Source organism: Bacillus sp. AY18-3 (assembly GCF_008042305.1).
Classification (GTDB): Bacteria; Bacillota; Bacilli; order Bacillales; family Bacillaceae_G; genus Bacillus_A; species Bacillus_A wiedmannii.
In genome coordinates this window covers 114,271-228,559 of the sequence record NZ_QKQR01000008.1, presented here as the reverse complement: position 1 = coordinate 228,559, position 114,289 = coordinate 114,271, and the positions used below count along the sequence as shown (strand labels likewise).

Genomic DNA, 114,289 nt, shown 5'->3' with positions numbered 1-114,289 from the left:
AATGCAATTTTAGGAACAATTGGTGGTATGAAACATATCGGAGCTGTTACGACAACTGATATGGAAAGAGAATTTATGTTACTGGAACAGGCTAGTGCATTACTAGAAGAACAGGTTGATGGACTGCTATTAGAAACTTTCTATGATGAGTTTGAATTACTTCATGCTGTTCAGGTGTTACGAAAACAAACGAATATTCCAATTGTAGCTCAATTAGCATTGCATGAGGCAGGTACAACTCAAAATGGAAATGATGTAAATGAAATATTAAAACAGCTTTTAGATTACGGTGCAAATGTCGTTGGATTGAACTGTCAACTAGGGCCACTTCACATGACGGAAGCTTTTAAAATGATATCGATTCCGCAAAATGGCTACTTGTCAGCATATCCGAATGCAGGTCTCCCAAATTATGTGGAGGGACGTTACGTATATGAGGGAAGTCCAGCTTATTTCGAAGCGATGACACCGAAATTTATTGAGCAAGGTATTCGGTTATTAGGTGGTTGTTGTGGCACGACTCCAGAACATATTGAAAGTATGAAACGTGCAATTGCAAATGTTACACCTGTAATAGAAAAGGATACGATTCAAAGACCGAAAGTAGTTCATACACACGAGAAACGTTCAAAAGCTCATGTCACATTAGCAGAGAAAGCAAAAAAACAAACGACAGTAGTAGTGGAATTAGATCCACCGAAAACGTTAGATACGCAGCGATTTTTTGAAGGCGCAAGAGCATTGAAAAGAGCTGGGGCAGATGCTATTACTCTAGCAGATAATTCATTAGCATCGCCTCGCATCTCGAATATGGCAATGGGGGCATTATTAACGAAGCACGATATTCCGGTATTGACGCACTTAACGTGTAGAGACCATAACGTCATCGGACTACAATCTCATTTACTAGGCCTATCAGCGTTAGGTATGGAAGAGGTGTTAGCTTTAACTGGGGATCCAGCACGCGTTGGTGATTTTCCAGGTGCCACTTCTGTATATGATTTGTCCTCTATTGAGCTCATTAAAATGATTAAAGAAATGAACGACGGGCGCTCGATTTTAGGGAAATCAATTGGTCCAGCAACAAGGTTTTCAGTGGGAGGTGCGTTTAATCCGCATGTAAGACATTTAAAAGCAGCGGTTAAGCGAATGGAACGGAAAATAGATGCTGGAGCGGAATATTTCTTAACTCAGCCAATTTATGATATCGCGTTAATTGAAGAAGTGTATGAAGCGACGAAGCATTTGGAACAACCTATTTTTATTGGGATTATGCCATTAATAAGTAAAAGGAATGCAGATTTCCTTCATTTTGAGGTACCGGGTATTACTCTACCTGAAGAAATAAGGGAGAGAATGGATGGACATGAAACGAAAGAGGCAGCAATTGAAGAAGGGATTCGCATTTCACAAGAATTGATCGATGCGGCGATGAAATATTTTAACGGCATTTATCTTATTACACCATTTCTAAAATATGAAATTACAGAACATCTTGTTAAATATGTGAGAGAAAAGCAAGAAGTGAAAGAAGGTATTAATTGATGAAATGTATAGAAGAAAAATTACAAAATAACATCTTAATATTAGATGGTGCAATGGGAACAATGATCCAGCAAGAGGACTTAACTGCGGAAGATTTCGGAGGAGAAGAGTACGAAGGCTGTAATGAATATTTAGTAGAAACAAGGCCTGATGTCATTTTAAAGATTCATAAAGCTTATATTGAAGCTGGAGCAGATATTATTGAAACAAATACATTTGGGGCGACAAACATTGTATTAAGTGATTATGAGTTGTCTCATTTAGATGAGGAATTAAATGAGAAGGCAGCACGTTTAGCGAAGCAAGCGGTCAAAGCAAGCGGGAAGGAAGTATATGTTGCGGGAGCAATGGGACCAACAACGAAAGCGATTAGTGTTACAGGTGGTGTGACGTTTGAAGAATTAATTGAAGCCTATACACGGCAGGCTAGAGGCTTATTGAATGGCGACGTAGATGTATTACTCGTTGAGACGAGTCAAGATATGCGTAACGTGAAGGCTGCTTATATTGGAATTCAAGCAGCTTTTGATGAGCTAAATAAAATTGTACCTATTATGATTTCAGGAACGATTGAACCGATGGGAACGACTCTGGCCGGGCAAACAATTGAGGCTTTTTACTTATCAGTAGAACATATGAAGCCATTATCTGTTGGATTAAACTGTGCGACCGGTCCGGAGTTTATGAGAGACCATATTCGTTCACTATCTGATTTGTCGGAGTATTACATTTCTTGTTATCCAAATGCAGGTCTTCCTGATGAAGATGGACATTATCATGAATCTCCATCTTCTCTCGCTGAAAAAGTGAAGCGATTTGCTGAAGAAGGATGGGTTAATATTATCGGTGGTTGTTGTGGCACAACACCAGAACATATAAAAGCAATAAAATCCGCGTTAGCTTCTCTTAATCCACGTGAACACCACGAAAGAGCTGGACACGGGGTTAGTGGATTAGAGGCACTTCAATATGATGACTCTATGAGACCATTATTTGTTGGTGAAAGAACAAACGTTATTGGGTCACGTAAATTTAAACGATTAGTAGCAGAAGGGAAATTTGAAGAGGCTGCTGAAGTCGCAAGAGCGCAAGTGAAGAAAAATGCTCATATTATTGATATTTGTATGGCAGACCCTGATCGCGATGAAATAGAAGATATGGAAAACTTCTTGGCAGAAGTTACGAAAGTGTTAAAAGTACCAATTATGATTGATTCAACAGATGAAAATGTGATGGAGCGAGCTCTTACTTATATTCAAGGAAAAGCTGTTATTAATTCAATTAATTTAGAAGATGGAGAAGAACGATTTAAAAAAGTGACGCCGCTTCTTCGGAAATATGGTGCTGCTATTGTTGTAGGAACAATTGATGAAGATGGTATGGCGGTTAGTGCAGAACGAAAACTCGAAATCGCGAAAAGAAGTTATGAGTTATTGACGACGAAATATGGTATACGCCCGTCAGATATTATTTTTGATGCACTTGTATTTCCTGTAGGTACAGGTGATGAAGAATATATTGGTTCAGCGGCAGCGACGATAGAAGGAATTCGCCTTATTAAAGAAGCCTTGCCAGAGTGTTTAACGATTTTAGGTGTAAGTAACATATCTTTTGGTTTACCACCAGCTGGCCGAGAAGTATTAAATTCCGTCTTTTTATACCATGCAACGAAAGCAGGATTAGATTATGCAATTGTGAATACGGAAAAATTAGAACGGTATGCGTCAATTCCAGAGGAAGAAAAACGTCTTGCTGATGCACTACTTTTTGAAACGACGCAAGAGACGTTAGAAGAATTTACAAATTTTTATCGCGCGGCAAAAAAGAAAGATGTCGTTACCCAAGAAACATTAACTCTTGATGAAAGGCTGGCAAATTACATTGTAGAAGGTACGAAACAAGGACTACAAGAAGATTTAAGCCTTGCACTTACAGAAGGAAGAAAACCTTTGGATATTATTAATGGCCCACTTATGACAGGAATGGATGAGGTGGGACGATTATTTAATAATAATGAGCTTATCGTTGCCGAAGTATTGCAAAGTGCTGAAAGTATGAAAGCTGCCGTAAGCTATTTAGAGCCACATATGGAATCTAGCGAGAGTGCGAAAAAGGGGAAAGTATTATTAGCAACTGTTAAAGGTGACGTACATGATATTGGGAAAAACCTCGTTGAAATTATTTTATCGAATAACGGATATGAGATTATTAATTTAGGAATCAATGTTCGTTCGGATCGAATTGTTCAAGAAGTACAAGAAAAGAAGCCTGACATTATTGGTCTTTCTGGTTTATTAGTAAAATCAGCGCAACAAATGGTAACGACTGCTGAAGATTTAAAAGCTGCAAATATTGATGTTCCAATCGTTGTAGGCGGGGCAGCGTTAACGAGAAAATTTACAGAAAATCGTATTTCACCATCATATAAAGGGCTCGTATGTTATGCGAGTGATGCGATGACTGGTCTTGATATTATTAATAAGCTTCAAAAAGAAGAAGAGCGTGAGAAGATGAAACAAGATAAAAAAGAGCGTCATCTTCATATCGTAAAAAAAGAGGAGAAGAAAGTAGAAATTCCAGCAGTAATTGAGCCATTAGCGAAGGCAGAGGTTATGATGCCTGATTCAACAAAACGAATTGTATTACGTGATATTCCAGTTGCACATCTCGCTCCATTTTTAAATAGACAAATGCTACTTGGACATCACCTTGGATTAAAAGGAAATGTGAAGAAGCTTTTGCGAGAGGGAGATAAGAGAGCACACGAATTAAATGATTTAATAGATGAATTATTGCAGGAAGGACAATCTTGGTTAAAACCGAAAGCGGTGTATCAATTTTTCCCAGCGCAAAGTGACGGACAAAACATTGTAATATATGATCCAGAAGATCATACGCGTGTTATAGAGCGTTTCACATTCCCAAGACAAGGAAAAGCACCATATCGTACTTTAGGTGATTATTTACGACCAGTTGGAGATGAGATGGACTATGTTGCTTTCCTATCTGTTACGGTTGGGGAAGGCGTTCGGGACATTGCTGAAGAGTGGAAGGCGAAGGGTGATTATTTACGCAGTCATGCCATTCAATCGTTAGCGCTTGAACTAGCAGAAGGTCTTGCTGAAAAAACACATATGCTCATTCGTGATCGCTGGGGTATTCCAGATTCACCAGAACTGACGATGGAAGAACGTTTCCGTACGAAATATAGAGGGATACGAGTGTCTTTCGGTTATCCAGCATGTCCAGAACTTGCGGATCAAGAAAAGTTATTTCGCCTTATTCATCCAGAAGAAATAGGTATTTCATTAACAGAAGGATTTATGATGGAGCCAGAAGCATCTGTGACGGCTATGGTATTTTCTCACCCTGAGGCAAGATATTTTAGTGTATTATAGTGTAGAAGGGGGAGACGTATGAAGAAAATAGTCTTTACAGGTGGCGGTTCGGCAGGGCATGTAACACCTAATTTAGCCATCATTCCACATTTACAAGAACAGAATTGGGATATCTCGTATATTGGTTCTCATCAAGGGATTGAGAAAACGATTATAGAAAAGGAAGGCATTCCGTACTATAGTATTTCAAGTGGAAAGCTACGTCGTTATTTTGATTTAAAAAATATAAAAGATCCTTTTCTTGTAATGAAGGGTGTTATGGATGCGTATGTAAGGATTCGAAAGCTAAAGCCGGATGTGATTTTTTCAAAAGGTGGTTTCGTATCTGTACCAGTCGTACTTGGAGGCTGGCTAAATAGAGTCCCTGTTTTATTACATGAATCTGATATGACGCCAGGACTAGCAAACAAAATTGCGCTCCGTTTTGCTTCGAAAATATTTATTACATTTGAAGAAGCTGCGAAACATTTACCGAAAGAAAAAGTAATCTATACAGGATCTCCTGTACGTGAAGAAGTGCTAAAGGGAAATCGTGAAAAAGGTTTAGTGTTTTTAGGTTTTTCACGTAAAAAGCCAGTTATTACAATTATGGGAGGAAGTTTGGGCGCAAAGAAAATTAATGAAACGGTTCGAGAAGCGTTACCAGAACTTCTGAAAAAATATCAAATTGTTCATCTTTGTGGAAAAGGTAATCTTGATGAAAGCTTACAAAATAAAGAAGGATATAAACAATTTGAATATATACATGGGGAACTGCCAGACATATTAGCGATAACAGATTTTGTTATTTCACGTGCGGGCTCTAATGCCATTTTTGAGTTTTTAACATTGCAAAAGCCGATGGTTTTAATTCCGCTATCGAAATTTGCAAGTCGTGGAGATCAAATACTAAATGCAGAGTCTTTTGAAAGACAAGGATATGCTTCCGTATTGTATGAAGAAGATGTGACTGTGAAATCACTTATAAAGCATGTCGAAGAATTAAATCAAAATAATGAGATGTATAAAACAGCACTAAAAAAATATAATGGAAAAGAAGCAATTCAAACAATCATTCAACACATTTCAGAGGCATGATGAAACAATCATGTCTTTTTTAGTAGGATGAAAGATTCCAAGGATTGATATTTTTATGTTACAATAAAGTGAAACTTTAATCAGTGGGGGAGGGGTTAATCCCCCACTGATTATTAGTTGAACCAATTGGGCTTTTACGGGCAGTTAATCCCACACCTAACTTCTTTATTTTTGCTGAATTTTGAGGTGGGGGTTTTACTGCCCTCGAATAGCGGGGTAACAAATGGATTAGTAGGGAAATTCCAATTAATGAAGCGTGAAAATACGAATGGATTAGGAGTGACTGTGTTGGAGCTAAGTCTCTATGAAAATACTGCACTTATTATATGCTTTGTGTTGTACGTTGGTAGTGTTATTGTTTATATTTCAAGGAAATTTTCGCAAGAAAGAGAGCTTGAAAAATCAGAAATAACAGCTGAACTAGAAATGTTAGCTGATGAAAGTTATAAAAAGAAGAAAATAAAAGAAGAGCATGAAGAATCCCATCATTTAAACGCAAATAAGTTTTAAAGATGGGGATTTTTTTTTGAAGTCGTTCTTTATTATGTTTATAGCAATTAACGCTAAAAGGAGTTTCCCGTACATAATGAAGGAGTGTATATAAATGAATTTTTATGTCGCCTCAGGATTCCAAAATAAACATCTTGTACGTTCTATAGCAAATGAACTGAAACATGCAGGATGGCACCATACATATGATTGGACAAGAAACGAAAGAGCAGTGAATCAAGATCAATTAAGAGAAATTGGGCAGGCAGAAAAGAATGCTATTAAAGAAGCGGATGTCTTTTTACTTGTATTAGATGGCGGAAACGGGAGCCATACAGAGTTTGGAATGGCGATTGCGCTAGAGAAAAAGATATATGTATATCATGAAAGAAACCCGCTTCAAACAACGTTCTATCATTTGCCAGAAATAAATATTTTTGAAGGAGATGCAACTGAATTTACATCTTATGTTATGAATCATGTGAAATAATAGTAACGACCTAAAAGGTTATAAAAGTGATCTTTTGGGAACAGTGATGATAAGAAACGTATATAAAGGAGTATATAATATGAAATTAGAAAATGGATGGGAAACGAGCTTTTTAGAAGTTGTACAAAATAGTGAATTTAAGAAAGAGGCCGTTCTTAGTCAATTGCTTTGTGAGGATAGTGAAGAAGTAGAAGAGCTTGTGGATGATTACGGATATGAAGAGATTATTGAACGCGAACATGATGATGAATTAGCAGAAGTTTTAGGTGAAGAACTTTTCGATGAGATGGAACGACACGTATTCTTATCTTCACAGCCAGAAGAAAAACTTATTTCATTCGTAAATGGATTAGGTTTTCATGTGTTAGATTGGATCGTTCTTCTTGAAACAGAATTTGGCATTGATAGTGTACACTTTACGTCAGACGCCGTGAAAATGTTAGAAAAGCGCTTTAGACAATTTCCATACATAGAAGATAAGACGATATTTGATATGACATTTGGAGAAGCAATGGATGTATTAGAATCCATTACAGGATTACAACTGAAGGAAAAGATGAACGTATAATGTAAAAAAAGAACGTGATACGTTCTTTTTTTACATTATAATAATTTTGTCATCTAGTTTTGTTTGTCCGCTAAGAAGTGCGTTTAAATATTCCACTTTTCTTATACAGGCCTGTATATGTCTTTCAACCTCTTGTAACTCTGCTTGGTGATGTGTTTCAATCGGATGAATTTGTACGTTGAATTTTTCAAATTGACTACTATATGTTATTTCTGCATAGCCGCTCATAATATCCATTTCGTTATGAAATAAAAATTGTTTCGTTTTGTCACAGAATGATACATTCTGAAAGCCATATACTTTTAATGCGTCAATTACTTTTTTAATCATTTTTGTATTCATTTTTTTTAACCCTCTTTGCGAAGTTCTACTCATATATTATAACATAAAAAATTACATAGAAAGCGCTTCCAAGTGTATTTTATTATAAACTTTACGTTTCAATCACAAAAATGAAACAAAGAAAAAATAATTGTAAAGAAGGGAGGACTCTTTTATTGTTTCGTCATATATATAGAGAAATAGTGCAAGGAAAGGAAAATTTCCGAATTTGAGTTCGTATTTCAAATTTAAGCGCAATAAAAGAGGTGAGAGACTTGAACTTTGATATTGTAGGACAAAAAGCATATATAAAAGATGGACCGCATCGGAACCGAATTGGAATTGTAAAGAACAGAGAGACAAAATTAGAATCGCAGTTTGCTATTGTAATTGGAGAACAAATCATTGATGTAGAGCTAAAGGATATCGTGTTAGTTGGAGTAGACGTAGGACAATTTCATAAATGGTGCGAACAAAATGGTTATTTGTGAGAAGGACGGGCTGTGAGATAATGAAGTATATTTGAGAAAAGAGAATATGTTATTGTATTCTCTTTTTCTATGTGTAAGGAGATAGAAATGAAGTATAAAGAACGAGATTTTACATAGTATTTGAGACAATATGTTATGCCTTATGTATAAAAGAAAAAGAGGAAGATGGAAAGAACTAAAAAAGGACGCTAACAGTTTTTGTTAGCGTCCTTTTTATTATGAAGCAATTTCACCAGTTTTTGTATCATCTTGATTGTACGTATCTTGATCTAATTCACCAAGCCATTTACTAGAAATAAGACCTGCTGTCATAGAACCACTTACGTTAAGAGCTGTACGACCCATATCGATTAATGGTTCAACTGAGATAACAAGAGCGACAATACCGATTGGTAAGTTCATTGTAGATAGTACGATTAACGCTGCGAATGTTGCACCACCACCAACACCGGCAACACCGAATGAGCTAATAGCAACGACAGCGATTAAAGTTAAAATAAATTGTGGTTGTAATGGATCAATTCCTACAGTTGGAGCGACCATCATTGCAAGCATTGCTGGATAAATACCTGCGCAACCGTTTTGTCCGATAGATACTCCAAATGATGCTGCGAAGTTTGCAATCCCTTCGGAAATACCAAGCTTTTCTTTTTGCGCTTCAATATTTAATGGCATTGCACCAGCACTAGAGCGAGATGTGAATGCAAATGTTAATACAGGGAACACCTTTTTTAAATATTGAATTGGATTTAAACCAGATAGAGCAATTAATAATAAGTGGATAACGAACATTACGATAAGTGCCACGTAAGACGCTAACACGAAGTTACCAAGTTTTAAAATAGCATTAATGTCGCTACCAGCAACTGTTTTTGCCATAAGAGCTAATACGCCGTATGGAGTAAGACGTAAAATTAATGTTACCATACGCATTACGATTGCATATACAGCATCAAGCATTTTCTTAAATAGTTCTGCTTGTTCTGGATATTTTCGTTTTACCCCTATAAAGGCGATACCGATAAAGGCTGCAAATATTACAACAGAAATTGTTGATGTTGGACGAGCACCTGTTAAATCAAGAAACGGATTTGTAGGCAACAGCTCTAATAATTTATCTGGAATTGTTGTTTTTTCAATAGAAGTAAATCTTTCTTCAACTAACTTCAGACGAGTGGATTCTGCATCACCTTGTTGTAAGCCTGTTGCTGATACATCAAATCCTGCACTTGCAGCAATACCGACAGCTGCAGCAATTCCTGTAGTAAGAATTAAAATTCCGATAATAAGACCACTAATTTTACCAAGGTTTTTCGTTAACTGTAATTTTGTAAAGGCTGAAATAATAGATACTAAAATAAGTGGCATAACGATCATTTGAAGTAATTTCACATAACCGTTACCGATTAAGCCAAACCAAGTGTTTGATTCAATAATTACTTTAGAAGTTGGTTCATAAATAAATTGTAATATAAGACCGAATATAATTCCGACTCCTAAAGCAGTAAATACACGTTTATTAAAAGATACATGCTTACGTTGCATATAATATAATACGCCAACTAAGATGAGCATGACTGCAACGTTAATTCCGACAAGCAGTGTATTCATGTTGATTCCCCCTAATTCCAATCTGTTATATAGAATATAAGGTAATAAAACCTATAAGTCAACTAGGAAATTGCGGAATTAAAAAAAGATGGCAAAATGCCATCTTTAATGTCCAGCTCCTGGGACAAGTAAAAACGTCGTGTAGTATGTAAATCCTATGAAGAAAACAGTTAAATATGCCCCGAATACGTATATATACATACGCTCTGTTAAATTTAAATAGCTTAAAAGTACGAAGAAACCTGTTTGTCCTAAAAATAGTAGTGCGGCCTGTTGCATATCCCCTACGTAAAACATAACCGAGAAAATTCCAGTCCAAAAGCCGAGAACGCGAAACATGCGCTCCATGCCATCTCCCTCCTTTTCTAAAAAAAGTAAACCTCTCCTCATTATAGTTTATTTTTCTTACTATTGTAAATATTCTTTCATATAAAAAGAAGCCAATTATAATTGGCTTCTTTTTATATGAGAAATTAAATTGTTAGTTTATAATTACAAGATTTACATCCATCTAGTAGACTATCGTTTCGAGTTAATTCCGTGTTAGGGAATAGGATTTCAAAAATCCCTTTCATCATATCTCCGTGCATATTACAAATTTCAGTTGGGTGATGAACAGCAACTTCTTTAAATGGACAATTGTGTACATCATAGAAAATTTTCGTTCCATCTGCACTTAATTCAAATGCAGGTGATAAACCAGCTGTTGAGAAAGCTTCTTTTGCAATTTGGACTTTTTGCTCTACTGTTAAAGCATCTTCGTTCACATGTAAACGCTGCATATGTTGTTGCATTAACTCGGCCCCGAATTGTTTTCCCGTTTCGTATAGCGCTTTTTCACCAGCGGCGCCAAGGCTAAGTAAAGAATTAAATGCTATTCTTGCTAACAATTGATAATCGCGGAATGGAAATTGTAATTGAATCACATCTTCAGATAATACATATAATCTACTTGGTCTTCCGCCTTTTCCAGTTTTCTTCGTTTCCGATTTCAGCATATGAACATCTTCTAATTTAGATAAATGTAAACGTGCTACGTTTGGATGAATGTCAAACTCATCTGCAATTTCTTGTACAGTTACGTAACTATGTTTTTGAGAAATATATTTATAAATGTAATAACGAGTTGGGTCAGATAATACGCCTGTAATTTTTAAAGCTTGTTCCATGAGGATCTCCACCTTTATCACTTTATCCAAGATAATAACATTATAATACAGATAAACTTCCATATAGGTAATTTCAGACAATAATTCGGAAATTGTTCATAATTTCACAAACATATTTTTCCTTTTCCCTCTATTGAAAATACAAAAATACCGATTTTTCTTATGAATTTTTTCATGCTATATACATAGTGGGGAGGGAAAAAATGATGAATGGAATTGAAATTTTTGCGAATACGATTTTGAAAGAGGCGTGCAGGGTACAAGCTTCGGATTTACATATTGTGCCCCGGAAGAAGGATGTAGCGGTTCAACTGCGTATAGGAAAAGATTTAATGACGAAACACTGTATCGAAAAGGAATTTGGAGAAAAACTTGTTTCACACTTTAAATTTTTAGCATCCATGGATATAGGGGAGAGACGGAAGCCACAAAATGGTTCACTGTATTTACAAATGGATGGACAAGAAGTGTATTTACGCCTTTCCACGCTTCCAACCGTATACCAAGAAAGTCTCGTTATTCGTCTCCATTTACAAGCATCTATTCAGCCGTTATCTCATCTTTCGTTATTTCCAAGTACAGCGAAAAAACTACTCTCTTTTTTACACTATTCACATGGGTTACTCGTATTTACTGGACCGACTGGTTCGGGGAAGACAACAACAATGTATGCATTATTAGAGGTAATTAAAAAAAAGAAAACACGTCGCATCGTTACACTTGAAGATCCAGTTGAAAAAAGAAATGACGATGTATTACAAATTCAAATAAATGAAAAAGCAGGTATCACATATGAGGCGGGACTAAAGGCCATTTTACGTCATGATCCAGATATTATTTTAGTCGGTGAAATTCGTGATGAAGAAACAGCGAAAATCGCTATAAGAGCAAGTTTGACTGGACATTTAGTAATGACGACACTGCATACTAGTGATGCGAAAGGGGCGATACTCCGATTTATGGATTTCGGTATAACGAGGCAAGAGATTGAACAATCTTTATTGGCTATAGCTGCACAGCGACTTGTCGAATTGAAGTGTCCGTTTTGCCAAAGAAAGTGCTCAACTTTATGTAAATCAATGAGGCAGGTAAGACAAGCGAGTATTTATGAGTTGTTATATGGATATGAGTTAAAACAAGCAATTAAAGAAGCAAACGGGGAATGTGTCACGTACAAGCACGAAACATTAGAATCTTCGATACGAAAAGGATACGCTTTAGGATTTTTAGAAGAGGATGTGTATGTTTAAGAAAATATGGAGTTTAAGTGATCAAGTAGTATTGCTGAAACGATTAGGAGAACTATTAGAAAAAGGATACTCCCTTTTGCAGGCATTAGAATTTTTACAGTTTCAATTACCTTTAGAAAAGAAAGTACAATTGCAGCGCATGATTGATGGATTAAAAGATGGAAAAAGTCTACATGATTCTTTTCATCAATTAATGTTTCATCAGGAGGTGTTAAGTTATTTATTTTATGCTGAGCAACATGGTGATATTTCTTTTGCGTTGCAACAAGGGAGCGCACTTCTTTATAAAAAGGATAAGTATAGGAAAGATATGATGAAAATAATGCAGTATCCTATGTTTTTGGCGTTCTTTTTAATAATCATGATTTTTGTTTTTAACCGCATTTTATTACCGCAGGTTGACACGGTATATAGTTCATTCGGTTCTACAGCACCGTTACTTACAGAACAAATATTAAGTGCAATTAAGCTGCTACCCAGCCTTATTTTTAGCACTATTTTTATCATTATGATTGGATGTAGTGTATATATGTTTTACTTTCGGAAACTCCCGCATATGAAGCAGGTAAAAATTATGCTTCGTATCCCCCTCGTAAAAACATTTCTTATTTTAAAGCATTCACATTATTTCGCCACTCAATTGAGCGGTTTATTACAAGGTGGACTATCAGTACTTGAGGCCCTAACAATAATGATGGAGCAAAATTATCATCCGTTCTTTCAATATGAAGCGGGTCGAATTGAACGCCAATTAATTGCAGGAGAACCGTTGCAATCTATTATTGCTAAAAGCGGATATTATGAGGAAGAACTTTCTTATATTATTACGCATGGACAAGCAAACGGTAATTTGGCGCTTGAATTAGGTGACTATAGCAATCTTATTATGGAAAAGATGGAGCAAAAAGTTAAACGTATGTTAGTGATCATTCAACCAATTTTATTTACGTGTATTGGAGGAATAGTCGTTCTTATGTATTTAGCGATGATTATGCCAATGTTTCAAATGATGAATTCTATTTAGGAGGCATTTACATGCAGAATGAAGAAGGGTTTACCCTTTTAGAAATGTTATTAGTTATGGTCGTCATAACTGTACTATTACTATTAATTATTCCGAATGTAGTTACACAGCGTTCATCCGTCGAAGGAAAAGGATGTAAAGCCTATGTGAAATCTATAGAAGCTCAAATACAAGCATACCATTTACAACATAATAAAATTCCCTCGCTAAAAGAGCTAAGGGATGAAAAATATATTACAGTTGATGAGTGTCCGAATGGTGAAGCCATTCATATTTCAAATGATGGCACAGTAACAACTGGGAAACTGTGAAACAAAAAGGTTTTACTCTTTTAGAAATGCTACTCGTTCTATTTGCAATTTCTGTACTAAGTATGGTCACGTATTTTAACGTACATTCATTACATGAAAAACAAAAAGTGGAACAATTTTTAAGACAGTTTTCAAACGATATTTTGTATATGCAACAATTAGCGATAAACCGTCAAAAACACTATACATTACGATGGTATAAAGATAGACATACGTATTATATAGGGGAGCTAAGTGAGAATCTTACTATCATTAAAAGAGAATATGATAGCGATATACAAATTGATTTGAATACTTTTCCAAATCCGATGACATATAATCCGAGTGGAAATATTAATAGAGGTGGCACTATTTTACTTTCGTATCGAAGTTATAAATATGAGATTGTATTTCAGCTTGGGAGAGGGAGATTTACGTATCGTGAAATGTCAAAAAGGGTCAGTGATGGCTGAGATGCTTGTAGCATTAAGTATAGTAATGATGGCAGTATCTTTACTACTTCCGCAAACAGTATTGGTTATGCAAGAACGAAAAAACATACAAATTCGTTATAAAGCATTTGTATTATTAAAAAGGGAAGCAGCTTTATATATGTATGAGAATGGGGCGAAACGACCGCAAGAAAAAGTCGTAAACGGAAATGTATATTACACATATTGGGGAGGAAATGAAGTTTGTGCTATGTGGAAAGATGTGAAAGGAAGAATGATGGAACAATGCTTTTATGCAGGAGAAAAAATAAATTAGAAGTTGGGTTTACATTAATAGAAATGATCGTATGTTTTTTTCTGTTATCACTGTTCTTTTTACTCTTGCCACGTTTAAATTTTATTGGAATAGAAAACAACCAATCAAAAGGATTAAATAATTGGGAATGGGATGTGTTTATAGGACAAGTACAGTTAGAGTTTCGTAAAGTATCTTTTGTAGAAAAAATAGTCCCTGAAAATAAAGATAATCTTTTGCGCTTCCGTCTTCGCACTGGAGATGAAGTGACGTATGAAAAATTGAATAATCATCTTATAAGAAAAGTGAATATGCGCGGAAGAGAAGTTATATTGCAAAATGTTGAAATGGTTTCGTATGAAGTAACACCTCATTTGCTCTTTATAAATGTGAAAGATATGAGTGGGAAAATATATGAAGGTGTAGCTGTCAGGTATAGCGAAATGGAAATAAATATATGAGAAAACAAGATGGATTTACGATGCCAGGAACAATCATTTTTCTTGTATTATTAACTTCGTTCTTTGTATACGAAACGAATATGTTGCTTATAGATAAAAAATTTTATATTGAAATAGAGCAAAAGTTTGTACTGGAGGAACTACTAAATCGATCTATTACAAATATAAAAAAAGACTTACAGCAAAAAGAAAAGGAAGATACTTTTTTCTTTCAATATGAAAAGGGCGAAGCAAGTGGGAATTACGTCTTTGAAAACGATGTTATACTCGTTTCGTTGCAGTGCAAAATAAAACAAGAAGTTTTCTACAAGGTTAGTTTCCGGTATAGAAAAAAGGATGAGAAAATATTCGATTGGATAGAAGGATAGCATGTAAAATATACGGATGAAAACCATAATTTCTTATTTTAAAATAGGTTGTTTTTTTATAGGAAATGGATAAATAAAACAATTGAAAGTTTAAATTTTCTCAAAAAAGAGAAAGGTAGAAAGAATATGATATATTCAAGCTATCCAAACATATTTTTTTAGGGAGAATAGGGAAATGACAAATAACAATCAAATAGGTGAAAATAAGGAACAAACTATTTTTGATCATAAAGGAAATGCAATTATGACGGAAGATAGGGAAATACACATTATTTCAAAATTCGAAGAACCTCTTATTGTCGTGTTAGGAAATGTATTAAGTGATGAAGAATGCGACGAATTGATTGAATTGTCTAAAAGTAAAATGAAACGTTCTAAAGTTGGTTCATCACGTGATGTAAATGATATTCGAACGAGTAGCGGTGCATTTTTGGAAGACAATGAGCTTACTGTAAAGATTGAAAAACGAATTTCATCTATCATGAATGTTCCTGTAGCGCATGGAGAAGGATTGCACATTTTAAATTATGAAGTGGATCAACAATATAAAGCGCACTATGATTATTTTGCGGAACATAGTAGATCAGCTGCTAATAATCGTATCAGTACGCTTATCATGTACTTAAATGATGTAGAAGAAGGCGGAGAAACGTTCTTCCCGAAATTAAATCTTTCTGTGCACCCTAGAAAGGGAATGGCAGTATACTTTGAGTATTTTTATCAAGATCAATCACTAAATGAGCTTACGTTACATGGAGGGGCACCTGTAACGAAAGGTGAGAAATGGATTGCAACGCAGTGGGTGAGAAGAGGCACTTATAAGTAAAAACGTGTATGTGACGTTTTGTTCTTCATTGTACAAGGAGAACAAAACGTTTTTTTATTAAATAATGTAATCTTTCGTTATAATAACAAATAATAACGGATGATTGAGAGGAACGAACATGAAATCTATATACATAACCGGTTATATGGGAGCTGGGAAAACAACAATTGGAAAAGAATTAAGTAAAGAACTTCATATGGATGTTGTCGATACCGACCAAAAGATTGAAGAGAAGCAAGAGAAGGCAATTCGTGATATTTTTGCCGAAGAAGGGGAAATCGCTTTTCGGGAATATGAAAGTGAAATGTTACGTTCACTACCCAGTTGTAATGTAATTATTACAACTGGTGGTGGAATCATTGAGCGAGAGGAAAACCGAAAGTGGATGAAGGAAAATGGAACTGTCGTGTATTTATATTGTGATCCACATGTAATTGCAGAAAGGCTTCGTGAAGATACGACACGTCCACTATTTCAGAAGAAAGATATAGAGGCATTTGTGGCAAAATTTGAATCGCGCCGAGCTCATTATGAAGAGGCTCATATTCATATCGATACGACGAATAAATCGGTAAAACAAATCATGAATGAATTAAAAGAAAAGATTAATGAATAAAAAAGTGGACATACTAATCAAGTAGAGGTGATGATAATATGTCTACTAATGATTATGTTCGCTTTGTGACACAGCAGTTTGTGTCGTATATGGATGCTCCAAAAGAAGATCGTAAACAAAAGAAAGAACAACGCCGTGCTGAAAAAGAGCCATTTATGAATAAGTGGTTTGGTGTTATGCCGCTTAGTGCTGCTTTGTTTTATCGAAACGTAAAAAATAAAAGAAAAAAATCAAGTTAACGATTTCGTAATATGTGTAGTAAAATGAAAATCCCCTAGTAGTATGATGCTACTAGGGGATTTTCATTTACTGCACGGATTCCTTTTCTTCTGTAACGGCATGTATTTTATTGTTTACCCATACAAATCCAATTCCGATACAAATGGAAATGCCCCATCCAACAGCGGTCATAATCGCTCTCATTTCACCATAGCCATCTACACCGAAAACAGAGATGAAATAAATTTTTAAGAAGCTTTTTAATATGAATTGTAGCCCGAAAAATAGCGTTAAATATTGTAGTGCTGGATAGATACGACTATCACGATACAGTTCACGACTTTTATCACGGTCATGGCCTTGCAATGCGGCAATATCTGCTGCGAAATATAACATAAGTGGTTTTTTTATAAAAATGGTACATATAACGATAATACCGAGCACGATGTGATAATACGCATCGTTCCATAACATTCGTTCAGCTGATCCAGATAATAGGTCTACCGTTGTATTAGAAATGAGTGTAATTAAAATAAAGAATCCTGTTACGTTAAACTGTTTTTCTTTTTTAAAGGTATACAGTGTATAAATAATCCCCGGAACAGAGGAAAGTAACATCGCGTAATAAGGATCGATATAAGGTTTTGCAAATTTCCAAATGAGGAATGGGATTACGAGATAAAAGACAAGATCTAATATAGCTTTTTTATTTTGATTCATATAAATCCTCCTTAAGTCATACATATATTTTATAATATAATTTCTGAAAATTGTATAATGTTTAATGGGAAAAGAAAAAATATATCACTTTTTGAGGGATTAGTAGATTGAAAAAATTGCCCCTAGCGTAGTAAGTTTTTTTAGTATATAATAAAGGAAACGCTTTCATTTTTTTGGCTTGTTCACAAAATGGACGGAAAATCACATATTTACTATCGATATGTTGCTTTATAATGAAACTAATTAAATATACATGCATACAATATTGTGAAATAAATAACATAAATAATCTATATAAATGTAAACGTTATCAAAATAGAGAGGTGGAGACAATGAGTAAATTTTTCTTCAATCATAATCCAGCAACAGTAGAGGATGGAAGGCTTGTTAAGTATGCTGAAATTATTTATGGAGAAGGTGGCCGTTCTGTATTAGAAAATTTAATGGTGAAGGCATCTATCAGATTGCGTGATCGTTATCCGAATAAATCTGACGAGCAGATCTCGAACCTCGTAAATAAAGGCATCCATGATATGTTTCAAAAATATGTGAGTGAGTAAGAGTAGCCAATGGCTGCTCTTATTTTTTTGTATAAGGATTGTATCTCTAGCTGAAAATAAGGATGTATTTTGAAAGATATAAAAAGGAGTGATAAAGATGAGTAATGGAATTGGTCGTTCAAAAGAAAATCTTCCAACTGATGCTAATCATGTGAGCGCAAAGGATCGTGCGCATCAAAAACGTATGGCAAAGCACAAACAACAAGAGCGTAATGGCGATAGAGGATAACTCAAAAAAAGCTCCTTCTAAAACAGAAGGGGCTTTTTAAGAAAGAAAATGATTCGCGGTAACATAAAAGAGTCCGCCGTTAATAATTTGTACTGTAATGCGTGGTTCATATTGCTCTTGCAAGGCTTGTTTTTCAATTTGATAGCTTTCGGGGAGTTCATCACTTTCTTCATAAAAACGATTTAAAAGATCTAAATCGTGATTCCAGCGCACTCTTGCTTCTTTCGCCCACGTATGGTCATCTTCTGCAATAATATTTTTTAAAGCATCCTCTATACGTTGTAAACCGCTTTGCGGTTTAATGATAGGCGAGAGCGTAAAGCAAAAGTCAGGTATTTTCGGTGTAAGTTTAATTTTAGCTAATGTTTCATGAAAGTTTGCAATCATTGTGCCAGAAATGAGATGAATCCCAATGGAGTGAAGGATGTCTTTTTTTCGATCACATTGATAGGAAACTTTAATATTTACACCGAGCCAAGGATGGAGTGGTGTATGTGTCGCTCCGCTATGCCGTACTTCCTCATATAAACGTATGTAAGAGCCTAATTCTTTTGTCGTTTGGAAAATTTGATGAAGACGTGGTGAACCGTAGTGAATAAGCTCACCATCGCTTTCTTCACTTTCTGGATTTGTAAGAAGAGTAAGGCGCATCGGATTCGGTACGCCTCCTGTTTTCTCAAGATAGTGCCAATAAAAAGGACGGTTCATTAATAATTTATCCATCTCAATTGTTAACTGCACATCTAATAGATGAGGGGAGCGCTTTAAAATTTCGCAGTTATTCGCCTCAAAAAAATTGTATAAGTAATTATGAATTTCATGTTGCTGCATAGCCTTGCACCTCAGCTTCATTTCGTTTCGCGAAGTCGATAATAGATGTTAAGTTTTCCATCTTAATTCGGATTTCTCCTTCGCTTTTTGATTGCGCAAATATTTCTTGAATATGTGCGTCGATGTTTTTCATATTAATTCTCGTTAAAATTTCATCCAGTTCACCGATAACACGCTCAAATAAATTGATTTTTTCATATAACAGTTTCAAAATATGTTCTTCAACAGTATGTTTTGTAGCTAAGTTATAAATATGAACATCATTCTTTTGACCAAGACGGTGAATACGTCCGATTCTTTGTTCAAGACGCATTGGATTCCACGGTAAGTCATAATTAATCATATGGCTACAAAACTGTAAGTTAATCCCTTCACCACCAGCTTCGGTTGCAATTAATACTTGTGCGTGGTTTTGGAAAAGCTCCTTCATCCAATCTTTCTTCCCACGTTTAAACCCGCCGCGGAATGGAACGGAAGAAATACCGTGTTGTTGTAAAAACCATTGTAAATACATTTGTGAAGCTCTATATTCAGTGAAAATAATGACTTTATCGTCAATTTCTTTTATAAGTTCTAGTGCTTTATTCGCTTTTGAGTTGAAAGGAATATGATTAATTTTGTCCATTAGCACATCAATATGCGGGTCTTTTATGTAATGCTCATTTTCTTTCTGCCTTTTTTCCACATGTTTTTTTAATGAATAGTAAACAGCTTCACGACTACTACACGCTTCCCGTTTTAAAGTTAACGATGAGAAAGCAGATGTGAAGGCATCTTGTCCTCGCCAATTTTCAATACCATTATACAAAGCTTGCTCTTCTTCATTAAACTCAACAAAAATTGTACGTACATGTCTCTTTGGCCAATCAATTCCGGTATTATGACGTCGATTTCGGACCATCACTTTGTTAATAAGAGATTTTAAATCTTCATCAGATTCGGCGGAACGATTTTTTGAAGCATAATATTCTTCAAAGTTGGATTGATTGCCTAAATGTCCTGGCTTTAATAAAGAAACGAGGTTGAAAATTTCATCAATCTTATTTTGAACAGGCGTAGCGGTTAATAATAAGCAAAATTTCTTTTTTAATCGTTGTGCAAATTCATAGTTTTTTGTTTTATTATTTTTAAGTTTATGTGCTTCATCGATAATAATAAGGTCATATTCTAAATTCAAAACGATATCGCGATGCGGTGAACGTTTTGCAGTATCAATTGATGATACAATCACATCGGCTTGTTCCCACGAGTAGCTTTTCTTTTGGGCTACAGCTGGAATAAAAAACTTTGTATTTAATTCGTATGCCCATTGTGATACGAGAGAGGCAGGGACGAGTATAAGTACTTTTTTCACAAGGCCGCGGACCATATATTCTTTTAAAATAAGCCCAGCTTCAATCGTTTTCCCAAGTCCCACTTCATCTGCTAGTATCGCTTTACCATTCATTTGTTCAATGACATTTTGAGCGACTTCTAATTGATGAGGAAGTGGTGTGAAATGAGATAAATGCTTCGGTGCTTGTAATCCATCGAAAGTAGGAACAAGTAACGATTTTTCTGTTTTATAAGCTAAATGATATAAATCCCAATTTGTCCAAGGACCATCTTCGTTAATTCTATTTAAAAAATTGTTTTGCCACGTTCGATCTACGGAAATATCGACATTCATTACGACTCTCCCACCTTTTATAAACTAAAGTAATTATTAAAAAAATCTTTATTATATAAGCCTTGTAATAAGGCTCTATTACACTTGCTGAAAATTAAAGAATAGGAAAAGATAAAGGGCTAAATTTTGAAAATTGTATTTAATAAGATTAAGAATGAAAAATTCTAAATTATTTTTTATGCTAGAATATTGATGAAATATAGCGAATAATGTTAGGATAATGGTGTGAAATGTGTGGAATCTTTCGTATTTTATCCAAGAAAGTGATTTTTTATTTACGCTTTCATAAAAAAATATAATGAGATTCCGTATATCCTATCTTTTCAGAGTGAAAATGTTTAGATATGGCGAGCAACTTTTATTGATTTGTCAAAGCATAAGGGGGAGAGAGCATGATTACATTACAACGTACACCGTTATTTGATGTATACGCGAAGTATGGTGGAAAAACAATCGACTTCGGTGGTTGGGAATTACCAGTTCAATTTTCAAGCATTAAAGAAGAACATGAAGCTGTACGTACGGCTGCAGGTTTGTTCGATGTGTCTCATATGGGAGAAGTTGAGGTAAAAGGTGTAGATAGTTTAGCATTTTTACAACGTGTTGTTACAAATGACGTTTCTACCTTAAAGGTAGGAGGCGCACAATATACAGCTATGTGCTACGAAAATGGTGGTACAGTAGATGATTTATTAATCTACAAACGTGGTGAAGAAGACTATTTATTAGTAATCAATGCATCAAATATCGAGAAAGATTACGAATGGTTAGCTAGCCATGTAATTGGCGATGCGACAGTAGTCAATGTTTCTAGTGAAGTTGCACAGCTTGCAATTCAAGGTCCAAAAGCAGAAGGCATTTTACAAAAAGTTGTGTCAGAAGATTTGAAAGAAATTAAGTTCTTTAAATTTAAAAACGATATTCTTGTAGATGGAATTCCAGCACTTGTATCTCGTACAGGTTACACAGGTGAAGATGGATTTGAAATTTACTGTAAGAGTGAAGATGCTGCAAAACTTTGGGAAAAACTTCTTGAAGTTGGAGCAGAAGAAGGCTTAAAAGCATGTGGTTTAGGTGCTCGCGATACACTTCGCTTCGAAGCAACATTACCACTTTATGGTCAAGAATTATCAAAAGATATTACACCGATTGAAGCTGGCATCGGCTTTGCGGTAAAACCAAATAAAGAAGCAGACTTCTTTGGAAAAGAAACGTTAAAAGAGCAAAAAGAAAACGGTGCGCCTCGTAAATTAGTCGGCATCGAAGTAATCGAACGTGGAATTCCTCGTACACATTACCCTGTATTTATTGGAGAAGAAAAAATCGGGGAAGTAACGAGTGGTACACAATCTCCAACGTTAAAGAAAAGCATTGGTTTAGCACTAATTGATGTAAAATACGCAGCAGTTGATACAGAAGTAGAAATTGAAATTCGTAATAAACGCGTCAAAGCAGTAGTTGTTCCAACACCATTTTATAAACGTTCAAAGTAACGGGGAGAGGGGTAGATTTCATGTTGCATCGTTATCTTCCAATGACAGAAGAAGACAAAAAAGAAATGTTACAAACGATCGGCGTTCAAACGATCGATGAGTTATTCTCTGATATTCCAGAGAGTGTTCGTTTTAAAGGGGATTTAAAAATTAAAGAAGCAAAATCAGAGCCAGAGCTTTTAAAAGAGTTAACTCAAATGGCTAGTAAAAATGCTAACTTAAAAGAATACGCTTCTTTCTTAGGAGCAGGTGTATACGATCATTACGCTCCAGTAATTGTAGATCACGTTATCTCTCGCTCGGAATTTTATACAGCTTACACGCCATACCAACCAGAAATTTCACAAGGGGAATTACAAGCAATCTTTGAATTCCAAACAATGATTTGTGAATTAACAGGAATGGATGTAGCAAACTCTTCTATGTACGACGGAGGTACAGCTTTAGCTGAAGCGGCAATGCTAGCAGCTGGCCATACTCGCAAAAAGAAAATTCTTGTATCTAGTGCAGTTCATCCAGAATCAAGAGCAGTACTTGAAACGTATGCAAAAGGTCAACATCTTGAAGTTGTTGAAATTAATCATAAAGATGGTGTAACAGATTTAGACGTATTACAAAGTGAAGTAGATGATACAGTTGCTTGTGTAATCGTTCAATATCCAAACTTCTTCGGACAAGTTGAAAAATTAGCTGATATTGAAAAAATCGTTCATCAACAAAAATCATTATTTATCGTTTCTTCAAACCCATTATCATTAGGCGCATTAACACCACCAGGAAAATTTGGTGCTGATGTTGTAATCGGTGATGCACAACCATTTGGTATTCCAACGCAGTTTGGTGGACCACACTGTGGTTACTTTGCAACAACGAAAGCATTTATGCGTAAAATTCCAGGACGTCTTGTTGGACAAACTGTAGATTCAGATGGTAAACGTGGATTTGTATTAACGTTACAAGCACGTGAACAGCATATTCGCCGTGATAAAGCGACGTCTAACATTTGTTCAAACCAAGCGTTAAATGCATTAGCAGCATCAGTTGCAATGACGGCACTTGGTAAACAAGGTGTGAAAGAAATGGCACGTCAAAACATTTCTAAAGCACAATATGCAAAACGTCAATTTGAAGCGAAAGGCTTCACTGTAACATTTGCTGGACCATTCTTCAATGAGTTTGTTGTAGATTGCAAGCGTCCAGTGAAGGAAGTAAACGATGCATTATTACAAAAGAATATTATCGGCGGTTACGACCTAGGCCGTGATTATAAAGAGCATGAGAACCATATGCTTGTAGCAGTAACTGAGCTTCGTACAAAAGAGGAAATTGACACACTTGTAAACGAAATGGGGGCTATCCAATGAAGAATCAAGACCAAGCACTTATCTTTGAAGTGAGTAAAGAAGGACGCATAGGATATAGCCTACCAAAATTAGATGTAGAAGAAGTGAAACTAGAAGATGTGTTTGAGAGCGATTATATTCGAGTAGAAGATGCAGAGCTACCAGAAGTATCTGAACTTGACATTATGCGCCACTATACAGCACTTTCAAACCGTAACCACGGTGTAGATTCTGGATTCTATCCACTTGGATCTTGTACGATGAAATATAATCCGAAAATTAATGAGAATGTAGCTCGTTTCGCAGGATTTGCAAATATTCATCCATTACAAGATGAAAAGACAGTACAAGGTGCAATGGAATTAATGTACGACTTACAAGAGCACTTAATTGAGATTACAGGTATGGATACTGTTACATTGCAACCAGCAGCTGGTGCACACGGAGAATGGACAGGCTTAATGTTAATTCGTGCATACCATGAAGCAAATGGTGACTTTAACCGTACGAAAGTAATTGTTCCTGACTCTGCTCACGGAACGAATCCAGCATCTGCAACTGTAGCTGGCTTTGAAACAATTACAGTAAAATCAAATGAACATGGTCTTGTTGACTTAGAAGATTTAAAACGTGTTGTAAACGAAGAAACAGCAGCACTTATGTTAACAAATCCTAATACATTAGGTCTATTCGAAGAAAATATTTTAGAAATGGCAGAAATCGTCCATAACGCAGGCGGTAAATTATACTATGATGGTGCAAACTTAAATGCGGTATTAAGCCAAGCGCGCCCAGGAGATATGGGATTTGACGTTGTGCATTTAAACCTTCATAAAACATTTACAGGTCCTCACGGCGGCGGTGGCCCAGGTTCGGGTCCAGTAGGTGTGAAAGCTGATTTAATTCCGTACTTACCAAAACCAATTTTAGAGAAAACGGAAAATGGCTATCACTTTAACTATGATCGTCCAGAAGCAATTGGACGCGTAAAACCATTCTATGGTAACTTCGGAATTAACGTTCGTGCATACACATACATTCGTTCTATGGGTCCAGATGGACTACGTGCAGTAACGGAGTATGCGGTATTAAATGCGAACTATATGATGAGAAGATTAGCACCATTCTATGATCTTCCGTTCGATAGACATTGTAAGCATGAGTTTGTATTATCAGGTCGTCGCCAAAAGAAACTTGGCGTACGTACATTAGATATCGCAAAACGCCTGCTTGATTTCGGTTACCATCCACCGACAATTTACTTCCCATTAAATGTGGAAGAATGTATTATGATTGAGCCGACAGAAACAGAATCAAAAGAAACATTAGATGGTTTCATTGATAAGATGATTCAAATTGCTAAAGAAGTAGAAGAAAATCCAGAAGTTGTACAAGAAGCGCCACATACAACGGTAATTAAACGTTTGGATGAAACATTGGCCGCTCGTAAACCAGTTTTACGTTATGAAAAGCTAGCTCCTGTACAAGTTTAATTAGAATAACAAAGGAAGAACTCGCTATATGCGGGTTCTTTTTTTTGTATGGAGAATTTGTCCCGCGATTTGTGGGCTGATAATCAATGGGGATGAACAAAAATCCCCCGCTGATTAAAGTTTCACTTTATGCAGAACTAGTGAAGAAAATGTTAAAATTTTATATTTTTTGTTTCATAATGGTGTAAAGAAGTAGTTTCATAGGTGATTTTGTTGAAAAAGTCAGTTTGATAAAAGTATTTATTTTTGTTAGAATTTTATTGAAATTAAGAAGATGCAATGAGATAGGAATGACTCATTTTTATGTATATGTGAAAAAACGAGCAAGTTGGGGGTGAAAATGTGGGATATCGGTGTTATAGAATGATATACCATTTAGAAAACGGAAAAACGATTAAAGATGTAAAAGAATTTTGTTATCGAGATCAAGGAAAAGTATTAGAAAGAGTAGCACATCGTGTAATGGATAATAGAGAAGTGACGGCAATTGATAAGAAAGGAACAATCATTTCAATAGCATGTGAGGACATTGTAAAGGTGGAACTTGATTACATAACAGAAAGTTAACCTTGAGTCATATCGAATTATTCGATACAATATACTGTTGAATGGTGACGAGAGAAGAGAGGAGTTTATTATGGGTAGTACAAGACACTTTTATATGTTTATCTTAGCGTTTGTTCTTGTTGTAGCATTAACGATTTATTTAATTGTTGATAGCACTTGGTACAACACAGTTCATCCGGCGTTCCTTCTGTTTATGTATGTAGGAATTGCGGTAGTGAGTTTCGGAATGAGAGATGAGATGTTAGATCGCTTTGAAAAGTGATACATATACGAAAGACCAACAGGAAAATGTTGGTCTTTTTTTCTTGCCGAAAATAGGATGGTGTGTATATACTGTGTATATAAGGTATATACAGTATATACACACTGGAGGAAAACATGAATATTATTATTTCGAATTCTTCCCAAGACCCTATTTATGTACAAATAAGAAAACAATTAAGCCAGCTTATTTTAAATGGTGGTTTAAAGGGTGGAGACCAATTACCGTCTATTCGTAGCTTAGCGAAGGAATTACAAATTAGTGTAATTACAACGAAGCGTGCGTACGAGGAGCTTGAAAAAGAAGGATATATAGAAACTGTTGCTGGGAAGGGGACTTATGTTTCACGTAAAAATAATGAACTACTAAAAGAACAAAGGCTTCGTCTATTGGAAAGTAAAGCGGAAGAGATTGTAAATGAAAGTAAAGCGTTGCAGCTTTCACTTGAAGATTTACAGCAGATGATTGCGTGTTTATATGAGGGGGAATAAGAGATGTTAGAGCTAAAAAATGTTTGTAAAAGTTATCAAGATTTTGCAGTGAAAAATATAAGTTTTACGTTACCACGCGGATATATTATGGGATTTGTCGGACCGAATGGCGCAGGGAAAAGTACGACAATCAAAATGATTATGAATTTAATTCGAAAAGATAGCGGCGATATAAAAATTTTTGGCAAAGACAATAAGAAAGCTGAAAAGGAAATAAAACAAAATATTGGTTTTGTATATGATGAAAATCATTACTACGAAGATTTAACGTGTGAACAAATGAAACGTATTATTGCACCATTATATAAAAAGTGGGACGAAGAGCAGTATCAATCGTATATGCACAGATTACAAGTTCCGAAGTATAAAAAAATTAAAGAACTATCAAAAGGGATGAAAATGAAATTTGCGATTGCTATCGCACTTTCACATCACGCAGAGTTTATCATTATGGATGAACCGACAGCAGGATTAGATCCAGTTGTTCGAAGTGAATTACTTGATATTTTGCAAGAAATTGTAATGGAGGATGAAGTATCTGTATTATTCTCAACGCACATTACAACAGATTTAGAGCGCATCGCAGATTATATTACGTTCATCAATGATGGAGAAATTATATTTACTGGTGAGAAAGATGAACTAATGGAGAACTACGTAATAGTAAAAGGAAGTAATGATTTATTAGACCGAGAAGGAAACGAATTATTTGTTGGATTACGAAAAAATAAATTTGGTTTCGAAGGTTTAGCGAAGGATAAACAAGCAATTATCGATTGGTTTGGAAATGAGGTTGTACTAGAAAAGCCTACATTAGATGATATTATCGTTTACACCGCAAAAGGGAGAGGTGCCTGTGCGTCAGCTCATATATAAAGATTTGTTCTTTTTTAGGGTAACGTGGTTAGTGAATCTAATTATGCCTCTTGTATTATTTATGTTAGATCCAAGTGGTGAATTGTTATTTTCGATGAGTTGTCTATTTATAACCCTTTCTTCCGTTATGACGTTAACTTTTATGGATGAAAGGAATAACAGTGACATTATTATAAATAGTTTACCGGTAAGCCGAAAGGATATCATAATTGCTAGATATGTTTCCAGTGCAATATTTATTGTTGTTGGCATACTCTCTACGATGTTAGTTGTTTTTCTTGTAAGAGGCATTGTGGTCATTGGTGATATCGGTGCCTATCATCCGAATCTATACATTGAAATTCCATGGTATGAAGTAATAAATGGAGCTGTTTACGCCGTATTTTTTGTTGTAACATTCTTTCCTAGTTATTATATTACAAGGTCAAAGATAGCACGAAGTATAGTGTCAGGAGCATCAATGGCAGTTGGTGGAATTGCTTGGATATTCATAGGAGATGGATTGGATGAAACAACACCTTCATTCATGGAGTGGATTATGAATCCTATGCATATTGGTGTATTTATAGTTGGATTCATTGCATTAGTCAGTATTTATATCGCTTCTATGTTTCTTACAATTAAAATTTATGAAGCACGTGATTTGTAGGGGAGGAATTGTATGCAACAGTTAATTTTGAAAGAGTTTTTCTTACAAAGAAAAATGTTTCTTATCTATTTAATCTTACCAATATACGGAGCATTCCAAAACACTATAGAACCATTTCAATTAGCATATGTTTGTTTTGCTATATGTCTTTTGATGATTTCAATCTCTTTATCAAATGAGGAGAAAAATAGTACGGAAAAAGTGTTAGTAAGTCTACCTTTTACTAGGAAAGATCTTGTCATTGCGAAATACATATCGACACTATTATTTATGGCATTCAGCTTAATCATTACATTCGTTTTCTTTGTACTACCTGTATTTGTATTAAAAGAAAATATAAATATTCCTTGGTATGCAGCATTTATAGCTATTTTCTTTTCTATTCTGTATGCTGTTATGATCCTTCCCATAAAATATAGTGAGGATAAGCGAATGGTTACTATGTTGGGATTAGTTATGCTTTTTCCTATAATAGGCTTACTAGGATTTATGTGCAATATATTTACGGATGAAAGGCTTATGCTAATAATTTTTCGAACTTCCGATGTGCTATTAGTCATAAGTATTTTAAGTATAGGCGCTTGTGTAAGTTATTTAGCTTCAATGTTTGTAGCTATTGTGAGTTTTAAAAAGAAAGAGCTTTAATCCTTCTTATATAAAAACTAATAAGTGATGTTAAGGAATTGGTTTAGTGAGGTGTAATACATGATCAAGTAACTAGTTTTAAAAGATATGATGTTGCAAAGAAAGTTGGGATTTATTAGTTTTATATGTTTGTTTTTCCTTACAATTGTTGATTTTGGTAGCGAAAATCTTCTTTTGAAGCTTAGCATATCTATACCTATCCTTGGAACAATATGGTCGACGAGTTATGAGGCTAGAAGTAAGAGTGAAAAAATATTAAATAGTTTACCGTTTGATCGTAAAGACATTGTCGTAGCAAAATACATATTTGTAAGCATTTTAGTTTTTTTAGGTGTGGTTTTCTCACTTTTAGTTGGTCTAATTCAGTTGCAAAATGAACATATAAATGGATTTATGCTGTGGGGAGCGATTCTTGGCGGAATAACGGGAGGATTGGTTTATAGCACGATCGTACTTCCAATTGAATTTTCGGTAGAATATAGCAGTTCGAAACAGGGTGCTTATTTTATGGGAATTATAGTTGGTGGATTAAGTGGATTGATTGTAAGTAAAGTATGGTTAGATGTAGAGAATGCTTGGAGCACGAGTTTAGTCGTAAATGTTTGTTTTATAGCTGGACTTCTTATTTTGTATGTTATGTCCATGTTACTCTCAATTAACTTATACAATGAGCGTGATTTATAAGGAGGGAGCGATTGTGAAGCAACTTATAATAAAAGACTTTATCGTGCAATGGAAATTTTTAATTTGGTACATACTGTATCCTGTTTTCTTTTATATGGCCTTAACAGATACGGAAAATTTATTCATCATTATGTCAGTAATTATTACAGTTGGGGCAACGGTAAAAACATTTGAAGAGGATAGTAAAAATAAGAGTGAAGTCATCTTAAATAGTTTGCCAATATTAAGAAAACAGGTTGTGTATGCGAAATATATAGTAGCAATTATTATTCTTTTTATAAGCGTAACGGTCGGTTGTTTCACGATGGGAATGAAGAATGGGGTTAACCTATTTGGATTTATTGAAACGACAATGGTTGCTAGTATTAGCTTTATTTTAATGTATTTAAGTTTTATTTTACCAATATCGTTTTGGTTAGCGTATAAAAAAACTATTTTTATTGCGATTTTTATACTAATAGCACCTATGGCGGTTTCTTCTATTTTCTTTGGAATCAACCTAGAACAAATTCAACTATATAACAGTGTGTTATTTGTTAGTTCAATATGCATGTTCATAGTATCTGTCTTCGTTTCAGTGAAGTTGTATGAGAAGAGAGAATTTTAAAAGGTGCCTTATATAAGGCACCTTCTTCAATAACGACAATATGAAAGTAAGAGTTTATAAACAGAGAGGCTGTTTGGTACAACATCTTTTGGAGTATGTAATATAAAGCTGAAAACGATAACGAGAATGAGAAAGAGGAAAAATAAAAATAGGATCTGCTTATGTATAGAATTTTGCATATTATCCACTCCTTTTTTAGGTAGTATGTCCAAAAGAAAGGAGTGTATGAAAAATGTTAGGGGGAGAATGATGAACAAAAGAAAATGGTTATATAGAATAGGGATATTTTTATTTTCAATCGGTCTCATTTTAGCAAATTTTTACTCAGATATCCCATCACCATTTCCTAACTTGCATAAAGGGATTGGTATAAGTATTGTCATAGTTGGTCTTCTTTGTCTTATCACATCAAACTTCTACAGAAAGTCTGAATGAATATAAAAAAGGACAGTTACTCTTTTTCAGAAGTACTGTCCTTTTTAAATAATTTATTCCATAGTTTGGCGATACTCCATATAATGACGATTGCAATGGAGCCAATAACTGACCAAGCAATAGATGCAATTTCAAGTGCCATGCTAGGAAGGAAGGTAAGAATGGATACTATTTTATGAAACAACCATTCTATTATATGAAAACTGATTTGCAATAGAATGACACTCCCGAGTGTAATCCATGCTAACATTTGTTTTCCTTTTTCTTTCCACATGACATTCACCTCACGTTAGCTTAATAGTTTTAAGCCAACAGCGCCGCATAGAATGCAACTTAAGAAGGCAAGACGACGCCAATCCGCTGATTCGCGGAAAATAAGAATACCTAGAAGTGCACTTCCCGCAGTTCCGATTCCAGTCCAAATCGCGTAAGCAGTTCCCATCGGTAACGTGTTCATCGCAAGGGATAAGAAGAAGAAACTTACGCCGAAGTTAGCGATTAAAATAACTTTTGGTGCCCAGCCTTTCTTTTCAGTGGCTACTTTCATAAAGAGTACACCAATAATTTCACAAATACCAGCTAGAATTAAAAATACCCAAGCCATTTTATGCGGCCTCCTTCGCTTCTTTTTCTTCTGTTACTCGTTTTAGCCCAATTACTCCGAAGAAGATTAAACCGATTAATAAAACTTTTACAATAGAGAAAGGTTCTCCGAAGACGAAAATCTCTGTAAGAACGATCCCACCAGCTCCAATTCCTGTAAAGACTGCGTATACAGTGCCGACAGGTAAATCTTTATAAGCTCTAAATAATAAGACGAAACTAATTGTAATTAATAACGCAACACCAGCCCATTCAAGTGGTGCCTCCGCTTTTTTAAGTCCAATAACCCAAAAGATTTCAATAATACCAGCTATGATTACATAAATCCATGCCATATGTCATTTCTCCTTCCTACCAGTCGTTAGGTAAAGGGCTTAAAAACGACGCATTGCAAAGGAGCAATCCGTCAGTTTGAAAGACCTCGCCAAAATACTTGCCAAGAGGCGTTTAAACGAGTCTCAAAGCGATTTAAACCTGCGAATAGTAGTTCCACCATAAGTCCGTCCAGTAAGCATAGAAAAGCTTCTAGAGCGTCTTTTACTTCAATGTTATGCAGTTCACTTTGCTCGTTTGCCTGTTTAAATATAGGGAATAAAAGTTTTCCGACGTTTTCAATGTGTGCATTCGCTTTTTCGATAATTTGTACGCGGAATGCATCAGGCGGAAAATAAGAAGTTCGTAACCAAAACATTGATTCTTCACTTTCACCAAATCGTTTTGCGTAGCCCTTTAGTAACTGTAAGAGCAATTCTTCAGTAGACGAATTTGAAAATTTTTCGATATCGTCTGTGAAGCTCTGTAAATCTTTTTGAAGAGCAGATTCTAAACATATAAAATATAGCTCTTCTTTTCCTTTAAAGTGTGCGTAAATCGATGGTTTTTTAATCCCAACTTCTTGAGCAATATTTGCCAATGAAGTTCCTTCGTAGCCGTAGCGTGCGAAATGAGAAAGTGCTACAGCTTTAATGCGGTTTGCTGTCATTTTCATCCCCTACCTACCGTTCGTTAGGTTCATTATATGAGATGGAAAATATAAAGTCAATAGGTGAAGAGCTGAAAAAGAGCGCTACAGGTAACGCTCTTTTTTTAGACAGTATCTCGCTCAATTAAATGGAATGAAAGCTCTTCTGCCTTCCCGGCAATTTGCTCGCTTTGGATTTGTTTATGGAATAAAGAAAAAGCATGTGAGCCCATTGCGAGACCGGGGTGTTCAATTGTGGAAATTTCTAACGCCTTTGAAATTTCATGATTATCAAATCCAAGGATAGCAAGTTCTTCAGGGACTCGAATGCCATGTTTTCGCGCCTCTGTTAATAAACCAGCTGCAACTTGATCGTTCGCTGTAAAAATAGCGGTTGGGCGATTTTTCATGTTTAAAATGCGATGAAGTATTTTTGCGCCATCCTGCATCGTATAGCATTGATGAAAAATCCAATCTGGATGTACCGTTTTACCTTCGTTATGCAGCGTATCAGCAAATGCTTTTTCGCGCTCCATAGAATTTGCACTCGTTTTTCTTGCTAAACAGATTCCGATTTTTTCATGGCCTTTACTGAGTAAATAGGCAGTGCCGAGACGGAAGCCTTCATAGTGATCTACGTAGACGGATGAAATGAGGGGATGCTTTATCTTTTCACATGAAATAATAGGGGCAAATTTTGCGAAAGGTTCAATTTGTTCCCAAGAACTCGTTCGAGAGCAAATAATAATTCCGTCGAATTGTTTCATTTTCATCATTTCAAGAACACGAATCTCTTCGAGGCTATCGTAATTTGTTTGACATAAATTAATGTGATATCCAGCTGTTAACGCTTCGTTTCCGATTCCTTCAATAATTGTACTGAAGTATGGAAGATTAATGAAAGGGAGCATAACCCCGATTGTATATGTTTTTCCCTTTATTAAATGAATAGCATTTATATTTTTTGCATAGTTCAATTCTTCAACAGCATCTAGAACACGCTTACGTTTTTCTTCTTTTACGTAAGGGTGATTATTAAGGACGCGGGAAACAGTTGATATGGATACACCAGCAGTTTTTGCAATTTGTTTTATATTGGCCATATGTATCACCTCTTTCCCTTATTATAAAGGGAAAATAATAAGAATGAAAAAATCTTGACCTGAAAAGCTTTTCACAAACTATGTTATAAATAAGGCTTCTTTTTATTCGCGTAACCTTTTTATTTGGGCGTAAGAATGATAGGGGGCTTTTTTGCGTCTATAAAAGAAGTTTTGTCAAAATGTGTGAGAATAACGTGGAAAGTTTTCAAAGGGGGAGTTTGTTAATGAAGCGAATATGAATAGCATACAAAGTGAAACTTTAATCAGTCGGGCATCTCCCGCGGGTTATTAGCCCCACCAATCGGGCATTAACGCTTTATTCATAAAGAGAGCGGTATGAAGAAAGGGCGGAAACAAATTGAAAAAAAGAATCATTTGTTTCGTGTTTTCTAGTCTAGTGCTAAGTTCATGTTCGTTTCAGCAAACGATGCAAGAAGAAAAAAACTTTGTGGGAACAACAGGGGGAGTGATGGATCGTGTTACGGATCCTATTCCGCTAAAGGAGCTTCCGAAATATTTTCCGGTGAAATTTAAAGTTCCGGAGTTTTTACCGTATGACATTACGAGTGATGTGAAGGGGGAAGTCAGAACGATTGGGAAAAAGAACACTGTTTTAATGATTAAATATAAACAGCGGGAGCCAGGTAGAAATGAGTATATTGAGTTAAATGTTGCGAACTTTCCTTATAGTTTTCCGGATCTCGTGGAAGAGAAACGATTTCAAGAACAAATGAAATTGAATAGTGGAGCATTCGCTTATTTTAAAAATAAAGATGACTCTGGGCGAGGAGATGAATTCGCTACGCTTATTTGGAAAGAGAAAGGACTTGAATATCAGCTGCTGTATCGTAATGCACAAGAGAATGATAAAGATGTGATTAAGCAAAATTTATTATACATTGCAAATAATATGGAATGAAAAAACTAGCTGAATGATTCAGCTAGTTTTTGTATGTTATTATTTCTTTTTAATTTTTCCAGTCCACGTTTTGAATCCACCTTGTAATTGGTAGAAATCTTTGTAGCCTTGTTTTTTTAAGTATTGAGCTGCACGACCAGTACGGAATCCGCTTTGGCAGTATAAGTAAACTGGTTGATCTTTGCGAAGTTCTTTATGACGAAGGCGAATTTGTGATAACGGAATGTTACGTGCGCCTAAAATATGTCCTGCAGTATATTCGTCTGCTTCGCGAATATCGATAAGCTGTGCTTTACGGTAGCCAGCGCGAAACTCTTCTTCTGAAAGTGTTTTAATTAATTTTCTCTGATAGAAATACATCCATACAGTGTAGCCGATGAACGCTACGATTACGGCTAATAAAATAATCCAAGTTGTTGACACGGTTCTATCGCTCCCTTTTTTCTTATCCTACTTTCAATATTATAATGCCCGTATGTATTTATGCAACAGATTCATTTGCATATAAGAAGAAATTTCGTATTCTTTCACAAATTTTGTCGAATTTGGTAGACTAGAGAATGTGAAAAATAATTGGTTATATGAGGTGCAGGATGGGAAAAGAAAAATGGTGTTATATTAACTCTGGTCAATGTTCACCGGCATTTAATATGGCGTTAGATGAATGTTTATTAAATTGGCAAAGTGAAAAGAAAATGCCACCAACCATTCGTTTTTATGAATGGGAAGTACCAACATTAACAGTTGGGTATTTCCAGCGTGTTGAAAAAGATATTAATATGGATGTAGTTAACGAAAAGAAATATGGATTCGTTCGTCGTCAAACAGGCGGCAGGGGTGTACTACATGATAAAGAATTAACGTACAGTGTTATTGTGTCTGAAGATCATCCAAATATGCCAAAAACAGTTACAGAAGCGTATCGTATTATTTCGCAAGGTTTATTAGACGGTTTTAAGGCATTAGGATTAGAAGCATATTATGCAGTTCCAAAAACAGAAGCAGACCGTGAAAATTTAAAAAATCCACGTTCAGGAGTATGCTTTGATGCACCATCTTGGTATGAAATTGTAGTAGAGGGAAGGAAAATCGCAGGTAGTGCTCAAACACGTCAAAAAGGTGTGATTTTACAGCACGGATCGATTCCGTTAGAAATAGATTTAGATGAATTATACGATCTGTTTTTATTCCCGAATGAACGTGTAAAAGAGCGTATGAAGAGTATGTTCTCTTCTAAAGCGGTAGCAATTAATGAATTAACAGACCGTACGTTTACAATTGAACAGCTAATTAAAGCGTTTGAGGTTGGGTTTGAAAAAGGATTAGATGTAGAGCTTGTTCCGTATGAATTAACAGAAGAACAGTTACATGAAGTGCAAACATTAGCAAAAGAGAAGTATGAGAGTAAGGAATGGAATTATAAAAAATAAGAGGTGGCAATTGCCACCTCTTATTATTTTATAGTAAATTAAGTACTTTTTCTACTTTGATTCCTTTATCTTGTAAAGAACGAAGGCGATTTACAACGTCCATAATTTCTTTGTCAAATGTAACGCTAATACCTTGGCTTTGTAGTTCTTTTTTTAAGCTTTCAATAGAATCATCTATGTCGATGCCAAGCTCGTAATCTTGACAAACTTCAATTGTCTTTTTCACAAGTTTCACATAATTTTCTTGTAGTTTTGTATTTGTTTCAGTCAAAGCAGGTTGCTTCGGTTTTGCAGGAGCGACCGGTGCTGTCTCTTGCTTTGTAACTGGAGTTGGTGCTGCTTTTTTCACAGGTGCTGGAGTAGATAATTCCACAGCTGCTTCTACACTTACTGGCTTCGGTGTCGGTACCGGAGTAGGTTTAGATGCTGCAGGTGTTTCTACTCGCGTAACAGGTTTTGGAGCAGGTGTAACTGCTTTTGGAGCTTCTACAACTACTTCTTTTTTCGGAGTAGCTTCTACAACAGTTTCTTCTTGCTCAGCAGCTTCTTTATTTTCTTTGCTCCACATAACGCGTTCAACTTCTAGAGAAACATTATTTTTGTTCATCGCTGTTAATGTAACTTTACCAACCTCAGCGTTCCCAGTGAAATCAACAATTTTATAAATAACACTCTTGTTCCAATCCACGTTTCCGCTCAAAAATAATTCTTCGTTACATTTCGGCGTTAAGCCCTCGATTTTAATTTCTGCGTTTACACCGTTTTCACTATATACCATAATTAGCGAAGCATTTACATCTTCGTCTGCTAACATTAGTTCACGTACCATTTTGCCGGTGCGTACTTGCGTTTTCTTCTTAACTGACATTTAATTTCTCCTCTCAAAAATTCAGTAATAATAAAAAAATCGTATAACGAAAAATAATTGCTCACGAAGATTTATGATACCGATAATAAAAGCATCACGTCAACAATTAACTTTAATTATTTTGCATTTTTCTTATTTTCTTTATGAAATTTTTCAATTTGTAAAATTAGACAGAAGAAAAACAGCCTTTTGAAAGGCTGTTAAAAATTTGATTTTTTATATAGTAATTTATATAAAACAAAAAATAAGATAGCGATTAAGGCGTTTTGCCAAAAGGTTAGATGATAAATGAGATAAGGTTGTTTTTTAAAATAAATATTTAAGAATATAGCGGAACAAAATGGGATAGCAAATGCGAATCCAAATAGAATTCTTCTTTTCCAATTCATTTTCTGATCAAAGGAGTACCGCTTTAATAAATATAAAATGAATAGTATACCTAGTATAATTATTGAAACCGACAAAGTAGTTCCAAGGATACTAAAAGGTGGACTTATTATTTCGGTGTTCTTTTCAAAAAAGAAAATGAAAAGAGAAGCAATGGTGTCCATTCCAAACTGTATAGTGAGAAGTAAGCTAATAACAAAGCCGATTAAAGAAGTTTTTTCTAACATTGTTTGAACCGGCAAAGCCGATATGAGTTCATCACAATAAGATTGTAAGTCATCACCAAAAATGTCATAAGCATTTTTATTTTCTGTTTGTGCTTCGATGAGATGGTCTAATATTTCTAGTAATAGTTCTTCTACTTGTTGTTCTGGCACGTTAGATAAACGAAGATAAACTAACATATCGCTATAAACAACTTCATTTTCAGGTGTTAGAAGTTCGCGTTTTTTGTTGTTCAATTTAATCATGTCTTGCGCATTCATCCTCATCACTCTCCCTGTAATAAATTGTTCACCGTTGTTGAAACCATTCCCCAGCTTTGTTTAAATTCTTCAAGCTGTTCTAATCCTTTATCGGTTACGTGATAATATTTACGTTTTGGACCGAGTGAGGAGGCTTTTAATGTTCCTTCAATCAATTTTTCTTTTTGCATACGTAACAATAACGGATATATGCTTCCTTCGCTTACGAATGTAAATCCGTGTTTATTTAATTTTGTACTCAGTTCATATCCGTACACTTCTTCTTGTGAAATGATGTATAGGATGCAACCTTCGAGCACACCTTTTAACATTTGGCTGTGCATGATTTCACCACCTTTTACTCAGGTAACTTGCGTTGCAAGGTAGCTGTTATCCAAATTATAACATTCAGTAACTTGCAACGCAAGTTACTGAAGTGGAAAACTTTAATGAGTGTTAATTTTTCATCGTTTCCCATACTAACGAGAGGAGGGAAGTATATGAAACCATTTATGCCAAAACTCGTTTACTTTGAACCGAAGGCACTCGAATATCCGCTTGGAAAAGAGCTGTATGAGAAGTTTACGAAGATGGGATTAGAAATTCGTGAAACGACATCCCATAATCAAATTAGAAATTTGCCAGGTGAAAATGACTTGCAAAAGTATCGTAATGCAAAGGCAACACTTGTCGTTGGGGTGAGGAAAACATTAAAGTTTGATACGTCAAAACCGTCAGCTGAATATGCAATCCCGCTCGCAACGGGGTGTATGGGACATTGTCATTATTGCTATTTGCAAACAACACTTGGGAGTAAGCCTTACGTTCGCGTGTATGTCAATCTTGATGAAATATTTGAGAAGGCAAAGCAGTATATGGATGAAAGAGCACCAGAAATAACAAGGTTTGAAGCGGCTTGTACATCAGATATTGTTGGAATTGATCATTTAACACATGCATTAAAGCGGGCGATTGAATTCATTGGAGAAAGTGAGCATGGGCGTTTACGTTTCGTTACGAAATATTCGCACGTTGATCATTTATTAGATGCAAAACATAATGGGAAAACTCGTTTTCGATTTAGTATTAATTCACGGTATGTAATCAAAAATTTTGAGCCGGGGACATCACCTTTTGAAGAACGAATTGAAGCAGCTCGTAAAGTAGCAGGTGCGGGTTATCCACTTGGGTTTATAGTTGCGCCACTTTATATGCATGAAGGATGGGAAGAAGGATACCGTGAACTATTTGAGCGACTGTACAATGCGCTAAAAGATTTGTCGATACCGAATTTAACATTTGAATTAATTCAACATCGCTTTACAAAACCAGCAAAAAAGGTCATTCAAGAGCGTTATCCGAATACGAAGCTTGAAATGGATGAAGAGAAGCGCAAATATAAATGGGGACGATATGGCATCGGGAAATACGTATATAAAAAAGATGATGCAGAAGTATTGGAAGAAACGATTAGAGAATATATTCATCACTTTTTTCCTAACGCAGAAATTCAATATTTTACATGAAAAGAACTTGTACTGGAATGCAAGTTCTTTTTTCTTTTAAATATTTAGGCTTGTTTTCAACTTGTCACGTTATTCTTTCTGGTGTATCATTTTATTGATTGCTTCGTACGGAATGAGCAAAATGAAATTGGATGGAGGAAACCGATGCCTACCCCTAGTATGGAAGATTATATTGAACAAATTTATTTGTTGATTGATGAAAAGGGTTATGCCCGCGTATCTGATATTGCTGAAGCGCTGAGTGTACATCCATCCTCTGTAACAAAAATGGTGCAAAAATTAGACAAAGATGAATATCTAATTTATGAAAAATATAGAGGGCTTGTATTAACATCAAAAGGTAAAAAAATCGGAGAGCGTCTCGTATACCGTCATGACTTGCTAGAGCAATTTATGCGTATTATCGGTTTGGATGAAAGTAAAATTTACAATGATGTAGAAGGAATTGAACATCATTTAAGTTGGGAAGCAATTGACCGCATTGGTGATCTAGTGCAATATTTTGAACAAGATGAGGTTCGAGTGGAAACACTTCGTGGCGTTCAAAAAGCAAATGAAGAGAAAAGTAATTAAGGGGGAACGTATGTCGTTTCCTTTTTTATTTCAACCGAAAAGGATGGGGAAATTATGAAAGCAATTATTTTTGATTTTGATGGATTAATTGTGGACACAGAAACAATATGGTTTCACTCTTTCAGAGACGCCGTTCGTGAGTACGGTGGGGAGTTACCTTTAGAGGAATTTGCAAAATGTATTGGAACGACAGATGATGTACTATATGCATATTTAAATGAGCAATTAAAAGAGAAGTTTAACAAGGATGCATTAAAAGAAAAAGTGAAAACTTTACATAAAGAGAAAATGAAAATACCAGAAGCTCGCGACGGGGTAAAAGAATATTTAGAGGAAGCGAAAGAAATGGGATTGAAAATCGCATTAGCTTCCAGTTCATCTAGAGAATGGGTTACTTCTTTTTTGGAAGAGCTACAAATTCGAGATTATTTTGAAGTCATTAAAACAAGGGAAGATGTTGAGAAGGTAAAACCGGATCCAGCACTTTATCGAATTGCGATAGAAGATTTAGGGATTGATCCGTCTGAAGCTGTTGTATTTGAAGACTCGTTAAACGGATTAAAAGCAGCGATTGCAGCAGGATTAAAGTGCGTTGTTGTACCTAATGATGTGACACGGAATTTACCATTTGAAAATCATCATCTTCGAATTGAAAGTATGAAAGATAAAAGTTTGAAAGAAGTACTACAAAATATAAAAAAAGACCGTATTTCCTAAAAGGAAGCACGGTCTTTCTTTTTGTTTTTTTTACCTTCAATGACAGTTAAATGAGATTGTTTTCTTTTTCGCTTCAAAGTGGAAGGAGCGCCTTTCTTACCTTTGTCATTAGAAGCGTTTGATTTCAAGAAAGAATTGCTTAGGGGTGCTACAATTTGTTTCCCATGTTTGCGGTTCGATTGTTTCGCTGCACGCTTATAAGAGCTTTGCGAATTTGCAGAACCACTAGAATTTGTAAACATCTTGTATAGCAAATAAAAGATACCGACAACAAGTAACATGTACCCAATATTTCTTAATACACCCATTGGATTTGTAATGACAGATGAGACAAGGCCGAATATTGCTAATCCGATAATAAGCATAACTATAGCGAATGTAAACGAACGACCGTTCATAAGGGACACCTCCTAAAAACATATATTAAAATTAGTATATTAACGATGAGGAAAGGAGTTGAACACCAATTTTAAATAATTATTGTTTGTTTTCTAAACGTAATAATTCTTCAAACGATGCAATGGCTACTTCCACTTGATCATCTGTTGGTTCTTTCGTTGTTAATAGTTGCAGCCATAATCCGGGATATCCAAGTATGCGTAATACTGGAATATCGCGTAATCGATTTGTAAATTGTAACACTTCAAAAGAAATGCCGAGAACGACTGGAATTAATAAAATTCGGTTTACGACTCTGGCCCAAAGTGGATCTGTAGGGACAAGGAAATAAACAAACATTCCAATAATGACTGTAAATATAATAAAGCTACTGCCACAGCGATAATGAAGGCGAGTTTGTTTTTGAACATTTTCTACAGTCATTGGAAGATTATTCTCATAGGCATTAATTACTTTATGCTCCGCACCATGGTACTGAAATACCCGCTTAATAAGTGGGGTTAAAGAAATAAAGTATATATAGCTCAATAATAGCATGAGCTTAATGACACTTTCGACAATGATTTGCCCTGTATGAGAAGGGAAAATCGGTCTCGTTAATTCGGCTAGTAGTGCAGGAACTGCTGTGAAAATGACTTTACCGAATATGAAAGATAAAACGCCAACTGCTGCAACTCCTAATACCATCGTTAATTTCGATTGTTCTTCTTTGTTATTTGCAATTTGTTCGTCTTCTTCTGGGTGGACATCAAATCGTTCTGAAGCAAAGTTTAAATGTTTTGCTCCATTCGCACTTGCATCCACAATAGCGGCAATCCCTCGTAAAAATGGAATTTTTTTCAGGATAGATAATGCTTTATTACGAACGCGTGGTAATCGATAAAATTCAATCGATTTGTCTTTACGACGAACCGCTGTAACAGTATATTCTCTACCGCCAAACATAACTCCTTCTATGACTGCTTGCCCGCCATATATTTGTTTTGACTCTTCTGCCATGTTAACACCAACCTGTATTTGTTTCTCTCTTATGTAGAAAAAGAGGCAATTGTCATACTGGGTTCTGTCATTTTGAAATAAGACAATCACCGAGTTTCCTTTATTTTATCGACAAATACAAGTATATGACAAGGAAAAATGTTACGAGAGTCGGACATTTCTTATTCTTTTTATAGACAAATTTCGCAGTATTTAAACATGGTTCAAAATAGTTTCGGGCATACTATTGAGCGGAGGTGTCGATGTGAGTCAAGAACAATTAGGAACAAGGAATTTTGTACAAATTGGTTTATTTGGTGGAATCTTTTGGGGGGGGATATGGTATTTCCTTCATATATTTTCATTTACGGAAGCAGGACCGAACTATTTACTTTTACCATTTGCCTTTGGAAGCTGGAAAGAAGGGGTATGGGGCAATGTGTCAGGAATTGTTTGTATGGGACTACTTTCGATTTTAATTGCCTTTTTGTATAAAGCGTTTTTGGCAAAGTTTGAAGGAATTATTCCAGGGATGATTTATGGGCTATTTTGGTGGGCGTTACTATTTTTCGGAATGGGATTAATAGCGCCTGCCATTAAAAGTGCACTCCATTTACCGAAAGAAACAATTGTGACGACGATATGTATTTTTATATTGTATGGTGTGTTTATAGCATACTCTGTTTCCTACGCAGTAAATACCAATAAAGCTGAGCGAGAAGGGGAAGAGAAGACAAACTATTCAAATAAGTGACTCCTATGTTAAAATGTTGTATAGATATTTAATATTAAGGAGTTTTAAACATATGAAAAAGGTACTCCTCGTAAACGGTCCTAACCTAAATCGCCTCGGTGTCAGGGAGGTAAATGTATATGGAAAGGGCACGCTAGCGACACTTGAAGCAGATATGAAGCAAGAAGCAGAAACAATGGGAGTGGAGTTAGAATGTTTCCAATCGAATCATGAAGGTGCGATTATCGATCGTATTCATGAGGCGGAAGATATATATGAAGGGATCATTTTAAATCCTGGAGCATTTACGCATTATAGCTATGCGATTCGAGATGCAATTGCGAGCATTTCGATTCCTGTTATTGAAGTACATATTTCTAACATTCACCAGCGTGAGTCGTTCCGTCACGAATCTGTGACGGCAGCTGTTTGTGCGGGACAAATTGTTGGATTTGGTTTTTATGGCTATAAGTTAGCGTTATTTGCATTAATGGAGAAATTGAGGGAGGCATAAAGTAATGGAGAAAATCGAAAGAGTAAGAAGTGCATTTGATGAGGCTGGTATTGACGGTATTTTGTTAACAAATGAACATAGTCGTAGATATATGGCTAACTTCACAGGAACAGCTGGTGTTGTACTGATTTCGAAAAATCGTGCTCAATTTATTACAGATTTCCGTTATGTAGAGCAGGCTAGTAAACAAGCGGTTGGATACGAGATTGTACAGCATGCAGGATTAATCATTGATGAAGTTGCAAAGCAAGTGAAGGAACTGGGAATTCAAAAGCTTGGCTTTGAGCAAGATACTCTTACATATAGTTCTTATTCAGCGCATAAAGAAGTAATCGATGCTGAATTTATCCCAACTTCTGGGCTTGTAGAAAAGTTACGCTTGATAAAGACTGATTCAGAGATTAAGATATTAAAGGAAGCTGCACAGATTGCAGATGCTGCCTTTGAACATATTCTATCATTCATTCGCCCGGGAGTATCTGAAATTGAAGTGTCAAATGAACTTGAATTTTTCATGAGAAAACAAGGAGCAACATCTTCTTCGTTTGATATTATCGTTGCTTCAGGTCTTCGTTCGGCATTACCGCACGGCGTGGCATCTGAAAAAGTGATAGAAACAGGAGATTTCGTTACATTAGACTTCGGCGCTTATTACAAAGGATATTGTTCTGATATTACTCGTACGATTGCAGTTGGTGAACCATCTGATAAATTGAAAGAAATTTATAATATCGTTTTAGAAGCACAATTACGTGGTGTGAACGGTATTAAAGCTGGTTTAACAGGCCGTGAAGCGGATGCGTTAACGCGCGATTACATAACGGAAAAAGGATATGGTGAATACTTTGGACACTCTACTGGTCATGGAATTGGTCTTGAAATCCATGAAGCACCAGGTTTAGCGTTCCGTTCTGATACAGTACTTGAACCAGGAATGGCTGTAACAGTAGAACCAGGTATTTATATTCCAGGTATTGGCGGCGTACGTATTGAAGATGATATCATTGTAACAAGTGAAGGTAATGAAGTAATTACGAAATCACCAAAAGAACTTATTATTTTGTAATATACAGGAGGATTTTTTTACATGATTTCAGTAAACGATTTTCGTACAGGTTTAACAATTTCAGTGGACAATGCCCTTTGGCAAGTAATGGATTTCCAACACGTAAAGCCAGGTAAAGGTGCTGCATTCGTTCGCTCTAAACTACGTAACCTTCGCACAGGATCTGTTCAAGAGAAAACATTCCGTGCAGGTGAAAAAGTAGAAAAAGCACACATCGAAAACCGTCGTATGCAATACTTATACGCGAGCGGTGAGTCTCACGTATTTATGGATAACGGAACTTACGAGCAAATCGAACTTGGTGAAAACCAAATCGAGCGCGAACTTAAATTCCTAAAAGAAAACATGGAAGTATCTATTATGACATACCAAGATGAAGTACTTGGTGTTGAACTTCCGAACACAGTTGAATTAAAAGTGTCAGAAACAGAGCCTGGTATTAAAGGCGATACAGCTTCTAACGTAACAAAACCAGCTACATTAGAAACTGGTCTTGTTGTACAAGTACCAATCTTCATTAACGAAGGCGAAATGCTTATCATCAACACTGGTGAAGGTAAATACGTTTCTCGTGCATAGTAGAAAAGCACTCGTGATCATCACGAGTGCTTTTTTTTATAGGAAATAGGGTAGATAGTAAATAGCAGTGATAATAAAACTAACTAAAACAAGTGAAAGAGTACCCGCCATATATGGAGTGAAAACAATTTGAAATGGTTTTATTTCGCCAGTCAGTGTTTTACTTATTGCGTGATCCGTAATGTTGTTTCTATGAGTATTCATAATAATTAACCACATAATTGCAAATATCGCTAAACTACCAAGGAAAAAGGTCTCCATAAATGACCAACCGACCAATTTTGAAAAAAGATAAATAAGAGCTAATTCTACTACGACTGTTAAACTAATTTTTACTACCTTCATATTTTTCCTTCTCCTTTTGTAGGTCTAGCCAATTTAGAAATTTTTCACGTGACACGACATGTAGTACACAAGAAGATTTTACTTCATTCTCTAAGGCAGAATGTTCACCAGGGAATCTATCTTCCACATGCAATGAAATATAAGGCAGTTTTTCTTGTGCTTTTAACGAGCGGACATTATTCGTTTTAGCTCCAGCAAATACGTAGGAAAGTTGTAAGTCCCAAAAAGCAATTTTAAAGATTTCTTTTTTAGCAGCCTCATTATATCCTTTTCCCCAGTATGGATAGCCGAGCCAACTACCAATGTGAGATTGTTTCTTCTCATAATTAATATGTTTAAGTGTGGTGAGACCAATTATTTCGTTTTCTTCATTTACAATCATTCTCGATAAAGACCTCTTTTGGCGCTCTTCTTCTATTGCGAAAAGAAGAAATGCTTTCGTGTCTTCGATCTTTTCTACTTTTATTCCTAATGCATTTTTTATGTGTGGATCACTTGATAGCTTGAAAATCACATTTGCATAGCGTAAATCGAGTGGTACTAAAGTAACGTGTTGCATCGTCTATACCCCTTTTAAATTAAATATACCATAAAATAATATGAATATTCAGATTTAATAAAAGTGTTAGAGAAAAGTTATGTTTTTAATTCTGAAATAGACAACCCCTGCATATGGTTGTACAAATATATTCTTTTTTGGAATGTAGCAATAGTAACCGTTATGGGAGAAGGTGGGAGAATGAAACAGTGGCTAGCGGCAATGGAAACATCCGTGCTTGTAATGGGGTTACTTCGGTTGTTTTCAGGTAGCGCGGAAATATTCGCCGCTTTGCTTATGCTTTATGTGAATGATGCGAAGAAAGCATTGTTTATAAATGGTATGTTGGCGTTTGTTGGACCGACCGTATTAATTTTAACAATGACAATAGGCATAGCGAGTGTGGCAAGTGAGATTTCTTTCTTGAAACTCTTTTTTCTAGCGCTTGGAATTGGCTGCATTTTTATCGCGTTGTTGAAATAGTAAGTCGAGTATAGTGGGGAGAAGCTGATGAAAGAAGTATTAGAAGTTTTACCGAAAACGATGAAGCAGCTAGTGGAAAGTTGTAAGCAATACGATGCTCTAGAGGAAATTCGTGTTCGAATTGGGAGACCGCTAGAGTGTATTGCTCATGGCGAAGTGTTTTTTTATGACTATATCGTTACAGCAGAGGATGCCATTTACTTATTGAATAAGTTAAGTCAATTCTCAATTTATACGATGGAAGAGGAATTAAAACGTGGGTATGTGACACTTCGAGGAGGACATAGAATCGGCTTAGCTGGAAAAGTCATTACAGAAAAAAGCGCAGTGAAAATGATTCGAGATGTCTCTTCCTTTAATATTCGTATCGCTCGTCAAAAAATAGGAATTGCTGAACCACTTTTGCCGTATTTGTATGAATCACGATGGTTAAACACGATGGTAATTGGCCCACCGCAAACGGGGAAAACAACACTTTTAAGAGATGTAGCACGTTGCATGAGTCAAGGTGTAAGTGCTTCGAAAATTCCTTCTTGTAAAGTGGGGATTGTTGATGAGCGGTCAGAAATTGCAGGCTGCGTGAAAGGTATTCCGCAATATGACTTCGGCACACGAGTAGATGTGTTAGACGCATGTCCAAAAGCTGAAGGAATGATGATGATGATTCGTTCTATGAGTCCAGATGTTTTGATTGTAGATGAAATTGGACGTAAAGAAGATAGTGAAGCAATTATGGAGGCGGTGCATGCTGGGGTTCAGCTTTTTATAAGCGCACATGGATTTTCTTATGATGATGTTGTGAAACGTCCATCACTAAAAGCGGTGCTGGAGCTCGGTATATTTGATAGGTTTGTGGAGCTATCAAAAGCAAGAGGGCCAGGAACAGTTATGCAAGTAAAAGATAAATATGGAAAATCGGTATTACCTCATAGAAAGGCTGAGGGCGTATGGTAAAAATATTTGGTGCAGTGTTAATCGTTGCGGTCAGCACCTTTTTCGGATTTTCATACGCTAAAAGATACAGTGAGAGACCAAGGCAACTTAGATTATTAAAAGCGGCACTTCAATCATTAGAGGCAGAAATTATGTATGGGCACACACCTTTGTCTGAAGCTGCCGAGCGATTAGTGAAACAAATGCCTAAGCCGTTAAATTGGATATTTCAAAGTTTTGCTAGAAGGCTAGAAGGCGGAGAACAAACTGTAAGAGAAGCTTGGATAGATAGTTTGAAAGAAAATTGGAAGCTAACAGCATTTCAACAAACTGAGTACGAAATTTTGCAGCAATTTGGCGAAACGCTCGGACAACATGATCGAGAATCACAACAAAAACATATTCGCTTATGTATTACACATTTAGAGAGAGAAGAAGAGGAAGCGAAAGCATTACAACTGCAATACGAAAAAATGATCAAGAGCTTAGGGGTACTAGCGGGTCTACTTATCGTAATTTTACTGCTATAGGAGGGAGAAAGGCGATGTCCATTGATGTTGGATTAATATTTCAAATCGCCGGAATCGGCATTGTTTTAGCTTTTATTCATACCGTACTAAAAGAATTAAAGCGAGAGGATATTGCAAATTGGGTTATCCTTGTCGGTTTTGTCGTTATTTTATTTCATGTGGCATTTTTAATTAATACGCTATTCGACAAGATTAAGAGTGTCTTTCTCTTCCAGTAAAGGAGGCGGTTCGAATCGAAATTATACAAATTGTCGGATTAGGCCTCGTTGCTACGTTTTTAGCAGCTGTATTGAATCAGCATAAATCTAGCATTACGTCGTTATTTATTGTGTTCGTAGGTAGCGTGATGTTTCTTCTTTTAATTGATCAAATTCACTCTATTTTACAAATGATCGAGAGAGTAGCGAGTGAAGCAAAAGTTAGCAACGTATATGTAGAAACGTTGCTAAAAATTATTGGAATTGCTTATATTGCTGAGTTTGGAGCACAAATTACAAAAGATGCAGGGCAGGGGGCAATCGCTTCGAAAATTGAATTAGCTGGAAAAATCTTAATTTTAGTAATGGCGATTCCTATTTTGACGGTTGTCATTGAAACTATTCTCGGATTTTTACCGACGGGATAAGGGGGAGTGAATGTTGAGGGGGTTTGGAGCTAAGCTGCTATTTGCTTGCTTCCTTTTCTTTTCTTTACCGGTTGTTGTACAAGCTTCTCCTGTAGAAACAAACGTCGTTGATCAACAATTGGATAAGCTCGGAATTGAAGATGTGAAGCAATTTTGGGACGGGCTTGTTACAAAATATGGAGGTTATTTACCAGAGAGTCAAAAAGGTAGTTTTATGGAGTTTGTAAAGGGAGAAAAAGAAATTTCTATAAAAGAGTGGATGCTAGGTTTATTAAAGTATTTATTTCACGAGCTTGTTGCAAATGGGAAGCTGTTGGGAACGCTCATTATGCTTACAATTTTTAGTGCATTGTTGCAATCACTGCAATCTGCATTTTCAAAGAGTAGTGTAAGTAAAATTGCGGATGCAGTTGTATATATGGTACTTATTATTTTCGCTTTAAATAGTTTTTATGTCGTCATGACATATGCAAGAGAAACGATACAAACAATGGTAGATTTCATATTAGCGCTATTGCCAATCTTGCTTGCACTCATAGCAACTGGAGGTGGTGTTGTATCTGTATCGTTTTTTCATCCGATTATCATCTTTTTAATGAACACGAGCGGGCTTTTGATGAATTATATCGTTCTACCACTTTTATTACTTGCAACGATATTAAGTATTGTAAGTACGATGAGTGATCAATATAAAGTTACGAAATTGTCCAAGCTTCTGCAAAATGTTAGCGTTGGGATTATCGGTATTTTTTTAACGATTTTTTTAGGGGTATTATCTGTACAAGGAACAGCGACAGCTGTTGCTGATGGAATAGCTGTGAAAACTGCTAAATTTGTAACAGGGAACTTTATTCCCGTAGTAGGAAGAATGTTTACAGAGGCGGCGGATACTGTTATTAGTGCATCGGGATTATTAAAAAACACAGTCGGAATTATCGGGCTCGTCATTCTATGCTTAATTGTTGCTTTTCCAGCGATTCAAATTTTTTGTATCGCGTTTATTTATAAATTCGCAGCAGCAGTATTACAGCCAGTTGGCAGCGGAGCAATTATTCAATGTTTAGATATTATCGGGCGAAGCATCATTTATGTATTTGCTTGCTTAGCTATCGTATCATTTATGTTCTTTTTAAGTATCACAATTATTATTGCTGCGGGGAACATTACACTTATGATGCGGTAGGAGGTGAAGGGTATGCAATTTGTTACAGAGTGGATTAGAAATATTATCGTTTTTTTACTCTTAGCGACAATGCTTCATCTTATTCTTCCAAATTCAAATTTGCAAAAGTACGTTAAATTCGTTGTAAGTCTATTATTAGTTGTTTTAATCTTAACGCCTCTTTTTAAACTACTGCAAACAGATGTGAATGAAGTAATCGCAAATTTTAATGAAGAGAAGTACGTAGCAGAAGGATCTGTAAAAAATTCAATAGATTCGAAGAAAAAAGAAATACAAGCTCTAACACGTGCATATAGTTTAGAAGAGATGGCTACCAAAATGAAAAAAGAAGTAGGAAAAGAATTCGAGAAAAAGTATGGTATGACAGTCTCTGAAATACAAATAGTCGCAGCGGAAAGTACAGCGGAAGTAAAGTCAGCAAAAGATATTCAAACTGTTGTTGTGACGTTGAAAGAAAAAGAACGTAGTAAAAATGATGCAATCGAAACAGTAAAACCAGTTGAAATTAACACGAAGGAACCTCCGAAAAAAGTAGAAGAAACGAATGTGGAAATGAAAGATTTCTTTTCAAGCAGATGGCAACTAGAGAATAAACAAATCCAAGTTCAAATGGAAGGGAGGACAGGTAGAGTAAATGGACAATAAAGATAAAAATTCGAAGTTCTCATTTTTTCGAAACTTATTGAATGGGGATGAAAAAGAAAGCAATGAGAAGGGAAAAAAGATAACACCTAAGTTTTTACTTGTCCTACTCATACTTGGGATTTTGCTTATGTTTTCTAGTAGTCTTTTTTCAAGTAAAAAAGAAGAAGTACCTGTATTTAAAGAACAAAAAACGCAAAACCAAGAAAAAGACGTACCAACTTTTGGACAAAAAAATAATGATAGTATGTCAAATGTAGAAAAGTATGAAAAAGCGTATGAACAAGAATTAAAAGCAGCTTTAGAAGAAATAGCGGGAGTAAAAAATGTAACGATTAAAGTAAATTTAGATTCATCTGAAGAAAAAATATTAGAAAAAAATACAGTGAAACGTTCACAAACAACAGGTGAAACAGATAAAACAGGCGGTCAGAGGAAAGTAGAAGATGAGTCCCTTGATGAAAAGACCGTCATTATACGTGAAGGGGATAAAGAAACTCCCGTTGTTTTACGAACAGAGAAACCGAAAGTGCGAGGTGTTCTTGTCGTAGCAAAGGGAGTGGATAATATACAAGTTAAAGCGATGGTAAAAGAAGCTGTCATACGGCTGCTAGATGTACCAGCCCATCGCGTTTCAGTTTCACCGAAAAATTGATAGGGAGGAAATAAAGTGTTAAAAAAACAAACGGTTTGGCTATTAACGATGTTAAGTTTAGTTGTTGTACTATCTGTTTATTACGTAACAACTCCTGACAAAATGAATACAGCATCGCCGGCAACAGGTGAAAAGATTGGACAAGAAAAACAAGGTACTGACAAAGCAGTAACAAATGAAGCACCTAAAGAAACGCCAAAAAAAGAAAATACAAGCAAGGAAACATCAAATAAAGAAACAAATAAAGAAACAGACAAAAAAGAGAGTGCTAACAAAGAAACAAGTAAAAAAGATGCTAACGTAACGGTTCAATCAAGTGATGAAAATTTCACAGCGTTACGTATGCAAATGGAAGATCAGCTAAGTGAACAAAAATCAAGATTACAAGAAGTCATGAATTCAGCAAAATCTTCAGCAACAGAAAAGAGTAAAGCGAAAGATAATTTTGATGCAATTACTACAATGGAAACGAAGCAAGAATTACTTGAGACAGTGATTAAGTCTCAAGGAGGATATAAAGATGCCCTTGTAAGAGCTGATGGAACTGACATTAAAGTAACTGTGAAAGCAGCAAAGCATTCACAAAAAGAAGCGAATAAAATTATACAGCTTGTAAGAAGTGAAGGCGGATCAAAAGATGTAGGTGTGAAATTTGATCCACCAACAAAATAAAAACTAATAATCCGCGGGGGAATCCCTCGCGGATTATTAGTTTTTACGAATCGGATTGTTTGAAAATAGTTATAGAAAAAAAGCTATCATTTTCGATAGCTTTTTTCTGTTTCGTCTTTGTAGTTGTTTTTATTATGTTCAACTCGGAACGGAGAAATACGCTGTGAGTAAAAGATTAGCGGTTCATGGTAATGATGATTACTTTTTCCGGATTTGACGTGGATGAAGAGAACGAATGCCCAGACCATTACGGCAGGTAAGAAGAGAATGAGCCATATCATATGTCCACACCTCGATACGATATATTTTCTACACTTTGAACATACTATTCTTATATGAAGGAATGATGAACGGTGTGTAAACAAAAAAATAATATTTGGTAAAAATATGTTGTTGACTATAGATGAGGTGAAGAGTGGAGCGGTAATGATTTGTTTATTGTGTAGCATTGTGAAAAAAGTAAGGAATGTTTTTTTAGAAGTGGTCTTGCCAATTTTGTGTGAAACTTGGTATTATTACTAGGTAATAAATTTTTATTGGAATAATATTTTTACAGGAGTTTCGATTTATTATAAAGAAATATAAATTGGAATGTTTAAAAAATTTATCGTAAGATGGAAATAGCAATTATTTCTATTAGTAAATGAAATGCATTTTCTAATAGAGTACATCGTATTTTTACAGTCAATCTAGTTTTAGTGACGATAATCTGTAAAAACGGGACAAACAAGAGTATGGGAGTGGATTTTACATGTTTAAAATTCAAGAAGTTCGTGAATTAATTAAATTAATTGATAGCTCTAATATTGATGAATTTGAATACAAAAAAGATGGTACGACAATCAAAATGAAAAAGCGTGGTAATGAAGTTGTTGCGGTGCAAGCACCTGTAGCAAAACAAGTCGTGCAACCAGTAGCACCTGTTGAAGTTGAAACAACAGTAGCGGCAGCACAAGTGGAAGTACCAAAACAAGAAGAGCAAAAAGTGGTTCAAAATGAAAACCTACATAAAATTACATCACCGATGGTAGGTACATTCTATTCTTCATCTTCGCCTGATACACCTGCATATGTAAGTGTAGGAGACAGAGTATCAAAAGATTCTATCGTATGCATTGTTGAGGCTATGAAGTTATTTAATGAAATCGATGCAGATGTAGATGGGGAAATTGTTGAGATTCTTGTTAATAATGGACAGCTTGTTGAGTATGGACAACCGCTATTTCTTGTAAAAGCGTAATAAGGGAGTCTTTGTGATGATAAAAAAAGTATTAATAGCCAATCGTGGGGAAATTGCTGTACGAATTATTCGTGCTTGTAAAGAAATGGATATTGAAACAGTCGCAATTTATTCAGAAGCAGATAAAGAGTCACTTCACGTACAAATTGCTGATGAGGCGTATTGTGTAGGACCAACAATTTCGAAAGAAAGCTATTTAAATTTGACGAACATTATTAGTGTTGCGAAGTTAACAGGCTGCGATGCTATTCATCCAGGATACGGATTTTTAGCAGAGAATGCAGATTTTGCAGAGCTATGCCGTGAATGTAACTTGATTTTTATCGGTCCAAGTCCAGAAGCTATTTCAAAGATGGGCACAAAAGACGTTGCTCGTGATACAATGAAAGAAGCAGGGGTTCCGATTGTACCAGGTTCACAAGGGATTATCAAAAATACCGAAGAAGCGATCGAGCTTGCTAATCAAATTGGATATCCAGTTATTATTAAAGCAACTGCAGGTGGCGGCGGAAAAGGTATTCGTGTTGCACGCCATGAAGAAGAGCTTGTAAAAGGAATTCAAATTACACAGCAAGAAGCTAGTACCGCTTTTGGGAACCCTGGTGTATACTTAGAAAAGTACGTTGAAGATTTCCGCCATGTTGAGATTCAAATAATGGCAGATACACATGGAAATGCCATTCATTTAGGAGAGCGTGATTGTACAATTCAGCGCCGCTTGCAAAAACTACTAGAAGAAAGTCCATCACCTGCACTTGATGAAAATGTTCGCAAGCAGATGGGTGATGCGGCAGTTAAAGCGGCGGTAGCGGTTGATTATACAGGTGCTGGTACGGTTGAGTTTATTTATGAATATAGAACGAAAAGCTTTTATTTCATGGAGATGAATACGAGAATTCAAGTTGAGCATCCAGTTACTGAAATGGTAACAGGGATGGATTTAATTAAAGAACAAATTCGTGTTGCTTCTGGAGAAAAGTTATCGTTACAGCAAGAAGAAGTACAATTTAATGGTTGGGCAATTGAATGCCGAATTAATGCGGAAAACCCTGCCAAAAAATTTATGCCATCCCCAGGTAAAGTAGAAATGTACTTGCCACCAGGCGGATTTGGTATTCGCGTCGATTCAGCTGTATATCCGGGATATTCAATCCCACCTTTCTATGATTCGATGGTTGCTAAATTAATTGTTCACGGAAAAACACGTGAAGAGGCAATTGCAAAAATGAAGCGTGCACTCAGTGAGTTTGTCATTGAAGGCGTACATACAACAATCCCGTTCCATTTGCAATTGCTAGATCATCCTGATTTTGTAAAAGGTGAGTTTAATACGAAGTTTTTGGAAGAGCATGAACTTGTGACGCAGTGATACATTAAAGGAGGTTTTTTTTCATGGCTGAACATATGTTAGATATGGGTCAAGATACAACTCTTGGTAAAGTAGAAATTGCACCAGAAGTAATTGAAGTAATCGCAGGTATTGCAGCTGCTGAAGTAGAAGGTGTAGCGGCAATGCGTGGTAATTTTGCTACAGATGTTGTTGAGAAGTTAGGTAAGAAAAATCATGGTAAAGGTGTAAAGGTTGAATTAGCAAACGAAGATATTATCGTTGACCTTTATGTTGTAATGTATTTTGGCGTAGCAATTCCAGTTGTTGCACAAAAGATTCAAGACAACATTCGCCAGGCACTCTTTACAATGACAGGGCTTGAGCCAAAAGAAGTGAATGTTCACATCGTTGGCGTAACATTCGAAACACAAAAAACAGAAATTGAACCAGTGTAAGAATGAAAAAGGTGCCTAGTAACATAGGCATCTTTTTTATCGTTTCATTTCTTCACAAATTAAAACCCTCTAATTATTATACTATTTCAAAAAATAAGAAATCAAAAAGAAGATGTTTCGTTTTTCCAAAAAACGTACATTGTGATAAGATATGGAACTTGAAGTTAATCTTTTTATTATTTTTCAGCCTTGTAACCCGTGTATGAAACGATAAATTGTGTTATTATCATTGTATTATAAGGTTGGAAAATCAATGAAAACTGTAAGAGTAAGTGAATTGACGGCTTATAAATTATAATAATATAACAAAGCATAAGGAAAGACTTGAAGCATAAAGGAGAGTTACAATGAAACGTAGGACGGCTAGAGAAAGAGCTATGCAAGCATTATACCAAATGGATATTACAGGTGAATTAGAACCGAAAGTAGCGGTGGAAAACACGCTAGATGAAGGTGAAGAAACAAATGATTTTCTAGAATCACTTGTAGTAGGTTTTGTAGAAAATAAAGAAGTAATTGATGAAGCGATTCGTCAAAACTTAAAAAAATGGAAGCTGGAGCGTATTAGTATTGTTGATCGCAGTATTTTACGTGTAGCTGTGTATGAAATGAAATACATGGAAGAAATTCCACACAACGTAACAATTAACGAAGCGATTGAAATTGCTAAAACATTTGGGGATGAGGAATCTCGTCGTTTTATTAACGGCGTTTTATCTAATATAAAAGATACACTGTAATTTCTTTAAGGGGGAATCTTAAAATGGTAGCAGTAATCATCAAAGGAAATGAAGTTGCGGAGAAAAAACGAGCACAATTAACAGAAGAAGTTGTGAAGTTGAAAGAGCAAGGGATTGTACCAGGATTAGCAGTTATTCTAGTTGGAGAAGATCCAGCCTCTCGTTCTTATGTAAAAGGAAAAGAAAAGGGCTGTGAACAAGTAGGAATCTATTCAGAGCTAATTGAACTTCCTGAAACAATTACTGAGGAGCGTTTGCTTGCTGAAATCGATTGCTTAAATGGCGATGACCGTATTAATGGCATTTTAGTGCAATTACCTTTACCAAAACATATTGAAGAAAAAGCTATCATTGAAAGAATTTCACCAGAAAAAGATGTAGATGGATTTCACCCAATCAGCGTGGGACGTATGATGACGGGACAAGATACATTCCTTCCATGTACACCGCACGGTATCGTAGAATTAGTAAAAGAAACAAATCTTGATATCTCAGGAAAACATGTTGTAGTAATTGGAAGAAGTAATATTGTCGGCAAGCCAGTGGGGCAATTGTTCTTAAATGAAAATGCAACTGTCACATATTGTCATTCTAAAACGCAAAATATGAAAGAGTTAACGAAGTTAGCTGATATTTTAATCGTAGCTGTTGGACGACCTAAAATGGTAACAGCTGATTATATTAAAGAAGGAGCGGTTGTAATCGACGTTGGTGTGAACCGTTTAGAAACAGGTAAACTTTGTGGTGATGTTGACTTTGACAACGTGTTAGATGTTGCAGGTTACATTACACCTGTGCCAAAGGGTGTTGGTCCAATGACGATCACAATGCTTCTTCATAATACTGTTGAATCTGCTAAGCGTGCAGGTGTCGTTTGTAAATAATTTGAGTCGGCTATGAGGAGAGAGAAATGGAAAAACAATATTTAACCGTTACAGCGTTAACACGCTATATAAAAACAAAAATAGAATATGATCCGCATTTGCAGTCTGTTTGGTTAAAAGGTGAAATTTCCAACTTTAAAAATCATAGTCGTGGCCACATGTACTTTACATTGAAAGATGAAAATGCAAGAATCGCAGCGGTTATGTTTGCGGGTCATAATCGTAATATTAAATTCAGACCTGAAAATGGGATGAAGGTACTTGTGAAAGGGAAAATTTCCGTTTACGAGGCGAGTGGTTCTTATCAAATTTATATTCAAGACATGCAGCCTGACGGAGTCGGAAACCTGCATTTAGCTTACGAACAATTAAAGGTTCGTTTAGAGGAAGAAGGTTTGTTTTCTCAAGTTTATAAAAAAACAATTCCTCCTTACGCTAAAACAATAGGTGTGATTACGTCGCCAACAGGGGCAGCGATTCGTGATGTTATAACAACGATTAAACGTCGTTATCCAATTGGAAATGTTATTGTGTTTCCGGTACTTGTACAGGGGGAGTCAGCAGCTCCCTCAATTGTACAAGCGATTCGTACAGCGAATGAAATGGGAGAGATAGATGTCCTAATCGTTGGGCGAGGGGGAGGCTCTATTGAAGAGTTATGGGCTTTCAATGAAGAAATGGTAGCAAGGGCAATCTTTAAGAGTGAGATCCCTATTATTTCGGCAGTAGGCCATGAAACGGACTTTACAATTGCGGATTTTGTTGCCGATTTACGTGCGCCAACACCGACTGCAGCAGCTGAGCTGGCAGCGCCTAACATTATAGAGTTACAAGAAAAGGTATTACAAAGAACTCTAAGATTGCAAAGAGCAATGAGAGAGTTAGTACATAAAAAAGAAGAAAAACTACAAGTATTGCAAAAATCTTATGCGTTCCGTTATCCAAGACAAGTATATGAGCAAAAAGAAGAGCAATTAGATAGAGCGTTAGAACAGCTTGTTTTAGCGAAAGAGCGCTATATTGATAAAAAGGTAAATCAGTTAAAACAGCTTTCATTTTATTTAGAGAAGCACCACCCAGCTCAAAAAATTATGCAAACGAAGGTAGCGGTTGAAACATTGCAAAAGCAATTGCAACGTGAAATGCAAACATTACTTCAAACGAAAGAATTTGCCTTTGTAAGAGCTGCTCAAAAACTTGAAGCGTTAAGTCCGCTTAAAGTAATGATGAGAGGGTACGGGCTTGTATATGATGAAGAGAAGCAAGTGTTAAAAAGTGTGAAAGATGTCAGCCTTGGAGATGCTGTTTCAGTTCAATTACAAGATGGAATACTAGATTGTAGCGTATCAGGCATAGAGGAGCGTGAATTGAATAATGGAAAATAAATTAAGCTTTGAAGAGGCAATTTCGCAACTTGAGCACCTCGTTTCTAAGCTAGAGCAAGGTGACGTACCTTTAGAAGAAGCAATTTCTTATTTTAAAGAGGGTATGGAATTATCTAAGCTTTGTGATGAGAAGTTGAAGAACGTACAAGAACAAATGGCAGTTATTCTTGGGGAAGATGGAGAGCTTGAACCGTTTACTGCTTTAGGAGATGAAGCATAGTGACTATTGCTTTTGATACTTTTTTGAAAGAAAGTAAAACTTTCGTAGAAGAGAAGCTTGTAAGCTATGCAAATGAATTACAATGTCCAAATGTACTTCGTGAAGCGATGGCATATTCTTTGGAAGCGGGTGGAAAGCGTCTCCGCCCGTTACTTTTATTTGCGACATTACAAGCGTTTGGTAAAGAAAGAAATCTTGGAATAGGTGCAGCTTGTGCTCTTGAAATGATACATACATACTCGTTAGTTCATGATGATTTACCTTGTATGGATGATGATGATTTAAGAAGAGGTAAGCCCACAAATCATAAAGTATTTGGTGAAGCGATGGCAGTTTTAGCAGGCGATGGTTTGTTGACGTATGCTTTTCAAGTTATTATGGCATATGAACAAAAGGAAATCTCTGCTGAAAAAAAAGTAAGACTTGTACTTGAGCTTGCAAAAGCGGCAGGACCAGAAGGAATGGTTGGCGGACAAGTGGCAGATATGGAAGCTGAAGGGAAACAGCTTACGATTGATGAGTTGGAGTATATTCATAAGCATAAGACTGGGAAACTACTTGAATTCGCTGTACTTGCAGGATCGATACTTTCTGATGCCACAGAAGAACAAGAAGAAAAGTTACTTGCGTTTGCAAAATATATCGGCCTAGCTTTCCAAATTCGAGATGATATTTTAGATGTGGAAGGAACCGAAGAAGAGATTGGAAAACCAATTGGTAGTGATGTTTCCAACGAAAAGAGCACATATACGACGTTATTTACTGTAGATAGAGCGAAGGATATTTTAGAAGAAACAATTGCAAAAGCAAAAGGTGCTATTGGTTCCTTGCAATTACAAGATGAATATTTACTATCTATTTGCGATTTGATTGCAAAACGTAATAACTAATATAACAGCGTTTCCATTTGTTGAGTCATTCATCATTTTATGATATAAATGTAGGAAAAGGTTTTTCTTTTCTTGTTATTGGCAAAAATATATGTAGATTACATTGCCGTTATCACTTCGTGTTAGCGGCTATTTTTTTCATCGCCTAAAGAAATATGGTTTATAATAGGATTAGGGCGCAATAGACTGGTTAATTGCAGGACAAGGTGAAAAATAAAAAAAGATAATTTCTTGTTTTGTGTAAATGTTTTTTATAATATTTGACATGTTGACAGATTATGAAATGAAAGTGAGTGATCCATGTGGATCTAACGCAAATTCAAAACCCTAGTTTTTTGAAAGATATGTCTATCGGTGAACTAGAGGGATTGAGTGAGGATATTCGTAAGTTTTTAATTGAAGAGCTCTCTCAAACAGGTGGACATATTGCACCTAATTTAGGTGTAGTAGAACTCACAATTGCTCTGCATAAATTATTTGATAGTCCGAAAGATAAATTTTTATGGGACGTAGGACATCAATCCTATGTACATAAAATTTTAACAGGACGTGCAAAGGAATTCGGTACATTAAGGCAATATCAAGGTCTATGTGGTTTCCCAAAACGTTGCGAGAGTGAGCATGATGTATGGGAAACTGGCCATAGCTCGACATCATTATCTGCTGCAATGGGAATGGCTCTAGCACGTGATTTAAAGAAAACGAAAGAATATGTTATACCAATCATTGGAGATGGTGCTCTAACCGGCGGAATGGCTTTAGAGGCATTGAACCATATTGGACATGAAAAAACAGACATGATTGTTATTTTGAATGATAATGAAATGTCAATTGCACCAAACGTTGGTGCACTTCATAATGTACTTGGACGTCTACGTACCGCAGGGAAATACCATTGGGTAAAAGATGAACTAGAGTATATATTAAAGAAAATCCCAGCAGTCGGTGGGAAAGTTGCTGCGACAGCAGAGAAAATAAAAGATAGTCTTAAATATTTACTAGTATCCGGTGTCTTTTTCGAAGAATTAGGCTTTACATATTTAGGTCCAGTTGATGGGCACGATTATGAAAAGTTATTCGAAACGTTGCAATATGCAAAGAAAACAAAAGGCCCAGTGCTTGTTCATGTTATTACGAAAAAAGGAAAAGGTTATAAACCAGCTGAGAGTGATGTTATTGGAACTTGGCATGGAACAGGACCTTATAAAATTGAATCAGGTGACTTCGTTAAACCGAAAGAAGTTGCACCAGCATGGAGTGCTGTTGTTAGTGATACAGTACTTAAGCTAGCGAGAACGGATGAGCGTATCGTTGCAATTACACCTGCAATGCCTGTTGGATCGAAACTTGAGAAATTCCAAAAAGAATTCCCGGATCGTATGATTGATGTAGGTATTGCAGAACAGCATGCTACAACAATGGCGGCGGGTATGGCAACGCAAGGAATGAAGCCATTCTTAGCGATTTATTCAACATTTTTACAAAGAGCATATGATCAAGTTGTTCATGATATATGTCGCCAAAATTTAAACGTCTTCATCGGAATCGATCGCTCTGGTTTAGTAGGAGCAGATGGTGAAACGCATCAAGGTGTATTTGACATCTCATTCTTACGTCATTTGCCGAATATGGTACTTATGATGCCGAAAGATGAAAATGAAGGGCAACATTTAGTATATACGGCGATGCAATATGAAGATGGACCAATCGCATTACGTTATGCGCGCGGTAATGGACTTGGTGTTCATATGGATGAAGAATTAAAGGCGATTCCAATCGGTACTTGGGAAACGTTAAAAGAAGGTACACAAGCGGCTATTTTAACATTTGGTACGACAATACCAATGGCAATGGAAGCAGCTGAGCGTCTTGAAAAGGCTGGAGTTTCAGTGAAAGTAGTGAACGCTCGCTTTATTAAACCGATGGATGAAGCATATTTACATGATCTCTTAGGGAAAAATATACCGATTTTAACGATTGAAGAAGCTTGCTTAATTGGTGGTTTTGGAACGGGAGTAGTTGAATTTGCATCTGAGAACGGGTACCATAGTGCGTTAATTGAACGAATGGGTATTCCAGACCGTTTCATAGAGCACGGTAGTGTAACAAAATTATTAGAAGAAATTGGTTTAACGACAGATGCTGTTGTAGACCGTATTCATACAATGATTCCATCAAAACAAAAAAGGGCGTAACAAATGAGTGCAAAAAAAGAAAGAGTAGATGTACTATTAGTAGAGCGAGGACTTATAGAAACACGTGAGAAAGCAAAACGCGCCGTTATGGCCGGACTTGTATATGCGAATGAGATGAGACTTGATAAGCCAGGAGAGAAGATCCCACAAGATACAGAGATTACGGTGAAGGGACAAGTTATGCCGTATGTAAGCCGTGGTGGTTATAAACTTGAAAAGGCATTGGAGACATTTCACCTGGATTTACAAGATAAAGTTATGATAGATATTGGTTCATCAACTGGTGGCTTTACAGATTGTGCGCTTCAAAACGGAGCGAAATTATCTTATGCATTAGATGTAGGATACAATCAACTTGCGTGGAAATTGCGTCAAGATGAGCGTGTTGTCGTAATGGAACGGACAAACTTCCGTTACGTGACACCAGCAGACTTAGAACGTGGTTTACCGCAATTTGCTAGTATCGATGTTTCATTTATATCATTAAAGCTTATACTGCCGGTTTTAAAAACAATGCTTATGCCTAATGGGGATGTAGCAGCGTTAATTAAACCACAGTTTGAAGCTGGAAGAGAGCAAGTTGGGAAAAAAGGTATCGTTCGTGATCGAAAAGTACATGAGGCTGTCGTAGAAATGATTGTCGACTTTGCTATAAAAGAAGGATACGACGTAGAAGGTTTAACATTCTCACCAATTACGGGCGGGGATGGTAATATTGAATTTTTAATTCATCTGAAATGGCATGGTGAACGTGAGAATGGCGAAAATCATTCTCCAGTTTCTGTTGAGCAAGTAGTTACAGAGGCGCATGATGTCCTAAAACAAAAAGGAAAAGGGGAATAACATATGTTGTTCCTCTTTTTGTTGTAATTGTATAATGATTGTAAAAACAATTGTGTACAAGCAACGAATTATAAGTTAACATAAATAAGTGAAGTATACCAATGTTTAAACTATGGTAAGAGATAGTGTGAGGTGCAAATGTATGAATAAAGGTCAGCGCCATATTAAAATCAGGGAAATTATTGCGAACAAAGAAATTGAAACACAAGATGAATTAGTTGATATTTTACGTAATGAGGGATTTAATGTAACGCAAGCAACAGTATCGCGCGATATTAAAGAACTGCACTTAGTGAAAGTGCCATTACATGATGGGCGCTATAAATATAGCTTGCCAGCAGATCAACGATTTAACCCGTTACAAAAATTAAAACGCAATCTAGTGGATTCATTTGTAAAATTAGACACGGCAGGACATATGCTTGTGCTAAAAACATTGCCTGGTAACGCTCATTCACTTGGAGCACTTATTGATCATTTAGAGTGGGATGAGATCATCGGAACCATCTGTGGTGATGATACTTGCTTAATTATTTGCCGTACACCTGAAGATACAGGTGTTGTCTCTGATCGTTTCTTAAATATGTTGTAAAAAAAAATCTTGTTTGCTTTCCTCTGTAAAGTGGAAAGTGAACAGGATTTTTTTATTGGTTAAAAATGTGAATTCTTAATTGTAATATAATATTTTCTTTGAATAAAATTAGAAAATAGGTGGATTGACCCGTAAAACGAATGTTTGGTACAATGGAGCGGTTAGAAAAGTAATTTATACATACAAACATATAGTTTGACTATTTGAATGAAGAACTGAGAAAAGCCCTTAATAGGGGATTAGTTTATAACGAGGTGAATGGGGCATTGTTATCGGAATTATCGATTAGAAACTTTGCTATTATTGAGGCATTAAATATTTCTTTTCAAAAAGGGTTAACGGTTTTAAGTGGTGAAACAGGGGCCGGAAAATCGATTATTATTGATGCGATTAGTTTACTTGTAGGTGGCCGTGGTTCAGCGGAATTTGTTCGATACGGAACAGAAAAAGCTGAGATAGAAGGGCTATTTTATGTAGAAGATGATAAGCATCCGTGTATTGAAAAGGCAGAAGAGTTGGATATAGAAATAGAAGACGGCATGATTATTTTGAAGCGTGATATCGCTGCAAACGGAAAAAGTGTATGTCGTGTAAATGGGAAACTGGTCACCCTTAGTATATTAAAGGAAATTGGAAAAACACTTGTTGATATTCATGGGCAGCACGAAACACAAGATTTAATGAATGAAGAGCGTCATATGTTTATGCTTGATCATTTTGATGGAGATCGCATTGTTAAACAATTGGGTATATATCAAAATGTATACGCTGACTATGAGAAATTAAAAAAACAGTTAAAATCGTTAAGTGAAAATGAACAACAAATGGCGCATCGCTTAGATTTAATTCAATTCCAGCATGAAGAAATCAGTAAGGCGGATTTAAAGATGGATGAAGAAATTGAATTAACTGAAGAACGATTGCAAATTTCTAATTTCGAAAAAATTTACAAAGCATTAGGCGATGCATATCGCTCATTAAGCGCTGACGGACAAGGGTTAGATAATGTACGAAGCGCAATGGGACAAATGGAGAGTATTACACATTTAGATGAAGTTTATCAAGAAAATCATGATTCAATTGCAAATAGCTACTACTTATTAGAAGAAGTTGCATATCAACTTAGAGAAAAGCTCGATATGATGGAATATGATCCGAAGCGTTTAGACGAAATTGAAACGCGTTTAAATGAAATTCGTATGCTAAAGAGAAAATATGGAAATACTGTAGAAGAGATTTTAGCGTATGCTGATAAAATTGAACAAGAAATTTTTACGATTGAAAATAAAGACGTTCATATTGAAACGACGAAGAAGCAATTAAAGGAATTAGAAAGTGTTATTCTGCAAGAAGCAACGTCGTTAAGTAATATGCGTCATGAGCTTGCAGAGCATCTTACAAATGCCATTCATCAGGAATTAAAAGAATTATATATGGAGAAAACAAAATTTGAAGTGAGAATCATGAAGAGAGAAGGAAATGCTGAAGAGCCTCTTGTTGAGGGTGCCCCGGTAAGACTTACGGCGGATGGCTACGATCATGTGGAATTTTATATTTCAACAAATCCAGGTGAGCCGCTAAAACCACTTTCAAAGGTCGCTTCTGGCGGAGAGTTATCTCGTATTATTTTGGCTTTAAAAAGCATTTTTTCTAAGCATCAAGGTGTTGCATCTGTTATTTTTGATGAAGTGGATACTGGTGTAAGTGGTCGGGTTGCACAGGCTATTGCGGAAAAAATTTATCGAGTATCAGTAAACTCGCAAGTACTTTGTATTACGCACTTACCTCAAGTAGCTTCAATGGCGGATTCACATTTATTTATTCGAAAACAAGTAGCGAATGATCGGACAATTACATCAGTTACCGTTTTAACTATGGAGGATAAAGTAACAGAAATAGCTCGAATGATTTCTGGTGTGGAAATTACAGATTTAACGACAGAACATGCGAAAGAATTACTTACGCAAGCGCATCATTTTAAACAGACAGCAGAGGCTATCCAGTAATGGATAGCTTTTTTTCTCAAATAATGATTTCTTAATTCTTCCGGTTATAAATAAAGCACTGCAAGGAGAGATTAAAAAGTGAAGCCAAGAGGCTGAATGTGGGGTAGGAGCGAGGAGAGTGAACAAATTGAGATTAGAAAGATTTCGCAAAATAATAGGTCTTTGTCTCCTTGTTTCTTTAGTTTTTATTGGGTGTTTTAAACCGCTTCGGACGTTTATTTCATCCCCGAAGCAACTTGTTGTTTTTGAAGGGCAACAATCAGAAATAGCTTCATTACCAGTTTTTCACGCTTCATCTACAGATCGTCATGTGTTTACAGTAAGTTCCAATGAACAAAAACAAGGACTTATGGTAAATCCTCATCAAAATGGTGAAGCAGATATGGTGTTTCAGCTTGCTGGTTTTCCAGTGAAAAAAGTAAATGTGAAAGTATTGAAAGATTTTAAAGTTATTCCAGGTGGACAATCAATTGGTGTGAAGTTAAATACAAAAGGGGTACTTGTTGTAGGCCATCATTTAATTCAAACTGAAAAAGGGAAAGTATCTCCTGGTGAAACAGCTGGTGTGCAAATTGGAGATATGATTACTGAAATTAATGGTAAAACAATTGAAAGAATGAGTGATGTAGCACCATTTATTCATAATAGTGGTGAGACAGGTGAACCGCTTAATCTTGTTTTGTTAAGAGATGGAAAACATATCCGCACTAAGTTAACACCACAAAAAGACAGTGGAGAATCGTCTTATCGTATTGGTTTATATATTCGTGATTCGGCAGCTGGAATCGGAACAATGACATTTGTTCATCCTGATTCTATGAAATATGGGGCACTTGGTCATGTCATTTCTGATAACGATACGAAAAAGCCGATTCAAGTCGAAGATGGACAAATTATGCGTTCGACAGTTACATCAATTGAAAGAGGTAGTCATGGGAATCCAGGAGAGAAATTAGCGAGGTTCTCACCAGATCGTGAAGTGATTGGTAATATTACAATAAATAGTCCATTTGGTATATTCGGGAAATTGAATACAAATATACCAAATGGCGTAATGGATAAAGCGATGCCTATTGCACTATCTCATCAAGTAAAAGAGGGACCGGCAAAAATATTAACAGTTATTGATAAAGATAAAGTGGAAGCGTTTGATATTGAAGTTGTAAGTACAGTACCGCAAAAGTTTCCAGCTACAAAAGGCATGGTAATAAAAGTAACAGACAAACGTTTATTAGCGAAAACGGGTGGTATCGTACAAGGCATGAGCGGAAGTCCAATTGTACAAAACGGGAAAGTAATTGGTGCTGTTACACATGTATTTGTAAATGATCCAACGTCAGGATATGGTGTTCATATTGAATGGATGTTACATGAGGCTGGAATTAACATTTATGAACAAGAAAGAAAAGCGAGCTAATTATTAATTAGCTCGCTTTTCTTTTGAAAAATTCGTTGAAATTTTGTAAAAGCTCCGCAAGAGGTGTTTTTTGTTGTAAAATAAAAGAAAAGGGTTGAACGTTTCGTTGTATTTCTATGATGGAATGTGTTGCGAAAGGGAATAAATGAACGATAAACATATTTTTTTGTGATTTTATCGGAAAGTAACAAACTTTAAAAGGGAATTTTCACACAATTGTCGAACAATTCATGTAGCCTAGAAGGATACACATGTCGGAGAATCGATTCGGTAAGGGAGGAAAAGCTGTGGAGAAAATTAAAGTCTGTCTTGTAGATGATAATAAAGAATTAGTATCAATGCTAGAGAGTTACGTAGCTGCTCAAGATGATATGGAAGTAATCGGTACTGCTTATAATGGTCAAGAGTGTTTAAATTTATTAAATGATAAGCAGCCGGATGTACTTGTTTTAGACATTATTATGCCACATTTAGATGGTTTAGCTGTACTAGAGAAAATGCGAAATATTGAAAGGCTAAGACAGCCTAGCGTAATTATGTTGACAGCATTTGGACAAGAAGATGTGACGACAAAAGCTGTTGACTTAGGTGCTTCATATTTCATATTAAAACCATTTGATATGGAGAATTTAACGAGTCATATTCGTCAAGTGAGCGGTAAGGCGAACGCTACCATTAAACGTCCACTTCCATCTTTCCGTTCAGCAACTACAATAGATGGAAAACCGAAAAACTTAGACGCGAGCATTACGAGTATCATTCATGAAATCGGTGTGCCTGCTCATATTAAAGGGTATATGTACTTAAGGGAAGCAATCTCTATGGTGTACAATGATATCGAATTACTTGGATCTATTACGAAAGTATTGTATCCAGATATCGCGAAGAAATATAATACAACAGCAAGCCGCGTCGAGCGTGCAATCCGTCACGCAATTGAAGTAGCATGGAGTCGTGGGAATATTGATTCTATTTCGTCCTTATTCGGTTATACAGTATCCATGTCAAAAGCAAAACCTACGAATTCCGAGTTCATCGCAATGGTTGCGGATAAGCTGAGACTTGAACATAAGGCTAGCTGAGAGTAAAGATAGTAAGGGATTTAAGTTTTAGTAAAGCTTAATCATTCTTTAAATTTATACTCGATATTAAATGTAAAACCAATGAACTTTTTATTTAATGACCAATGAATTTTAGAATTCGTTGGTCTTTTTATTTTATTGAGAACAAGAGATCATTTGATATCATGGAAGATAAATCCTGTTTTTAGTAATATTACATATAAGTGAGTTTTTTTATAAGATAATTAAATAGGTATAGATAGGGAGAAGGGGAATGAAAAATAAAATATTAACTTGGCTAGGAATAGTAGCAGCTATGGGAGTTCTTGCTGTTGCAGTTACATTTGGAAAGTTAGAGATATAGGAGAATGGATGAATGACTTTAAAAAAAATAGTGAATCGAGCTTACCCAATCATTGTTATGACGGTGTTTTTATCTATATTTTCAATGATAGTAAGTAAATTTTTTATCCCCAAAACAATTTTGATGAGTGGTGAATTTCCTTATCCGACTGAGGAGTACACTCCCCAAAAAGTCGGTGCTGTTCTAGCGGCGACGTTGCTTTTATTTGCGCTCTTCTTTATGTATTATAAATGGGTTATTAATAAAATGAAAAGAACGTACACAAATATTATGATTGCTTTAGGTATCGTAATCATTTTGACGACGGAAATAATGATTACTTCTATCGCATTTAATCCTGTTGTAGGAGATTATGCCATCCTTAAACAAGGAATTGTCTCTGTGTTTAATGGAGATAATCAATTTTTAGAAATGGGACAGCTTCTATTTTATCCATATAATACACATATTGTATTATTAGGAGGATATTTTGCTAAATTGGTAGGAAGCGTAGATGTGGCGATAAAAATATTACCAATAGTATGTATAACAGGTAGTATTATTTTAAATGTATTGATTGTAAGGAAAATTACAAACTTTAAAGTTGCTCACATATCGATCGTGTTATCTGTGCTAAACGTTTTTATATATTGGCAGGCGCCAGTTTTCTATACGCATACATTAGTAATATTTTTTATTTCAGCAACGATGTATACATATTTATGTTTGAAAACAGCGGAAACAAAAAGGTTGAAGATTATTTTATGGATTTTATTAGGAGTTTTTGCGGCTTGTACTTATATTATAAGACCGACAGCATTGGCGTTAGCGTTAGCGATTTTAATTGAGAATATTTTTAAATTTCGTAAGAAGTATTCTGTAAAGGTGTTAAGTAGTGTTTTATTTTGTTTAATCCTTATTGTAAGTTTTAAAAGTATAACGACAAAGCTAAATCTCAGTACCGATAATGAAATTGAAAAAATTCCATTCACTCATTGGGTGAAAATGGGGTTGAACAAAGATACGTACGGTGTGTGGAATCAGGCAGATGCAGATTATATTGATGATGAAAACATAAAGAATACGAAGGATTTAAATGAACACAATAAAGAAGTTATAGTGCAGCGTTTCAGTGAATTTGGTGTAACGGGTTATGTACACCATTTAAATGAAAAAATAACTAGAGAATGGGTATCAAGTCAGTTCTCCATGTACCGTATTGGACAATGGTTTGAGCAGAAGAACGACACGATAACTAATTACGTATCGAACTATAGTACAACGAAGTATAAAATCGTTACTGTATATTCGTATGTTATCAAATTATTTGTTTATGTAGCTGTTCTGGCGGCTGTTATACTTTATAAAAAGAAAGATGAAAATGAATCGGAAGTTATACGAATTGCGATGATTAGTACGTTAGGGGTGTTTACTTTCTTATTACTATGGGAAACAGCTCCTCATTATACTTATGAAGCATTTGCATTTATGAATATTCCAGCTTCTTTAGGGTTGTATAAATTGTTTATGATTTTTAATAAAGAAAAGAAACATGCATAATTTGAGTAACTGAAATGAGTAGTAAGAAACCCCTCTTTTATTAAAAGAGGGGTTTTAATTTATTGATTATAAATGTTTGAAAAAAAGATTAAATGGAATCATAGTATATCTGTTAAAGGATTTTAGTAGGGAAGTCATCCGTGATATAATAGAAAATAATAAAAAGCCCTGCAAAACAGGACTGTATTATTCCTCGTCTTTATTTTGTTTTTCTAATTCAACTAACTTTTGAATTAGAATGTGCTGCGGCATATGCATAAGTTGTTCAAGTGGAACACCTAATGCTTTTGATAGGCGGACTGCAGTGTCTGGAGAAATTTGTAATGGTCTCATAGAAGTACCTCCTTTTTCGTATAGTATAGCATAAGATTGGGGGAGTGAGGATGACTCTTATATTTGCACATCGTGGTGCAGCGGGAACGTACCCAGAAAATACAATGATTTCATTTGAAGCAGCTGAATCTTTTAGAGCAGATGGAATTGAGCTTGATGTTCAATTAACGAAAGATGGAAAAGTTGTCGTCATTCATGATGAAACAGTGGACCGGACAACAAATGGAAAAGGTGCGGTTCGTAATTATTTATATGAGGATTTATGTAAATTAGATGCGAGCTATAAATTCGGTGATAAAGTAGGCTTTTGTAAAATACCTCTTTTAGAAGAGGTGTTAGAATGGATTGATAAAACAGAGTTGCTACTTAATATTGAACTGAAAAATAATAAAATTCCATACAGAGGTTTAGAGGAAGAAGTTATAACGCTTGTACGGAAATGTAATCTAGAAGATCGTGTTATATTTTCTTCATTTAATCACTACAGTATGAAAAGGTGTCATATGATGGCTCCTGATATTCAAACAGCGATTTTATATCGTGAAGGTTTGCATAGTCCGTGGGCGTATGCGAAAAAAATGGGCGCTACAGCAGTGCACCCTAATTATCGTTATCTTCAAGATGCTGTTGCTGAATTAACGATGGAAAGTGGTGTAGAGGTTCGGCCCTATACAATAAATGAAGAAACGCTTATGCGTAAATATTTTGATATGAATATTTCGGCGATTATTACTGATTACCCCGAAACAGCAAGAATGTTATTGCCAATAAAAAAATGAGACCGCGTGTAACGGTCTCATTTTTTATTTATAAATAGTGGGGCCTTCCTACCTTCTAAAGCGAGCTTGTACTTTATTTCGTTTACGGTCTCGGTGTAAGACGAAGCCTCCGAAGATATAAAACCCGAGCCCGAAGCAGAGAGCGCCGATTAAAAATTGTAACCATAGTATAGAGAGTGGAGGAAATAGAATCCCGAATACAGTATCTCTCATTAACTTAATGCCAAACACAGCTAATGAAATAGGGATGAGTGCTAATGATAGAGCAAGGTAACGCTGCATATAAACGCTCCTTTTCAGATTATTTTGTTTATTTCAATGATGTTATATGAAAAGGGGGTTTGTCAAGAGGGGGCTGAACGAGTAAGATAAGGGTGTGAAAAATTTTGCAGAGATACTTCGAGAGGAAGTGTAATATATGAAACAAAAAGTTTTAATTGTTGGTGCAGGTGAAGGTGGTAGTACACTGCTGAATCTGTTACAAAGTTCAAATATATTTCAAATTATAGGGATTATTGATATAAATCCGATAGCAAAGGGATTACAAATGGCTAAGGAATATGGGGTTACAATTGGAGAGAGTGTAACGCCGTTTCTTTCTATGCATATTGATGTAATGTTTGATATGACGGGTGACGATGATTTACATAAAGATTTAATAAAGAAAAAGCATAAAGATACTCTTCTTATACCAGGTGATATTGCGAAAATTGTTACGAGATTAGCACATGAGAAGGAAAGTTTAATTGGAAAATTAGAAGAACAGACGCAGCAAGGGGATTTAATTTTAAATTCTACGCATGACGGTATGATTGTGATTGATCGAGAGGGACAAGTACGCCTATTTAATAAAAGTGCAGAGCGTATTATCGGATATAAAAAAGAAGATGCGGTAGGGAAATATATTTTAGAAGTTATTCCGACTAGTAAGTTGCTTCGTATTATACGTACGAAACAAATAGAAGTAAATTATGAACTGACATTAGAGAATGAAAAGAAAATTATTACAACCCGTATTCCAATATTAAAAGAGGGAGGAGAGGTACAAGGGGCATTTGCGATTTTTAAAGATATAACAGAGGTTGTAGATCTTGCGGAAGAAGTTACAGATTTAAAGGAGATTCAAACGTTACTTGAGGCGATTATCAACTCGTCTGAGGAAGCAATTTCGGTCGTGGATGAAAAGGGAAGAGGATTAGTAATTAACCCTGCGTATACGAAATTAACAGGTTTAACAGAAGAGGACATTATTGGGAAACCGGCTACAACTGATATTGTAGAAGGTGAAAGTATGCATATGAAAGTACTTCGAACGCGTAGGGCGGTACGCGGAATACATATGAAGATTGGACAAAAGAAGCGTGATGTAATTGTAAACGTAGCGCCAGTTATAGTGGATGGGATATTGAAAGGAAGCGTTGGTGTAATTCGTGACGTATCAGAAATTCAAAAGTTAACAAATGAATTGAATAGAGCAAGGCAAATTATTCGAACGTTAGAAGCGAAATATTCATTTGATGACATTGTCGGAAATTCAGATGAAACAACGGCCGCTATTGAACAGGCGAAACTTGGAGCGAATACACCGGCAACAGTATTACTACGCGGAGAATCTGGAACGGGTAAAGAATTGTTTGCACATGCAATTCATAATGGAAGTAATCGAAAATATAATAAATTCGTCCGGGTAAACTGTGCTGCTATTTCCGAAACTTTATTAGAAAGTGAATTATTCGGTTATGAGGAAGGTGCATTTTCAGGAGCAAAAAGAGGCGGAAAACGAGGTTTTTTTGAGGAAGCGAATAACGGTAGTATCTTTTTAGATGAAATAGGAGAATTGTCTGCAAATACGCAAGCGAAACTCCTTCGCGTGTTGCAAGAAAAAGAAATTGTAAAAGTTGGTGGAACGAAAGCGATACCTATAAATGTCCGGGTAATTGCAGCGACACATGTGAATTTAGAAAAGGGCATTCTAGAAGGAGAGTTTAGAGAGGATTTATATTATCGATTAAATAAAATTCCAATTCAAATTCCGTCTCTTCGTCAACGAAAAGGAGATATACCGGCAATTGCAGACAGATTGATTCAAAAAATTAACCAAGATTATGGTCGGAATGTAGAGGGGCTCACTGATTCGGCTATTTCATATTTACAATCATATGAATGGCCAGGAAATGTGAGGGAGCTTGAAAACATTTTAGGACGAGCTATTATCTTTATGAATTATAACGAAATATATATTGATGTCCATCATTTACCACCTTTACATACAGAGGAGCAGACTGAGGTAAAACAAAATAACTTATTACCTGAATTAGAAGAAAAGCCACTTGAACAATTAGTGACAGAGTTTGAAGGGCATATCATTCATGAATGTTTAGAGAGGTTTGATGGAAATAAAACAAAAACTGCAAGAGCATTAGGAATTTCGGTTCGAAATTTATATTACAAACTAGAAAAGTATGAGTGTGCAAAAAATAGCATGCAATAAATTGCGTACCGTGCAATTTATTGCATGGTATACAAAAAGCGACAAAATAAGACAGAATGTTTTGTTATTTTCCAAAGTATTGATTTTACTGCATTTTGAATGCGTTTTCATTATTGGTAAGACCACTTTTGAAAGTTGGCACGGTATTTGCTTTATAAATAGACGAGGGACGACGGAAAGGGTTGATTACAAAATATGAAGTTAGAACACTTAATTGATCAAGCAGCAGGACAGCCTAAAAAAACTGTGGCTGTAGCAGTAGCTGAAGATCATGAAGTAATTGAAGCTGTAGCGAAAGCAATTAAATTACAGCTAGCTCAATTTCGTCTATATGGAAATCAAGAAAAAATAATGGGGATGCTACAAGAACATGGTTTACAAACTTCAGAACACATTGAAGTGATTGCAGCAGCGTCAAGTGCTGAGGCTGCAGAACTTTCTGTTAAAGCTGTAAGAAATGGCGAAGCAGATGTGCTTATGAAGGGAAACATCCCAACAGCAAATATTTTGAAAGCTGTATTAAATAAAGAGTGGGGACTTCGTAAAGGTAGCGTACTTTCACACGTTGCAGCATTTGAAGTTCCAAATTACGATCGTCTTATCTTTGTTACAGATGCAGCGATGAACATTGCACCTGATGTAACACAAAAAGCTGCTATTATACAGAATACTGTAGAAGTTGCCCAGGCAATAGGAATAGATTTGCCAAAGGTAGCACCAATTGCAGCAGTAGAGGTTGTGAATCCTGCGATGCAAGCGACAATTGATGCCGCGATGTTAACTCAAATGAATCGCCGCGGACAAATTAAAAATTGTGTCGTTGATGGACCACTTGCTTTAGATAATGCAGTATCACAAATTGCAGCAGAACATAAAGGCATAGTAAGTGATGTAGCAGGTAAAGCAGACATTTTACTCGTCCCAACGATTGAAGCTGGAAATGTGCTATACAAATCACTCGTATACTTTGCGGATGCAAAAGTAGGAGCTATGATTGCTGGCGCAAAAGCACCGATTGTTTTAACATCTCGTGCTGATTCAGCAGAAACAAAAGTATATTCATTAGCATTGGCAGTTACGACTGCTTCAAAATAAACCAAACAGGGTAAAACACTAGGGGGAAACGACAATGACATTAGAAATCTTCGAATACTTAGAAAAATATGATTATGAGCAAGTAGTATTTTGTCAAGATAAAGAATCTGGTTTAAAAGCAATCATCGCAATTCATGATACAACACTTGGACCAGCTCTTGGTGGAACAAGAATGTGGACATATGATTCTGAAGAAGCGGCGATTGAAGATGCATTGCGTCTTGCAAAAGGGATGACATACAAAAACGCAGCAGCTGGCTTAAACTTAGGTGGTGCGAAAACAGTAATTATCGGTGATCCACGTAAAGATAAGAGCGAAGCGATGTTCCGTGCATTAGGACGATACATTCAAGGACTAAACGGACGTTACATTACAGCTGAAGATGTTGGTACAACAGTAGATGATATGGATATTATTCACGAAGAAACTGATTTTGTAACAGGTATTTCACCATCATTCGGTTCTTCTGGTAACCCATCTCCAGTAACTGCATACGGTGTTTATCGTGGTATGAAAGCAGCTGCGAAAGAGGCTTTCGGTACTGATAATTTAGAAGGAAAAGTAATTGCTGTTCAAGGTGTTGGTAACGTAGCGTATCACCTATGCAAACATTTACATGCTGAAGGAGCAAAATTAATCGTTACAGATATTAATAAAGAAGCTGTACAACGCGCGGTAGAAGAATTCGGTGCATCAGCAGTTGAGCCAAATGAAATTTACGGTATTGAATGTGATATTTACGCACCATGTGCATTAGGCGCAACAGTTAATGACGAAACTATTCCACAACTTAAAGCAAAAGTAATCGCAGGTTCTGCAAATAACCAATTAAAAGAAAATCGTCACGGCGACATGATTCATGAAATGGGTATTGTATACGCACCAGACTATGTTATTAATGCTGGTGGTGTAATTAACGTAGCAGACGAATTATATGGATACAATAGAGAACGTGCACTAAAACGTGTTGAGTCTATTTATGACACAATTGCAAAAGTAATCGAAATTTCAAAACGCGATGGCATTGCAACTTATGTAGCAGCAGATCGTTTAGCTGAAGAGCGCATTGCAAGCTTGAAAAACTCTCGTAGCACATACTTACGCAACGGTCACGACATTATTAGCCGTCGCTAATCATTCATATATTACTTTTACAAAAGGTGTGGTTACCTCTTATGAGGTTTCCACCTCCTTTTGAATTTATTAGTGGAGGTAGCAACAGTGTCTTTAAATCGAATTCTTGTTATTAATCCGGGTAGTACATCCACAAAAATTGGTGTTTTTGATAATGAAAGGCCCGTTTTAGAAGAAACTATTCGTCATGACGAAGAACAAATTGGAAAATATAAGAGAATTATCGATCAATATGAGTTTCGCAAAGAAACGATTTTAGAAGTTCTACATTCTCACGGTATTAACATTTCAAAGTTAAACGCAGTTTGTGGGCGTGGGGGATTACTTCGTCCAATCGAAGGCGGAACATACACAGTAAACGATTCGATGTTAGAAGATTTGAAAAATGGGTTTAGCGGTCATCATGCTTCAAACCTTGGAGGCATTTTAGCATATGAAATCGCTTCTGGATTAAATATTCCGGCATTCATAGTAGATCCTGTCGTTGTAGATGAAATGGAGCCGGTTGCTCGTATAAGCGGTATTGCTGGTATGGAACGTAAAAGTATTTTCCATGCATTAAACCAAAAAGCAGTTGCTCGTAAAGTGGCTGAAGAATTAAATCACAAATACGAGGATTTAAATTTATTAGTTACACATATGGGTGGCGGTATTACAGTTGGTGCTCATAAAAAAGGAAAAGTTATTGATGTGAATAACGGCTTAAACGGAGAAGGCCCATTTAGTCCAGAGCGTGCGGGTACAGTACCGGTAGGGCAATTAGTGGAGATGTGTTTCTCTGGTGAGTATTACCGTGACGAAATGGTTAAAAAACTTGTTGGACAAGGTGGACTTGTAAGCCTAATCGGTACAAATGATGCGATCAAAGTAGAACAAATGGTTGAAAAAGGTGATCCGGAAGCAACTCTTATTTATAAAGCAATGGCATATCAAGTTGCAAAAGAGATTGGCGGAGCTAGCGCTGTACTTCACGGGAAAATTGATGCAATCGTTTTAACTGGTGGACTTGCGTACAGTAAAATTCTTGTTGATGAAATAAAAGAACGTGTTGACTGGATTGCAGATGTTATCGTACATCCAGGGGAAGATGAATTACAAGCATTAGCAGAAGGAGCACTTCGTGTATTACGTGAAGAAGAAGCGCCGAAAGAGTATGTTGTACGAGAAAAACAAACAGTAGCTAGGGGTTGAGATAATGGCAAGAGAATATGATTTAGTCATCGTTGGCGGCGGTACTGGTGGATATGTTGCTGCTATTCGAGCATCACAACTAGGTTTAAAAACTGCACTTGTTGAAAAAGAAAATCTTGGTGGTACTTGTTTGCACAAAGGATGTATTCCTAGTAAAGCTCTTTTACGTAGTGCGGAAGTATACGCAACTGCTAAAAAAAGCGAAGAGTTCGGAGTTATTGCAAGTAATGTAGAACTAAACTTTGCGAAAGTGCAAGAGCGTAAAGAGAAGATTGTAACGCAACTTCATAAAGGTGTTCAACACTTAATGAAACAAGGTAAAATTGATGTGTTTGAAGGTATCGGCCGTATTCTTGGCCCATCTATTTTCTCTCCAATGCCAGGGACAATTTCAGTTGAACTTGCAAGTGGAGAAGAGAATGAAATGTTAATTCCAAAAAATGTACTTGTTGCAACAGGTTCTCGTCCGAATTCATTACCAGGTTTAGAATTAGACGGAGAGTATGTAATGTCTTCCGATCATGCCCTAAAAATGGAAACGCTTCCTAGCTCAATTATTATCGTTGGTGGCGGTGTAATCGGTATTGAGTGGGCATCTATGCTTGCTGACTTCGGTGTAGAAGTTACAGTATTAGAGTATGCGAAAACGATATTACCACTAGAAGATCAGGACGTTTCAAAAGAAATGCAACGTCTATTCAAGAAAAAAGGTATTAAAGTGGTAACTGGTGCAAAAGTATTACCAGAAACATTGGTAAAAGATAACGGAGTGACAATTCAAGCTGAACATAACGGTGAGAATAAAGAATTTAAAGCAGAAAAAATGCTTGTATCTGTAGGAAGACAAGCCAATACGCAAAATATTGGTTTAGAGAATACGGATATCGTTGTGGAAAAAGGATACATTCAAACAAATGAGTTTTATCAAACGAAAGAATCTCATATTTACGCAATCGGAGATGTAATCGGCGGCTTACAACTTGCTCACGTTGCTTCTCATGAAGGAATTGTTGCAGTAGAACATATTGCTGGTAAAGAAGTTACACCAATTGATTACTCTATGGTATCAAAATGCGTATATAGCAGTCCAGAAGTTGCTTCTGTCGGTTTAACAGAACAAGAAGCGAAAGAAAAAGGCTATAAGTTAAAAGTAGGTAAGTTCTCATTCCGTGCAATCGGAAAAGCACTTGTATACGGCGAATCAGATGGTTTCGTAAAACTTGTAGTTGATGAAGAAACAAATGACATTCTTGGTGTTCATATGATTGGACCACATGTAACAGATATGATTTCTGAAGCTGGTCTTGCAAGAGTACTTGATGCAACACCGTGGGAAGTAGCACATACAATTCATCCGCATCCATCATTATCTGAGGCGATTGGTGAAGCAGCATTAGCTGTAGATGGAAAAGCGTTACACGCATAAAAATGTGGATTTAGGAGGTTATGAAAAATGGCAGAAGTAAAAGAAAAGCGCCATGAAGAGCTTGGCTTAAGTGATGAGCAAGTATTAGAAATGTTCCGTACGATGTTACTTGCACGTAAAATCGACGAACGTATGTGGTTATTAAACCGTGCGGGTAAAATTCCATTCGTAATTTCTTGTCAAGGACAAGAGGCTGCACAAGTTGGAGCAGCATTCGCTCTTGATAGAGAGAAAGATTATGCATTACCATACTACCGTGATATGGGTGTTGTACTAGCGTTCGGTATGACAGCTAAAGAGCTTATGTTGTCTGCTTTCGCAAAAGCTGGAGATCCAAACTCTGGTGGTCGTCAAATGCCTGGTCACTTCGGTCAAAAGAAAAATCGTATTGTGACAGGATCATCTCCAGTAACAACGCAAGTACCACATGCAGTTGGTATTGCATTAGCTGGAAAAATGGAAAAGAAAGATTTAGTAACGTTTGTTACATTTGGAGAAGGTTCTTCAAACCAAGGTGACTTCCATGAAGGGGCAAACTTTGCTGGTGTACACAAACTACCTGTTATTTTCATGTGTGAAAATAATAAATACGCAATCTCTATTCCAGTTGAAAAACAATTAGCATGTAAAAACGTATCAGACCGTGCAATTGGTTACGGTATGCCTGGATATACAATAGACGGAAACGATCCACTTGCAGTATATAAAGCTGTAAAAGAGGCAGCAGACCGCGGCCGTCGTGGTGAAGGCCCAACTTTAATTGAAACAGTATCATATCGTTTAACAGCACATTCTAGTGACGACGATGATCGTGTTTATCGTGATAAAGAAGAAGTAGAAGAAGCAAAGAAAAAAGATTCAATCATAACATTTGCAGCTTATTTAAAAGAAGCTGGCGTGTTAACTGAGGAATTTGAAAAACAAATGTTAGACGAAATTATGCATATCGTAAATGAAGCAACAGAATATGCAGAAAATGCTCCGTATGCAGCACCTGAAGATGCATTGAAGCACGTATACGCAGAATAGGGGGGAACGTTTCATGGCTGTAATGTCTTATATTGATGCTATTACATTAGCAATGCGCGAAGAAATGGAACGCGATGAGAAAGTATTTGTTTTAGGTGAAGATGTTGGTAAAAAAGGTGGCGTATTTAAAGCGACACACGGATTATATGATCAATTTGGTGAAGATCGTGCGCTTGATGCACCGCTTGCAGAATCTGCAATTGCTGGGGTAGCAATTGGTGCGGCAATGTATGGTATGCGTCCAATCGCTGAAATGCAGTTTGCTGATTTCATCATGCCAGCAGTAAACCAAATTGTTTCTGAGGCAGCAAAAATTCGTTATCGTTCTAATAACGATTGGACTTGTCCAGTTACAATTCGTGCGCCATTTGGCGGCGGTGTTCACGGTGCATTGTATCATTCACAATCTGTGGAAGCGATGTTTGCGAACCAACCAGGTTTAAAAATTGTCATTCCTTCTACACCGTATGATGCAAAAGGTTTATTAAAAGCAGCAATTCGTGATGAAGATCCAGTATTATTCTTTGAGCATAAGCGTGCATATCGCTTAATTAAAGGTGAAGTGCCAGAGGATGATTACGTATTACCAATCGGAAAAGCAGATGTAAAACGCGAAGGTGATGATATTACTGTTATCACGTACGGATTATGTGTTCACTTTGCTCTTCAAGCAGCTGAAAAGTTAGCGCAAGATGGCATCTCTGCACATGTTCTTGATTTACGTACTGTATATCCATTAGATAAAGAAGCAATCATTGAAGCAGCTTCTAAAACAGGTAAAGTTCTTCTTGTAACAGAGGACAATAAAGAAGGAAGTATTATAAGTGAAGTGGCAGCAATTATTGCTGAAAACTGTCTGTTTGATTTAGATGCGCCAATCGCACGTCTTGCAGGTCCAGACGTTCCAGCAATGCCATATGCACCAACAATGGAAAAATTCTTTATGGTAAATCCAGATAAAGTTGAAAAAGCAATGCGTGAACTTGCGGAATTTTAATCGGGGGGACTATACATGGCTGTAGAAAATATCACAATGCCTCAGCTCGGGGAGAGCGTTACAGAGGGTACAATTAGTAAATGGCTCGTTAATGTTGGCGATCATGTAAACAAGTATGATCCACTTGCAGAAGTAATGACTGATAAAGTAAATGCTGAAGTACCATCTTCTTTCACTGGTATTGTGAAAGAATTAATTGCTGGTGAAGGTGAGACGTTAGCTGTAGGTGAAGTAGTTTGTGTTATTCAAGTAGAAGGCGCAGATGAAGTAGCAGCGACAGCTGTTGAGGAAAAAACAAAAGAAGAACCAAAGTCAGAAGTAGCTACGTCTGAAAAAGCACCGAAGGCAAAACAACCAACTGATGGAAAACCACGTTTTTCACCAGCTGTTTTAAAACTTGCAGGTGAGCATAATGTTGATTTAGATTTAGTAGAAGGTACGGGAGCAAATGGCCGTATCACTCGTAAAGATATTTTAAAGCTAGTGGAATCTGGAAATATTCCGCAAGCAGGTGCGAAGAAAGAGGAAGCGGTAGCAGCAGTAGTAGTAGCGCGTCCAGAAGCACCAAAAGCAGCGCCAGTAGCACAAAAAGTAGAAGCTGCAAAACCAGTTTCTGTACCAACAATGCCTGGCGATATCGAAATTCCAGTAACAGGTGTGCGTAAAGCAATTGCAGCGAACATGTTACGTAGTAAACACGAAGCGCCACATGCTTGGATGATGATTGAAGTAGATGTGACAAACCTTGTGTCATACCGTAATTCAATTAAAGGTGATTTCAAAAAGCGCGAAGGCTTTAATTTAACGTTCTTTGCTTTCTTCGTAAAAGCAGTAGCGCAAGCGTTAAAAGAGTATCCTCAAATCAATTCAATGTGGGCTGGCGATAAGATCGTTCAGAAGAAAGATATTAACCTTTCTATCGCTGTTGCAACAGAGGACGAACTATTTGTACCAGTAATTAAACACGCGGATGAGAAGACGATTAAAGGTATTGCTCGTGAAATTACAGAGCTTGCAGGAAAAGTACGTACGAAATCGTTAAAAGCGGACGAAATGCAAGGTGGAACATTTACAATTAATAACACAGGATCATTTAGTTCTGTTCAATCTATGGGTATTATTAATTATCCACAAGCGGCTATTTTACAAGTTGAATCAATTGTAAAACGCCCAGTAATTATGGATAATGGTATGTTCGGTGCTCGCGACATGGTTAACTTATGTTTATCACTTGATCACCGTGTACTAGATGGCTTAATTTGTGGTAAGTTCTTAGGACGTGTAAAAGAAATTTTAGAAAATACGTCAGAAAATAATACATCTGTATATTAATAAAAAGCTCGCTTATGCGAGCTTTTTATCATCTTATTTCTTCATCTACATCCTACTATATGTATAATATCTTCCCCAGTAATCTTACAATGAACGATTATGTATTAGGAATTTATGAAAATACATTGCTGATATATGGTATATGGATATAAAATAAGAAAAGAATAATTTTTTTGGCAAATCTTACTGACGAAACTGTAGTATAATATATTGTATTGTATGAAAAAGAGAGTTATTCTATATAAGTGTTTTATAGATAATGTGTAATCAGTCGTCAAAACATGAAGAATGTTGACTCCTGGTTTTTTATTTTGCTGTAACAATGTTTCAGGAGGATGTCATGAAAAGAAGTACCGAGTTTCTAAAAAGTTTAGATGTAAAATTAATATTAATTTTGTTAGCATTATGTGTTACGAGTATAGCTGCTATATATAGCAGTCAGCAAACTGGACAATATGGGGCTGAGAATTTTGCTCTGAAACAAGGTGTTAACTACATAATTGGGATTGTAATGTTACTTCTTGTTGCAAGTGTTGATTCAGATCAGCTACAAAAACTATCTTGGCCATTGTATATTGCTACATTTGCTTCGATTATTTTGTTGAAGATATTACCAGTTTCAAACTTTACACCTGAAATACTTGGGGCGAAAAGATGGTTTAGGTTTCCGGTAATTGGATCTATTCAACCGTCGGAGTTTTTCAAAATTGCACTGGTTATGTTAGTAGCAAATTTAGCAGTAAAACATAATGCACAGTATATGGTTCGAACATTTAAAACAGACCTAATATTAATAGGAAAGGTAATGTTAGTAGCTATTCCTCCTACGGCTGTTGTATATAGCCAACCGGATACAGGTATGGTGTTCTTATATGCTGCTGCAATTGCATGTATTTTATTTATGTCAGGTATTCAGAAGAAATTGATAGCGTTATGTACAATTATTCCGGTGACCATAGTATCGGCGTTAATATTTATTTACGTAAGGTATGAGGATTTCTTCTTTAATAATTTAGTTACTTTACTAAAACCTCACCAACAATCACGTATTTTAGGTTGGTTAGATCCATTTGAACATACAGATCAAGGTTATCAAACACAGCAATCGATCTTAGCTGTAGGTAGTGGCGGTATGGAAGGGAAAGGATTTGGCGAAGGGAACGTCTATATCCCTGAGAAGCATACTGACTTTATTTTTGCTACAATTGCCGAAGAAGGTGGATTTATCGTAGCAGCGTTAGTTGTATTCTTGTTCCTATTACTACTATATCGAACAATTATTATCGGTTATTCTGCTGATAATTTATTCGGTACATTATTATGTGCTGGATCAATCGGAATATTAACGGTTCAAATATTCCAAAACATCGGTATGATCGTTGGATTAATGCCTGTAAAAGGGATTGCATTACCGTTCTTATCATATGGAGGAAGTTCCTTGTTCTCGAATATGATTATGATGGGTCTCATATTATCCGTACGAAAAACGTATAAAAAGTATATGTTTTCCGTCAAGTAAGAAAAGCTGATTCGTTTAAAAACGAATCAGCTTTTTTACATATATGCTCTTAAACGTTGCAAACTAAAACAAAGTAGCAGTTTGAGACGGGTAAGGAGTGCAAAGTGATGCATATGCATATTTTTGAAGGGGCACGGCATCTTTCCAATAGTGAATGGGTTATTCGGGCTATTATAGCATACATATTTTTAATATTAGTTGCGAAAGCGATGGGGCAAAGATCCATCGCGCAACTTCGTTTTTTAGATGTCGTATTAGTATTATTGCTTGGTGGAAATATTTCTAACGCATTATCTGATGAAAAAGTAGGATTACTCGGATCAATGATTACAACGTTCATACTCGTTGTACTTCACATTATAAGCTCAGTCTTAATGTTGAAATGGGATAGATGGAGACGCTTTTTAGAGCCAGCACCTATTATTCTTATACACAATGGTTCCATTGATTTTAGCAATTTGAAAAAAGCGAGAATTACGGTGGAATATTTATTTTCGGAACTTCGTATGCGAAATGTGAGTGATATTCAAAAGATTAAATTAGCATTATGGGAAGCGAACGGTGTCGTTTCTATATTTCAGTATCCAGAATATGAAGCAGTTTCGCGGCTTGATCTGAAAGTGGCGGGAAAAAAATCTCCAGTTTCATTTGTATTAGTAAAGGATGGGAGCATTCAGAAAGATGTTCTTGCTTTATTAGGGAAAACAGAAGAATGGGCGAGAGAATTTCTAGAGAAAAACGCAGAAGTTGAATCCATTATGTTAGCTACAGTAGATGAAGCACATAAAATAAATATTTTGTTAAAAAAATGAAAAATATACGCATTTTGTCGTTTCATACATATGATACAATAGTGTGGACAACGAAAAAGGAGGCGATACGATGGGATATGTAGAAGAATTACGAAAAATAGTTGGTCATCGCCCTTTAATTTTAGTTGGTGCTGTTGTACTCGTTATAAATGAAAATGGGGATGTTTTATTACAGCAAAGAACAGAGCCTTACGGAAAATGGGGATTGCCTGGCGGATTAATGGAGCTTGGCGAATCACCAGAAGAAACAGCTTGCCGTGAAGTATATGAAGAGACAGGAATAGAAGTGAAGAACTTGCGATTAATTAATGTATTTTCGGGAGCGAATTATTTTACAAAACTAGCAAATGGTGATGAATTTCAATCCGTAACGACAGCCTATTATACGGATGAATATGAAGGGGAGTTTGTTATGAATAAAGAAGAAGCGGTTCAGCTTACATTCTTCCCACTAACAGAACTACCTGACTATATTGTAGGATCGCATAAAAAAATGATTACTGAATATATGAAAATTATGGAAAAAAAGATATAATATAATGAAAGAGATACAAAAACACAGTTCTGGTCGGTAGTCCAGACACATGATTTCATGTCAGTAACCTTCCCCTCCGGGATGTCCAGTATTTCTAATTTTTTTAAAGGAGGGGCTGTCAATGGATTTGACAGTATATCACGATGGTCAATTTTTCGTAGGAATTATTACGCATAAAGAAAAAGGAAAATTGTATGGAGCAAGGTATATTTTTGGAATGGAACCTTCAGATGAAGAAGTACTTATATTTGTGAATGGTCCAATGTTAGCATATTTCCAGCATGTTGCAAAATGCGGTGTGGAAGTGGAAGAAAAACAGCGTCCAAAAAATATAAAACGTATCATACGACAAGCGGCAAAAGAAGTAAATGTAAAGCGTTTTACTAAGGCACAAGAAGCGATTAGTTTATCTTATGAATTGTATAAACAAGAAAAGAAAGTGCAGTCTAAAGAGAAGCGAGAAGCTGAAAAACAAAGAAGACGTTTAATTAAAGTACAAAAAGCAAAGCAAAAGCATCGTGGCCATTAAAAAAAGGTGTTAGAGCAAGGGCTCTAACACCTTTTCTATGCCTAAATACAAGTAAACTTACTTGTATTTCATAAACATTAACTGGTAAGATACAAATAGATAGTTTTAGAGGAGGGAAAAGATTGATTAATTTTAACTTTTTTATGAATGATGTTGTCCGCCAAGCGCGTGAAGAGATTGTCTCTGCTGGATATACAGAATTGACGACGCCGGAAGCAGTAGAAGAAGCGTTTAAAAGAAATGGAACAACACTTGTAATGATAAACTCTGTATGTGGTTGTGCAGGTGGTATTGCTCGTCCTGCTGCTGCGCATTCCGTACATTATGATAAACGTCCTAACCATCTTGTAACGGTGTTTGCAGGTCAAGATAAAGAAGCGACAGCAAAAGCTCGTGAATATTTCGAAGGATATCCACCTTCTTCTCCATCATTCGCTTTATTAAAAGATGGAAAAATTGTAACGATGGTAGAACGTCATGAAATTGAAGGTCATGAACCAATGCAAGTTATTGCAAAACTACAATCTTATTTCGAAGAGAATTGTGAAGAACTATAAATATAAGCGAAAAGGCGGTATGTCCACAATGAAGTGGATGTACCGCCTTTTTTTATTTAGTATTAAAATTTATGGGATATGCATAGTTATGTTGTTTTATGCAATATTTTATACATAACAAACGTTGTTTGTATTGATATTTTATTTATTTTTATTTTATATATTGCATAAAAATTAAAGTGCTGATACAATACAAACATCGAATAAATATTCTATTAAACTTTTAAATATACATTATTAGGGGGAAGAAAGATGAAGAAGTTATTATCAATATCGTTTGCACTTATTTTAATTGTAAGTATGTTCAGTGCTTGTAGTAATGGGGAAGAAAAGGCTACTGGAAAAAATAAGAAAGTACTGGTTATGGGGACTTCAGCAGATTATAAACCATATGAATACGTAGAAGCTTCAAAAAGTGATGAAATTATCGGCTTTGATGTTGATGTTGCTAAATATATCGGAAAAGAACTTGGTTATGAAGTGAAAGTGAAAGATATGGATTTTGGTGGTTTATTAGCATCCCTTAGCTCAGGAAAAGTTGATTTTGTCATGGCAGGTATGACGCCAACGGCAGAGCGTAAAAATAATGTTGACTTCACAGATATATATTTTGTTGCGAAAAACATGGTCGTTTCTAAAAAGGATTCTAATATTCAATCTGTAGAGGATTTAAAAGGGAAAAAAGTAGGGGTACAAACAGGATCTATCCAAGAAGAGAAAGCAGCAGAATTTAAAAAACAAGTAGATTTCAAAGTTGAGGGACGTGACCGTATACCAGAAATCGTACAAGAAATTAAAGCTGGTCGTTTTGACGCTGCAATTATAGAAGACACAGTTGCTAAAAATTATTTAGAAAAAATGAAAGAATTACAAGGAATTGAAATTAAAGAAGCACCAGAAGAAGTAGGAGCAGCAATTGCCCTTCCGAAAAACAGTGATAAAACAGCAGAATTTAATAAAGTAATTAAAAAAATGCAAGAAAATGGAGAAATGGATAAATTAGTGAAGAAATGGTTTGGCAGCGAAAAATAAGCTGCCTTTCACTTTTCTGTGAGGGGAATGAAAAGAATGAACTTAGATTTTTCGGCGATTACGCCTTCGATACCATATATACTAAAAGGCCTAGAAGTTACTTTAAAAATTGTAGCAGTATCAGCGTTAGTTGGGTTTATTTTAGGAACGTTATTAGCGCTTTGCAAAATTGCTAGAATACGAGCATTAAATATAGCGGCAGATTTTTATACATCAATTTTCCGTGGTACACCACTTGTATTGCAATTAATGATTATTTATTTCGGTGTCCCGCAAATAATTGGTTATGAAATACCAGCATTCGTAGCAGCTGTATTAGCATTTAGCTTAAATTCAGGTGCATATATGTCAGAGGTAATTCGTGCCGGCATTCAAGCGGTTGATAAAGGACAAACAGAAGCAGCGATGGCTTTAGGAATTCCTTACGGGAAAATGATGCGAAATATCATTTTCCCTCAAGCATTAAAAAATATATTACCAGCGCTTGTGAACGAGTTTGCGACACTTACGAAAGAATCGGCTGTAGTAACAGTAATAGGAGCGACCGATTTAATGCGCCGTGCTTACATTGTAGGCGGTGAAACGTTTAAATATCTTGAACCATTACTTTTTGTTGGACTCATTTATTATATGCTAGTCATTATTCTTACATTAGTCGGGAAGGCAATTGAAGGGAGAATGAAGAAAAGTGATTAAAATTGAAAACCTTCATAAATCATTTGGAAAAAACGAAGTATTAAAAGGGATTACAACAACGATTGAAAAAGGGGAAGTAGTAGCAATTATTGGACCGTCTGGATCAGGGAAATCAACATTTTTACGTTGTATGAATGTGCTAGAAGCACCGACAAATGGTCACATTTGGATTGGAACGGAAGAAGTAACGAATCCGAAAACGAATATTATGCACGTTCGTGAAAATGTCGGAATGGTATTTCAGCATTTTCACCTATTTCCTCATATGACGGTATTAGAAAATATTACGTATGCTCCTATCAATGTAAAAGGAGTAACGAAACAAGAAGCTGACAAGAAAGCCGAGAAACTTTTAGAAAAGGTCGGTTTATTAGATAAAAAAGATACGTATCCGAATCGTCTTTCGGGAGGACAAAAGCAACGTGTAGCAATTGCGAGAGCGTTAGCGATGGAACCAGAAGTGATGTTATTTGATGAACCAACATCAGCACTAGATCCAGAGATGGTAAAAGAAGTGTTAGAAGTTATGAAATCATTAGTTACGACAGGAATGACAATGGTGATTGTTACACATGAAATGGGATTTGCAAAAGAAGTAGCAGATCGTGTTCTCTTTTTAGATGGTGGAAAGCTTGTAGAAGATAGCGCGCCAACAGAATTTTTTGTAGCACCGAAAAGTGAACGTGCGCAACAATTTTTACAAAAAATATTGTAATATGTAAAGGTTGCGTGAATAATAAGTAGAAAAGGATGACATTGTGTCATCCTTTTTTTATACTAACTGTAAATACGTTTATACATATAGGAGCAGTGCTATGTTCAAAATTGGATACCGTACAGTAAAAACAGCAATAGGGACAGGCGCAGCCGTTTTTATTGCGCAGTTATTAGGATTAGAATTTTATAGTTCAGCGGGCATTTTAGTTATATTATGTGTACAAAATACGAAACGTAAATCACTTCAAGTATCGCTACATCGTTTTTTAGCTTGTGTATTATCAATGGTATTCGCGTTTTGTATTTTTGAAACAATTGGATATACACCACTTGCAATTAGTATATTATTACTTACATTTATTCCGACTGCAGTTATGCTCAAAATTCAAGAAGGTATTGTCACGAGTTCAGTTATTGTGATGCATCTATATTCATTGAAACAAATTACATGGCTTATTGTTGGGAATGAAATTGCGATATTAACGATAGGAATTAGCGTGGCTTTATTAGTGAATATGTATATGCCAAGTAGTGAAAATAAGCTAAAAGAGTATCAGGATACAATAGAAAGTAACTTTAAAACAATTTTGTTTGAAATGGTCGTGTATTTACGAAACAGAGAAAGTAGCTGGAGCGGGGCAGAACTTATTGAAACTGAAAATATGCTAAATGAAGCAAGGGATTTATCGTTTAAGAAACTTGAGAATGCATTTATGCGAGAAGATGGCTATTACTATCGTTATTTTAATATGCGCATGCAACAATTCGGAATTTTAGAACGGATGATACCATTAGCAGCTTCTTTATCATGGACATATGAACAAGCTGATATGATTGCGGATGTGGTTGAAAACATTGGAAATGCTATTAGCCCTGAGAGTACTGGGGTTATTTCCTTAAGACAGCTTCAAGAAATGAGAGAATTATTTAGAGACATGCCATTGCCCGTTACACGTGAAGAATTTGAGATACGTGCGAAGCTTGTTCAACTTGTGTATGAAATGGAACAATATTTACTCATTAAAAGCCGTTTTAAGGGAAAGGATAATATAAAAGAACTTATATAGAAGGTAGGAATTATTATGCCGTATCTTCTCTCTTTCATATTATGTCTTTCTTTATCGCATATTTGGCCTCTTGGTGATAATCCACGTGCCGGAGATCCTTTTATTATTGTAAATAAAGCGACGAATAAACTAGCTTATATTGACGATGGAAAGATCCAAAAGGTTTTTCCAGTAGCGACAGGGAAAACAAATGAATTAACTCCAGAGGGAACTTTTGATGTTGTAATGAAAGCGAAGGATCCGTATTATATTGCGAAGGATATTCCAGGTGGGTCACCGAAAAATCCACTTGGGTCAAGGTGGATTGGATTTAATGCAAGAGGAACTGATGGAAGTAAATATGGAATACATGGAACAAACCAACCTAGTTCAATTGGAAAGTATATTTCACAAGGATGTATAAGAATGAAGAAAAACGATGTGGAGTATTTATTTGATCGCATTCCAATTGGAACGAAAGTATGGATTGTGAAGTCGAAAAAATCATTTCAGCAATTGGCAAAACAAAAAGGGGCCATTGCATATGAAAAAGCCAACAAAGGTTGGCTTTTTCTATTGTAATAAGTTGTCTTGACATGTGTACATAACCATGAGTTAATGAGAGTATAGAAAGATAAAGTGAAACTTTAATCAGTGGGATGTTTTTTACCCGCGGATTATCAGCCCTCACCGATCAGGATAAAAAATTAGATAAAGGGGTTGCTCATATGTACTTGAATCCAAAAATTTCGTATATGCAATTTTTTATGGGATTTCTATTTGTTATTACATTCATATTGGCAACTTTTAATATATGTTCTTATCTTGTAGCAATTGTATGTATGGCATTACTCAATCTTACTTTTGTTATTGGAGCATTTCAGCAGAAACAATATACAAGTTTTATAACAGCACTTGTAATGTCATTCTCCTTTAGTATTGTAGCGATTGTGCTTTATATAAAATAAACCATCTCGATATCGAGATGGTTTATTTTATTATGTTATGTGTAAAAAGTAAAAAAAGGACGAACACATCGTCCTTTTTACCAAAACATACTTGCGCCAGCAAGTAATGTTGTTACAAGCATAGAAATTAGCATTACATAAATCATAACTTTTTGAGCTTTTTTATGCATCGTTAAACCTCCTTGCAAATCAGTACAATATTATTGTAACGAGAAATGATATTGTGGACAAGGGGAGAGAAGTGACAAAATTCGAGAAGTGCGTGTAAAGTATAACAGGAAATTTGTATGTATGTAGAGAATATATAATTAATGATAGAGTATAAGTTTTTTGTTATGCAAGCTGAAGAATGGAGATACGATGATGAAAATATATGAAACAAATCGTTTACATTTAAGGGAAATTGATGAGTCGTATGCTGAAAAAGTTCTTCAATATTACGACAGAAATCGTGAATTTTTAAAAGCTTGGGAAGAGTATAGACCGGATGATTTTTTTACGTTAGATTATCAGAAGAAAAAGTTACAAAAGGATAGAAAAGAGTTTGCAGAAGGTAAAATCATCAGGCTTTGGATTTTTAAAAAGGGTGATGATACGAAAATAATTGGATGTATTTCATTTAATTTAATTGTTCGCGGAATTTATCAATCTTGTGTACTCGGCTATAAATTAGATAAGGCAGAGTTAAACAAAGGTTATACGACAGAAGCGCTTAGAAAAGCGATTCAAGTTGCTTTTGAGGAATTTCAGTTACATCGTATAGAAGCACCGATTATGCCACGAAATTTAGCATCTATACAAGTAGTGACGAAGATAGGCTTTCAATATGAGGGCGTGTCTAGGAAAATGTTAATGGTTAATGGAGTATGGGAAGATCATATGCGCTGGGTATTGTTAAATGAGTAATAGAAAGCAGATGGTTATCTAGACATATAAACCGTCTGTTTTTTGTCTTGTATTTCGAAACTTTTGCGAAATTCTGTTATAATTAATAGTGTTACATACATAATGGTAGTGCAGGAGGCGCAGTCTTATGATTAATCAAGAACGTTTAGTAAATGAATTTATGGAATTAGTACAAGTAGATTCTGAAACGAAATTTGAAGCAGAAATTTGTAAAGTATTAACAAAGAAGTTTACAGATTTAGGTGTAGAAGTATTTGAAGATGACACAATGGCTGTTACTGGGCATGGTGCAGGTAATTTAATTTGTACTTTACCAGCAACAAAAGATGGTGTTGATACAATTTACTTTACTTCTCATATGGATACAGTAGTTCCTGGTAATGGAATTAAGCCTTCTATTAAAGATGGATATATCGTATCAGATGGTACTACGATTTTAGGTGCGGATGATAAAGCTGGATTAGCATCAATGTTCGAAGCAATTCGTGTTTTAAAAGAGAAAAACATCCCTCATGGTAAAATTGAATTTATTATTACAGTTGGAGAAGAATCTGGTCTTGTTGGTGCAAAAGCATTAGATCGTGAGCGCATTACAGCGAAATACGGTTACGCATTAGATAGCGATGGAAAAGTTGGTGAAATCGTTGTTGCAGCTCCAACACAAGCGAAAGTGAATGCAATTATTCGTGGGAAAACAGCTCATGCTGGTGTAGCACCAGAAAAAGGTGTATCTGCAATTACTATCGCAGCGAAAGCAATTGCGAAGATGCCACTTGGTCGTATTGATTCTGAAACAACTGCAAATATTGGACGTTTTGAAGGTGGTACACAAACAAATATCGTTTGCGATCATGTACAAATCTTTGCAGAAGCGCGTTCTTTAATCAATGAAAAAATGGAAGCACAAGTTGCGAAAATGAAAGAAGCATTTGAAACAACTGCAAAAGAAATGGGTGGTCATGCAGACGTTGAAGTAAACGTTATGTACCCAGGATTTAAATTTGCTGAGGGTGATCACGTTGTAGAAGTTGCAAAACGTGCAGCTGAAAACATTGGTCGTACACCTTCTCTTCACCAAAGTGGTGGCGGAAGTGATGCAAACGTAATTGCAGGACACGGTATTCCAACAGTTAACTTAGCGGTTGGTTATGAAGAAATTCATACAACAAACGAAAAGATTCCTGTTGAAGAATTAGCGAAAACAGCAGAATTAGTTATAGCAATTATTGAAGAAGTAGCGAAGTAATGTAATAGAAAAAGCGTGTAAATCACAATTGATTTACACGCTTTTTATTTTGATTCGATTGCTTTTACAAGGCGGATCAGCCAATACAAGAAAATCCATGGCAATATATAAGTTGTTGCTATATGTACTAGACGAGGGAAGAATCCAAATGTATTAAAGTTGAAAATAGGAAGCAGTAAATAATTAATGGCTATGATTAATATAATCACAAGGAACGTATAGTTGAGTTTATTAGTTGATTTCATCATAATCACCCCTTTTTGTAATTTGATACATTTTATGTAAATTGTATCAAATGTATGAAAGGAAAAGAACAAGTAATTATTATAACTATTATGCAAAATTTGATATAATGAAAGAACGAATGTTCTGATTAGGGAGTGAGTACTATGCGAGAAATGTATCCGAAAAATGGTCGTGTTATTTTGCATGTAGATATGAATTGTTTTTTCGCATCTGTTGAAATTGCTCATGACCCATCATTACAAGGGAAGCCGTTAGCAGTTGCTGGAAATGAAAAAGAAAGAAAAGGAATTATTATAACATGTAGTTATGAGGCAAGAGACTATGGAATACGTACAACGATGCCTCTTTGGGAAGCAAAAAGGTTATGCCCGCAATTAGTTGTAATGCGTCCTAATTTTACATTATATCGTGAAGCTTCATTTCAAATGTTTCAAATTCTTTCACGTTTTACGGAAAAAATACAACCAGTCTCTATAGATGAGGGATATTTAGATATTACAGATTGCTACGCACTCGGTCCACCTCTTGAAATAGCAAAGATGATTCAGCAGGCGTTATTAACAGAGTTACAGCTTCCGTGTAGCATCGGAATTGCTCCTAACCTTTTCCTAGCAAAAACAGCTTCTGATATGAAAAAGCCTCTCGGTATTACCGTACTTCGAAAACGAGATATTCCAGAAATGATTTGGCCACTTCCAGTTGAAGCAATGCATGGAATTGGAGAAAAAACAGCTGAAAAATTAAATGATATTCATATACAAACAATTGAGCAGTTAGCAAAAGGAAACGAACATATCATTCGCGCTAAAATTGGAAAGCATGGCGTTGATTTACAAAGGCGGGCAAAAGGTATGGATGATAGGGAAGTTGACCCGAGTCAAATGGGACAACATAAAAGTGTCGGTAATTCGATGACTTTTTCAAAGGATATGGATGAAGAGAAAGAATTACTTGATATGTTAGAACGGCTATCAAAATCAGTGAGTAAAAGATTACAAAAGCGAACGCTTGTCAGCTATAATATTCAAATTATGATTAAATATCATGATAGGCGGACAGTAACACGGAGTAAGCAATTGAAAAATGCGATTTGGGAAGAACGAGATATTTTTCAGGCAGCATCTCGTTTATGGAAGCAACATTGGGACGGTGATTCCGTTCGTTTACTAGGTGTTACAGCCACTGAAATAGAGTGGAAGACAGAATCGGTGAAACAATTAGATTTGTTTTCATTTGAAGAAGATGCGAAAGAAGAGCCGCTACTTGCTGTCATCGATCAAATTAATGATAAGTATGGAATGCCGATTTTACAACGAGGTAGTCAATTATTACGTAAGCAAGAAAAGTCTTTTCAGCAAAAATTAGAAAATAAGTTTATGTAGAAGGTGTCATGAAGCTGTAAATATCATGACACCTTTTATTTTTACAATTAACTATGAAATTTTTTACTATAAAGTTTTTATAGAAAATAAATTGTTTCTTTTGCACTACAAGCAAAAGAATTATTTAATAAATCAAGTGAAAGGATAAATTTAGATGAGTTTGATCAAAGTATGTATACAAATTTTTTGACGGAATATGCCGATTTGCTAAATAAGTATAAATAAAAAAAGCACTGTAACCAGTGCTTTTTATTATAGATTATGAGATTGTAGCATTTTCAAAAATAACAATTTCTGAACTGTTTGTTGTTGAAACGCGTTGTGCGTAATATGTTAAAGCTGAAGAAATATATGTTGGTAATGAATCATTTGTATGTGTTGTTGTATATTCATGGATTAATTCTTTCAAAGTCGTCCATTCTAATTGTGCTGGGTGATCAGAAACGAAAGAACTTACCCAGCGATCAAATGAAGATGAAAAATCAGTTTGTAAACGAAATGCTTCTTTCATAATAAAACGCTCCCTTAAAATGTAGTATAATCATTTTAACATAAAACACGAACGATTACTAAGTTTTTTGAGTATAACGTTCGTGATATATAGTTGTCTAGATGATCGGTTATGTAAATTCGATTTGCCATTTGAAATAACATTCCGTAAGATGAAAGGTAGATTATATAAAGAGCTGGAGGAAAGAAAGTGGAATTTGTATTTTTAGGAACTGGTGCAGGTGTTCCTTCGAAAGGAAGGAACGTTTCGGCAATTGCTTTGCAATTGTTAGAAGAACGAGGACAGACTTGGTTATTTGATTGTGGCGAGGCGACGCAACATCAAATATTACATACATCAGTACGCCCACGCCGCATTGAAAAAATATTTATTACGCATTTACATGGTGATCATATTTTTGGCTTGCCTGGTTTATTAGGAAGCCGTTCATTTCAAGGAGGGACTACACCTTTAACAGTGTATGGACCAAAAGGAATTAAACAATTTATTGAAGTGGCATTATCAGTAAGTACGACACATGTAAAATACCCACTTGAAATTGTGGAGATAATAGAAGAAGGTACTGTATTTGAAGATAATGAATTTCACGTGGAAACGAAAAGATTGTCACATGGTATTGAATGTTTTGGGTATCGTATTGTAGAGAAAGATATACAAGGTGCTCTTTTAGTCGATAAATTACTGGAGATGGGTGTGAAACCTGGCCCGCTCTTTAAACGTTTAAAAGATGGAGAAGTAGTTGAATTAGAAAATGGTACGATACTAAATGGAAAAGACTTTATTGGTCCACCTCAAAAGGGAAGAATTATTACCATTTTAGGTGATACAAGATATTGTGAAGCGAGTAGAGAGCTGGCACAAGACGCTGACGTACTTGTTCATGAAGCCACTTTTGCAGCAGAGGATGAACAACAAGCATATGATTATTTTCATTCTACATCTAAGCAAGCTGCGAGTATTGCACTTCAGGCAAATGCAAAACGATTAATATTGACTCATATTAGTTCTCGTTATCAAGGAGATACATATAAGGAATTATGGAAAGAGGCAAGAGAGCTATTTTCTAATACAGAAATAGCTACGGATTTGAAATCATTTCCAGTAGATAGATAATAATGTTGTGAAAAAATGGTGACGAAAGGTTGCCATTTTTTTATTTCTAAAAAAATTTAAAATAAAACTGTTATCATTTTATGTTTATATTGGATGAAACAGAAAGTTTTAATGATGTGAAGAAATAGGATAAAAATACATAGTACCGATTGTTTAGAGAAACTGTTATATAAGTCAGACGACATACGAGTGGTACAAATAGCAAAAACGGATCGTTATTCAGAACTTTTAAAATTTATTAAAAGTAAGCGTTTTATTAAAAACAAGATATAATGAGGGCAGATTATAATTTATTGTAGGCTACATGCGTTTTAGCCATTTGTCGTAACAAGTGGAGTTGACTAAATCGTGAGAGGGAAACATGAGAATTACAAATAAGAAGGATATTACTATTATTTGTACTAAGTCTTTTTTCATTTTTTAGCTTTAAAGCACTAAAAGGTATGAAAGCAATGGGAGTTTCACTTGTTTACGCTATGCTTGTAAGGGGTTCTGTGTTAAACTTTGGATTGCTACAAGACTTTATTGTGGATTAGCTTATATGATTAGTAAATGAAGGTAATGCTAAGTTTCTTATTTATTATGATAATTGGTATTATTTCAGGATATATTGTTTCACTGTTATTCAAAAACTATCCAATTCGTATAGCGGAACAAATTCGTCGTACAACTGGAAAAGCAACCGATTCGGTAGCTTAATAGAATAGTAAAAAATTTTTGCACAGAGGTTTAGGGGGAGTTATGATGAAGTATCGCTCAGTATTTGATATTATTGGTCCAGTTATGATTGGTCCATCAAGTTCACATACAGCAGGCGCAGCAAGAATGGGGCAAGTTGCTCGCCAGCTGTTTCGTCATGAACCAGAAAGAGTAAGCATTTCATTATATGGATCATTTGCAAAGACGTATCGTGGGCATGGTACAGATGTAGCGTTAATAGGTGGGATATTAGGGTTTGAAACAGATGACTTACGTATTCCAGAAGCGCTAGACATAGCAAAAGAGCGCAAAATCGAAGTAGAATTTATTGAAGAAGATGCAAATGCACCTCACCCAAATACAGCGAGAATTCGTTTGTATAAAGGTGAAGAAGAAATTGAAGTTGTTGCTTGCTCAATTGGTGGCGGTAAAATTGAAGTTGTAGAATTAAACGGATTCGATCTTCAATTAACAGGCACGAGTCCAGCACTACTTATTGTAAATAACGATCGCTTCGGTGCTATTGCAGCAGTAGCTTCAATCCTTGCGAAACATGAAATTAACATTAGTACAATGAGTGTTTCTCGTAAAGAAAAAGGAAGAAGAGCGCTTATGGTTATCGAAACAGATGAATTATTAGCAGATGAAGTGATTGAAGAAATAAACGCGCAACAAAATATTTGTCAAGTAACTATTATGGAATAATTGCAGGGGGGACACACCATGTTTCGGAACGCAGCGGAACTAGTGGCGCAAGCTAAAGAACAAAATGTAAAAATCGCAGAAATTATGATTCAATGTGAAATGAAAACAAGAAGTATTTCACGTGAAGAAGTAATTGCTGGTATGGAAAAGAACTTAGTCGTGATGGAGCAAGCAGTAGAACGTGGTATTCGCGGAGTGAAATCACCAACTGGTTTAACTGGCGGAGATGCTGTAAAAGTTCAGGCGTATATGAATAGCGGAAAAGGCTTATCTGGAGATACGATTTTGGACGCGGTGAGTAAAGCTGTTGCAACAAATGAAGTAAACGCAGCGATGGGAATTATTTGTGCAACACCAACAGCAGGGTCTGCTGGAACAGTGCCAGGTGTACTGTTTGCACTGCAAGAAAAATTACAGCCGACACGCGAAGAGATGATCGAATTTTTATTTACAGCAGGAGCTTTCGGTATGGTTGTTGCGAATAATGCTTGTATTTCCGGCGCGGCAGGAGGTTGCCAAGCTGAAGTAGGTTCAGCAAGTGGAATGGCAGCAGCAGCAGCAGTTGAGATGGCTGGTGGAACACAAGATCAAGCAGCTACAGCGATGGCGATTTCATTAAAGAATATGCTTGGTTTAGTATGTGATCCTGTTGCAGGGCTTGTAGAAGTACCTTGTGTAAAACGTAATGCAGCAGGAGCTGCGAATGCGATGATTTCAGCTGATTTAGCATTAGCTGGCGTAACGAGTACAATTCCATGTGATGAAGTGATTGAGGCGATGTTTAGAATCGGACAAACGATGCCAGTAGCACTTCGTGAAACAGCTGAAGGTGGACTTGCAGCAACACCAACTGGTCGCCGTCTGCAAGAAGAGATTTTTGGGAAGACTAATAACTAAACAATATATGTTAATAAAAAAATGGAGCTCAAGTAAGATTGAGCTCCATTTTTATTTTTCTTTTGTTAGTTGTTCTAATGTTTTCCCAAGATTATGTGATCGTTGTGTAGCCTGTGTAATACAAGAAATAAGTGCTTGTTGAAATTTATGTTCTTGTAATACTTCAATACCTGCTTCGGTCGTTCCGCCAGGAGAAGTAATTTCCTTTCGCAAAACAGAAGGGTGTTTTTCACTTGCTTTTAGCATTTCAGCAGCACCAATCATCGTCTGAAGAATAAGTGACTTTGCAACATCTTCTTTTAAACCAATTGTTTTTGCGGCTTCTTCCATCGCTTCCACTACGTAATAAATATAAGCAGGCCCACTTCCAGATAATGCAGTGACAGCATGCATATCTTCTTCCTCTACAACAGAGACGAGACCGATCGTTTCAAATAAAGCTATGGCAGTCTGAATATGTTCCGCTGTTGCATGTTTTGAAGGCGAGATAGCAGTAGCTGATTTTAAAATAGCTGCAGATGTATTTGGCATCGCACGAATAATCGGAACATCTTTTTGAAGTAGGTTTCTAATCGAGTGAGTAGAAACACCTGCTAATAAGGAAATAATAAGCAGGTTATTATGTATATCTTCTTTAAAAGGAGTAAGCGCTTCTGCAACATCCTTTGGTTTCATTGCTAGAAAAAGAATAGTTGTATCAGTAAGTAGCTCTTTTTTATTGTGTGTACCTTTGACTCCGTATTTGTTATGTAGCTCCTGCAATCTTGTCTCGTTAGAACGATTACTTACGGTAATTTGTTCGCCTTTCACAACATTTGCATGTAACAAGCCACCAATAATAGCTTCAGCAATAGAGCCTGCACCGAGAAAGGAAATGTTTTGAATAGACATGATGTTCCTCCTTTAAATTTGGTTAGAAATTCTTATAAATGTACATACATTCGTTTTTTTACAGGAAACACCTCTTTTTATCTGAAAATAATGACAAATATATATAGAAGTTGTAAACTGAAGAAGTATTCATTTTTGAACCGGAAAGAGACAGGGGGGCTAAGCATGACGGCGATTCACCGAATGGAGATTCCTGTGCCATTTGCAGTTGAAACTGTGAATGTGTTTTTAGTTGAGGGGGAGACATTAACATTAATTGATACAGGGACGAATACAAAAGAGGCAAGAAGTGCTTTAGAAAGGCAATTAGGTACATTAGGATATGCGATAGAAGATATTAAAACAGTAGTCATTACGCATCATCATGCGGATCATTGTGGGCTTTTAAATATATTTTCTGAGAAAACGAACATTATTGGACATCCTTGGAATGAGCCTTGGATCACGCAAAATCCAGAATTTTCAAAGTGGTATCATGAGTTTTTTAGAGAGACAGCTTTGCAATTTGGTGTTCCAGCGGCATTTTTGAAAGACGAGGCGTTATTGACGACGAAGACACTTAAATATTCTTGTAATAGATCGTTAACGCATACTGTGAGAGAGGGAGATCGTATTGATTCTTTACCTGGGTTTACAGTAATCGAAACACCAGGTCATGCTTCCACTCATATTTCATTATATAGAGAATCTGATGGAATATTAATTGGCGGGGATGCTCTCATTAGCCATATTTCTTCGAATCCCATATTAGAACCACCATATGAAGGACAAACAGAAAGGGCGCGCCCGTTATTACAATATAATCAAACATTAAAGCGTTTAAGTGAAATGAATATTTCGCGCATTTTATCAGGACATGGAGAAGATGTTCTAAATGTGAAACAACTTATTGAAACGAGATTACAAAAGCAAGAAACACGTGCGTTTAAAGTGCTTGAGTTATTAAAGGAAAAACCAATGACAGCATTTGAAGTATGTGTAAAACTATTTCCGGTATTATATAAGGAGCAATTGCCGCTTACTATTTCAGAAACTGTTGGACAATTAGACTTTTTAGCATATAATCAACAAGTGATGATTGATGAATCTTCGCAACAATTGATTTATTATGCAAAGTAGGTGACAGCAATGACGGGACGTTTACAAGATAAAGTAATCGTCATTACAGGTGCTTCTAGTGGAATTGGAGAGCAAGTTGCAATGCAAGTCGCAGAGCAGGGGGCGACTCCAGTATTAATGGCTAGAACAGAAGAGAAATTAAAAGTGTTAGCAGAGAAAATTAAAGAAACTTATAATACGCCTTGCTATTATTATGTATTAGATGTAAGTGAAGAGATAGAAGTACAATCTGTTTTTTCAAAGGTATTACAAGAAGTGGGACGTATTGATATATTAGTAAACAATGCGGGATTTGGTATTTTTAAAACATTTGAAGATGCGTCAATGGATGAAGTGAAAGATATGTTCCAAGTAAATGTATTTGGATTAGTAGCTTGTACGAAAGCGGTACTACCCTATATGGTGAAAAGGAACGAAGGACATATTATTAATATTGCTTCACTTGCTGGGAAAATTGCAACTCCAAAATCGAGTGCGTATGCAGCGACGAAACATGCAGTATTAGGATTTACGAATAGTTTACGCATGGAGTTGTCTAGTACAAATATTTTCGTAACAGCGATTAATCCAGGTCCGATAGATACAAACTTTTTTGAAATAGCGGATCAATCCGGTACATATGTGAAAAATATGGGACGGTACATGTTAAAACCAACATATGTAGCAGAGCAGATCGTAAAATCGATGCAAACGAAAAAGCGTGAAGTAAACTTACCGAAGTGGATGGGCATTGGTCCGAAACTTTATGCACTATTCCCAGGTTTATTTGAGCGTGTTGCAGGTAAATCATTAAATAAAAAATAGGAGATTTCCATATGGAAATCTCCTATTTTTTATTTTCCAGTCACATAATCGTAAACGATATCCTCAACTGCCTCGTATACATCAATTTCAGTATTTGAATGAATTATCGTTTGAATATGTTTAATAAGCATTTCCTGATCCTCATTTGACATAGGATTACATTGATATTGCTGAAAACTTTTTATAATCATTTTCTCAATTAATTTCTCATTCATGTTTTTCCCCGCCTGTATGTATATATGTATTGTTTTACCCGGCATTAACGGGCAGTAAAACCCCCACCTTAAAATTCGGCTAGAGCAAAGAAGTTAGGTGGGAGATCGACTGCCCCTAAACGCCCGATTGGTTCAACTAATAATCAGGGAGGATGAACAAAACCCCACTGACTATAGTTTCACTTTATTGTACTTGAAGTGAAATGAAAAAACTACTATACACTATTTGTGTATAAAAATTCTATTGTGTATATTGTTTTTCTAGTAAAATTAAGTTTTTTAAGTTTGTAAAATTTATAAATATTTAATTGACTCTATAAATATACAATATTATAATCATACTTAATTTAAAGAATTGATATGAGGAGGAGCATATGAAAGTCGCGATTATTGGAGCAACTGGGTATGGAGGTATTGAGTTAATTCGGTTATTAGAGCAACATCCATATTTTTCGATAGCATCTCTTCATTCTTTTTCGCAAGTTGGTGAGTGTATAACAAATGTATATCCGCATTTTCAAAATGTTCTTGTTCATACGTTACAAGAAATTGATGCGGAAGAAATAGTGAAAGAAGCAGAAATTGTATTTTTGGCAACCCCAGCAGGAGTATCAGCAGAGCTAACTCCAAAATTATTAGCAGTAGGTTTAAAAGTAATTGACCTATCTGGAGACTTTCGTATGAAAGATCCTTTCATATATGAACAGTGGTATAAAAGGACAGCTGCAAAAGAAGCAGTTCTTAGTAAAGCTGTATATGGGTTAAGTGAATGGAAAAGGTCCGAGATTCAAAATGCAAATTTAATTGCAAACCCAGGATGCTTTGCTACAGCTGCATTATTAGCGGTATTGCCGTTAGTTCGTAGCGACATAATTGAAGAAGATTCCATTATTATTGATGCGAAATCAGGAGTATCTGGAGCAGGCAAAACGCCAACGACAATGACTCACTTTCCTGAGTTATACGATAACCTGCGTATTTATAAAGTAAATGAGCATCAACATGTTCCTGAGATTGAGCAAATGCTCGCGGAGTGGAATAGGGAAACTAAGCCAATCACGTTTAGTACACATTTAATACCGATATCAAGGGGAATTATGGTTACACTTTATGCGAAAGTAAAACGAGAAATGGAAATAGGGAAACTTCAAAAATTATATGAAGAAACGTATGAACAATCGCCTTTCATTCGAATTCGTACGCAAGGAGAGTTTCCAAGTCCGAAAGAAGTGAGGGGCTCAAATTATTGTGATATGGGGATAGCTTACGATGAAAGAACCGGAAGAGTGACAGTCGTTTCTGTTATAGACAATATGATGAAAGGTGCGGCTGGGCAAGCGATTCAAAATGCAAACATAGTAGCGGGACTAGAAGAAACAACAGGTTTACAACATATGCCGCTTTATTTATAAGGGGGACATGATGATTAAAGTAGAGTCTATTACAAAATTAGATAATGGTTCAATTGTAACGCCAAAAGGCTTTTCGGCAGTCGGTACTGCAAATGGTTTGAAAAAAGACAAAAAGGATTTAGGTGTAATCATTTGTGAAGTGCCAGCATCATGTGCTGCCGTTTATACAACGAATCAAATACAAGCAGCTCCCCTGCAAGTAACGAAAGACAGTATAACAGCTGAGGGGAAATTGCAGGCAATTATCGTCAATAGTGGAAATGCAAATGCTTGTACAGGAATGAAAGGGTTACAAGATGCTTACGAGATGCGTGCATTAGGAGCGGAACATTTTGGAGTGAAAGAAAATTACGTTTCAGTAGCTTCAACAGGTGTAATTGGTGTCCCTTTACCGATGGATATAATCCGAAAGGGAATTGCAACTCTTATCCCGACGAAGGAAGAAAGTGAAGCTCATTCTTTTTCTGAAGCAATCTTAACGACGGATCTTATAACGAAAGAAACTTGCTATGAAATGATGATTGATGGGAAGAAAGTGGCGATTGCTGGTGTTGCGAAAGGTTCAGGGATGATTCATCCAAATATGGCGACGATGCTAAGTTTTATTACGACAGACGCTCATATAGAGCATGACGTATTACAAACAGCATTATCACAAATAACGAATCGTACATTTAATCAAATTACGGTAGATGGAGATACTTCTACGAATGATATGGTCATCGTTATGGCAAGTGGATTATCAGAAACGAAACCAATCAATATGGAACATGCAGATTGGGAAACTTTCGTATTTGCTTTACAGAAGGTATGTGAAGATTTAGCGAAAAAAATCGCACAAGATGGTGAGGGCGCTACGAAGTTAATAGAAGTAAATGTGTTAGGAGCTCGAACGAATGAAGAGGCAAAGAAAATTGCAAAGCAAATAGTCGGTTCGAGTCTTGTGAAAACAGCAATACATGGTGAAGATCCAAACTGGGGGCGAATTATTAGCAGTATTGGACAAAGTGAAGTCACGATTAACCCAAATACAATTGATATTACTCTTCAATCTATTACGGTGCTGAAAAATAGTGAACCTCAAATGTTTTCTGAAGAGGAAATGAAAAAGAAATTAAAAGAACATGAAATTATGATTGATGTGTATTTACATTTAGGAGAAGAGACAGGATCAGCTTGGGGCTGTGACTTAAGCTATGAATATGTGAAAATAAACGCTTGTTATCGTACATAAGGAGAGGGAAGATGAGCGATTATATTGTAGTAAAATGCGGCGGTAGTATGTTCGATCAATTAAATGATGTGTTTTTTGATTGTATAAAGAAATTGCAACAGAAGTATAAAGTAGTGATTGTCCATGGTGGTGGCCCAGAAATTGATGCGCAATTAAAAGGTTGTAACATCAAAGTAGAAAAAAGAGATGGGTTACGAGTAACACCAAAAGAAGTTATGGATATTGTTCAAATGGTGCTATGCGGAAGTACGAATAAAAAATTTGTAATGAAGTTGCAAAGGCATAATTTACTTGCGGTAGGTTGTTCAGGGTGTGACGGCAATTTACTTCAAGTTCAACCTGTCAGCGAAGAAATAGGATATGTGGGAGAAGTAAGTTATGTCGAAACAACCTTACTAAAAGGATTGATAAATTTGAATTATATTCCTGTTATTGCTCCGGTCGGGATACATGATAATGAGATTTATAACATAAATGCGGATACAGCTGCAGCTGGAATTGCGGCCGCATTATCCGCAAAAGAACTCATTTTTATTACGGATGTAGATGGGATATTACATGAAGGGAAATTAGTAAAGAAAACGGATGAATCGGAAATTACTACTTTAATAGAAAAAGGAGTTATTACAGGCGGGATGATTCCGAAAGTACAGGCGGCACTAACGTCATTAAAAATGGGAGTGCAAAAGATAAGTATTGTGAACGGTACAAAAGATTTTACTGAAGTTACGGGCGAGTGTATCGGAACGACGGTAACGAAAGGAGTAAGTATCGTATGACAAGTCATCTTTTTCAAACGTATGGGAGAAGAAATATTGAGCTTGTAAAGGGAAGTGGAACGGAAGTTATTGATGAAAATGGTAAGCAATATTTAGATTTCACATCAGGAATTGGCGTATGTAATTTAGGACATTGTCATCCTAAGGTTATGAAAGCTGTCCAAGAGCAACTTCATGATATATGGCATATATCTAACCTGTTTACAAACAGCTTACAAGAAGAAGTAGCGTCATTATTAACAGAAAATACAGCGTTAGATTCTGTTTTTTTCTGTAATAGCGGGGCAGAGGCGAATGAAGCTGCTTTGAAGCTAGCTCGTAAGCATACTGGAAAATCTCTCGTCATAACATGTCAGCAGTCTTTTCATGGTAGAACATTCGGAACGATGAGTGCGACGGGGCAAAATAAAGTGAAAGAAGGATTTGGTCCGCTCCTTCCGTCTTTTTTACATACCCCGTTTAACGATATAAAGGCATTAGAGGAAGTAATGAATGAAGAAGTAGCGGCGGTAATGGTAGAAGTTGTTCAAGGAGAGGGAGGAGTCATTCCTGCTGATTTATCTTTTTTGAAAGCAATTGAAACATTATGTAATAAGTTCGGTTCCTTATTTATTATAGACGAAGTACAAACAGGGATTGGAAGAACAGGGACATTATTTGCTTACGAACAAATGGGAATAGATCCTCATATCGTTACTGCCGCTAAGGCGCTTGGAAATGGCATTCCCGTTGGAGCGATGATTGGCCGGAAGGAACTTGGAACATCGTTTACTGCAGGATCACATGGTTCAACGTTTGGTGGGAATTATATTGCAATGGCTGCAGCGAAAGAAGTATTGCAAGTAAGTAAGAAACCATCGTTTTTAAAAGAAGTAAAGGAAAAGAGCGAATACGTATTAGAGAAGTTGCGAGAGGAATTACGACATGTTGAATGTATTCAAAATATACGTGGTAAGGGGCTTATGATTGGGATTGAGTGTAAGCATGAAGTTGCAAGTTGTATAGAACAACTAGAGAAAGAAGGACTTCTCGTATTACAAGCAGGACCTAATGTGATTAGACTATTACCACCACTTATTGTAACGAATGAAGAGTTAGAACAGGCAGTATATATGATAAAAAAAGTAGTTTGTACAAAAAACGTATCAATCATATAAGGGGGAAATTCTATGTCAACTGTACAAGTACCGAAATTAAATACGAAAGATCTTTTAACATTAGAAGAACTGACGCAAGAAGAAATCATTTCTTTAATTGAGTTCGCTATCTATTTAAAAAAGAATAAGCAAGAGCCTTTATTACAAGGAAAAATATTAGGGCTTATCTTTGATAAACATTCGACTCGTACTCGCGTATCTTTTGAAGCAGGAATGGTACAGCTCGGAGGACATGGTATGTTTTTAAGTGGGAAAGAGATGCAAATTGGAAGAGGGGAGAGCGTTTCAGATACTGCGAAAGTATTATCTCATTATATTGATGGGATCATGATACGTACATTCTCACATGCCGATGTAGAAGAGCTTGCAAAAGAATCGAGCATACCTGTAATTAATGGTTTAACGGACGATCATCATCCTTGTCAAGCACTGGCGGATCTAATGACAATATATGAAGAAATAAATACATTTAAAGGAATAAAATTGGCTTATGTAGGTGATGGAAATAACGTATGTCATTCATTGTTGCTAGCAAGTGCGAAAGTTGGAATGCATATGACTGTTGCAACGCCTGTAGGATATGAACCAAATGAGGAAATTGTAAAAAAAGCGTTAACGATTGCTGAAGAAACAGGAGCGAAAATTGAAATTTTGCATAACCCTGAACTAGCGGTGAGTGAAGCAGATTTCATTTATACTGACGTTTGGATGAGCATGGGGCAAGAGGGAGAAGAAGAGAAATATACTTTATTTCAACCTTACCAAATCAATAAAGAACTTGTTATGCATGCGAAGCAAACATATCGTTTCTTACACTGTTTACCTGCCCATCGTGAAGAGGAAGTAACAGGAGAAATTATAGATGGACCACAGTCTATCGTCTTTGAGCAAGCGGGTAATCGATTGCATGCGCAAAAAGCATTATTAGTAAGTTTATTTAAAAATGTAGAAGAGCTTTCTTAAATGAAGTGCACCTCAATTGTTAGATACGAATAACAATTGGGGTGTTTTTTATGGTTAAATTCTTTTTAGAAGAGAAAGTAAATACAATAAAAAGATATTACTTTGAGTATATACTGAATGTACTTAATTATATGGGTAGAGGGGGGATATCTATTAGAGAAACAGCTACTAAATTTTTTGTATAACCTTTTGTGCCTAGTTTACTAAGAAGACTCTTTACTTCACATACACATAGGCTTCATTTGCTGTTAAGCAGGCTTTATGTTGTATAAAGATTTTTGGATGTTCTAAAATTTCTGTATTTACATTTTTTTCTTTTTATCTCATAATTTTAATTGGGAGAGGGAGGAAAAAAATGGTTCAAATTAAAGTTACACCTGAAATGCTAGAAGAAGTTGCGAATCGTGCAAGCAATACCCGAATCGCATTAGAATCTATACATAATAATTTATGTAATGAAATAGATCAATTGTGTTTTCAGTGGATTGGTGCCTCTAATCAACAGTTCATTCAAATGTTCAATGATGCGAGACTAAAAGCTTTTACATCTATTCATTGACTTGTAAAAGTAGAAGAAGATTTGAAACGAATTGCTGAAAAATTCCGCAATACAGATAATCAAGATGTTACAATGGAACAAGGAGCGATGTGTGGACCACTATCATCAGAAAAAGAGGATTTTGATGGTGAAAAACTTGCTAGGGATATAGTAGGTGAAATAAGTGGTGAGTATGATATTCGTCGTGCTTGGGATGGGATTGATCCATCTACTGGCGAAAAACTATCTACTTTGGATAGAGTATTTGCTGGAGGAATGGCAGTAGCAGGGATTACACCCTTTGGGAAGATAGCAAAAGTAGGCAAAGGAGTTAAAATGACTGCTAAGGCTACTGAGGCTGTGAATAAAGCTAAAAAAGTACCTGTGGAGAAAGTCAATGGAGTTAAGGGGGCCGGTAAAGCTGGGGGACCTGTAGAGGTCAAAGCACCTCCTGGAGCGACAGATGAACAGATAGCGCAAGTTAAGGCTTATGTTGAGGGATCTAATAAAGCCTTAGAAGCTGGTGCTTTATCACCAACAGGAAGGGTATCAACTAAAGGTAAATTAAGACAAGAAGCTTCACGTGCGGCAAGGCTAGAAGGTAAGCGAGCTGCTGATAATGGAGAAGCATACAAGGGACATGTTGGTCATGTTCCTGATACAACTTGGATGGGGAAACCGGAGCCTCATAGTTGGTTAGACCTTGATCCAAAAGTTAATATGAGCATAGGTGGACAGGCTAATAAATATCCAATTGGTTATAAACCTACAAAATTTAAGTTTGTAGAGGAGGAGTAGATGATGAATAATTGGAAAGATAAGATAGCTACAATGATTTTAGTGAAGCAGGAGCTAATGAAACAAGATGTAGAAAAAATATGGCCACACCATTTTCCAGAGGTGGGAGCAAATGAAAAATCTATTCGCATTATTGAACAAGAATTGGGATATAAGCTTGATTTAATGTATCGAGAATTTCTTCAATATGCCAATGGTTGGGCAGGCTTTTATCAAACGGTGGATTTATTTGGTACGGAGCAATTAAAGGAATCATCTATAATGGATTATGCTCAGGTATTATTAGAAGCTATAGATGATGTTGTTTTAGAAGAAAGCGGTGTTTTAAGACAGGAGCTATTACCAATAGCAGTTTCTGAATTTGATAGGGATTTATTTGTTTTATGTTTACCTAATTCTTCTAGACCAGGAGAGATAATTTGGTTTGCGGGTGAAGAAATAGATAGATTTGAGAATTTTGACGAGTACTTTTTAGCAATGATCGACTATAATAGAGAAGAGATATTAGCTTTAAAGGGGTAGTTTATGCAATCGTGTTTTTTAAGTGTATGTTAATGTGCGGCTATAAAAACATAAATACTAATACGGCTAAAGCAAAATATATTTGAAGTGAACAGAAAAGAAAATGAATATTAATCGTCAAGATATACAAGTTTTAAGGTTACGATAAAATCTAGAGCAATTTAAAAACAATATGAACTGAAAGTACTTGATTGTCGATTAAAGGCAACAAGTGCTTTTTTCGTCTTGATATAAAAATAAATGAAATGGGACAAACATTAGGAGAATAAATAAGAACAAAGCTGCTCAATTTGAACTGCACCGCAATTGTTAGACACGAATAACAATTTGAGGTGCACTTTTTATATTGAAATGTCATATGTATATTTAGTTAACCATTTCGATATCCTTTATAATAAAAGAGAAAGTGAAATTTGTTTTTCAGAGTATGTAAGGGCATACTACATATAAAAATATAGTTAAAGAGATGATGAATTTGAAAACAACTAAGAAAACATATTCGTTTTTTCAGCGGATGTGGAGAATATTAAAGTTTCAATATTATAAGTTGCTTCGATCACCAGAAGGAGCAAAGAAAGTGTCGTTAGGTTTTGCTATTGGATTTGGTTTAGAAATGTTGGTAATTTATACGGCATCGCTCGTATATTTAATATTTTATCCAATTGTCAGGTTAGTAAAAGGATCTTTTCCAGCCGCAGTCATTGGTAATATTATTGGGAAAATATCGTTTCTCCCAGTATTTTTATTTCCATTTGCTTATGCGTTAGGAAAAATGATATACCCATTTCATGTACAAAAAATACATCATGAACCATTTACGATATCTGACTTGTTTTCGAGTCATATTTTTACGATATTAAAGGGTTTAGTGCAGAGTGAAGTTTATGTATTAATTGGAATGACCATTTTAGGAGTGGTGTTTGGGGGAATTTCATATTTCGTTGTGCATTATTTATATGAAAAGAACCGTAAGCTACGTTTGAAGAACAGAAAGAAACGAGTGAGAGAACCACTCGTGCAAATATAAAGAGTGTCACATTCATTTTCTCCTTGGAATATGTTTAAGAAAAAGGAGGAGAGAATGAATGTATTATTATTACGTACCGCAAGTATATCCATATGTAAATTATTATCCGGTAAATGATATGAGGCAGCAATTTGGAGTGTATCAGCAGCAATTACCACAAATACCACAAATACCACAAATACCACAACAACAGCCTACGCAAGAACAAAAACCATATTTAACGACATGGCCATATTCAAATGTATACTATGGTAATTATTACGAATCATAAAGCTGCTTCTATGTAGAAGCAGCTTTATGCGTTTGTTTTCAAAATTAAATTTTGAATGGTTTGAAGAGAGTGAATGAGCTTTTCGCGCTCTTCCTCAGATAATGTTTGGAAATTTTCTTTTAATTTGTCTAAAATGAATTGTTGATACTGATTTACTAACAATTTCCCTTCAGCTGTTAGGGAAATTAAAATGACCCGTCGATCTTTTTCGCTATAATGACGCTCTATTAGTTCTTCTTGAATCAGTTTGTTTAATAGAGGTGTCATGTTAGGCCGTGAAATCGCTAGCCGCTTGCCGATTTCGGAAACTGCTAATGTACCATTTTCATGCAGAAGTAGCAATACTTGTGTATGTGATGGCGGCATATGTCTTTGAGAAGAAAATTCTCCAGGAAGCATAAATTTGCGATAAAAAAGAGGCACTAGCGAAAGAAGATGATCAACAATACGTTCCCACTCGCGTGATTCCATATAAAGGCCCCCTTCCACTATCATTGTAACAAAAAAGACATGTTATAAAAATAGAATTGTTTCATGGAAATTTTAATATTTGTAGGCCAACACTTTTTTTGTAAATGAATCGGCAATAATCGCGTAGCCATTATCATTTGGATGCACTTGGTCAAAGAGTAAATCTTTTTTATCATTTGATATTAATTTACGAATTGGTAAAACGATAGATGGTTGATTTGCTTTTGAAATGGAATAAACGGATTCATTCCATCCATCTAAAAACATATCTGCATAACTGGCGATGGAGTCATCGAGTTGTAACGGATTATAGAGTTCTGAGAGAATGAGTAAAGCGTTCGGATTTTGATCTCGAACTGTCTTTACAATATTTTTTATATCCGCTTCAAAATGAGCTTTTTCTTTATTTAACATTTTAATACCATCTATAACACCGACATCACGATTTAAACGGAATAAATTATTTCCTCCAATATTAATTGTAATGATATTTGCTGCTCTAACTTTTTGCTTTACATCTTCTGATTGCACTTTTTTAGCGAGACGATCTGTTGTAAGACCGTTTATCCCAAGGTTTTCTACTGTAATTGGTTTATGAATTTGTGCTTCTATTTGTCTAGAAGCTAATTCAGCAAATCCCCCTTGTGTCGAGCCATATCCTTTGGCGAGTGAATCACCTAGTACGAGATGATAAAAGGAATCGTTTGTTTGCTTATCAATCCAACTTGGAGTAGATGTTTTTTCTGTGTTTTCTTCCGGTCCATTTTGTTTTGTCTCATCGTTCTTTTCAAAATAAGAATAAGAAATGATTAGAAGGAGGAGACAAACAATTGTTAAGATGACTTTTTTCATATATTCATCCTCCTTGTAATTGGTAATTGTATCATATTCAGCAGTATTAACAATGTAAGGGCATATTATATGTTTATGAAAAGTTTACAACAACTTTACAGAAAATTTGTAGAAGTATGTCAAAAAATATTGACGATATGAAAGTACATTATATATGATAATGTCAGATAAGGTGAAATTTTAATGAGTAGGGCTTTATTTCCCACTAATTAAAGTTTCACTAATCAGGCGTTTAAGGGGACTACTCATTAGCGCAGGATGAAATGAAAATCTTGTCTCTAATAGAAGAAAAAAGGTATGTGGTTAGAGGCAAATAGAAGTTTATTTCATTATTTTTGGTAATTGTATAAGGGGGATTTTTTGTGAAAAAGTCAAAAAAAATGCTAGCTGGAGCAACTCTTGCTATAGGTGTAATAGCGCCGCAAGTATTGCCAGCAACAGCTCATGCGGATGAGAACAACGGGGAGAGTACGGTTAACTTACGAATTCTAGAAACATCAGATATTCACGTTAACTTAATGAATTACGATTATTATCAAACGAAAACAGATAATAAAGTAGGTCTCGTGCAAACGGCAACACTTGTTAATAAAGCACGTGAAGAAGCGAAGAACTCTGTCCTATTTGATGATGGGGATGCATTGCAAGGGACACCACTTGGAGATTATGTAGCGAATAAAATAAATGATCCGAAGAAGCCTGTGGATCCTAGTTATACACATCCATTATATCGTTTAATGAATTTAATGAAGTATGACGTCATCTCTCTTGGGAATCATGAATTTAACTACGGTTTAGACTATTTAAACAAAGTAATTAGTAAAACAGAGTTCCCGGTTATTAACTCCAACGTCTATAAAGATGATAAAGATACTAATGAAGAGAACGACCAAAATTACTTTAAACCATATCATGTTTTTGAAAAAGAAGTAGAAGATGAATCAGGACAAAAACAAAAAGTGAAAATTGGCGTAATGGGATTTGTTCCACCTCAAGTTATGAACTGGGATAAAGCAAATTTAGAAGGAAAAGTGAAAGCGAAAGATATAGTTGAAACAGCGAAGAAAATGGTGCCAAAAATGAAAGCAGAAGGTGCAGATGTTATCGTTGCACTAGCGCATTCGGGCGTTGATAAGAGTGGATACAACGTTGGCATGGAAAACGCTTCGTATTATTTAACAGAAGTTCCTGGTGTAGATGCAGTATTAATGGGACATTCACATACTGAAGTGAAGGATGTATTTAATGGTGTTCCAGTTGTAATGCCTGGTGTCTTTGGAAGTAACTTAGGTATTATTGATATGCAATTGAAAAAGGTAAACGGAAAATGGGAAATACAAAAAGAGCAATCGAAGCCGCAACTTCGTCCGATTGCTGATAGTAAAGGGAACCCATTAGTACAATCTGATCAAGAATTAGTTAATGAAATTAAAGATGATCATCAAGCGACAATTGATTATGTGAATACAGCTGTAGGAAAAACGACAGCGCCAATTAATAGTTATTTCTCATTAGTACAAGATGATCCTTCTGTACAACTTGTGACAAATGCACAAAAATGGTATGTAGAAAAGTTATTTGCTGAAAATGGACAGTATAGCAAATATAAAGGAATTCCAGTTTTATCTGCAGGCGCACCATTTAAAGCAGGTGGCCGAAACGGTGCTACATATTATACGGATATTCCAGCTGGAACGTTAGCGATTAAAAACGTTGCAGATTTATACGTATATCCAAATACGTTATATGCTGTAAAAGTAAATGGGGCACAAGTGAAAGAATGGCTTGAAATGTCTGCAGGTCAGTTTAACCAAATTGATCCAAAGAAAACAGAAGAACAGCCGTTAGTAAATATAAGCTATCCTACATATAACTTCGATATTTTAGATGGCTTAAAATACGAAATTGATGTAACACAACCAACGAAATACGATAAAGATGGAAAAGTTGTAAATGCAAATACGAATCGTATTATAAATATGACATATGAAGGTAAGCCAGTAGCTGACAATCAAGAGTTCATCGTCGCTACAAATAACTATCGCGGAAGTAGCCAAACGTTCCCAGGTGTAAGTAAAGGCGAAGTTGTATACCAATCACAAGATGAAACACGTCAAATCATTGTGAAGTATATGCAAGAAACACCAGTTATTAATCCAGCAGCAGATAAAAATTGGACGTTTAAACCGATTGTTGCAGATAAATTACATACAACATTCGATTCTTCACCAAATGCACAAAAGTATATAAAGAAAGATGGGAAAATATCATATGTTGGACCATCTGAAAATGAATTTGCTAAATATGCAATTGATATAACGAAGAAGAACGATGATGATAAGGAAACTGGTGGAGAGAATCCAACGACACCGCCAACAGGTGAAGGGAATAATGGAGGAAATCCAACGACACCACCAACAGGTGAAGGGAATAATGGAGGAAATCCAACGACACCACCAACAGGTGAAGGAAATAATGGAGGAAATCCAACGACACCACCAACAGATGAAGGTAGTAATGGAGAAAATCCAACGACACCACCAACAAATGAAGCAAATAATGCAGGATCTGGACAAACTACAACGGATAATCAAAACTCAAAAGAAACAACAACTGTAAGTGAAAATAAAGAAGACCGTGATTTACCGAAAACAGGTACAAGTGTTGCTTCTACAATTGGAGCAGGCTTGGCGTTTGTTGGAGCGGGATTACTTCTGTTATTTAGAAGAAAGAAAGCAAATAGATAGTGGAGAAATATAAAAAGGATTACCGATTCAGGTAATCCTTTTTAATATATTATGAAAGTGTTACAGCTTTTTCTTTCTTCCATGAAAGGCCAAATCCAGTGAAACCAACAATAATTGTTAAGACTGGGCAAGCTAAACAGAAAATTGCGAATGGAAGGTAATCAAATGTCGGAACCCCAAGGACGTTCGATAAGAATACACCACTTACTCCCCATGGTACGAGAGGGTTAATAACTGTACCTGCATCTTCTAGTACTCGTGATAAATTACGACGTTCTAAACCGACTTCATCGTATTTATTAGCAAATGCTTGTCCTGTTAAAACGATGGATAAGTACTGCTCACCAAGTAAGAAGTTTACACCAATTGCAGTTGAAGCAGTAGAAATAATTAAACGTGTGCTATTTTTTACGAAGCTAGAGATGATATTCATGAGCTGCGTAATAATACCCATTCCTTGTAATAATCCTCCCATACAAAGAGCCAGGAAAATAAGTGCAATCGACATCATCATACTTTGTAGACCACCGCGAGATAGTAAGCTATCAATGTCTTTAATACCAGTTTTAGAAACGTATCCGTCTTGCATAATTTTCATTAAATCAGCTAAAGAAGTGCTAGGTTTAAAAATAAAGAGAATAATAATTCCTACCACAATTCCTGCAAGTAATGTTGGAACTGCTGGAACTTTTTTAAATGCGAATAGGAACAGTAATAAAATTGGAATTAGTGTAACGATAGAAATCGTCGTATTTTTCTCTAAAGTGCTAATAAAGTTTGTGAAGTCAACGTCTCCGCTAGTACCGCCTCCTAAAATGAAAAATGCGATAAAAGCAATAATGAAAGCTGGAACTGTTGTCCAAAGCATGTTACGAATATGCTCGAATAAATCTACACCCGTTACAGCAGGAGCTAAGTTTGTTGTATCAGATAAAGGAGACATTTTATCTCCAAAGAATGCACCAGAAATAATTGCACCAGCGATTAGAGCTGGATCGTATCCGAGAGCACTACCCATACCCATAAAGGCAAGTCCTACAGTTGCGGCAGTTGTAAAGGCACTACCAATACTTGTTCCAACAATTGCACAAACAACAAAAACAGTTGGAACGAAAATCTTTGGAGATACAAGCTGGAAGCCGTATACCATTAAAGTTGGAATTGTTCCAGCAGCGATCCAAACACTAATTAATACGCCTACAAGCAAGAAAATAAAAATAGATGGAATACCAGCTGAAATACTACTGATCATCCCTTTTTCCATAGTAGACCAAGAGATTTTTTTCATAAATCCAAATGCTAATAAAAGAACGATACCAAATAAAATTGGGATGTGTGGTGAAACTTCTAATTGAATAACACTAAAGCCAATACAGAAAAAGATAAATAATGTTAAAAGAACAGATTCAATTTTTGAAACCATTGTTTTCCCCTCCTAAGTAATTTAAAATAGCTCTTTTTTATATAAAATTCGCCAATATTGTGTATTTCCTTCTAAAATTTAGAATTTTGTGACAAATTATCGGTAATTGTTGGTCCTTCGATATGATACGGAAATGATTGGATAAAAAAACGTCCCTGCATATAATTATGCAGGGACGAAGATATCGCGGTACCACCCTAGCTTGTGAAATGAATGTATCACAAAATAAAGGGTCGTATGATATGCGCTAATAAAATAAAAACGCCCCTGCAATATATGCAGGGACGAAAAATTCGCGGTACCACCCTAAATTGTGAAACAGTTTCGTTTCACCACTCTTTAGATATAACGGTCTATAACCGTCTTTCACTACTCCTTACGTTTCGCAAAAGAAGCTCCAGGGGGTAATTCATAATTCGCTCTGTACTGGTTCGCACCGACCACCAGCTCTCTGAAATCAGAAATCGAAATACTACTAAATCCTATCAATGCCGATTCATATGATGTTAGTTAAATTTTTATCACATTTTCATCTTATATGTCAATAAAAATGTTCAATATTTTTTTAGGGAAATAAAGGTTAAATGTTTTTAATGTTCTAAATTTGTACGTTATAATGAATTTGAAAGGGGAGGAAAGAGTGAAGAAAAAAATAATTCTTTTTACCACCTTACTAGTCATTGGCGGAAGTGCTGGAATTTACACAGCTTTTGCAGCTGAATCAGAGCAGGCGAAACAAAAGCAAATACAGCAGTTAGAAGTGAAGAAAGCGAAAGAAACGGAAGAGAAGAAGTCGATGGAAAAAGCAGCTGAGAAACTAGGAGTTTCTACTGAAGGGAAAACAAAAGAAGAGGTTACGAAAGAAGTAAATACCGCAAGATTTGAGAAGCGCCATGATTTATTAATTGAACATGCAAAACAGCTTGGAATTGATACAGAAGGAAAAAAAGATGAAGAGATTATTTTAGAAATCGGAAAGGTACAACACGGAAAGTAGAACAACTTATCGTATGATAAGTTGTTCTTTTTTAAGAACTATTT

The 114,289-nt window shown here is 35.9% G+C and carries 134 protein-coding genes, 3 pseudogenes and 1 other annotated feature (1 of these 138 cut by a window edge); of the genes and pseudogenes, 105 read left to right on the top strand and 32 right to left on the bottom strand.

Translation table 11 applies throughout. From position 1 onward, the window contains the following. From DM800_RS08800 to DM800_RS08770, 6 genes are all read left to right on the top strand, one after another. Nucleotides 1–1,545 carry the 3' portion of a bifunctional homocysteine S-methyltransferase/methylenetetrahydrofolate reductase gene (locus tag DM800_RS08800; RefSeq protein ID WP_097907753.1) on the top strand. It extends 288 nt beyond the left edge of the window, so 1,545 of the gene's 1,833 nt are visible here — the last part of the coding sequence; its start codon lies off the left edge, out of view; the stop codon is at nt 1,543–1,545. Then, on the top strand, nt 1,545–4,943 hold the full coding sequence (metH, locus tag DM800_RS08795; RefSeq protein WP_147786729.1) for a methionine synthase: 3,399 nt from the start codon (nt 1,545–1,547) through the stop codon (nt 4,941–4,943). Before DM800_RS08800 ends, metH begins: the two co-directional genes overlap by 1 nt. An 18-nt stretch (nt 4,944–4,961) precedes the next feature. Continuing rightward, nucleotides 4,962–6,020 carry an undecaprenyldiphospho-muramoylpentapeptide beta-N-acetylglucosaminyltransferase gene (murG, locus tag DM800_RS08790; protein ID WP_147786728.1) on the top strand — a complete coding sequence of 353 codons (1,059 nt, stop codon included), beginning with the start codon at nt 4,962–4,964 and terminating at the stop codon, nt 6,018–6,020. Nucleotides 6,021–6,269: 249 nt separating this feature from the next. Further along, nucleotides 6,270–6,530 (top strand): DUF3966 domain-containing protein, encoded by a 261-nt coding sequence (locus tag DM800_RS08780; RefSeq protein ID WP_000817963.1) that lies wholly within the window; start codon nt 6,270–6,272, stop codon nt 6,528–6,530. Between the two features lie 94 nt (nt 6,531–6,624). Further along, a complete protein-coding gene (locus DM800_RS08775) occupies nt 6,625–6,999 on the top strand; it encodes a nucleoside 2-deoxyribosyltransferase (RefSeq protein WP_147786727.1) in 375 nt (124 codons plus the stop codon). Between the two features lie 79 nt (nt 7,000–7,078). Then, nucleotides 7,079–7,567, top strand: coding sequence for a hypothetical protein (locus DM800_RS08770; protein WP_000764275.1), 489 nt, complete (start codon nt 7,079–7,081; stop codon nt 7,565–7,567). A 30-nt stretch (nt 7,568–7,597) separates the two neighbouring features. On the opposite strand, the gene DM800_RS08765 is transcribed toward DM800_RS08770, so the two are convergent. Further along, the gene (locus DM800_RS08765; RefSeq protein WP_001093232.1) at nt 7,598–7,909 is read right to left on the bottom strand and encodes a hypothetical protein; all 312 of its coding nucleotides are present in this window, start codon (nt 7,907–7,909) and stop codon (nt 7,598–7,600) included. A gap of 254 nt (nt 7,910–8,163) precedes the next feature. Here DM800_RS08765 and DM800_RS08760 point away from each other — a divergent pair, with 254 nt between their 5' ends. Then, complete coding sequence (locus tag DM800_RS08760) at nt 8,164–8,379, top strand: DUF3912 family protein (protein WP_147786726.1); 216 nt, start codon at nt 8,164–8,166, stop codon at nt 8,377–8,379. A 216-nt stretch (nt 8,380–8,595) separates the two neighbouring features. Here the strand turns inward: DM800_RS08760 and DM800_RS08755 are convergent, their stop codons facing one another. From DM800_RS08755 to DM800_RS08745, 3 genes are all read right to left on the bottom strand, one after another. Beyond that, nucleotides 8,596–9,990 (bottom strand): L-cystine transporter, encoded by a 1,395-nt coding sequence (locus DM800_RS08755; protein ID WP_147786725.1) that lies wholly within the window; start codon nt 9,988–9,990, stop codon nt 8,596–8,598. A gap of 105 nt (nt 9,991–10,095) precedes the next feature. Continuing rightward, entirely contained in the window at nt 10,096–10,338 is a 243-nt protein-coding gene (locus DM800_RS08750; RefSeq protein WP_000440719.1) for a DUF2626 domain-containing protein, read from the bottom strand. A 125-nt stretch (nt 10,339–10,463) separates the two neighbouring features. Next, nucleotides 10,464–11,159 (bottom strand): helix-turn-helix transcriptional regulator, encoded by a 696-nt coding sequence (locus DM800_RS08745; protein WP_000434122.1) that lies wholly within the window; start codon nt 11,157–11,159, stop codon nt 10,464–10,466. Between the two features lie 206 nt (nt 11,160–11,365). On the opposite strand from DM800_RS08745, the gene comGA reads away from it, so the two are divergent. The 10 genes from comGA (at nt 11,366) to DM800_RS08695 (ending at nt 16,980) form a co-directional block, all read left to right on the top strand. Next, entirely contained in the window at nt 11,366–12,409 is a 1,044-nt protein-coding gene (comGA, locus tag DM800_RS08740; RefSeq protein ID WP_137010974.1) for a competence protein ComGA, read from the top strand. Next, nucleotides 12,402–13,433, top strand: a complete 1,032-nt coding sequence (gene comGB / locus DM800_RS08735) for a competence type IV pilus assembly protein ComGB (RefSeq protein WP_147786724.1) — start codon at nt 12,402–12,404, stop codon at nt 13,431–13,433. Before comGA ends, comGB begins: the two co-directional genes overlap by 8 nt. A gap of 11 nt (nt 13,434–13,444) precedes the next feature. Next, entirely contained in the window at nt 13,445–13,744 is a 300-nt protein-coding gene (gene comGC, locus DM800_RS08730; protein ID WP_137010972.1) for a competence type IV pilus major pilin ComGC, read from the top strand. Then, nucleotides 13,741–14,196, top strand: coding sequence for a comG operon protein ComGD (gene comGD, locus DM800_RS08725; protein WP_000810391.1), 456 nt, complete (start codon nt 13,741–13,743; stop codon nt 14,194–14,196). Before comGC ends, comGD begins: the two co-directional genes overlap by 4 nt. Then, nucleotides 14,189–14,491 carry a hypothetical protein gene (locus DM800_RS08720; protein WP_000829516.1) on the top strand — a complete coding sequence of 101 codons (303 nt, stop codon included), beginning with the start codon at nt 14,189–14,191 and terminating at the stop codon, nt 14,489–14,491. The genes comGD and DM800_RS08720 overlap by 8 nt, the downstream gene beginning before the upstream one ends. Continuing rightward, the gene (gene comGF, locus DM800_RS08715; protein ID WP_097907746.1) at nt 14,461–14,931 is read left to right on the top strand and encodes a competence type IV pilus minor pilin ComGF; all 471 of its coding nucleotides are present in this window, start codon (nt 14,461–14,463) and stop codon (nt 14,929–14,931) included. Before DM800_RS08720 ends, comGF begins: the two co-directional genes overlap by 31 nt. Further along, nucleotides 14,928–15,299, top strand: a complete 372-nt coding sequence (gene comGG / locus DM800_RS08710; RefSeq protein WP_046956345.1) for a competence type IV pilus minor pilin ComGG — start codon at nt 14,928–14,930, stop codon at nt 15,297–15,299. The genes comGF and comGG overlap by 4 nt, the downstream gene beginning before the upstream one ends. A gap of 175 nt (nt 15,300–15,474) precedes the next feature. Further along, nucleotides 15,475–16,125, top strand: a complete 651-nt coding sequence (locus DM800_RS08705; protein WP_046957539.1) for a 2OG-Fe(II) oxygenase — start codon at nt 15,475–15,477, stop codon at nt 16,123–16,125. Between the two features lie 118 nt (nt 16,126–16,243). Further along, entirely contained in the window at nt 16,244–16,741 is a 498-nt protein-coding gene (locus DM800_RS08700; protein ID WP_088123393.1) for a shikimate kinase, read from the top strand. 38 nt (nt 16,742–16,779) lie between these two features. Continuing rightward, nucleotides 16,780–16,980, top strand: coding sequence for a YqzE family protein (locus DM800_RS08695; protein ID WP_000106081.1), 201 nt, complete (start codon nt 16,780–16,782; stop codon nt 16,978–16,980). A 67-nt stretch (nt 16,981–17,047) separates the two neighbouring features. Here DM800_RS08695 and DM800_RS08690 read toward each other — a convergent pair whose 3' ends face one another. Further along, nucleotides 17,048–17,680 carry a VC0807 family protein gene (locus DM800_RS08690; protein ID WP_001073110.1) on the bottom strand — a complete coding sequence of 211 codons (633 nt, stop codon included), beginning with the start codon at nt 17,678–17,680 and terminating at the stop codon, nt 17,048–17,050. Between the two features lie 140 nt (nt 17,681–17,820). Next, nucleotides 17,821–17,939: pseudogene (locus DM800_RS08685) on the bottom strand (GTP pyrophosphokinase). 73 nt (nt 17,940–18,012) lie between these two features. Between DM800_RS08685 and DM800_RS08680 the strand changes: the two are divergent. Further along, a complete protein-coding gene (locus tag DM800_RS08680) occupies nt 18,013–18,240 on the top strand; it encodes a hypothetical protein (protein WP_000032702.1) in 228 nt (75 codons plus the stop codon). A gap of 97 nt (nt 18,241–18,337) precedes the next feature. Next, a complete protein-coding gene (locus tag DM800_RS29580) occupies nt 18,338–18,469 on the top strand; it encodes a hypothetical protein (RefSeq protein ID WP_255446956.1) in 132 nt (43 codons plus the stop codon). Nucleotides 18,470–18,505: 36 nt separating this feature from the next. Here DM800_RS29580 and DM800_RS08675 read toward each other — a convergent pair whose 3' ends face one another. Together DM800_RS08675 and DM800_RS08670 are read right to left on the bottom strand one after the other, a co-directional pair. Beyond that, on the bottom strand, nt 18,506–19,300 hold the full coding sequence (locus DM800_RS08675; RefSeq protein WP_147786723.1) for a YqhG family protein: 795 nt from the start codon (nt 19,298–19,300) through the stop codon (nt 18,506–18,508). Next, nucleotides 19,287–20,969, bottom strand: coding sequence for a DEAD/DEAH box helicase (locus DM800_RS08670; protein WP_046956347.1), 1,683 nt, complete (start codon nt 20,967–20,969; stop codon nt 19,287–19,289). Before DM800_RS08670 ends, DM800_RS08675 begins: the two co-directional genes overlap by 14 nt. A 392-nt stretch (nt 20,970–21,361) precedes the next feature. On the opposite strand from DM800_RS08670, the gene gcvT reads away from it, so the two are divergent. The 12 genes from gcvT to DM800_RS08610 all read left to right on the top strand — a co-directional run bounded on the left by gcvT (nt 21,362) and on the right by DM800_RS08610 (nt 30,514). Continuing rightward, complete coding sequence (gene gcvT, locus DM800_RS08665; protein ID WP_000631766.1) at nt 21,362–22,462, top strand: glycine cleavage system aminomethyltransferase GcvT; 1,101 nt, start codon at nt 21,362–21,364, stop codon at nt 22,460–22,462. A 20-nt stretch (nt 22,463–22,482) separates the two neighbouring features. Continuing rightward, nucleotides 22,483–23,826: an aminomethyl-transferring glycine dehydrogenase subunit 1 gene (gcvPA, locus tag DM800_RS08660; RefSeq protein ID WP_000903246.1), complete on the top strand. Its 1,344-nt coding sequence runs from the start codon at nt 22,483–22,485 to the stop codon at nt 23,824–23,826. Beyond that, a complete protein-coding gene (gcvPB, locus tag DM800_RS08655) occupies nt 23,823–25,298 on the top strand; it encodes an aminomethyl-transferring glycine dehydrogenase subunit 2 (RefSeq protein WP_000795689.1) in 1,476 nt (491 codons plus the stop codon). The genes gcvPA and gcvPB overlap by 4 nt, the downstream gene beginning before the upstream one ends. A 363-nt stretch (nt 25,299–25,661) precedes the next feature. After that, on the top strand, nt 25,662–25,865 hold the full coding sequence (locus DM800_RS08650; protein ID WP_000639158.1) for a DUF3929 family protein: 204 nt from the start codon (nt 25,662–25,664) through the stop codon (nt 25,863–25,865). 70 nt (nt 25,866–25,935) lie between these two features. Then, nucleotides 25,936–26,127 (top strand): hypothetical protein, encoded by a 192-nt coding sequence (locus DM800_RS08645; protein WP_000535935.1) that lies wholly within the window; start codon nt 25,936–25,938, stop codon nt 26,125–26,127. Nucleotides 26,128–26,243: 116 nt separating this feature from the next. Beyond that, nucleotides 26,244–26,618 carry a GntR family transcriptional regulator gene (locus tag DM800_RS08640; protein WP_001021351.1) on the top strand — a complete coding sequence of 125 codons (375 nt, stop codon included), beginning with the start codon at nt 26,244–26,246 and terminating at the stop codon, nt 26,616–26,618. A 3-nt stretch (nt 26,619–26,621) separates the two neighbouring features. Then, entirely contained in the window at nt 26,622–27,494 is an 873-nt protein-coding gene (locus DM800_RS08635; protein WP_147786722.1) for an ABC transporter ATP-binding protein, read from the top strand. Then, entirely contained in the window at nt 27,475–28,143 is a 669-nt protein-coding gene (locus DM800_RS08630) for an ABC-2 transporter permease (RefSeq protein WP_147786721.1), read from the top strand. The genes DM800_RS08635 and DM800_RS08630 overlap by 20 nt, the downstream gene beginning before the upstream one ends. A gap of 12 nt (nt 28,144–28,155) precedes the next feature. Beyond that, nucleotides 28,156–28,788: an ABC-2 transporter permease gene (locus DM800_RS08625; RefSeq protein ID WP_088064399.1), complete on the top strand. Its 633-nt coding sequence runs from the start codon at nt 28,156–28,158 to the stop codon at nt 28,786–28,788. Between the two features lie 87 nt (nt 28,789–28,875). After that, nucleotides 28,876–29,472 carry an ABC-2 transporter permease gene (locus DM800_RS08620; RefSeq protein WP_147786720.1) on the top strand — a complete coding sequence of 199 codons (597 nt, stop codon included), beginning with the start codon at nt 28,876–28,878 and terminating at the stop codon, nt 29,470–29,472. A gap of 10 nt (nt 29,473–29,482) precedes the next feature. Beyond that, nucleotides 29,483–30,079 carry an ABC-2 transporter permease gene (locus tag DM800_RS08615; protein WP_147786734.1) on the top strand — a complete coding sequence of 199 codons (597 nt, stop codon included), beginning with the start codon at nt 29,483–29,485 and terminating at the stop codon, nt 30,077–30,079. 249 nt (nt 30,080–30,328) lie between these two features. Further along, a complete protein-coding gene (locus DM800_RS08610) occupies nt 30,329–30,514 on the top strand; it encodes a hypothetical protein (protein ID WP_048531110.1) in 186 nt (61 codons plus the stop codon). Nucleotides 30,515–30,530: 16 nt separating this feature from the next. On the opposite strand, the gene DM800_RS08605 is transcribed toward DM800_RS08610, so the two are convergent. The 5 genes from DM800_RS08605 to DM800_RS08585 form a co-directional block, all read right to left on the bottom strand. Further along, complete coding sequence (locus DM800_RS08605) at nt 30,531–30,788, bottom strand: DUF3975 family protein (RefSeq protein WP_147786719.1); 258 nt, start codon at nt 30,786–30,788, stop codon at nt 30,531–30,533. A 15-nt stretch (nt 30,789–30,803) separates the two neighbouring features. Further along, complete coding sequence (locus tag DM800_RS08600) at nt 30,804–31,118, bottom strand: DMT family transporter (RefSeq protein WP_000312623.1); 315 nt, start codon at nt 31,116–31,118, stop codon at nt 30,804–30,806. A gap of 1 nt (nt 31,119) precedes the next feature. Beyond that, a complete protein-coding gene (locus DM800_RS08595) occupies nt 31,120–31,452 on the bottom strand; it encodes a DMT family transporter (protein ID WP_000312344.1) in 333 nt (110 codons plus the stop codon). A gap of 71 nt (nt 31,453–31,523) precedes the next feature. Beyond that, nucleotides 31,524–32,105, bottom strand: a complete 582-nt coding sequence (locus tag DM800_RS08590) for a TetR/AcrR family transcriptional regulator (protein ID WP_002107720.1) — start codon at nt 32,103–32,105, stop codon at nt 31,524–31,526. A gap of 98 nt (nt 32,106–32,203) precedes the next feature. Continuing rightward, entirely contained in the window at nt 32,204–33,181 is a 978-nt protein-coding gene (locus DM800_RS08585; RefSeq protein ID WP_147786718.1) for a LacI family DNA-binding transcriptional regulator, read from the bottom strand. Between the two features lie 382 nt (nt 33,182–33,563). Between DM800_RS08585 and DM800_RS08580 the strand changes: the two genes are divergently transcribed. Then, on the top strand, nt 33,564–34,100 hold the full coding sequence (locus tag DM800_RS08580; RefSeq protein ID WP_147786733.1) for a DNA polymerase III subunit delta: 537 nt from the start codon (nt 33,564–33,566) through the stop codon (nt 34,098–34,100). Nucleotides 34,101–34,139: 39 nt separating this feature from the next. Here DM800_RS08580 and DM800_RS08575 read toward each other — a convergent pair whose 3' ends face one another. After that, complete coding sequence (locus DM800_RS08575) at nt 34,140–34,523, bottom strand: rhodanese-like domain-containing protein (protein WP_000108656.1); 384 nt, start codon at nt 34,521–34,523, stop codon at nt 34,140–34,142. A 170-nt stretch (nt 34,524–34,693) separates the two neighbouring features. On the opposite strand from DM800_RS08575, the gene DM800_RS08570 reads away from it, so the two are divergent. Further along, nucleotides 34,694–35,530, top strand: coding sequence for a lipoate--protein ligase family protein (locus DM800_RS08570; RefSeq protein ID WP_000514071.1), 837 nt, complete (start codon nt 34,694–34,696; stop codon nt 35,528–35,530). 28 nt (nt 35,531–35,558) lie between these two features. Here DM800_RS08570 and DM800_RS08565 read toward each other — a convergent pair whose 3' ends face one another. The 3 genes from DM800_RS08565 to DM800_RS08555 all read right to left on the bottom strand — a co-directional run bounded on the left by DM800_RS08565 (nt 35,559) and on the right by DM800_RS08555 (nt 37,593). Beyond that, nucleotides 35,559–36,398: a hypothetical protein gene (locus DM800_RS08565; protein WP_000111931.1), complete on the bottom strand. Its 840-nt coding sequence runs from the start codon at nt 36,396–36,398 to the stop codon at nt 35,559–35,561. 200 nt (nt 36,399–36,598) lie between these two features. Continuing rightward, entirely contained in the window at nt 36,599–37,270 is a 672-nt protein-coding gene (locus tag DM800_RS08560) for a DUF1129 family protein (RefSeq protein WP_147786717.1), read from the bottom strand. 5 nt (nt 37,271–37,275) lie between these two features. Beyond that, on the bottom strand, nt 37,276–37,593 hold the full coding sequence (locus tag DM800_RS08555) for a PadR family transcriptional regulator (protein WP_000556083.1): 318 nt from the start codon (nt 37,591–37,593) through the stop codon (nt 37,276–37,278). 156 nt (nt 37,594–37,749) lie between these two features. Between DM800_RS08555 and splB the strand changes: the two genes are divergently transcribed. The 3 genes from splB to DM800_RS08540 all read left to right on the top strand — a co-directional run bounded on the left by splB (nt 37,750) and on the right by DM800_RS08540 (nt 40,065). Continuing rightward, entirely contained in the window at nt 37,750–38,775 is a 1,026-nt protein-coding gene (gene splB / locus DM800_RS08550; RefSeq protein WP_137010964.1) for a spore photoproduct lyase, read from the top strand. Nucleotides 38,776–38,919: 144 nt separating this feature from the next. After that, on the top strand, nt 38,920–39,348 hold the full coding sequence (gene mntR / locus DM800_RS08545) for a transcriptional regulator MntR (protein ID WP_001143071.1): 429 nt from the start codon (nt 38,920–38,922) through the stop codon (nt 39,346–39,348). Between the two features lie 54 nt (nt 39,349–39,402). Continuing rightward, on the top strand, nt 39,403–40,065 hold the full coding sequence (locus DM800_RS08540; RefSeq protein WP_048546402.1) for an HAD family hydrolase: 663 nt from the start codon (nt 39,403–39,405) through the stop codon (nt 40,063–40,065). Here DM800_RS08540 and DM800_RS08535 read toward each other — a convergent pair. Next, entirely contained in the window at nt 40,062–40,463 is a 402-nt protein-coding gene (locus DM800_RS08535; RefSeq protein WP_147786716.1) for an SA1362 family protein, read from the bottom strand. The two genes, DM800_RS08540 and DM800_RS08535, sit on opposite strands and share 4 nt — an antisense overlap. 79 nt (nt 40,464–40,542) lie before the next feature. Further along, nucleotides 40,543–41,463, bottom strand: coding sequence for a DUF1385 domain-containing protein (locus tag DM800_RS08530; RefSeq protein ID WP_000807116.1), 921 nt, complete (start codon nt 41,461–41,463; stop codon nt 40,543–40,545). A gap of 244 nt (nt 41,464–41,707) precedes the next feature. Here DM800_RS08530 and DM800_RS08525 point away from each other — a divergent pair, with 244 nt between their 5' ends. Genes DM800_RS08525 through efp form a run of 4 tightly spaced genes read left to right on the top strand, consistent with a single transcriptional unit; the run spans nt 41,708 to nt 44,334 of the window. Continuing rightward, on the top strand, nt 41,708–42,196 hold the full coding sequence (locus DM800_RS08525) for a YqhR family membrane protein (protein ID WP_000076890.1): 489 nt from the start codon (nt 41,708–41,710) through the stop codon (nt 42,194–42,196). Nucleotides 42,197–42,248: 52 nt separating this feature from the next. Then, complete coding sequence (gene aroQ, locus DM800_RS08520) at nt 42,249–42,689, top strand: type II 3-dehydroquinate dehydratase (RefSeq protein ID WP_000757087.1); 441 nt, start codon at nt 42,249–42,251, stop codon at nt 42,687–42,689. Nucleotides 42,690–42,693: 4 nt separating this feature from the next. Then, nucleotides 42,694–43,755 (top strand): Xaa-Pro dipeptidase, encoded by a 1,062-nt coding sequence (gene pepQ, locus DM800_RS08515; RefSeq protein WP_048562330.1) that lies wholly within the window; start codon nt 42,694–42,696, stop codon nt 43,753–43,755. 21 nt (nt 43,756–43,776) lie between these two features. Beyond that, nucleotides 43,777–44,334, top strand: a complete 558-nt coding sequence (gene efp, locus DM800_RS08510; protein ID WP_000626521.1) for an elongation factor P — start codon at nt 43,777–43,779, stop codon at nt 44,332–44,334. A 36-nt stretch (nt 44,335–44,370) separates the two neighbouring features. Here efp and DM800_RS08505 read toward each other — a convergent pair whose 3' ends face one another. Both DM800_RS08505 and DM800_RS08500 read right to left on the bottom strand, forming a co-directional pair. Continuing rightward, complete coding sequence (locus DM800_RS08505; RefSeq protein ID WP_147786715.1) at nt 44,371–44,679, bottom strand: hypothetical protein; 309 nt, start codon at nt 44,677–44,679, stop codon at nt 44,371–44,373. Further along, the gene (locus DM800_RS08500) at nt 44,660–45,238 is read right to left on the bottom strand and encodes a GNAT family N-acetyltransferase (RefSeq protein ID WP_147786714.1); all 579 of its coding nucleotides are present in this window, start codon (nt 45,236–45,238) and stop codon (nt 44,660–44,662) included. Before DM800_RS08500 ends, DM800_RS08505 begins: the two co-directional genes overlap by 20 nt. A 180-nt stretch (nt 45,239–45,418) precedes the next feature. Here DM800_RS08500 and DM800_RS08495 point away from each other — a divergent pair, with 180 nt between their 5' ends. The 9 genes from DM800_RS08495 to DM800_RS08455 are packed head-to-tail and all read left to right on the top strand — an operon-like array spanning nt 45,419 to nt 50,940. Continuing rightward, a complete protein-coding gene (locus tag DM800_RS08495; protein ID WP_000816054.1) occupies nt 45,419–45,700 on the top strand; it encodes a YqhV family protein in 282 nt (93 codons plus the stop codon). A 27-nt stretch (nt 45,701–45,727) separates the two neighbouring features. Beyond that, the gene (gene spoIIIAA, locus DM800_RS08490; RefSeq protein ID WP_088064391.1) at nt 45,728–46,654 is read left to right on the top strand and encodes a stage III sporulation protein AA; all 927 of its coding nucleotides are present in this window, start codon (nt 45,728–45,730) and stop codon (nt 46,652–46,654) included. Continuing rightward, nucleotides 46,648–47,163 (top strand): stage III sporulation protein SpoIIIAB, encoded by a 516-nt coding sequence (gene spoIIIAB, locus DM800_RS08485; RefSeq protein WP_000238693.1) that lies wholly within the window; start codon nt 46,648–46,650, stop codon nt 47,161–47,163. The genes spoIIIAA and spoIIIAB overlap by 7 nt, the downstream gene beginning before the upstream one ends. Before the next feature lie 14 nt (nt 47,164–47,177). After that, nucleotides 47,178–47,381, top strand: a complete 204-nt coding sequence (gene spoIIIAC / locus DM800_RS08480; RefSeq protein ID WP_000020914.1) for a stage III sporulation protein AC — start codon at nt 47,178–47,180, stop codon at nt 47,379–47,381. 23 nt (nt 47,382–47,404) lie between these two features. Beyond that, nucleotides 47,405–47,788: a stage III sporulation protein AD gene (gene spoIIIAD, locus DM800_RS08475; protein WP_079998460.1), complete on the top strand. Its 384-nt coding sequence runs from the start codon at nt 47,405–47,407 to the stop codon at nt 47,786–47,788. A gap of 10 nt (nt 47,789–47,798) precedes the next feature. Beyond that, nucleotides 47,799–48,971 (top strand): stage III sporulation protein AE, encoded by a 1,173-nt coding sequence (gene spoIIIAE / locus DM800_RS08470; protein WP_000943696.1) that lies wholly within the window; start codon nt 47,799–47,801, stop codon nt 48,969–48,971. A 12-nt stretch (nt 48,972–48,983) separates the two neighbouring features. Next, nucleotides 48,984–49,616, top strand: coding sequence for a stage III sporulation protein AF (gene spoIIIAF, locus DM800_RS08465; protein ID WP_001161039.1), 633 nt, complete (start codon nt 48,984–48,986; stop codon nt 49,614–49,616). Next, nucleotides 49,606–50,268, top strand: a complete 663-nt coding sequence (gene spoIIIAG / locus DM800_RS08460) for a stage III sporulation protein AG (RefSeq protein WP_087985167.1) — start codon at nt 49,606–49,608, stop codon at nt 50,266–50,268. Before spoIIIAF ends, spoIIIAG begins: the two co-directional genes overlap by 11 nt. Before the next feature lie 15 nt (nt 50,269–50,283). Continuing rightward, nucleotides 50,284–50,940: a SpoIIIAH-like family protein gene (locus DM800_RS08455; RefSeq protein WP_087985166.1), complete on the top strand. Its 657-nt coding sequence runs from the start codon at nt 50,284–50,286 to the stop codon at nt 50,938–50,940. An 86-nt stretch (nt 50,941–51,026) separates the two neighbouring features. Here DM800_RS08455 and DM800_RS08450 read toward each other — a convergent pair whose 3' ends face one another. Beyond that, on the bottom strand, nt 51,027–51,221 hold the full coding sequence (locus tag DM800_RS08450; RefSeq protein WP_002107729.1) for a hypothetical protein: 195 nt from the start codon (nt 51,219–51,221) through the stop codon (nt 51,027–51,029). A gap of 470 nt (nt 51,222–51,691) precedes the next feature. Between DM800_RS08450 and accB the strand changes: the two genes are divergently transcribed. The 15 genes from accB to DM800_RS08370 all read left to right on the top strand — a co-directional run bounded on the left by accB (nt 51,692) and on the right by DM800_RS08370 (nt 68,101). Beyond that, the gene (accB, locus tag DM800_RS08445) at nt 51,692–52,180 is read left to right on the top strand and encodes an acetyl-CoA carboxylase biotin carboxyl carrier protein (RefSeq protein ID WP_000472875.1); all 489 of its coding nucleotides are present in this window, start codon (nt 51,692–51,694) and stop codon (nt 52,178–52,180) included. A gap of 16 nt (nt 52,181–52,196) precedes the next feature. Beyond that, complete coding sequence (accC, locus tag DM800_RS08440) at nt 52,197–53,549, top strand: acetyl-CoA carboxylase biotin carboxylase subunit (RefSeq protein ID WP_000592872.1); 1,353 nt, start codon at nt 52,197–52,199, stop codon at nt 53,547–53,549. Nucleotides 53,550–53,572: 23 nt separating this feature from the next. Further along, a complete protein-coding gene (locus DM800_RS08435; RefSeq protein WP_000807630.1) occupies nt 53,573–53,965 on the top strand; it encodes an Asp23/Gls24 family envelope stress response protein in 393 nt (130 codons plus the stop codon). Nucleotides 53,966–54,312: 347 nt separating this feature from the next. Further along, nucleotides 54,313–54,705 carry a N utilization substance protein NusB gene (gene nusB / locus DM800_RS08430; protein WP_000830244.1) on the top strand — a complete coding sequence of 131 codons (393 nt, stop codon included), beginning with the start codon at nt 54,313–54,315 and terminating at the stop codon, nt 54,703–54,705. Nucleotides 54,706–54,728: 23 nt separating this feature from the next. After that, a complete protein-coding gene (gene folD, locus DM800_RS08425; protein ID WP_147786713.1) occupies nt 54,729–55,589 on the top strand; it encodes a bifunctional methylenetetrahydrofolate dehydrogenase/methenyltetrahydrofolate cyclohydrolase FolD in 861 nt (286 codons plus the stop codon). Nucleotides 55,590–55,615: 26 nt separating this feature from the next. Beyond that, nucleotides 55,616–56,974, top strand: coding sequence for an exodeoxyribonuclease VII large subunit (xseA, locus tag DM800_RS08420; protein WP_000415269.1), 1,359 nt, complete (start codon nt 55,616–55,618; stop codon nt 56,972–56,974). Continuing rightward, entirely contained in the window at nt 56,964–57,194 is a 231-nt protein-coding gene (gene xseB / locus DM800_RS08415; RefSeq protein ID WP_000428423.1) for an exodeoxyribonuclease VII small subunit, read from the top strand. The genes xseA and xseB overlap by 11 nt, the downstream gene beginning before the upstream one ends. Next, nucleotides 57,194–58,084: a (2E,6E)-farnesyl diphosphate synthase gene (ispA, locus tag DM800_RS08410; protein WP_000150365.1), complete on the top strand. Its 891-nt coding sequence runs from the start codon at nt 57,194–57,196 to the stop codon at nt 58,082–58,084. The genes xseB and ispA overlap by 1 nt, the downstream gene beginning before the upstream one ends. Before the next feature lie 302 nt (nt 58,085–58,386). After that, complete coding sequence (gene dxs / locus DM800_RS08405; RefSeq protein WP_046956368.1) at nt 58,387–60,279, top strand: 1-deoxy-D-xylulose-5-phosphate synthase; 1,893 nt, start codon at nt 58,387–58,389, stop codon at nt 60,277–60,279. Nucleotides 60,280–60,282: 3 nt separating this feature from the next. Then, a complete protein-coding gene (locus DM800_RS08400) occupies nt 60,283–61,122 on the top strand; it encodes a TlyA family RNA methyltransferase (RefSeq protein WP_001274751.1) in 840 nt (279 codons plus the stop codon). Nucleotides 61,123–61,264: 142 nt separating this feature from the next. Continuing rightward, on the top strand, nt 61,265–61,714 hold the full coding sequence (argR, locus tag DM800_RS08395) for an arginine repressor ArgR (RefSeq protein ID WP_001032581.1): 450 nt from the start codon (nt 61,265–61,267) through the stop codon (nt 61,712–61,714). A gap of 266 nt (nt 61,715–61,980) precedes the next feature. Next, nucleotides 61,981–63,720: a DNA repair protein RecN gene (gene recN, locus DM800_RS08390; RefSeq protein WP_000947743.1), complete on the top strand. Its 1,740-nt coding sequence runs from the start codon at nt 61,981–61,983 to the stop codon at nt 63,718–63,720. A 118-nt stretch (nt 63,721–63,838) separates the two neighbouring features. After that, the gene (spoIVB, locus tag DM800_RS08385; RefSeq protein WP_048546381.1) at nt 63,839–65,137 is read left to right on the top strand and encodes a SpoIVB peptidase; all 1,299 of its coding nucleotides are present in this window, start codon (nt 63,839–63,841) and stop codon (nt 65,135–65,137) included. A 287-nt stretch (nt 65,138–65,424) separates the two neighbouring features. Then, entirely contained in the window at nt 65,425–66,219 is a 795-nt protein-coding gene (spo0A, locus tag DM800_RS08375) for a sporulation transcription factor Spo0A (protein ID WP_033658812.1), read from the top strand. Between the two features lie 355 nt (nt 66,220–66,574). After that, nucleotides 66,575–68,101 (top strand): glycosyltransferase family protein, encoded by a 1,527-nt coding sequence (locus DM800_RS08370; RefSeq protein WP_147786712.1) that lies wholly within the window; start codon nt 66,575–66,577, stop codon nt 68,099–68,101. 186 nt (nt 68,102–68,287) lie between these two features. On the opposite strand, the gene DM800_RS08365 is transcribed toward DM800_RS08370, so the two are convergent. Next, the gene (locus tag DM800_RS08365) at nt 68,288–68,434 is read right to left on the bottom strand and encodes a YycC family protein (RefSeq protein ID WP_001247671.1); all 147 of its coding nucleotides are present in this window, start codon (nt 68,432–68,434) and stop codon (nt 68,288–68,290) included. A gap of 50 nt (nt 68,435–68,484) precedes the next feature. Between DM800_RS08365 and DM800_RS08360 the strand changes: the two genes are divergently transcribed. Continuing rightward, entirely contained in the window at nt 68,485–69,213 is a 729-nt protein-coding gene (locus tag DM800_RS08360) for a glycerophosphodiester phosphodiesterase (protein WP_048546379.1), read from the top strand. Between the two features lie 48 nt (nt 69,214–69,261). Here DM800_RS08360 and DM800_RS08355 read toward each other — a convergent pair whose 3' ends face one another. After that, nucleotides 69,262–69,495 (bottom strand): DUF2627 domain-containing protein, encoded by a 234-nt coding sequence (locus DM800_RS08355; protein ID WP_001190198.1) that lies wholly within the window; start codon nt 69,493–69,495, stop codon nt 69,262–69,264. A 136-nt stretch (nt 69,496–69,631) separates the two neighbouring features. On the opposite strand from DM800_RS08355, the gene DM800_RS08350 reads away from it, so the two are divergent. From DM800_RS08350 to DM800_RS08250, 19 genes are all read left to right on the top strand, one after another. Further along, a complete protein-coding gene (locus tag DM800_RS08350) occupies nt 69,632–71,704 on the top strand; it encodes a sigma-54 interaction domain-containing protein (protein WP_048546377.1) in 2,073 nt (690 codons plus the stop codon). 195 nt (nt 71,705–71,899) lie between these two features. Next, nucleotides 71,900–72,799, top strand: coding sequence for a phosphate butyryltransferase (gene yqiS, locus DM800_RS08340; protein WP_088048131.1), 900 nt, complete (start codon nt 71,900–71,902; stop codon nt 72,797–72,799). Between the two features lie 34 nt (nt 72,800–72,833). After that, nucleotides 72,834–73,934, top strand: coding sequence for a leucine dehydrogenase (locus DM800_RS08335; RefSeq protein WP_147786711.1), 1,101 nt, complete (start codon nt 72,834–72,836; stop codon nt 73,932–73,934). 87 nt (nt 73,935–74,021) lie between these two features. After that, nucleotides 74,022–75,125, top strand: a complete 1,104-nt coding sequence (gene buk / locus DM800_RS08330) for a butyrate kinase (protein WP_000056197.1) — start codon at nt 74,022–74,024, stop codon at nt 75,123–75,125. A gap of 4 nt (nt 75,126–75,129) precedes the next feature. Next, nucleotides 75,130–76,551, top strand: coding sequence for a dihydrolipoyl dehydrogenase (gene lpdA, locus DM800_RS08325; protein ID WP_000090438.1), 1,422 nt, complete (start codon nt 75,130–75,132; stop codon nt 76,549–76,551). A gap of 27 nt (nt 76,552–76,578) precedes the next feature. Continuing rightward, nucleotides 76,579–77,580, top strand: a complete 1,002-nt coding sequence (bfmBAA, locus tag DM800_RS08320; RefSeq protein ID WP_000852549.1) for a 3-methyl-2-oxobutanoate dehydrogenase subunit alpha — start codon at nt 76,579–76,581, stop codon at nt 77,578–77,580. Between the two features lie 13 nt (nt 77,581–77,593). Then, complete coding sequence (bfmBAB, locus tag DM800_RS08315; protein ID WP_000290073.1) at nt 77,594–78,577, top strand: 3-methyl-2-oxobutanoate dehydrogenase subunit beta; 984 nt, start codon at nt 77,594–77,596, stop codon at nt 78,575–78,577. Between the two features lie 15 nt (nt 78,578–78,592). Then, complete coding sequence (locus DM800_RS08310; RefSeq protein WP_147786710.1) at nt 78,593–79,909, top strand: dihydrolipoamide acetyltransferase family protein; 1,317 nt, start codon at nt 78,593–78,595, stop codon at nt 79,907–79,909. Nucleotides 79,910–80,249: 340 nt separating this feature from the next. Then, nucleotides 80,250–81,428 carry an FtsW/RodA/SpoVE family cell cycle protein gene (locus DM800_RS08300; RefSeq protein ID WP_088123370.1) on the top strand — a complete coding sequence of 393 codons (1,179 nt, stop codon included), beginning with the start codon at nt 80,250–80,252 and terminating at the stop codon, nt 81,426–81,428. Nucleotides 81,429–81,535: 107 nt separating this feature from the next. Continuing rightward, nucleotides 81,536–82,240: a DUF421 domain-containing protein gene (locus DM800_RS08295; protein WP_048546371.1), complete on the top strand. Its 705-nt coding sequence runs from the start codon at nt 81,536–81,538 to the stop codon at nt 82,238–82,240. Nucleotides 82,241–82,310: 70 nt separating this feature from the next. Continuing rightward, on the top strand, nt 82,311–82,775 hold the full coding sequence (locus DM800_RS08290) for an NUDIX hydrolase (RefSeq protein WP_088608133.1): 465 nt from the start codon (nt 82,311–82,313) through the stop codon (nt 82,773–82,775). Nucleotides 82,776–82,896: 121 nt separating this feature from the next. After that, nucleotides 82,897–83,304: a YjdF family protein gene (locus DM800_RS08285; RefSeq protein ID WP_073516449.1), complete on the top strand. Its 408-nt coding sequence runs from the start codon at nt 82,897–82,899 to the stop codon at nt 83,302–83,304. A gap of 143 nt (nt 83,305–83,447) precedes the next feature. Then, nucleotides 83,448–83,861 (top strand): BrxA/BrxB family bacilliredoxin, encoded by a 414-nt coding sequence (locus DM800_RS08280; RefSeq protein ID WP_170968331.1) that lies wholly within the window; start codon nt 83,448–83,450, stop codon nt 83,859–83,861. A gap of 252 nt (nt 83,862–84,113) precedes the next feature. Further along, nucleotides 84,114–84,893 (top strand): transporter substrate-binding domain-containing protein, encoded by a 780-nt coding sequence (locus DM800_RS08275; protein ID WP_000735475.1) that lies wholly within the window; start codon nt 84,114–84,116, stop codon nt 84,891–84,893. Nucleotides 84,894–84,929: 36 nt separating this feature from the next. Next, nucleotides 84,930–85,589: an amino acid ABC transporter permease gene (locus DM800_RS08270; RefSeq protein WP_001046922.1), complete on the top strand. Its 660-nt coding sequence runs from the start codon at nt 84,930–84,932 to the stop codon at nt 85,587–85,589. Then, nucleotides 85,582–86,304, top strand: coding sequence for an amino acid ABC transporter ATP-binding protein (locus tag DM800_RS08265; protein WP_087985156.1), 723 nt, complete (start codon nt 85,582–85,584; stop codon nt 86,302–86,304). The genes DM800_RS08270 and DM800_RS08265 overlap by 8 nt, the downstream gene beginning before the upstream one ends. Before the next feature lie 100 nt (nt 86,305–86,404). Further along, nucleotides 86,405–87,373: an aromatic acid exporter family protein gene (locus DM800_RS08260; protein ID WP_147786709.1), complete on the top strand. Its 969-nt coding sequence runs from the start codon at nt 86,405–86,407 to the stop codon at nt 87,371–87,373. A 15-nt stretch (nt 87,374–87,388) separates the two neighbouring features. After that, the gene (locus tag DM800_RS08255; RefSeq protein WP_147786708.1) at nt 87,389–87,934 is read left to right on the top strand and encodes a L,D-transpeptidase; all 546 of its coding nucleotides are present in this window, start codon (nt 87,389–87,391) and stop codon (nt 87,932–87,934) included. Between the two features lie 146 nt (nt 87,935–88,080). Beyond that, on the top strand, nt 88,081–88,320 hold the full coding sequence (locus tag DM800_RS08250) for a DUF3894 domain-containing protein (protein WP_000281162.1): 240 nt from the start codon (nt 88,081–88,083) through the stop codon (nt 88,318–88,320). Between the two features lie 77 nt (nt 88,321–88,397). Here the strand turns inward: DM800_RS08250 and prli42 are convergent, their stop codons facing one another. Next, entirely contained in the window at nt 88,398–88,490 is a 93-nt protein-coding gene (gene prli42, locus DM800_RS29125) for a stressosome-associated protein Prli42 (RefSeq protein WP_000549038.1), read from the bottom strand. Between the two features lie 190 nt (nt 88,491–88,680). On the opposite strand from prli42, the gene DM800_RS08245 reads away from it, so the two are divergent. Both DM800_RS08245 and DM800_RS08240 read left to right on the top strand, forming a co-directional pair. Further along, on the top strand, nt 88,681–89,226 hold the full coding sequence (locus DM800_RS08245) for a GNAT family N-acetyltransferase (protein WP_002008488.1): 546 nt from the start codon (nt 88,681–88,683) through the stop codon (nt 89,224–89,226). A 127-nt stretch (nt 89,227–89,353) separates the two neighbouring features. After that, the gene (locus tag DM800_RS08240; RefSeq protein ID WP_048546358.1) at nt 89,354–90,472 is read left to right on the top strand and encodes a tripeptidase T; all 1,119 of its coding nucleotides are present in this window, start codon (nt 89,354–89,356) and stop codon (nt 90,470–90,472) included. Nucleotides 90,473–90,516: 44 nt separating this feature from the next. Here the strand turns inward: DM800_RS08240 and DM800_RS08235 are convergent, their stop codons facing one another. Continuing rightward, nucleotides 90,517–90,717 (bottom strand): hypothetical protein, encoded by a 201-nt coding sequence (locus tag DM800_RS08235; RefSeq protein WP_046956380.1) that lies wholly within the window; start codon nt 90,715–90,717, stop codon nt 90,517–90,519. 144 nt (nt 90,718–90,861) lie between these two features. Here DM800_RS08235 and DM800_RS08230 point away from each other — a divergent pair, with 144 nt between their 5' ends. Both DM800_RS08230 and DM800_RS29880 read left to right on the top strand, forming a co-directional pair. Next, nucleotides 90,862–92,100 carry a DNA polymerase IV gene (locus DM800_RS08230; protein WP_147786707.1) on the top strand — a complete coding sequence of 413 codons (1,239 nt, stop codon included), beginning with the start codon at nt 90,862–90,864 and terminating at the stop codon, nt 92,098–92,100. Between the two features lie 90 nt (nt 92,101–92,190). Then, a pseudogene (locus DM800_RS29880) lies at nt 92,191–92,325 on the top strand (DNA polymerase IV); the annotation flags it as partial. Nucleotides 92,326–92,359: 34 nt separating this feature from the next. Here the strand turns inward: DM800_RS29880 and DM800_RS08220 are convergent. After that, on the bottom strand, nt 92,360–92,611 hold the full coding sequence (locus DM800_RS08220) for a DUF3932 family protein (RefSeq protein ID WP_000656495.1): 252 nt from the start codon (nt 92,609–92,611) through the stop codon (nt 92,360–92,362). A gap of 189 nt (nt 92,612–92,800) precedes the next feature. Between DM800_RS08220 and rnz the strand changes: the two genes are divergently transcribed. The 4 genes from rnz (at nt 92,801) to sdaAA (ending at nt 96,025) form a co-directional block, all read left to right on the top strand. Continuing rightward, nucleotides 92,801–93,724, top strand: a complete 924-nt coding sequence (gene rnz / locus DM800_RS08215) for a ribonuclease Z (protein WP_088064377.1) — start codon at nt 92,801–92,803, stop codon at nt 93,722–93,724. 552 nt (nt 93,725–94,276) lie between these two features. Next, nucleotides 94,277–94,423, top strand: a complete 147-nt coding sequence (locus DM800_RS29575) for a hypothetical protein (protein WP_179194447.1) — start codon at nt 94,277–94,279, stop codon at nt 94,421–94,423. 45 nt (nt 94,424–94,468) lie between these two features. Then, nucleotides 94,469–95,128 (top strand): L-serine ammonia-lyase, iron-sulfur-dependent subunit beta, encoded by a 660-nt coding sequence (sdaAB, locus tag DM800_RS08205; protein WP_000877441.1) that lies wholly within the window; start codon nt 94,469–94,471, stop codon nt 95,126–95,128. 18 nt (nt 95,129–95,146) lie between these two features. Next, entirely contained in the window at nt 95,147–96,025 is an 879-nt protein-coding gene (gene sdaAA, locus DM800_RS08200; protein WP_000489470.1) for an L-serine ammonia-lyase, iron-sulfur-dependent, subunit alpha, read from the top strand. 51 nt (nt 96,026–96,076) lie between these two features. On the opposite strand, the gene proI is transcribed toward sdaAA, so the two are convergent. Continuing rightward, nucleotides 96,077–96,916, bottom strand: a complete 840-nt coding sequence (gene proI, locus DM800_RS08195; RefSeq protein WP_147786706.1) for a pyrroline-5-carboxylate reductase ProI — start codon at nt 96,914–96,916, stop codon at nt 96,077–96,079. A 165-nt stretch (nt 96,917–97,081) separates the two neighbouring features. Here proI and DM800_RS08190 point away from each other — a divergent pair, with 165 nt between their 5' ends. Both DM800_RS08190 and DM800_RS08185 read left to right on the top strand, forming a co-directional pair. After that, the gene (locus DM800_RS08190) at nt 97,082–98,035 is read left to right on the top strand and encodes an MBL fold metallo-hydrolase (RefSeq protein ID WP_147786705.1); all 954 of its coding nucleotides are present in this window, start codon (nt 97,082–97,084) and stop codon (nt 98,033–98,035) included. Nucleotides 98,036–98,044: 9 nt separating this feature from the next. Next, nucleotides 98,045–98,839: an SDR family NAD(P)-dependent oxidoreductase gene (locus DM800_RS08185; protein WP_097857878.1), complete on the top strand. Its 795-nt coding sequence runs from the start codon at nt 98,045–98,047 to the stop codon at nt 98,837–98,839. Between the two features lie 29 nt (nt 98,840–98,868). Here the strand turns inward: DM800_RS08185 and DM800_RS08180 are convergent, their stop codons facing one another. Then, nucleotides 98,869–99,054 carry a YqzH family protein gene (locus DM800_RS08180; protein WP_001003210.1) on the bottom strand — a complete coding sequence of 62 codons (186 nt, stop codon included), beginning with the start codon at nt 99,052–99,054 and terminating at the stop codon, nt 98,869–98,871. Between the two features lie 374 nt (nt 99,055–99,428). Here DM800_RS08180 and argC point away from each other — a divergent pair, with 374 nt between their 5' ends. From argC to DM800_RS08135, 9 genes and pseudogenes are all read left to right on the top strand, one after another. Then, nucleotides 99,429–100,466, top strand: coding sequence for an N-acetyl-gamma-glutamyl-phosphate reductase (gene argC / locus DM800_RS08175; RefSeq protein WP_088064375.1), 1,038 nt, complete (start codon nt 99,429–99,431; stop codon nt 100,464–100,466). A 10-nt stretch (nt 100,467–100,476) separates the two neighbouring features. Continuing rightward, nucleotides 100,477–101,700 (top strand): bifunctional glutamate N-acetyltransferase/amino-acid acetyltransferase ArgJ, encoded by a 1,224-nt coding sequence (gene argJ, locus DM800_RS08170; protein ID WP_147786704.1) that lies wholly within the window; start codon nt 100,477–100,479, stop codon nt 101,698–101,700. A gap of 11 nt (nt 101,701–101,711) precedes the next feature. Next, nucleotides 101,712–102,479, top strand: a complete 768-nt coding sequence (gene argB, locus DM800_RS08165) for an acetylglutamate kinase (RefSeq protein WP_147786703.1) — start codon at nt 101,712–101,714, stop codon at nt 102,477–102,479. Beyond that, entirely contained in the window at nt 102,476–103,636 is a 1,161-nt protein-coding gene (locus DM800_RS08160; protein WP_073516430.1) for an acetylornithine transaminase, read from the top strand. Before argB ends, DM800_RS08160 begins: the two co-directional genes overlap by 4 nt. Nucleotides 103,637–103,648: 12 nt before the next feature. Next, entirely contained in the window at nt 103,649–104,599 is a 951-nt protein-coding gene (gene argF / locus DM800_RS08155; RefSeq protein ID WP_087985151.1) for an ornithine carbamoyltransferase, read from the top strand. Between the two features lie 355 nt (nt 104,600–104,954). Beyond that, a pseudogene (locus DM800_RS29120) lies at nt 104,955–105,560 on the top strand (WXG100 family type VII secretion target); the annotation flags it as partial. Between the two features lie 378 nt (nt 105,561–105,938). After that, nucleotides 105,939–106,457, top strand: coding sequence for an SMI1/KNR4 family protein (locus tag DM800_RS08145; RefSeq protein ID WP_088064500.1), 519 nt, complete (start codon nt 105,939–105,941; stop codon nt 106,455–106,457). A 466-nt stretch (nt 106,458–106,923) separates the two neighbouring features. Continuing rightward, nucleotides 106,924–107,484: a DUF2062 domain-containing protein gene (locus DM800_RS08140; protein WP_147786702.1), complete on the top strand. Its 561-nt coding sequence runs from the start codon at nt 106,924–106,926 to the stop codon at nt 107,482–107,484. A 58-nt stretch (nt 107,485–107,542) separates the two neighbouring features. Next, nucleotides 107,543–107,755, top strand: a complete 213-nt coding sequence (locus tag DM800_RS08135) for a hypothetical protein (protein ID WP_147786701.1) — start codon at nt 107,543–107,545, stop codon at nt 107,753–107,755. Between the two features lie 24 nt (nt 107,756–107,779). Here DM800_RS08135 and DM800_RS08130 read toward each other — a convergent pair whose 3' ends face one another. Together DM800_RS08130 and DM800_RS08125 are read right to left on the bottom strand one after the other, a co-directional pair. Beyond that, entirely contained in the window at nt 107,780–108,226 is a 447-nt protein-coding gene (locus DM800_RS08130; RefSeq protein ID WP_000445817.1) for a MarR family winged helix-turn-helix transcriptional regulator, read from the bottom strand. Nucleotides 108,227–108,298: 72 nt separating this feature from the next. Further along, the gene (locus DM800_RS08125; RefSeq protein WP_147786700.1) at nt 108,299–109,078 is read right to left on the bottom strand and encodes a GDSL-type esterase/lipase family protein; all 780 of its coding nucleotides are present in this window, start codon (nt 109,076–109,078) and stop codon (nt 108,299–108,301) included. A 362-nt stretch (nt 109,079–109,440) separates the two neighbouring features. Between DM800_RS08125 and cpdB the strand changes: the two genes are divergently transcribed. After that, nucleotides 109,441–111,825, top strand: a complete 2,385-nt coding sequence (gene cpdB / locus DM800_RS08120) for a bifunctional 2',3'-cyclic-nucleotide 2'-phosphodiesterase/3'-nucleotidase (RefSeq protein WP_147786699.1) — start codon at nt 109,441–109,443, stop codon at nt 111,823–111,825. Nucleotides 111,826–111,874: 49 nt separating this feature from the next. Here the strand turns inward: cpdB and nhaC are convergent, their stop codons facing one another. Continuing rightward, a complete protein-coding gene (nhaC, locus tag DM800_RS08115; protein WP_000253742.1) occupies nt 111,875–113,248 on the bottom strand; it encodes a Na+/H+ antiporter NhaC in 1,374 nt (457 codons plus the stop codon). Nucleotides 113,249–113,525: 277 nt separating this feature from the next. Next, nucleotides 113,526–113,746, bottom strand: a binding site (T-box leader). A gap of 142 nt (nt 113,747–113,888) precedes the next feature. Here nhaC and DM800_RS08110 point away from each other — a divergent pair. Next, complete coding sequence (locus DM800_RS08110) at nt 113,889–114,245, top strand: hypothetical protein (protein WP_137011333.1); 357 nt, start codon at nt 113,889–113,891, stop codon at nt 114,243–114,245. Nucleotides 114,246–114,289: the final 44 nt, after the last annotated feature.

Coding starts and splice junctions, on each gene's coding strand:
- DM800_RS08130 (WP_000445817.1), bottom strand. CDS start 108,226: ATGGAATCACGCGAGTGGGAACGTATTGTTGATCATCTTCTTTCGCTA.
- gcvT (WP_000631766.1), top strand. CDS start 21,362: ATGATTACATTACAACGTACACCGTTATTTGATGTATACGCGAAGTAT.
- comGC (WP_137010972.1), top strand. CDS start 13,445: ATGCAGAATGAAGAAGGGTTTACCCTTTTAGAAATGTTATTAGTTATG.
- folD (WP_147786713.1), top strand. CDS start 54,729: ATGGTAGCAGTAATCATCAAAGGAAATGAAGTTGCGGAGAAAAAACGA.
- DM800_RS08640 (WP_001021351.1), top strand. CDS start 26,244: ATGAATATTATTATTTCGAATTCTTCCCAAGACCCTATTTATGTACAA.
- DM800_RS08705 (WP_046957539.1), top strand. CDS start 15,475: ATGACAAATAACAATCAAATAGGTGAAAATAAGGAACAAACTATTTTT.
- DM800_RS08645 (WP_000535935.1), top strand. CDS start 25,936: ATGGGTAGTACAAGACACTTTTATATGTTTATCTTAGCGTTTGTTCTT.
- DM800_RS08240 (WP_048546358.1), top strand. CDS start 89,354: ATGATTAATCAAGAACGTTTAGTAAATGAATTTATGGAATTAGTACAA.
- DM800_RS08285 (WP_073516449.1), top strand. CDS start 82,897: ATGGATTTGACAGTATATCACGATGGTCAATTTTTCGTAGGAATTATT.
- DM800_RS08540 (WP_048546402.1), top strand. CDS start 39,403: ATGAAAGCAATTATTTTTGATTTTGATGGATTAATTGTGGACACAGAA.
- lpdA (WP_000090438.1), top strand. CDS start 75,130: ATGGCAAGAGAATATGATTTAGTCATCGTTGGCGGCGGTACTGGTGGA.
- DM800_RS08565 (WP_000111931.1), bottom strand. CDS start 36,398: ATGTCAGTTAAGAAGAAAACGCAAGTACGCACCGGCAAAATGGTACGT.
- DM800_RS08570 (WP_000514071.1), top strand. CDS start 34,694: ATGGGAAAAGAAAAATGGTGTTATATTAACTCTGGTCAATGTTCACCG.
- spoIIIAC (WP_000020914.1), top strand. CDS start 47,178: ATGTCCATTGATGTTGGATTAATATTTCAAATCGCCGGAATCGGCATT.
- accB (WP_000472875.1), top strand. CDS start 51,692: ATGTTTAAAATTCAAGAAGTTCGTGAATTAATTAAATTAATTGATAGC.
- DM800_RS08610 (WP_048531110.1), top strand. CDS start 30,329: ATGAACAAAAGAAAATGGTTATATAGAATAGGGATATTTTTATTTTCA.
- proI (WP_147786706.1), bottom strand. CDS start 96,916: ATGTCTATTCAAAACATTTCCTTTCTCGGTGCAGGCTCTATTGCTGAA.
- argR (WP_001032581.1), top strand. CDS start 61,265: ATGAATAAAGGTCAGCGCCATATTAAAATCAGGGAAATTATTGCGAAC.
- DM800_RS08765 (WP_001093232.1), bottom strand. CDS start 7,909: ATGAATACAAAAATGATTAAAAAAGTAATTGACGCATTAAAAGTATAT.
- DM800_RS08360 (WP_048546379.1), top strand. CDS start 68,485: ATGACTCTTATATTTGCACATCGTGGTGCAGCGGGAACGTACCCAGAA.
- DM800_RS08495 (WP_000816054.1), top strand. CDS start 45,419: ATGAAACAGTGGCTAGCGGCAATGGAAACATCCGTGCTTGTAATGGGG.
- DM800_RS08160 (WP_073516430.1), top strand. CDS start 102,476: ATGACAAGTCATCTTTTTCAAACGTATGGGAGAAGAAATATTGAGCTT.
- argJ (WP_147786704.1), top strand. CDS start 100,477: ATGATTAAAGTAGAGTCTATTACAAAATTAGATAATGGTTCAATTGTA.
- pepQ (WP_048562330.1), top strand. CDS start 42,694: ATGGAGAAAATCGAAAGAGTAAGAAGTGCATTTGATGAGGCTGGTATT.
- mntR (WP_001143071.1), top strand. CDS start 38,920: ATGCCTACCCCTAGTATGGAAGATTATATTGAACAAATTTATTTGTTG.
- gcvPA (WP_000903246.1), top strand. CDS start 22,483: ATGTTGCATCGTTATCTTCCAATGACAGAAGAAGACAAAAAAGAAATG.
- DM800_RS08450 (WP_002107729.1), bottom strand. CDS start 51,221: ATGATATGGCTCATTCTCTTCTTACCTGCCGTAATGGTCTGGGCATTC.
- DM800_RS08190 (WP_147786705.1), top strand. CDS start 97,082: ATGACGGCGATTCACCGAATGGAGATTCCTGTGCCATTTGCAGTTGAA.
- splB (WP_137010964.1), top strand. CDS start 37,750: ATGAAACCATTTATGCCAAAACTCGTTTACTTTGAACCGAAGGCACTC.
- DM800_RS08235 (WP_046956380.1), bottom strand. CDS start 90,717: ATGAAATCAACTAATAAACTCAACTATACGTTCCTTGTGATTATATTA.
- comGF (WP_097907746.1), top strand. CDS start 14,461: ATGCTTTTATGCAGGAGAAAAAATAAATTAGAAGTTGGGTTTACATTA.
- DM800_RS08300 (WP_088123370.1), top strand. CDS start 80,250: ATGAAAAGAAGTACCGAGTTTCTAAAAAGTTTAGATGTAAAATTAATA.
- sdaAA (WP_000489470.1), top strand. CDS start 95,147: ATGTTTCGGAACGCAGCGGAACTAGTGGCGCAAGCTAAAGAACAAAAT.
- DM800_RS08500 (WP_147786714.1), bottom strand. CDS start 45,238: ATGCAACACGTTACTTTAGTACCACTCGATTTACGCTATGCAAATGTG.
- DM800_RS08750 (WP_000440719.1), bottom strand. CDS start 10,338: ATGGAGCGCATGTTTCGCGTTCTCGGCTTTTGGACTGGAATTTTCTCG.
- DM800_RS08250 (WP_000281162.1), top strand. CDS start 88,081: ATGTACTTGAATCCAAAAATTTCGTATATGCAATTTTTTATGGGATTT.
- spoIIIAG (WP_087985167.1), top strand. CDS start 49,606: ATGGACAATAAAGATAAAAATTCGAAGTTCTCATTTTTTCGAAACTTA.
- DM800_RS08650 (WP_000639158.1), top strand. CDS start 25,662: ATGATATACCATTTAGAAAACGGAAAAACGATTAAAGATGTAAAAGAA.
- spoIIIAA (WP_088064391.1), top strand. CDS start 45,728: ATGAAAGAAGTATTAGAAGTTTTACCGAAAACGATGAAGCAGCTAGTG.
- DM800_RS08280 (WP_170968331.1), top strand. CDS start 83,448: ATGAATGATGTTGTCCGCCAAGCGCGTGAAGAGATTGTCTCTGCTGGA.
- DM800_RS08590 (WP_002107720.1), bottom strand. CDS start 32,105: ATGAAAATGACAGCAAACCGCATTAAAGCTGTAGCACTTTCTCATTTC.
- DM800_RS08690 (WP_001073110.1), bottom strand. CDS start 17,680: ATGAATCAAAATAAAAAAGCTATATTAGATCTTGTCTTTTATCTCGTA.
- DM800_RS08145 (WP_088064500.1), top strand. CDS start 105,939: ATGAATAATTGGAAAGATAAGATAGCTACAATGATTTTAGTGAAGCAG.
- DM800_RS08230 (WP_147786707.1), top strand. CDS start 90,862: ATGCGAGAAATGTATCCGAAAAATGGTCGTGTTATTTTGCATGTAGAT.
- DM800_RS29575 (WP_179194447.1), top strand. CDS start 94,277: ATGAAGGTAATGCTAAGTTTCTTATTTATTATGATAATTGGTATTATT.
- DM800_RS08780 (WP_000817963.1), top strand. CDS start 6,270: ATGAAGCGTGAAAATACGAATGGATTAGGAGTGACTGTGTTGGAGCTA.
- argB (WP_147786703.1), top strand. CDS start 101,712: ATGAGCGATTATATTGTAGTAAAATGCGGCGGTAGTATGTTCGATCAA.
- DM800_RS08720 (WP_000829516.1), top strand. CDS start 14,189: ATGGCTGAGATGCTTGTAGCATTAAGTATAGTAATGATGGCAGTATCT.
- DM800_RS08585 (WP_147786718.1), bottom strand. CDS start 33,181: ATGGCCAATATAAAACAAATTGCAAAAACTGCTGGTGTATCCATATCA.
- nusB (WP_000830244.1), top strand. CDS start 54,313: ATGAAACGTAGGACGGCTAGAGAAAGAGCTATGCAAGCATTATACCAA.
- DM800_RS08255 (WP_147786708.1), top strand. CDS start 87,389: ATGCCGTATCTTCTCTCTTTCATATTATGTCTTTCTTTATCGCATATT.
- comGG (WP_046956345.1), top strand. CDS start 14,928: ATGAGAAAACAAGATGGATTTACGATGCCAGGAACAATCATTTTTCTT.
- yqiS (WP_088048131.1), top strand. CDS start 71,900: ATGAAGTTAGAACACTTAATTGATCAAGCAGCAGGACAGCCTAAAAAA.
- DM800_RS08775 (WP_147786727.1), top strand. CDS start 6,625: ATGAATTTTTATGTCGCCTCAGGATTCCAAAATAAACATCTTGTACGT.
- DM800_RS08260 (WP_147786709.1), top strand. CDS start 86,405: ATGTTCAAAATTGGATACCGTACAGTAAAAACAGCAATAGGGACAGGC.
- DM800_RS08140 (WP_147786702.1), top strand. CDS start 106,924: ATGATGAATTTGAAAACAACTAAGAAAACATATTCGTTTTTTCAGCGG.
- argF (WP_087985151.1), top strand. CDS start 103,649: ATGTCAACTGTACAAGTACCGAAATTAAATACGAAAGATCTTTTAACA.
- DM800_RS08370 (WP_147786712.1), top strand. CDS start 66,575: ATGACTTTAAAAAAAATAGTGAATCGAGCTTACCCAATCATTGTTATG.
- xseA (WP_000415269.1), top strand. CDS start 55,616: ATGGAAAAACAATATTTAACCGTTACAGCGTTAACACGCTATATAAAA.
- DM800_RS08400 (WP_001274751.1), top strand. CDS start 60,283: ATGAGTGCAAAAAAAGAAAGAGTAGATGTACTATTAGTAGAGCGAGGA.
- DM800_RS08745 (WP_000434122.1), bottom strand. CDS start 11,159: ATGGAACAAGCTTTAAAAATTACAGGCGTATTATCTGACCCAACTCGT.
- metH (WP_147786729.1), top strand. CDS start 1,545: ATGAAATGTATAGAAGAAAAATTACAAAATAACATCTTAATATTAGAT.
- DM800_RS08180 (WP_001003210.1), bottom strand. CDS start 99,054: ATGAATGAGAAATTAATTGAGAAAATGATTATAAAAAGTTTTCAGCAA.
- DM800_RS08530 (WP_000807116.1), bottom strand. CDS start 41,463: ATGGCAGAAGAGTCAAAACAAATATATGGCGGGCAAGCAGTCATAGAA.
- murG (WP_147786728.1), top strand. CDS start 4,962: ATGAAGAAAATAGTCTTTACAGGTGGCGGTTCGGCAGGGCATGTAACA.
- DM800_RS08355 (WP_001190198.1), bottom strand. CDS start 69,495: ATGCAGCGTTACCTTGCTCTATCATTAGCACTCATCCCTATTTCATTA.
- DM800_RS08625 (WP_088064399.1), top strand. CDS start 28,156: ATGCAACAGTTAATTTTGAAAGAGTTTTTCTTACAAAGAAAAATGTTT.
- DM800_RS08365 (WP_001247671.1), bottom strand. CDS start 68,434: ATGAGACCATTACAAATTTCTCCAGACACTGCAGTCCGCCTATCAAAA.
- DM800_RS08755 (WP_147786725.1), bottom strand. CDS start 9,990: ATGAATACACTGCTTGTCGGAATTAACGTTGCAGTCATGCTCATCTTA.
- DM800_RS08505 (WP_147786715.1), bottom strand. CDS start 44,679: ATGAAGGTAGTAAAAATTAGTTTAACAGTCGTAGTAGAATTAGCTCTT.
- efp (WP_000626521.1), top strand. CDS start 43,777: ATGATTTCAGTAAACGATTTTCGTACAGGTTTAACAATTTCAGTGGAC.
- DM800_RS08310 (WP_147786710.1), top strand. CDS start 78,593: ATGGCTGTAGAAAATATCACAATGCCTCAGCTCGGGGAGAGCGTTACA.
- sdaAB (WP_000877441.1), top strand. CDS start 94,469: ATGAAGTATCGCTCAGTATTTGATATTATTGGTCCAGTTATGATTGGT.
- prli42 (WP_000549038.1), bottom strand. CDS start 88,490: ATGCATAAAAAAGCTCAAAAAGTTATGATTTATGTAATGCTAATTTCT.
- DM800_RS29580 (WP_255446956.1), top strand. CDS start 18,338: ATGAGTAATGGAATTGGTCGTTCAAAAGAAAATCTTCCAACTGATGCT.
- bfmBAA (WP_000852549.1), top strand. CDS start 76,579: ATGGCAGAAGTAAAAGAAAAGCGCCATGAAGAGCTTGGCTTAAGTGAT.
- DM800_RS08680 (WP_000032702.1), top strand. CDS start 18,013: ATGAGTAAATTTTTCTTCAATCATAATCCAGCAACAGTAGAGGATGGA.
- argC (WP_088064375.1), top strand. CDS start 99,429: ATGAAAGTCGCGATTATTGGAGCAACTGGGTATGGAGGTATTGAGTTA.
- comGB (WP_147786724.1), top strand. CDS start 12,402: ATGTTTAAGAAAATATGGAGTTTAAGTGATCAAGTAGTATTGCTGAAA.
- spoIIIAB (WP_000238693.1), top strand. CDS start 46,648: ATGGTAAAAATATTTGGTGCAGTGTTAATCGTTGCGGTCAGCACCTTT.
- DM800_RS08600 (WP_000312623.1), bottom strand. CDS start 31,118: ATGGCTTGGGTATTTTTAATTCTAGCTGGTATTTGTGAAATTATTGGT.
- DM800_RS08535 (WP_147786716.1), bottom strand. CDS start 40,463: ATGAACGGTCGTTCGTTTACATTCGCTATAGTTATGCTTATTATCGGA.
- DM800_RS08595 (WP_000312344.1), bottom strand. CDS start 31,452: ATGGCATGGATTTATGTAATCATAGCTGGTATTATTGAAATCTTTTGG.
- DM800_RS08185 (WP_097857878.1), top strand. CDS start 98,045: ATGACGGGACGTTTACAAGATAAAGTAATCGTCATTACAGGTGCTTCT.
- accC (WP_000592872.1), top strand. CDS start 52,197: ATGATAAAAAAAGTATTAATAGCCAATCGTGGGGAAATTGCTGTACGA.
- spoIIIAF (WP_001161039.1), top strand. CDS start 48,984: ATGCAATTTGTTACAGAGTGGATTAGAAATATTATCGTTTTTTTACTC.
- aroQ (WP_000757087.1), top strand. CDS start 42,249: ATGAAAAAGGTACTCCTCGTAAACGGTCCTAACCTAAATCGCCTCGGT.
- DM800_RS08220 (WP_000656495.1), bottom strand. CDS start 92,611: ATGAAAGAAGCATTTCGTTTACAAACTGATTTTTCATCTTCATTTGAT.
- DM800_RS08295 (WP_048546371.1), top strand. CDS start 81,536: ATGCATATGCATATTTTTGAAGGGGCACGGCATCTTTCCAATAGTGAA.
- DM800_RS08125 (WP_147786700.1), bottom strand. CDS start 109,078: ATGAAAAAAGTCATCTTAACAATTGTTTGTCTCCTCCTTCTAATCATT.
- DM800_RS08635 (WP_147786722.1), top strand. CDS start 26,622: ATGTTAGAGCTAAAAAATGTTTGTAAAAGTTATCAAGATTTTGCAGTG.
- DM800_RS08560 (WP_147786717.1), bottom strand. CDS start 37,270: ATGAATGCGCAAGACATGATTAAATTGAACAACAAAAAACGCGAACTT.
- DM800_RS08700 (WP_088123393.1), top strand. CDS start 16,244: ATGAAATCTATATACATAACCGGTTATATGGGAGCTGGGAAAACAACA.
- DM800_RS08350 (WP_048546377.1), top strand. CDS start 69,632: ATGAAACAAAAAGTTTTAATTGTTGGTGCAGGTGAAGGTGGTAGTACA.
- DM800_RS08605 (WP_147786719.1), bottom strand. CDS start 30,788: ATGTGGAAAGAAAAAGGAAAACAAATGTTAGCATGGATTACACTCGGG.
- comGA (WP_137010974.1), top strand. CDS start 11,366: ATGAATGGAATTGAAATTTTTGCGAATACGATTTTGAAAGAGGCGTGC.
- DM800_RS08555 (WP_000556083.1), bottom strand. CDS start 37,593: ATGCACAGCCAAATGTTAAAAGGTGTGCTCGAAGGTTGCATCCTATAC.
- DM800_RS08620 (WP_147786720.1), top strand. CDS start 28,876: ATGATGTTGCAAAGAAAGTTGGGATTTATTAGTTTTATATGTTTGTTT.
- gcvPB (WP_000795689.1), top strand. CDS start 23,823: ATGAAGAATCAAGACCAAGCACTTATCTTTGAAGTGAGTAAAGAAGGA.
- DM800_RS08670 (WP_046956347.1), bottom strand. CDS start 20,969: ATGAATGTCGATATTTCCGTAGATCGAACGTGGCAAAACAATTTTTTA.
- xseB (WP_000428423.1), top strand. CDS start 56,964: ATGGAAAATAAATTAAGCTTTGAAGAGGCAATTTCGCAACTTGAGCAC.
- DM800_RS08695 (WP_000106081.1), top strand. CDS start 16,780: ATGTCTACTAATGATTATGTTCGCTTTGTGACACAGCAGTTTGTGTCG.
- DM800_RS08290 (WP_088608133.1), top strand. CDS start 82,311: ATGGGATATGTAGAAGAATTACGAAAAATAGTTGGTCATCGCCCTTTA.
- DM800_RS08270 (WP_001046922.1), top strand. CDS start 84,930: ATGAACTTAGATTTTTCGGCGATTACGCCTTCGATACCATATATACTA.
- spoIIIAE (WP_000943696.1), top strand. CDS start 47,799: ATGTTGAGGGGGTTTGGAGCTAAGCTGCTATTTGCTTGCTTCCTTTTC.
- DM800_RS08135 (WP_147786701.1), top strand. CDS start 107,543: ATGTATTATTATTACGTACCGCAAGTATATCCATATGTAAATTATTAT.
- DM800_RS08435 (WP_000807630.1), top strand. CDS start 53,573: ATGGCTGAACATATGTTAGATATGGGTCAAGATACAACTCTTGGTAAA.
- DM800_RS08770 (WP_000764275.1), top strand. CDS start 7,079: ATGAAATTAGAAAATGGATGGGAAACGAGCTTTTTAGAAGTTGTACAA.
- DM800_RS08335 (WP_147786711.1), top strand. CDS start 72,834: ATGACATTAGAAATCTTCGAATACTTAGAAAAATATGATTATGAGCAA.
- bfmBAB (WP_000290073.1), top strand. CDS start 77,594: ATGGCTGTAATGTCTTATATTGATGCTATTACATTAGCAATGCGCGAA.
- DM800_RS08245 (WP_002008488.1), top strand. CDS start 88,681: ATGATGAAAATATATGAAACAAATCGTTTACATTTAAGGGAAATTGAT.
- nhaC (WP_000253742.1), bottom strand. CDS start 113,248: ATGGTTTCAAAAATTGAATCTGTTCTTTTAACATTATTTATCTTTTTC.
- DM800_RS08275 (WP_000735475.1), top strand. CDS start 84,114: ATGAAGAAGTTATTATCAATATCGTTTGCACTTATTTTAATTGTAAGT.
- DM800_RS08675 (WP_147786723.1), bottom strand. CDS start 19,300: ATGCAGCAACATGAAATTCATAATTACTTATACAATTTTTTTGAGGCG.